This is a genomic window from Clostridium bowmanii (assembly GCF_018861315.1).
GTDB lineage: Bacteria > Bacillota > Clostridia > Clostridiales > Clostridiaceae > Clostridium_AD > Clostridium_AD bowmanii.
Genome location: NZ_JAHLDL010000002.1, coordinates 1 through 115,343, shown reverse-complemented (window position 1 = coordinate 115,343; position 115,343 = coordinate 1). Strand labels below are relative to the sequence as shown.

Sequence of the window (115,343 nt, the reverse complement as noted above, 5' to 3'; positions counted from 1 at the left end):
TTGCCTTTGAAATTAAAAGGCCTATTTCAATTCTATCTCTGCTCATTAATTTACCACTTATTATACCTTTAGGAGGACTTGAGGAATTGGGTTGGCGTGGAATTTTGCAACCTAAATTAGAAAAGGTATTTAACTATTTACCTTCCGTTCTTATTGTAGGAGTTATATGGGGCATATGGCATTTACCATTATGGCTAATGAAAGGGACCGTACAAAGTGGATTCCCATTTGTATTATATTTATTATCTGGAATGATTTTAACTTTCAGCTCTACAACTCTTTATAAATACACTAAGAACATATTTCTGTGCGTATTAAGTCATGCATGGTTTAATGATTGTATTGGGTTAGCTTTATATACGGGCAATAATGGAGCCTTGCAGCTAAATTTAAACTGGAAAGTAAGTGTAGTATTTACCATTGAGCTAATATCATCCTTAATTTTAGGAATAGCATATAATCGTACGAAGTCTATAAAAATTAATAATAAAATCGGCTTGTCATAAATAGACAAGTCAATTTTGTTATGTTTAATCATAAATATCACTTTCAGATATTGAAATTGTAGCAAAACTTAGACATTTTAAAAATCCACATTAAAATTTCCGGGGGTACGTAAATACATTCTTTGAATTTCTGTAATAATTGAATTATGGAAAAACAGAAGGGAGTTTTAAAATTGGGAAATATTATTTCTATGGAAAATGTAGTCAAAGATTTTAAAGATACCAAGGCTTTAAAAAATGTAACTTTTAAGGTGGAGGAAGGTGAAATTTTGGGTTTTTAGGACCAAGTGGTTCAGGGAAAACTACCACTATTAAACTATTAACCTCTCAACTAATACCAACTAGTGGTGATGTTAAAGTGTTTTGTAAAGACGTATATGCTAATAAAAAAGAAATCTTTAAAAACATTGGAGTGTTGTCTGATAATAGTGGAATATATGATAGACTATCGGTTAGAGATAATCTGATGTTATATGCAGATATATACGGTGTTAGAAGGGGAAATGTTGAGGAAATACTAGATAAGGTAGGTATGATCCAGGATATAAAAAAAGAAGCGAAGAAACTTTCTAAAGGCATGAAGCAGAGGCTTATGATAGCTAGAGCAGTGCTACATAAACCTAAATTGCTATTTCTAGATGAGCCTAGCTCTTCATTAGATCCAGGTACAACTCTAGAGGTTCACAAGTTACTTAGAAAGCTTAATGATGAAGGAACTACCATATTTTTGACTACCCACAATATGGAGGAAGCAGATAAACTTTGTAATAGAGTAGCCTTTTTAAATGATGGTGAAATAGTGGAAATAGGAAATCCTAAAGACTTAAAGTTGAAATATACCACTGAAGATATAAAGGTGATCTTAAAAGATAGAAGCAAAGTAATTATGCTTAAGAATGATGCAGAAAGTGCTTTGAAAATTAAAGATTGGATGGAAAATGGTCAATTGATAGCAATTCATTCTATGGAGCCAAGTTTAGAAAAAATATTTCTAAACCTTACAGGGAGGGAATTATAATGGAATTTTCAATAAGAAGAGTAAATGCATTATTTAAGAAGGAAGTAAAGGATTTAATCAAAAATAGGAATGTATCGATTATGTATATATTACCAATTGTCTTCAGTATTATCTTTTCAAAGATGATTGGGAGGGATATATCGAGTAACAATGAAGAAAAGATTAATGTGATAATCACGTGTATAAGTATGAATATTATAATTGTATCTAGCTATGTTATGTCTATGCTTATTGCTGAAGAAAAAGAAAAAAACGCTCTTCGAACCCTTATGATTTCAGGGTTATCACCCCTAGAATTTTTTACTGGGAAGGCGCTTATTACCTTTGTAACAACAGAAATTATAAATGTAGTAATATTTTTTATATTTAATATGAACATTCAGTATTTAGGTGCATATACATTACTAACTACTTTAGTAGTTTTTAGTATGATAGAAATTGGGGGAATAATTGGAATCATATCTCCTAATCAAATGGCCACAGGAGTGGTTGGTATACCCGTGCTTATGATTTTTTATATGATACCAGTGTTTGCAAGTTTCAATATAATAATAGCAAAAGTAGCGAAATTGTTGCCTAATTACAATATGAATATTATTCTACAAAATTTGTTTAAAGGTGAAGGAATTAGCACTGGATTTAGCTACAGCATAACAGTAATTTTGGTTTGGGTAATAATGGCTGCAGCAGCTTTTGCTTATACTTATAATAAAATAGGATTAGATAAATAATGGAGGAACATTATATGATAAAGGCACTAAAAATAGCAAGAAACGTACTCCTAGGGATTATTGGGATTATAGTTGGACTAGTAATTATCTCAGCAGTAACTCATAACATCATGAAATTAATTGAAAAGAACAAATATAAAATTGGTCAGACGATAAATGTAGACGGTAAAAATATGCAAGCTTATGTGACTGGCACAGGAGAAAAAACAATAGTATTATTAAGTGGATTAGGAACCGCTTCACCAATAACAGATTTTATGCCTTTGGCAGAAAGATTAAGTGATGATTATAAAGTTGTAATTCTTGAATGTTTCGGATATGGTTTTAGCGATACGATAAAAGAGGAGCGTTCTAGCGCTAACATTGTAAAAGAAATAAGAACTGCACTGAACGAATTAAAAATTGATGGACCATACATTTTAATGCCCCACTCTATATCGGGTATATATTCTATGTACTATGCAGTAAATTACCCTAAAGAAGTAGAGGCAATTATTTGTATTGACGTATCTACACCGAATCAAACAAAAATCGATAAAAACGCTAATATGTCACCAAATCTGACGTTGCTTAATACGTTTGGAATTGTAAGGGATATTACATACCTTTTGCCAAGTGTTGACGATGGCATGAACAAAAACAACTATTATTCTATTGAACAAGTTAAAATGGAAAAAATGGCAACAGCTTGGAACAGCGGCAATATATCTGTGATAAATGAATTTAATATGGTAAATAAAAACACAGAAGAACTATATGATGTAAAATACCCAAATATATTACCTATCTTATCCTTCTTATCAACGGATTCGATGGACAGCAATAAAAAATGGTTGCCACTTCATAAACAATTAATTTCAAACTCTGATATTCAAAAGATTGAAGTTCTTAGTGGGGATCATTATTTACATTGGACAAACGCAGATAAAATCGCCAAAGTGTCAAAAGAGTTTATTTCTACATACATAAAATAATGTATGCGCCAAACAGAACTTGTCCACTGCGTTACCAATTTCTGTAATGGGGTCGTGTAAACATTGGGCCTACCTTGCAAGGTTTAATCTCAATCTTATCCCAAACCTTTCCAAGTACATATGGTTCTACTTTAAGCCATTCATCCAGCTGACTTCTAGACAGAGAGTCAACTATAAGAACTGAACCTATCATCTTATCATTATCATCCGTTATAGCAGCTGCGAACAAGTGTGTTCCATGGTTAAACATAGACTCCACAAGCGCTAAGTGCTCATCTCTAGCGGCAAGTCTTCTTCCCATAGCTTTTTCGTCAATTCCATCATAGGCAGTAACTAAAAATTGCATAAAGATCACATCCTTTCCATATATTAAAGTTATTAGTTGTACAGTAGATTATATTGCATGACATAATAAATAATCATTACTAAGGCCTCTATTTTATAATATTAATAGTACCTTCCTTTCGTAATGGTCCAATTGTTGGTGTATCAATATATCCAACTATAGCTGATGAACAGATAGTATGTTCTTTTGGAATTCCTAATTCAAAAAGGAATTCACGAAATTTGGAATCATTTCGTAACCAGTGTAACTGATTAATATAGCAAGTACCTAATCCTATAGAATTCGCCGCTAAAAAAAGGTTTTCTAATGCAAGCGAACAGTCTGCCATAGCATTTTCATAATCAGGCTTATTAGATGCAATAATAAGTGTAGGCGCATGGTAGAAAAAATGGCAATCTTTTTTTTCTGCTTATACCTTCAATATTATCTATTAGTAGTATTACCTTTTTATTTTTTGTTTAAATTTCCCTTCAAGAATTTTAAAGCATATATCTTAATTGATTACCCTCAATTATATTAATATGTTGTTGAAATTTGTAGAAATATCATTAAAAACCAGGTCAGAGTATTACAAAAAATTTCCATGTTTCATGATATAATTAGATAAATACAAAATATAAAAATTGTGATAAACATTTTTTGTTTAGAATGAATTTTATATTTTATATAGAATTAATAAAATATTATAAAATAATGAGGTGTTTTTATTAATAGAATTAGGTTTAACAATATGAGTATACTGGCACAAATAAATTATATTAACAATGAACTTGTAAAAGGTAATACAATAGCTAATATATATGAGTGTATTGAAAAGAATAGCAAGCATGAAATAATATCAGGGGGTTTCAATAATAAGGACGAGAAGTTAGAAATAAATAAAGGAGCTTAATGTAGAATAAAGTGTTTTATATCACTTTTGGGTGGTGTCATTTCATTTGGTTTTATACTTAGACCATAGTTTCTTTATAGATTCTAAAAATACTGCAATAAGCCACACTATTAACGCAACTATTTTTATAATGCTATTATTTGGTAAATATGCTGTAAAAACAAATAATATAGAAGCAATAAGCTTAAATATGAAACTTTTTTTCATAAAAATAATACAAACCTCCTGAAAAAATTATTTCACCAGTACCTAAATGAGGGGTAGTGCTCGCAAAACGCGTACCTCCTCATATTTCTAATTACCTCATAATTTTAAATATTACATATATTCCATAAAAGACATACAACATAATATTATCTTGAATGCCTCTTTTAAATTTTTATAAATAGAATTTATTATATAAGTTTCTAAAAATTTTACTTATACATTCCTAAAAAATTTTGTAAATATAGAAATAAAGATCATAAATAATCCACATAAGAATAAAAAAGTTGCTTCTCTTTTTTTATTCTTAATATATGAGGAATACCCATCTAATATACTCATGCTACCTAATAATGTAACTACAATCGATACTGAAATTCCTCTATTAATAATATTGCAAATGCTTAAAACCACCAATATAATACTAATTACTGAAATTACTGTCTTAATAACATTAAAATTTTTCAACTTACTACCCCCAAATAAAATAATCTCCTAAATTTACAACGACTATGAAACAAAACATTTACCTAATTATACTACTAAACACAAAAATAAACAGGTTATCTACACCTGACCTAGCATAAATAATCAGTTAAAAATCATATCATGAATTGGAAATATTCATGACTTTTGTTTACTCCTATAATTAGCTTATACCTCATTGTTTCAGTTTTATCCATGATCGAAATTTCTTTCAATCACACTAATTATTTAATCCATAGTTTATGAATTTACGTATCAATTTTTATTTTCTTTTTCATCCTCTTTATTGGCTATATAACCTAAGATTATTGTTAAAATGCAGCCTAAAATTCCTATTATAATTGGAGATATAGTTGATTCCATAATCATTATTCTCCTTCTAAATTTTCGTCCAATATTCTACAAATTCCAATTAACTTATTTTTTAATTGTACCATATATTCCATATGACAATTTTTCAGTTCAAACCGATATCTACCATATAACATAAAAAACGTTATCTTTCTATACAAATGGATCATAGGTAGCTGATGCAAGTATTTGATATTTAGGAAATACTATAACATATATCGTTTATTATGTTGAATGGTTATGGAGAAGATCCTAAAAAGTAATAATAAATTCCCAATATAGAATATGACAAAACATTAAAATTATTGGTATATACAAATGAACCTAATAGAATAAGCATTAATATTCCAATAATGAGTGTTATTATTACGCTTCTAAATGTCATAGACCTCGCCCTTTTCGTAAATACTGTGTTAATATCTTTTTTTATCAAAACATTAGAACCAATTCATAGTTCTGATATATACTTGATTCGTCTAAGATTACAAAGCTGTATAAATCATATATCTAAAATATATACTTATAGGTATATTATAACATGATTTCTATATTTTAGTAAAAATAGCCAATAGAATAAATTTAAAATGGTTTATTTAAAATAAATTATACCGCTATCTATATTTAAAAATGGGGTAGTCTCTTTAAGATTGCATTGCTCTCTATAAAAATTGTATTAATATAGCTAAAGTTTGTGTTTCTATACAAACACTAACTTTATAAATAAGTATAAAAAAAGAAGCAAATTTTATGCTCCCTTTTTTTGTACTTATTTATTAGTTTTTCTTCTTAACAATTCTTCTTCCTTAATAGTAAACTCTTTTTTTGTTATAATCCCTTCATCCAATAAATCCTTATATTTCATAATTTCATCTATTATAATTTGTTTTTCCATTAAACTTCCCCCCGGTTGTTTTATTTTTTTTCAATTTTTAATAATGTAACAATAATATGTATTATACCATATTATTGTTACATTGCAAACGTACATTCGTATTTTTATTGCATGGACTTTTATGTAACTGTCGGTTTATTCAATCATTCGTATTTTAAATTTATTTACATTGATTCATAATGCTTTAAAAATAATAAAAGTATTAAAAGATAAAAGTACCAAAAGATAAAAGTACCAAAAGATATTTACATATTATATTGAATGCCTCTTACTCAATTAAATTTGTGAATTTTTTTATATGAGATATTCATTATTAATAGTATAATTAAGTTAATCTTCACAGTAATACATGGAAAATCAAATCACCGCTATAGCTTAGATAGTTGAATCACAATAATATTATAAAGGAGTACATATATGAGTAATATTTCGTCTACTACAGTCATTATTGTAGGTCTTATAGCTATTATTCTTTTGGCATTTAGGCAAAGAAAAGTGGTTAGTAGCCATAGAGGATTACTAAATATAGTTTCCTTTGTAATTGTTGCAATCATGATTATTTTTGCTATATTTCACCTCTTTTTTTAAGAGCGTAATTCTAAGGAGTGTAGTAACCTCAAAAAAATATAGAATAAGTATCATTAAATAAATATAGCCAGAGTTCGTTATTTGAATAGGTTTGGATTCAGATGACGCAACAAATGTTTTTACGAATTGATTAAATAAACCTCAATAATTGAAATACTATATGCGGAGGTAACTATGAAAAGAATATCAATATTAATTATATTTGAAGGTATTTAAACTGCTTTTACAACACATCCTAATGATAATTTACATTTAATTAGTTTAATTAATTTAATTATAGGAATTATAACTATTTGCATAGGTGTCAGTCTGTTGTCAAAACGGAAATATTCTTATTATTCTGCGATAATAGCCTATATCATAAAAATTATCATTTTAATTTATTATGTATTTCTTCTAATCAATGGATTTGAATTTGCACCAGTGTACTTAATTGTTATTATGGCTTGCCTTTATATTGGTATAATTGTCTGTATTAAAAATAGGAAAATGGAGTTTAGATAATTAACTATGTTATCTTATATATATGATTTAAACTAATTAGAGTGATTTCGAATTTTTAGTTTATGTCGTATCAAGTCCCCCCCATATCATATGATATGGGGGGGGGGACTTGCTTTAAGTGTATATTGATATTCTGAATGTAACACAATGGAAGTAAATAGAACAAACTGGAAACAGTTTCTTCTTGCTAAATAGATGCAACGTACTATACTATTTTAAGCAACTTATTTATTTCTACTTCTTGAACTGGTTTAGATACAAGATATCCCTGAAACATATCACAGCCATGTTTCTTTAAATAATCCAATTGCTCCTTTGTTTCAACCCCTTCTCCTATAACTGTTAACCCTAGCTTCTTCGCTAGTATAATTATAGTACAATGATGTGGACTGTTGTTGTAACGAGTATGATGACCTTACCCAGTTTTTTTGTTATGCCCGGAAACTAAAAAAGCATCAAGATCTCTGCTGTAATCAGCTAAAATCTCAATGTTTTTTCATCTGCTCTATTAAAAAAACAGAAGCTGTCTCAATTTTCATTTAGACAGCTTCTGTTTATGATAAGGATATGCGATTTCGCATTCACCGTCATTATTAACAAGTAACTTTGATAGTTCCTGTATTTACAAACAAATGCCTATTATGCTTGTGGAGGTGTTCCTTCAGCATTTGCTACAACTGCATCGATTTGGACTAAAGCATCGTTAGGTAAAACTGATACTCCAACCACTGTTCGTGCAGGAACACCGCCTGGGAAGAATGTTGCGTAAACTTCGTCAACAGCATCAATATCTACAATATTTTTAAGGAAGATATTCACTTTAACCACATCATCCATAGCGTGGTCCACACTTTCTATAATTGCCTTGATATTTTTTAAGCACTGGTAAGCCTGCTCTTTTACACCACCAGCTACCATATCAAAAGTTTTTGGATCGATTGGCAATTGAGCTGAAATATGATTGTAATGAGAAAAAGCTACAGTTTGTGTAGATAGAGAACTTTTTGGTGCATTTTTCGTATTGTTTGCTTCTATAATTAGTCCATGTCTGTCTTCAACAAGTTGTGGTGGTGTACCATCTCCGTGTGACACCACTGCTTCAATTTGTACCAAAGCATCCATTGGCAGCGCTGAAACTGCAACTGTTGTCCGTGCAGGTACATAAGCTACGGCTCTTGCGATAGCGGAGTCTGGGAAAAATGTTGTATAAACTTCATTTACGGCTTCAATATCCGAGAAGTTTTTAAGGAAGATGTTAATTTTAACAATATCGTCAAAAGGAACATCGATACTTTCTAAAATTGCCTTAATATTCTTTAAGCACTGTCCAGCTTGCTCTTTTACACCGCCCACTACCAATCTACCAGATTTTGCATCGATAGGTAATTGTGCTGAAATATTATTGTAATGAGAAAAAGCTACAGCTTGCGTAGATAGAGCACTTGTTGGCGCATTAGCTGTGTTATTTGTAAGCTTTATAAGGTCTCCTGATTGTGGTGCGTTTGGAATTGTACCTTCACCATTTGTAACAAGTGCATCAATTTGCACCAAAGCATCCATAGGCAAAGCTGCAACTGCGACTACCGTCCTTGTAGGAACATAGCTTGTGAAGAATGTTTTATAAACTTCGTCTACAGCGTCAATATCTTTGATATTCACAACAAATACAGTGATTCTAACAACATCGTTCATAACATGGTCGATGCTTTCTACAATTGCCTTGATATTTTTAAAGCACTGCTTCGCCTGCTCTTTTACCCCACCAGCTACCAATTCTCCAGATTTTGAATCGATTGGTAATTGAGCTGAAAGATTATTGTAATGAGAGTAAGCTACAGTTTGTGAATATGGACCGATACCTTTTGGAGCATTTTCCGTATTTCTTGCTAATACTGCGTTATATCCGCTCATGATAGTATTCCCCTTTTGTACTATTTATTGATAGAATCTTTAAAATTCATCTAAGCAAATCATAAACCTTGGACTAGCTCTAATGTCAATAGATATAATTATTTTTGCACAACATTTTTTAAAATGACTGCGCCAGTAAAAGTAAAACTCTATAAAATAGAGTATAAACCTTAGAACAGGTCTAATGTAAATAAGTTACATTCATATTTTTAAATAGCTTTAATGTTACTTAGTGGTTTATAATAATAGTGATAAATAGTTTAATATTTATAGAATGGAAGTGACAAACATTATGAAGGATACTTTTTTAATTGGAGAATTAGCCAAGCTTTTTAATATAAGCACAGATACCTTAAGGCATTATGACAAAATTGATCTTTTAAAACCTAATTGTGATGTTGTAAATAAATACAGATTCTATAGTGTTCGGAATTTTTTCAAACTAAGCAGAATCCTATTTTTTAAAAATCTTGATATTTCATTACAGGATATTAAAAAATATATGAATAATAAAAATACAAATAACTTAATGACCTTACTAAAAAATAAAGAAGAGGAAATTGATGTAAAAATAAATAAGTTAGTCAATTTAAAAAACAAAATAAATACAAAACTTGAGCTACTCGGAAATATAAAACATGAGCTGAATATTGTAAAGATAAAGCGCTTGCCTGAAAGAATTGGAGTGGTTTTAGACATTAAAGATAGCAAAAACGAGTACGAACTTAAAGAATCCGTTAAAAAAAACGAAAAATATTTAAAGCTCAGTTCCTGGCTTATTGAAGGTCAAGTATACACTTCTCTTTCAAGAGAAAACATGACAAGTGGAAATTTCAATAAATTTAAATATTTCATCGAAATCTTGTCAACTGAAAATATAATAGAGTTGGATTTGATAACGATTCCAGAAAATGAGTTTGCTTGTGTTGTTTTTTTAGGACCCTATAAAGATATCGAAAATTACTATACCGTTCTTATTGGATGGATTGAAGAAAACGGATACGAAATATTGGGAGACTCTATAGAAAAAAATATAGTAGATTATGACTTTTCAGATTCTGAAAATGAATATGTATCTGAAATACAAATACCTATTAGAAAACTGTTATAACTATATGTTACATTCTTGATAATAAAATAGGATTTAAACAGTTTTTAAATGAATCTTAAATTGGCTCCTTTATTTTTATTATATTATGATTTGTTTTTCTATGTGATATATTGAGATTACTATATTTGTAAGAATGATTTTAGTGTAATTTTCATCTCCAAAATTCGTAAATATTATTTGATAACATGAGGAATAATGCGATATGATGACCTCTCACCGTATCATAGTACAGAAAAGGTTTACATTGAAATTTCTAGATTTGATTCTTATAAATTTAAGTGTTAAGATTTTAACATATTCAATTCGTCAAACTGATTTTGTTAAACATTAAGGAGGGATTTTTGTGAACAAGTATCAAAAACTTTTTGAACCACTGTCAATAGGAAAGCTTAAATTAAAAAATAGAATTTCCATGGCGCCAATGGGATTAGTTTTTTATTCTGACCCAAACGGTGGTTTTAATGAAAATGCGCAAAACTATTATGTAGAACGTGCTAAAGGTGGTACTGGGTTAATTATTACTGGTATCTGTAACATAGATTACAATGAAGTGGAAGATCTGATAATGCCATGTCCAACATACAGACCTGCGTTATTTTGTAGTTCTGTGGCATCTATGATTGAAAGAATTCATGCTTATGATACTAAAATAATGTTACAGCTTACAGGTGGGTTAGGTCGTTCTGCAATTCCAGGACTTGTAAAAAAACATATAGCTCCATCTATTAATGAAAATCGTTTTGATCCAAGTATAATTCATCGAGAAATGACAACTGAAGAGATTCAAGTTTTAATTAATAATTTTATAAAATCTGCTGCAATTGCTAAACAAGGCGGTTTTGATGGTGTTGAAATCCATGCAGTACATGAAGGATACTTACTTGATCAATTTGCCATCAGTTTTTATAATAAACGTACCGATGAATACGGCGGAGATTTAAGGGCAAGATTAAAAATCGCAACTGATGTTGTAAAAGGTGTGAAAAAAGCTTGTGGTGAAGACTTCCCAGTATCTTTGCGCTTTAGTGTTAAATCCTTTATAAAAGCTCTTCGCCAGGGTATATTACCTGGAGAAGAAGCAAAAGAACAAGGAAAAGATTTAGAAGAAGGTCTAGAAGCTGCAAAGATTTTAGTAGAAGCTGGGTATGATATGCTAAATGTTGATGCAGGAACTTATGATTCGTGGTACTGGAATCACCCACCAATGTACTTTGAAAAGGGAATGTATCGTGAATTTGGAAGAGCTGTAAAAAAAGCAGTTGATGTACCTGTTATACTTGCAGGTAGATTAGATAATCCTGATATTGCAATGGATGCACTTAATGGTTGTTGTGATATAGTATCATATGGACGACCACTTCTTGCAGATCCTTATCTTCCAGAGAAAATTCGTACAGGCAATTTTAAAGATATTCGTCCTTGCCTTTCTTGTCACGATGGATGTATGGGAAGAATTGCCACAGGGTCTCCATTGTCCTGCGCAGTTAATCCTGCTTGTGGAAGAGAAAAAAAATATGGGTTAGTAAGTACTGATTCGCCAAAGAAAGTATTAGTAATTGGTGGTGGACTTGCAGGTATGGAATGCGCACGTACGGCAACAATTCGTGGTCATAAAGTAACCATAGTTGAAAAATCCAGTAAACTAGGCGGAAATATTATTCCAGGTTCTGTTCCAGATTTTAAAACTGATGACAGAGAATTAATTAAATGGTACGAATACCAATTAGAAAAACTTAGTATAAATGTTATAATGAATACACCAGTAGATAAAGCATATGTTGAAAGCTTTGATGCCGATATAATTGTAGTTGCAACTGGTTCATCTCCAATTAATATTAATTTTGGAAGCGAAAATAATGTATATACTGCAAATGATGTGTTACTAGATGTATCCAAGGCAGGCAATAAAATAGTTGTTGTTGGTGGAGGACTTGTAGGCTGTGAGGCTGCCTTATGGTTAGCACAGATGGGTAAAAAAGTAAGTGTAGTTGAAATGCAAAGTGATATTTTAGGTGGACCTCATGGAATGCCTATGATGAATTATTCAATGTTAGTTGAGCTTTTAGCATTTAATAATGTAGATGTTTATAAAAATACAAAAGTTGAAAAAGTAAATAAACATTCAGTAGTTATAAATAATGCAGAAGGTCAAGCAGAAATTTCAGCTGATACAGTTATTACCGCTGTGGGTTACCGTCAAAAGAATGATTTATATAATAGTCTTAATGCTGGTGAAAAGGTACTTTATAACATAGGAGATTCTAGAGAAGTTCATAATATTATGAATGCAATTTGGAGTGGTTATGAATTGGGAAGAAGTATCTAGATATAAATTTAAATTTAATATAAGAATACAAAGACCACAGAATGTAATATATCTGTGGTTTTTAGCACCCATTATATATACTGCTAATAGTTTAGTGCTTAGGTTTCATATTTTTATTTAGATTGTTTGGAAACCAGCTTTTTTTAATGTTATTCCATAGGTTATCCAGTTAGGAATCCAGTTCTTTACTTATAATCCCCTTCCAGAGATTAGAAGTGAAGCTTTTATTAAACTACATTTATGACTTTATCATTTTACTCATTAAATTTCCATGTAAATTCTCATCATCAATAATTTTTTGTATATCAGGAAATTTCATCACTAGTGGAAGATAGTCCTTCGCAGCCTTGAACTCACCTTTTCCAATAGTGTTAAGCAGGTACTTTTCTCCAAATACTTTATATGTAATAGTAACAACTAAAGTCTTAAAGTTTTTTGCTTCTAGTTTTTCACCTGTATATTTTCTCAGAATACTAGCATGTTTTCCTTCATCGGCTGCAATTTTTAAGAAAATTTCTTTATTCTTAATTTCTTTTGTCATGACTGATAACTTACGATATAGTACTACCGCATCTAATTCACCCTGTTGTGCCTTTATAAGTTGTTTTTTTTCTTCTTCTGTAATTTTAATATGTGACTGAGCTTTCATTGGTCATCCCGCCTTTATGTTTATTTTATAATTTCTCTAGCAAACTGTTTCGCAAGATTTAGGTCCTCTGCGTTGGGTCTGCCTTTATGAAATTTTGAAAACCCTCCTCTTCTCCAATTTGTTTAACTGTTATCTTTCCTTTTTCCCAAAATACTAACATAGTTGCATACTGAGTATAAGTTATATTATATTTATCAAGAACTGGTTTATATAATTTAATGACTTCTCTCGATGTCGCATATAATGAAAACCATAACTGATTGTCCAATTTAATATTTTAATATTTATTCATAATTAATCTCTCTATATAAAAACAGTTTAATGCAATTCAATTTAATTCAATTTAATTCATGTATTGAGTATATCTTTTATTATTTTGATTGTCAATTTAATTTTTCGTTGCAATTCTATTAAAAACGATATTTCCAGCACATTAGTAAAAGCCCCTCAGCTTCTAATTCATAAATGGTCTACAGTGTATTTCTAATTACTGCATATAATAGTAAAAATTATTACACTATAACCTATTCTTAGAATATTAAAAGGTACCTATATGGGAGCACTTTAAGAAATGTGTCTACCCTATAGATACCCGTTTAATGTTTACAAGTTAATTATAAGTTTTTTTCGTAAGACTCAACCATTTTTTTAACCATTTGTCCGCCTACGGATCCGTTCTCTCTTGAAGTTAAATCTCCATTATATCCTTCTGAAAGATTAACTCCTACTTCTTTAGCCGCTTCCATTTTAAACTTGTTTAAACCTTCTCTTGCTTGTGGAACTAAATTTCTATTTGACATGTTATTTGCCTCCTTTTTATTTAATAATGATTTTCATTTACACTATTATTTTGCGCATTAGTATAAAGAATATTCTTAGTAATTTATGGTTAATTTAAGATACAAAACAAACAAGCATTATTAAGGTAAAAGGATATACTTTATTTTATACTGTACCCAAAGATAAGGAGTCCAAACGACATATCCGATTTGTCAGTTGGACTCCTATACCATTATAAAGCTTAATATTTGTAATATTTCTTGTTATGTATTACGTTAAATTAACACTGTCTATTGGTTGATAGTGTAAACACTATCTTTGTTTTATTTATTTAAATCCTTGTATTTGCAAGGCTTCAAGCTACCTTTATAACAAAAAAATAATGACCCCCTCTTTTTTGGTATAATTGTTGTATCTCAACCCAACAAAATTCCAAAAGGAAGGTGTCATCATGAGTACAATTATATCAATATTAGTTAAATATAATCAACTATTACTTTCTCAAATAAATCAATTACTTATTTTTATTGCGAAAAATATACCTCTTAGTAAACCGAAATACGATATAACAAGCCCTAAATACAATAAACATGCTGTAGATAAAGTACCTATCATAAAGATCTTTAAAAGACTTGATTACAAACAACTATTAACTGAGACTTTCATTTGTCCATTTTGTAGACACGTCCTAAGTAAGAAAAAGGACCGTAAAAATTTTTATATCCATAAATGTATTAATAAAATATGAATCACAAAATGAATACGCTACCAATTTTATCAGCAATACTTACATCATCAATTTTTGGTTTAAGTTTTTTATTTTCTAAAAAAGCATTAAACATCGTAGATCCTTTTACTTTACTACCTTTTCGCTTTCTCGTAGCCTTTTTAATCATCTCCATACTTATATTCTTTGGGGGTATAAAAATAAATTATAAAGACAAAAACATAAAAAGCTTGCTTTTTCTTAGCTTGGCGCAACCAATAGTCTATTTCATCTTTGAAACCTTTGGAATTCAGTATTCTTCCTCATCTCAAGCCGGTCTAATGATTGCACTTATTCCTATATTTGTAACAATTTTATCCGCGTACATTTTAAAAGAAACCCCATCAATAAAACAGTGTGGCTTTATATTCCTCTCTGTTAGTGGAGTAGTATTTATTGTACTTATGAATGGATCAAACTCTTCAGGAAGTTTATTGGGTGTATTTCTATTACTTGGAGCAGTGCTTTCTGCGTGTGTTTAATATCCTATCAAGGAAGTTCTCTAAAAAGTTCAGCCCCATGGAGCTAACTTATGCCATGATGGCAATGGGCGCAGTGTTTTTCAATCTTGTTTCTGTATATAATCATATAAGATCTAACACATTAAACCAGTATTTCACACCTTTAAAGAATAAGAATTTTCTAATCTCCCTGGCATATTTGGGAATATTGTCTTCCATAATTGCTTTCTTTTTGACTAACTTTACTTTGTCTAGAATAGAGGCTTCAAAATCTGCAATTTTTGTTAATTTATCTACTATTGTTTCAATAATAGCTGGTGTTGTATTGCTTAATGAATACTGGGGTCGTGTCAGCTAGAATACAGTGATATAATTGGAGTAAATAAAATTATAATAAAGTGATTATACTTAGGGAATACAATGGCTAATGGCTTTTATATTTCCAGGACTATAGGAGGAAACTTAATGGAACCTAAATATGCTGTGCTTCAAAAGGTAAGGAATTTAGACTGTCTCTTCTTTACACATAAACTCAACTGTTATATGAACTTCTTCTTTTCAGAAAGATTTAGCCAAACGAAATCCTAAATCATCTATTCCAAATGAAGGATGCCCACGACGACGGCAAGTAGCTCCGCATCCTCTAGCTTGTTCAGCCCAACTTCCACCACGAAAAATACGATATTGATCATATGTTTTTTCATCATACAAATCCCAGCACCATTCCCATGTGTTTCCTAGCATATCATATAGTTCCCAATCATTAGGATTTTTTTTACCCACCTCATGGAGCCTGCCTTCTGAATTCTCACAATACCAAGCAATGTCCTCTATTCCGCCATACCTATACCCGGTTGATGTAGATTTACAAGCATACTGCCATTCTGCATCTGTCGGTAACCTATATCCATCGGCATTCCAATCACAAAACACATTACTACCATTTAATTCAAAAGTATAACATTCATTCAATCCACATTCCTTTGAAAGTAGATTGCAAAATAAAATAGCATCGTACCAAGATACATTAACAATTGGTGTATAATTTACCTCTACATTATCTTGTGCCTTATGTAAGATTACTTCATACAAGTTTTTTGTAACTGGATATTTAGCAAGAAGAAAAGGCTTAATTTCAAGTTTTCTTTTAATTTCTGTCAAATTTCCCTTTTGTCCTGATATGCTCATTTTAGAATCTGAACTATGCCATTTATGCTCATCCCGATAGTCCCTCAAATATTCAACTCCACCAGGAATACGCATCATTTGTTTATTTAAATAATTATTTGTATTACTATCTATCGATTTCACTCCCATAACCTTAAATTCACTATTCTTTTCATTTTGTATATGTGTTAAATTATTTTATCGCAACCATAAGCATACCTAACCAGTTCCATATGCTCAAATAATGATTCTTGAGTCAGAAAATCTGCCTCTATTTTTGTATAACAATCTCTACGAGTGATGGAGGAGGTTCTTATAATGAAAATTGTTGCATAAATCGATATTTTTATAGCTTTATTATTCTGGATTCACCTTTCATATTATAAAATGATGCTTCAGCTTCATCTGCACATAATGAAAAACAAAGAGAATACTAATATTAATAGGATATCTTTTTAATATGTGTTTAGATAATCTGTTTATACTAATTTATTTTTATTAATCATTTCCAATTTTATGGTAATTATAGTATACTTATATAAGTTTAATATAACTAATACAATAATAAACCAATGACAAGACTAAATGCATACCTATGAGGGGGAGATATTAATGAATGATTCACACTTACGCATAAATTCTAATAAAGCTATAGCAACTTCAAAAGAAGCAAATTTAATAATTAAATTCTTTACTGGTGTAGAGGATGCTGATGCTGCACAACAAATGTTTGTAGATATACAAGCTCATTTTGATAAAAAAGGTACACATTTAGAGATTGATGCAGTTGTTTTTTGGCATTATTTACTAGACCGTAAACCATATCAACAAATCATAAAAAAAAGTAAAAATGTTAGATATTATGATTTTAAAAAAATAATTAAAAACAAGGGAATAAACAGTTATGAACAATTGGTTGAAGCTGCTAATGATTATAACAATAAATATAAATATAAATATAAATATTATTAAGAATTATAAAAAAAATAAATAAAGGTGTAGAAACTTAATTATAAATAAAAGATTAATGCGATCTTTCAAAATCCTTTTCCACTTAATCTATCCTCTAATGTAGCTTAATATATGAGTTTATTTAAGGTGACCTATTCTTTTAGAGCTTCATGTTTACGGTCTGTATTTTGTTCCTTGGTGCTGACTCTGATATTATGTGACTTGCTACATAATGCCAGTTATGTGAGGTAATTCAAAATAGAGTATTAAGGCAATAAAAGCCTTGCAATACAAAGTAAAAATCTGATATTACCTCACATAATTTTTTGAATTTGTAATGGCAATTCTATTCCATAAACTCCGGAAATGATTTCTTCACTGTCTCGCTTGATTCATTTACAGGAATTACGTTTGGAATTTTACTGCTAATTTCTGCAACTTTTTTAAAGTCTGGATTTATAGAATTTAGTATATCCATATTTTTAATAGGTACAAATATATCCCTAAGGCCTGTGGATACAATCTGTACTGGTAGCTCTTCCAAGATTTCAGCTGTAGTAATGTTCAAGGAATCTGCAATTTCATTCTTGCTTACTATTTCATAATAGTTTGGAGTATTTTGTTCCATCATAATTAATAAGTCTTCCTTTAATTCCACATTTAAAACTCCAGTTTTGGTTTCTTGAGAATATTTTCCCAACTTAATGTAACCTTGTCTTGAGAGTGTATAGAATGTTGCTATTGTTGAATGACCGCAAATATCAACTTCTTCATTAGGTGTAAAAAATCTTACCTTGAAATCTGCCAGATCTGACTTCATTACAAAAGCAGTTTCACTAAAACCAATTATACCTGCAATCTTTTTCATGTCATTTTCTGATAAATCATCAGCATTAAGCACAACTCCGGCGGGGTTTCCTCCCTCAATTGATTTTGCAAATGAGTTTAATGTATAAGCTTTTACCTTCATAAATCATTCCCCCTAGTAATCACAAAATTTTACTCTTCAGCCACAATGTTAACACCATTTTAAACACTTGCCTCAAATATAAAAAGTTTTATAAAAGTGATACAACCAATGTCGTGAAAATGGAAATTTTCACGACATTTTAACATCATCTACAACTATCCTATATCCACTGCAATCTTCTAAAGTGAATCCCAATTTCTCTTATCATTAGGATTCATGCTTATAAAATACAAACACTTAAGTATAGCATCTTACAATCTACCGCGCCAGTGTCCAATTGAGTCGGGTATTATCTCTTTAATTTAAACCTTACCTGTAAATGTTAGATACAGGAGCACTACATTTAGTAAAATTATAACCGCTGCTATTAAAACACCTAATAGCTGCACTATACGTTTATTAACTAAAATACCCATTAAGTCTTTACGTTTAGCTATAGTTAACATTTGAAATATTGGGAATGGTAGAATAAAACTAAGTGCGACCTGGCTCAAAATAAGAGCATAAATCGGATTAATTCCAAGTGCAATTACAACCAAAGCTGGCATCATGGTTATAATTCTTCTAACATTTTTAGGTATGCTCAAATTAACAAAGCCCTTCATAATAGTCTGCCCTGCCATGGTTCCAACAGCAGAGGAGGATAGTCCTGATGCAAGTAATGCTATTCCAAAGGCGCCACTTGATAAAGAACCTAATAATGGTTGTAAAGATGTATGAGCCTGTTCAATTGAATCTACTATCATTCCATTTCTATAAAAAACCGCAGCTGATACAACAACCATTGCAGCATTTACAATAAAGGCAATATTCATAGCTATAGTAATATCTATCTTTTCCATTTTCAAATGTCTTAATTTACCTTCATTTGACGTATCAGTACCTCTCTCCTGAACTAACTGCGAGTGATAATATACTACATGGGGCATAACTGTTGCACCAAGCATACCTACCGCAATGAATACAGCTGCTCCATTGGGTAACGAAGGAATTAATGTATGAATGCCCACCTCCACCCAATCTGGTTTAGCAAGAAATAATTCTATTGCATATGCGATACTGATTACGGTAACAAATGCTGCTATTATAATTTCAACAACTTTCTGCCCATATTTTTCTAAGTAGCAAATTATAAACGTTATAAGACCCGTAAGAAGTCCTGCATATATCATAGGTATATGAAACAATAAATATAATCCTAATGTGCCACCTAGAAACTCTGCCAAATCTGTTGCCATAGCACCTATTTCAGCGACAATCCAGAATATCCAGTTTACTGACCTAGGGAATACCGTAGCACACATTTCAGGCAAATTACGTCCAGTGGCTATTCCTAGTTTAGCAGACATAGTCTGTAAAAATATAGCAAGTATGTTGCTCCATAAAATCACCCAAATGAGGGTATAGTTGAATTGTGACCCTCCACTTATATTAGTTGCGAAGTTACCTGGGTCAACATATGCAACACTAACAACAAAAGCAGGCCCTATAAACTTCATTAACTGTTTTACCTTACTTATCTGCTTTGGAGCAGCTAAACTATCATTTATTATTAAGTTATCATTCTCCATAAATTACATCATCCTCCATTTGGTTCTTAAAATATAACCAAAATAATTATACTGGAATAGATTTCTTAGACGGGACTAAATTTATTCTGGTAATATAAATTATGTTGTTGTTGTTTAAATGTTCCACTAAAGTAATTTCATTGTATGTTTAAGCATATAATTTATTTAACAGACTATAGCTTAAAGTGGGTGATAATATGTTGGAAAAAGATTTTTATACTTTTAACGGATATATGAAAAAAGGAAAAAAGCTTCTTACTCCATGTATGGAAGATTATCTTGAAATGATTTATAGATTATCTTTAAGCACAGGATTTACAAGGGTTAATGAACTATCTAATGCACTTAATGTTAAACCACCTTCGGTTACAGACATGGTGCAAAAATTAGCTGAACTTAAACTTGTAAAATATATAAAATATGGTGTTTTAGAACTAGAAGAGGATGGAAAAAAATTTGGAAAGACATTACTTAATCGTCATAATACTGTAGAGAGTTTATTAAGAATACTAGATGTTTCAGAGTCTGATATTTTAGAAGAAACTGAAAAAATTGAACATACAATAAGTAATAAAACAACAGAATGTTTTCAAAATTTTGTACAATTCATTAAAAAAAATCCTCAGATACTAATCGAATTTAAAACTTATAAAAAGGTTTAATGTAAGTCTTTTTAATATTCAGTTATTTAACATTTAATAATACTACTTATTATAAAAAAATGTGGTGAAACGATAAAGAAGCCTAGCAATTATGCTAGGCTAAATTTGACACTACACTATTTATTAGTCTTCACATGGATATATATAATTGGCTGCGGTACGAACTTCTAAATTACTAGGGTCACATGTAATATTGTCGGGAAGTACAAACACTAATTTACGTTCAATGTTGCCACATTCACCACATCCATTTTCTCTACATATAATTGTAATAAAGCCCCTAAAAGCAACTATTCTATGACATCTATCATATATAATGCATGCAACAGCAACTTTTTTATCAAAGCATACGTTCCTTACTTTTATTCTTACAGTTAGTAATCTTAGAGCATGTTTTTCTATATCTACTGGATCTACATTAATAACGCTGCATAAATTACATGAACTTTTAGTGCACTTATTACAATCAGAATCATTTCTCATTTAATACAACTCCTTTTAAATTTAGAATAAGACAATACTTATTAATACTGATTTGGTCACTCGGATTTCTTATAGATCTATGAACCATTAAAAATATTTTCAACATAGGTGCTATGAGTTGAAAATATGTTCCACTGAATCAGATTAATATTTTTAAATGTCCTTATTATAAATTTACAATGGTTTGATTAATGAGCTTGTAAAAAATATAGCTAATATATAATCTATATTTCTAAAGGTTAAACAAATAATACGTGATAAAATATTTTAAGAAAGCCTATTTGTTATAATACTTTTTATATACGCTAATCAAAGGTTATATGGGTAGTTATCTCCATACCATCAGAGTTCGTATAGTTTTCTTTAAATTTTTCAGCTTGTTTAGAGTTCTCATCGAATTCTTCATATTGATTTAGTTTATCTTTTAATTTATTAGATGGTTTAGGTTGTTTTTCTCCCCACTTAACACTAATTGTAAAAACACCATAATTAATATCACTATCAAGTTTAAATTCGTAATCTAATTCTTCATTATCTGGTATTAAAACACGGGTCCCATCTATTTTGAGTTTATCCTTTAATAGCCTTATAACTTCATCCTTTAGAAAAAAATAAAAATCTTCTTTGCTCCCAGTATACTTTTCGCTATGATCCATGAATAACGCCACCTTTCACTATAATAATATTCAGATACAACTATAAAGGTGATTGTAATTGTCATAATCTTTGAGGGGCCAGACCCTTGTAAAAAACTGGAACAGTTTTTGTTGCTTATTTGGTGCTTGTTATCATCTTTAGAATTATTATAAATCTTATTGTTAAAAATAAACTTTAAAAAAATAAAAATAAAAATATTATATTGACGCCACCACTACTACGTGATACTACATAGAGGTAGTAAGTAATACTAAATACCAGTATTACTAGATAGTGAAGAGGTGATTTTTTGGAAAATATTACGGAAATGTTAAAAGGTGTACTAGAAGGCTGCATCCTTGAAATCATCAACCACGAGGAAATCTACGGTTACGAGATCACGAGAAGGCTGAATGCCCTCGGATTTTCGGACGTTGTGGATGGGACAGTTTACACCATTTTGGTGCGTCTTGAGAGGAATAAACTCGTGGACATAGAAAAAAAGCCATCCGATATGGGACCGCCGCGAAAGTTTTTCAAGCTCAATGACGCGGGGCGTGTGGAGCTGAAAAGGTTCTGGGAAAGATGGGAATTCGTATCATCAAAAATTAGTGAGTTAAAGGAGAAGAAGAAATGAATTTTTGGGAAAAGGTTACGGGAAGCGACATGACTAAAGAAATGAAAAGTTTTGAATCTCGAGCTAAAAAGCTGCCGGCTGATTATCAAGCATCATGGGGAAAAATTAAGGCCAATCTTTGGCCGCACTCAGATTTCACCGGTCGCAACCTCATGCCAATTCTTGACGGTGTGCTTGGCCTGCTGGAGGAAACGGCTGCGGACGGTCAGAGTGTACAAGAAGTTTTTGGTGACGATATCAATGGCTTCTGCTTAGAGCTGGCCGGTGAAGAAGTGGCAAAGTCTTTTCGCGACAAGTGGCGCAAGCAACTCAACAATAATATTGCTAAAAAATCAGGTAAATAGGAGGATAAAATGATAATACAAGATATCATCGAAGGCAAAAAAGAGTGGCGAGCACACGTGACACGTGTCAAAGCGCTCCCTAAGGATTATCAGATTGTTTATAAAGAGATTCAGAAATATCTCTTTAATGTGGGTCCTGTTGAGCTAACCAAAGGGATAGGTTTACTCTCAGGGATTATCGATCTTTTTGAAGAAGGCGCTGCCCTTAGGAAAGGTGCACTCGAAGTGACAGGCAGTGACGTAGCGGCCTTCTGCGACGATTTAATCAAAGATTCAAAAACTTACGCTGACATCTATCAAGAATCTGTTGACCAAGAAGTTGACAAGGCCATGAAAAAGGTTACGGATAAAACAAAGTAAACAACAACTAAGGGGATGGTAGAGTGTGTAGATATGAGTGGATATTATGCCCGGTCTGTGGCAACAAAACAAGGGTTAAGATAGGAGTTGATACGGTACTTGAAAACTTCCCGCTATTTTGTCCAAATTGTAAACAAGAAACGATAATCAATGTAAAACAACTGAATATATCAGTTATTAAAGAGCCAGCCGCTAAGACGTAGAGCCGATAACATGTGAATGAAATCACAGTTATCGGCTCTTTTTTTATTATAACTACTCAAGTCGTATTGAAAGAATTAAATGCAGATTTAAGTAAGGTTACTATATTGTAGAGGAGGAAAAGAAAATGGGAAAAAATATCATACAAATTAAAGGAGTAAAGAAATCTTACAAAGATGTAGAAGTACTCAAAGGAGTAGATTTTGAAATTGAGCAGGGAAGTATTTTTGCATTACTAGGTTCCAATGGATCCGGAAAAACAACGATGATTAGAATAATGGTTACTTTACTTAAAGCAGATGAGTTAATTAATCGTTTTGGTATGTCAGAGGCTGCAGACCGAAGAGTGGCTACTTACTCTGGAGGGATGAAAAGAAGAATTGATATCTCAATGAGTCTTGTGGGAAATCCAAAGATTATTTTCCTAGATGATCCAACCACAGGTCTTGATCCAGAATCACGTTTAGAAGTTTGGAAGATTGTAAAAGAGTTATCAGCTTCAGGAACTACAGTATTCTTAACTACTCAATATTTAGAGGAAGCGCAGCAACTTGCAGATAAAATCGCTATTCTTCATGGAGGAAAATCATTGCTCTAGATACACTAGAAGGATTTAAAAAATTATTTTCACCTGCAAAAGTGGAATATGTTGAAAAACAACCTACATTAGAAGAAATATTCCTAACAATCATTGGTAAAAAGGGGAAGAAATAAATGGAATCTACAAACAAATATTTTTTAAGTGATATGAGTGTTATGTTTGAACGTTCTATGCGCCATATTTCTAGAAGTATGGATACAATTATTACAGTTTGCATCACACCAATTGCGATGATGTTATTATTCGTTTATGTATTTGGTGGTGCAATCAAAACAGGTACATAAGTTTATATTGATTATATATTACCAGGTATAATGTTAATGGCTATTGGTAGTGGGATTGCATATGTGGCATACCGTTTGTTTATAGATAAATACCGTGGTATATTTGAACGTTTTCACTCAATGCCTATCGCTCGTTCTACAGTATTATGGGGGCATGTATTAACCTCATTAATTTCTAATGGAATTTCTGTAGTAGTAATTATACTTGTTGCATTATTAATGGGTTTCCGCTCCTCTGCAGGAATCTTAGAGTGGCTCGCGGTATTTGGAATTCTTGGGATCTTTACACTTGCTTTGACTTGGATTGCTGTAATTGCAGGACTTGCTGCTAAAACACCAGATGGTGCAGGCGCATTCTCTTACCCAATCATCTTCTTACCATTTATCAGTTCTGCCTTTGTACCAATAGATACTATGCCTTCAGCAGTACGTGCCTTTGCAGAAAATTAACCTGTAACGCCTATCGTAGAAGCTATTCGTAATTTATTAGGAGTCCAACCAGTAGGAAATGATATCTGGGTTGCACTTGCTTGGTGTATAGCAATAATAGTTGTTGCTTATATCTTTGCAATGAGGATTTATAAAAAATTATAACCTATCTTTATCAAGCATAATTTGTGCGCTTATGCTTCCAGATTTTACAACAGGGTCGTAAAATCATTTCAGTTCTATATAAGTATCACTGCTAATTTCAAAAGACTGAGTTATTATAGCTCAGTCCTTTTTGGCTTAATTTATACTGGCATTATCAATTTATCTTTCTCCAGTATATGCTCTAAAATCCATTCAAATACAAAATGAAGCAAATCCTCTATATATTCTTGGTGATTTGTATCCACATTATTTAGATTTATTTCTTCTAGTCTTTTTATGAAATTAGTATGTTCTCTTTTTTGTTCTTCATATCCAGGATAATTAATTTTAAGCATATACTCTTCCTCACATTTAAAATGATATTTAGTATAATTTCTTAAATCCTCAACTATTAAATTTACATCATCATATTTATCAGTTTGAAGTCCATTTTTTAAAAGTGCATAAGCTTGATTACCTATCTCAAAAAGATGTTTATGTTGAGCATCAATTATATCTATACCAATTGAACAACTGTCGTTCCAAATTAACATATTTAATTACCTCCACTCAAAATTTATATTTGTATAAATTTAGTTTATTTTAGTACAGTATACCATTTTATACAATGAATAACCTAGTTAAAATTTAGTATTTAATTACAAAATAAATTTTATTATATAAATAGAGATAATAATAATAATAAGGCTTTAATTGTTATAACTAATTTGTCTGTAGTAGTTTTGTGAGTTGAATCAATATACTGTATTTTATAACGCCACATAAAGCTATCGTCCTCTTTATTTTTATTAAAATAAAGGGTTGATAATTGATTTTTAGAACAATCTAAAAACCTTAATGCAGTACTTTTGCTTATATCTAATATTGTTAGTTGATTACTATTGCAATATAACTGAGTTAAATTTGTATTTTTACTTACATCTAAAGTTGTTAATTTATTACTATCACAATATAAAACAGTTAATGATGTAAAATACTCAATACCACTTAGATTACTTATTTTTTTATTACTTAGACCTAAATCTTTTATATTTTTAACATCAGAATAAAGTATTGGAGCAGGACTAGCTTTTCTTATTAAAGAATAAACCTCAGTTTTAAAGTTTACATCCGAAAATTTACTAGTTATAACGGTATTATTAATAACTGGTTTAACAATTAATATAACTTTTGAAACGATTATTGTTGGCGAGCTAACAATTATATCCTTTTTATATGATACTTTATAAACTACATTTTGAGCTACTGATGTTTTAGTTATCACTGGTACTGTTAATGTGGCAGTCCTTTTTGTTGAATTTATAGTAACTTTTGTTGCTTTCCCATTTATAACTTGAGTTACACCGAAATCTGTTACTTTTGGTGTTGTAGTCAGTGCATATTTAAATGGTGCTGTTACCCTTCCATTAATTGCACTAATTTTTTTAGTGTTAGTAACTGCAAGACCATTGTTAGGCATAACTGCTATACTGAATAAAAAAACACAAATTAGACATTTGGTTATGCTTGTTAATTTTAAAATAATTTTCAATTAATATCCACCTCTAAATACGTATCTAATATATTAAATGAAATATAATTGTAACCCCTTTTTATATTACACTTATACTTCAAAGATAAATCTTAATAACAATGTGATAAATTTACAGCTTAAAACAGCTTACAGTAAATTATAACAATATATACAATGCTTAACTATTATAAAAGAGTAAATTATAAAATATATATCAGTGTTATTTTATCTGATTAGAAAATAGCTTGGATGAGTCTCCTTAATTTGTAACATTTTCATATAAACATAATATTATATACTAACAAATGAAATATTCATGGGACAAACTTAAGAATAAACTAAAATGAAAAAATGTATGCCTTTAAGGGGGGAAATATGTATGTGTTGTTGGTGGATACTATTATTATTACTATTTGACGATAACAATTGTAGTATCAATAATCGTTGTAATAATAGCGATCGTTGCTGCGAAAATAACCGTCATCATGACAATTGTCGTAAAAATAAATGTGATCCTCATTGTAATAAACAATGGTGCAATCAATGGTGTGATAAATGGTGCGATCCTTGTTGTGAAAAAAAGCATAATGATCGTAATTGTTGTTAAAAAGAAAATTAATATATAAGCAGAGTTGATATTCAATTCTGCTTTTTTAATTTTAATTTTAGGTTCTCAAGATAATATCTATATTATTTTGGTTATCTATATATAGCAATAGGATCGCTTTGTTCCCCTCCAACATATCTTACGATAAAAAAATGAGAGTCAGTAGATTTATCTACTGACTCCCATTTCCTATGCTAATTCAACTGTACTAGTATCCGTAGTAACTATCTTAGCATCTTTCTTGCCAACTAAGCTACCATTCGCTGATGCAAAAATGTTCTTTGCGATGACTAAATCCATAAGAGCATTTGTCTCAGCCTCGGTTACAGTTGGAACTCCATTACCATCAGCTTTGATGTCATCTACAGTTAGAGTAAAATATTTACCTTCCGTAGCTGTTAAAAATCTCATAACTAATTTATGCATATCACTTTTCCTCCTTTAAATTATTTGGACCAGGACTCTGAATATTCTACTTTCCTTTCAAGTTAAAACTACTCACTAACTAAACTGTACTGATCTTCTCTGTCTAGGCCAAACAATGGGTAAGTTTTAATGTTAGATATTGCTAGTCCTACAGCAAATATGTCTGCGTCTGATGCTGCAACTTTTAGATTACTTAATCTTTTTGTTGCATATTTATCTTTGCCTTTGATGTCAACTCCTATCTTCATAGTAAGTTTTAGCGCACTGGCTACCTTTGTTGATACTACTGCCATGTAAATCACTCCTTTCATTTTGTTTTCATTGAATATATATGCCGATGCACAGTTTTGTGCGGAGTTTTTTAAAATATATAAATCTACATTAAGGACCGGAGTTTTTCTAGAGCTTTTCTCTTAATTCTTGTAAGTTGATGGTAATTTTTATCGCTATCACAAGCTATTTCTCCAAGGGACTGGTCCAGAATATAATATCTTTTTATTATTTCGCGCTCTAGTGGATCAAGTTTATCAAGAGCTGCGTATAACTTTTCCACTTCATAGTAAGCTATTACTTCATCCTCTAAGGTAAATTCATAATCTCCACAGATATCAAAATCTAACATATCATTGTTTGGCACCTCTCTAAAGTGTTTTATTTGTCCTTTTAAAAGTTCTTTGAAATTCATTTTTATAGAACTTATACAATATTTATTAAAGCTGTTGCTTCCTAGCTTGTACATAGCTATAGCTCTTATTACGGATAGATATCCATGCTGGATTAGGTCCGCTAAATCAAAACCTGGAATGTGATATTTTGAAGCCTCCTTAAATATTAGATACTTGAATTTTTCTATTATTTCTTCTGTAGCGCTTTCTTCTTTAGATTTAGCCCTTTCAACTAATTTTTCCACAATATACACCGCCTTGTTTTTATATTAATACTTTGATTTTATCCATCTGTACCCCTGTCCCCCTGTCCCGTGCAAGAATGGCTTGTTTATTGGGTTTTAATACATCTCTGGGACAACTAGGAGAAGATTCTCTTACGCGGGTATGCGTATTAGGCACACCTGCCCTTACTCTTCTGCCTAATTTACATACTTCTATATACAATTCTTGTCCTGGCTGTCCCAAATCATTCTCAAACCTTGATTCCATAACGGTTTGAGCAATGGGACAAGGTTATGGGACAGCCTATTAGTTACTGTCCCCACTGTCCCACAGATTCCCTCAAAAAAACTCTTTGTCTTCCGTAAATAGGTAAGTAAACTCTGTCACTAATATTCCCCCACCCCTCAATTTTCCTCATTATTCCACCTATTTCATAAGAATCAAATTTTTTTAACATACTAGCATCTTTACCAAAGAGTTCACACCATATCTCTATTATGCAAACATGGTCACGTATTACGGCTCCTACAGGTTTAACTGCCAGTTCACCCTCACCTCTTAAAAAGCTTCTTCTTTCATATAAACCCATCTCTTCCCAATTACTTGGCAGAAGTTTATCTAAATAATCACTAACTATACCTTCTCTTTCATCACTTTCAAAGGCTTCAATTTGTGCTGTCTCTGCAACTTCTGTAAGGGAACTTTCTAATATTAAAGATTCTCCATTGTTATACATCATTAAGACTTCTGCCCATATTTGATCTATATCTTTTATATCCCAAGGTTTAAATTCAGAGATGCCTCGCACCTTTACAGACCAAAATCTTCTACCACCTGTGGTGTCTCTTAAAAATCCTGCTTCTTGATTTGTAGTTCCTACAATAATGTACTGCCTTGGATGTTCTTCCACTACTCTTCCATAACTTGCTCTAAATTTATCATCCTGCCTTGTCAAAAAGGATTTTAAGGTATCCTCATCAACTTTTCTAATGCCTGCAAGTTCCCCAATTTCTAAAATACAGCTTCCTTGCAATTTTTCTGCTGCTGTCTTATCATGCATATCCGCAATACTTAATGCATCACTAAAAAATTTCCCACCAAGCTTTGAAAATATAGTACTTTTACCTATTCCTTGTGGACCATTTAAAATAAGGGTGGTATCAAATTTAATTCCTGGTTCCATAACTCTATCTATTGCTCCGCATAACGTTTACCTTGTAACGGCTCTAACATATTCACTATCCGCTGCACCTAAATATTTAATGAGTAAGGTAGCTGCACGAGGCATGTTATCCCAGGGAAGTAGTGACTTTAAAAATTCTTTTACTGGATGAAAGGATCTCTCTATGGCAACTTTTAATAATGCATCCTGACATTTACTTGGGGACCAAAGCTTATATTTTTTTTCAAGATAGCAAGATAGGCCTGCATCATCTCCTGTGGACCAACCCGCCTTTAATCTTTTCCAAGGTACCTCACTTAAAGTTTCTATTCTTTAACTATGCTCATTATAGGCAATTCCTACTAAGGCAGGGTCATGTTTTATTATTAATACTAGATTTGTCAAAGTCTCCTTAAAGCCACCTTTAGCACTAATTTCTAATTCATCTACCCAACTATTCAATGTACTAAAATCCTCACCAACCTCACTAATGTGCTCCTTAGCTATCTGCCTTTTCACTTCATGATCCTTCATTGCAAGCTCTTGCATGGCCTTAAATGAAGGCATTTTATTCATGGGAGTTCCTTCCCGGGTTTCATCATCCAAAGCGCCAAACTTATGAAGTCTTACTAAATCAAAAGAATTACAAAGTTTACCCGATGCTGGGTCTGTTCCGTGATGTGAATAGGCAAAGTCACCCTTTTCATAAATAACAAGCCCGCCTGCAGTTGAACCTTTGGTATAGGTGTATCTATTTTGCTCAAGGGATGCCACATAAACCTCACTTAAAAATTTTTCTATAACACCCGCCACATTATAAGTTCTACAAAAGGCACCTACTACTCCACCCTTTCCACTTGGATTTCCTTGCTTATCTGCTAGCTTTTCTCTGGTTTTTATATTTCTTGAAGGCTCATAGGTTGTATCATCAAAATAATCTATTCCTATATCCCCTGCAATTTTTCTAGATACCGCTCCATATTCTTCAGAACTTACTGCTCTACTTAAGGGAATAACAAGTCTAAGCCTTGGTTTATCTATGCTGTGCTTATGGGTTGTATACATTGCGCAGCCAAAATCAAATAACAGCTCTATAGTCTCCCATAATTTCATTCACAGACTGTAAGGAACCAAACGCATACGTAGCCTCTAACATAACTTCATCATGAACATGAAATACTATTTTATATCCTGCCTTGTCTAGCCTGAGCATTGCCTCTGCTAAACAATCTCTAGCAATTGCTTGAACTATGTTTTCCGTAAGTTTCCCTCCAAAGGTACTAATCCTTCCCCACTGCTTTGTCGCTTGTTCAATTCCTTCGTAAGTAAGTTTGGGTTTGTTAAACCTAACATCTGTTTCAATTCTAGGCCTTACGTAAGCAAGACTTCTACCTGAGGGAAGTTTAATAAATAAGACATGTTTTGTGCAAGAAAACTCAAGTCCATATTGCATCTTTACTACCTGATCTTGCTGTACTGCCATTATTGCTGCATTTTCAATTTTCCTCCAAAGCTTAACAATGTTGGAATTAGATTTTCTCCAGGCTGTAACAATACCTCCAAGTTCCTCTTCCCTGAGTCCCATTTTTATTGCTCCCATAGCAGTTAATGCACCAATATTTCTCCCAAGGCCACAGGCCATGGTTGCTATTTTTCCTTTTTGCCTAAGATCATACTGAGGATTCCCTTTTACTATGTTTTCAAGGGGCACTCCAAACATCTTACTTGCAGTCATTTCATATATCTTGCCATTACCTTTAAATGTATCAATAACTCATTTTCCATTTGCAATGTAAGCTATAATTCTAGCTTCAATGGCACTAAAGTCTGATACAATAAATCTAGAATTCACGGGTGGAATAAAAGCTGTTCTTATAAGTTGGGATAACACCTCGGGTACACTATCAAAAGTAGTTCTAGCATTTCATAATCTCCCGCTTTTATAAACTCCCTTGCCTGCTTTAGGTTATCCATACTATTTCTAGGAAGATTGTGAATTTGTACTAGTCTACCTGCCCAGCGGCCAACGAAAGATTCCCTAGAAAACAAGAAGTCATTGCAAAGTTTGCCGAGGTATTCAACGTTTCAGTTGACTATCTTCTTGGCACGGATGGTTCATTTTTGCAAGGTTCTAGTGAAGAATATGGTACTATAGGTCACAAACAAGCCCAAGGAGTACTAAAGAATGTAGAAATGCTATTTGCTGGCGGCGAACTCATGGACGATGATAAAGATGAAGTCTTTAGAATAATTTCGGAGCTTTATTTTGATTCAAAAAAGAAAAACAAGGAGAAATACGGTAGAAAAGAAATTAAAAAATAACTTTTCTACTAACACCTGTGGGGAGGGTGCGAATGAATCGTTCAAATATTTCTAAATGTGCTAATAAACTAGTAAAAACTTATGAAACAAATGACCCTTTTAAAATAGCTGAATATCTGGGGATTGATTTAAGTTATGAAAAGCTTCACCATTTAAAAGGGTTTTATACTTATATACTAAGGAATAGATATATTATTATTAATAATAGTATAGATGAAATAAGTACTAGAATAGTTTGTGCTCATGAGATTGGTCATGACCGTTTTCATAGAGGACTTACCATTAACATGTTTCAAGATGAAGTATGCGTATCCTTAAAACCATCCATACCTGAAATACAAGCAAACTACTTTGCAGCAGAACTTCTTATGCCAGATGATACTTTTTTAGAACTAGTAGCTGAAGACTATACTTATTCTCAAATAGCTTGTACTCTAAGTGTACATACAGAACTTGCAATTATAAAAGCACAGCTACTAAATAACCGAGGTCATAAATTAAATTTGCCTTATGTACCAGGGGCTAATTTTTTAGTGAAGATATAGTGAAAAACAAGGTCAAGAAATGAATGTGTTAAACTGAATTTAAAAATTAGAAAAACAGAACTTGTTACCAATTATTAATTTATTGATATTTTACAAAAGTTGATATATAGTTGCTTAGGCAATCATTTTAAAGGCGGTGATTTTTTGACATGTACTTATGAGTTTTTGCATCAACTTCTAAAACTTTCTAGAACTGTGGTTAGTGACTTAAATACAGAAATTATTCAATATAATCTTCATCATTCTCAGTGGAGAATTATCCGTTTTTTAGAAATTAATGGTCCTTCTACACTTGTGGAGATAGCTAATTATTTAAGTGTAGAAAAATCGTCGGTTACTCGGGCTGTAGATCGTCTAAAAAAGAGTGAATTCATCGAAGAAATGTCAGGGAAAGACAAGAGAGAAAGAAGAATCAAACTAAGCGATCAACTATCTGTTTTTGTGTTTTTATCTATCTTTTTATACTACTTTATACACGGTAAAAAATCAGCATCTATACACCAACATTCAATTAAAAATTTAAATCTAGAACTAGATAATATAAACTAAATAACTTTACAATTGATCCAGAAAAAACTAGCTTTTACGAAAATGCACTTGGATTTTAAGATGATTTATTAGCAAGAGGTTGTCCGTTTCACTTCCAATCTCTGGAACGACAAGGCTTAATCTTCTTCGGTTTCTTCTTTCTTTCATTTTAAATATATTTTAAAACAGAGCGAATGCAACATAATTTTTTATTTTAAAAGTTGTGTTATTGTAAATAAATATCTCTGAATCCCTAGAACTTGCACATAATTCTAATTATAATAACCCTAAAGTAAAAGACCCAGTATAATTTCTCTAATTATACTGGGTCTTTTACAATCTATTATGCTATAGTTACATAATTTATTAAACTATACTAAGTGTTAGACTTGCTTTTTATTAAATTTATTTTTTAAATATACGGAAATTTCAATTAAAGCTTCATCTGCTTTATTCGTAATCTTATCCATTGTAATGAAACCATGTGTAACACCCTTATAGTTGGTATAAACAACATCTACCCCATCAAGGCTTAATTTTTTTCCATAAGCTTCACCTTCATCTCTTAATGGATCAAATTCTGATGTAATTATTAGAGTGTCAGGTAAATTTTTAAAATTGTTAGATAATAATGGGGACGCATATTTATTTTTTCTGTCCTCTAATTTAGGAACATATAATGATAAAAATTTTTGGGAGTTTTCTTTTGTATAATTATAATTCATACCAAAATTTGACCAAGATTTAGTTTTTAACTTATAAATGTTTGTAGATGGATATATAAGTACCACAGAAGTTATGTGAGGACCAGCTTTATCACGTGCCATTTGGGATACTGCAGCAGAAAGGTTACCTCCAGCACTGTCACCTGCAACACATATATTGCTAGAATCACCATTAATACTTTTAGCATTTTTATTAACCCATTGGAGTACATTATATACGTCATTAAGCCCATCAGGAAAAGGATTTTCTGGCGCAAGGCGATAGTTTACAGATACCACAATAGCTTTTGTATTTTTTGAAAGCTTCCTGCAAACATTGTCGTAAACATCAATGTTACCACTTATAAAGCTGCCTCCATGGGAATAAATTATTATAGGAAAACTATTGCTATTTCCATTTTCAGGAGTATATATTCGCACAGGCACTTTATTTGTATCTGTATTTATATTCATATTTTTTATATTGGGAAAAGGAATAGGTTTAGAGCTCCATCTTGTTGTATTTTTATTTAATTCCACACGTATTTCATTTATAGACTTCCCTTTAAGTGAAACAGGGTTGAAATATTTTTCTATTTTTGTCATTACTCCAAACTTTGTATCAAGCTTTCCAAAACCAGTTGTAGTGAAATCTTTAATTATAAAATAACCGCAGGTTACAATAATTAGCATAACACTAGAAAAAATTAAAAATATCTTTTTAGTTTTCATTTGATAAGCCTCCACCATTATAAATACTCATTAGTTTTTTAAAAAACATTTACGGATTATTAGTATTATGCCCATATTTATTATAATAATTTATCATTATTATAAACAGGAAAATCGAAACTTAATAAAACAGAGTTTATGAAATTGATTGATTATCAACAACAGAATAACCAATCATAAATATTCTGTACTATCTCCTGCATAAAAAAGAAGGCAATTGTATGCCTTCTTTCATTTTAATATATTTTAAAACAGAGCAAATGCAACCCAATTTTTTATTTTAAAAGTTGTGTTATTGTTAATGGTCCTACAATTCCATCTGATTTTAACCCTCTTGAGATCTGAAAATTCTTAACTGCTATTAGGGTATTAGACCCAAAGTAGGAATCAGCTCCAGTTTTACCACAGTTAAATCCTAACGCAATAAGTCGCTGCTGAACCCACATTACAAGTTCATTATTGGCTCCTTTAATTACCAATATTTTAGCTATAACCTCATTGGTATGAGCACCTTCAATTCCATCCTCAATAAGCTTGTCCTTGTTTTTATCTACTAATCCAACCAGGTTAACAACATGTTGAAATGCCTTTACAATAGCATTTACTGGTATAGGTTGTATTGAACTAATAAATATACCAGAACTGAATTCATCCAAATCAACAAGTCCGTTTATTCCATCTCCCTTCCCTGATTCCGAATATTGAAATCCTATATAATTAGCCGCATCAGGTTTTGACACTCCATAATGTGCCACCCACAACGGTATATCTTTAACTGAATTATCTAGATTGTTTGAGTAAAAATAATCTCCTGTATAAATACATGGCTCTTTCCCATTTGCTATTAAATAATTTGCAAATATCCTTACATTAGAACTTGTTTTAGCTATGGTTTGTCCTAATGCCTCTTCTACATCTATAACTAATTTACAATCCGATAAAAGTCCAGCTATAACACTTAAAAAGTGTTTTGCTTCTAGTGTCGGATCATTCGCTTTTAAATAGTGATAAAATCCGATTTTAAGTCCTGCTGCCATGGCTCCACTATATTGTGATTCTAACAGCGGATTTTTATAAGTGATTCCTTGAGTTGCTTTAATATAAACTATTTCTATTCCACTTTTTTTTACTTTCTCAAAATCTATATTTTGTTGGTAACTTGCTATATCTATTCCTCTCAAAAAAATTCATTCCCCCCCCCATTTAAATTATTTTCTCGGTATAAGATATGATTCAACCCATATCTCTGCTACTATTTGTAGTAAAGAGCTTATTAATGGAATATTGCATCATCAGTTTTGGGTTCAATAATTTACGAACTTAAATATTGTTGTTGACATGTGAAAAGACTACGCTCTCTAAAGTATCTTAAAAAGAGGGTAGTCTTATTATATATATGCCTTTCTTTCTATTTGTACGTAATCAAAATTAAATGTTATTATTTGATAAAAGTATAGCATGAGGGTCGCTTATCTCCCCTCAAACACCTCCGAGGCCCAGAAAATCAACAATTCAAGCATTCCATTGCAGTAAAAATAAATGCAAATGATTAAGATAGAAAAACACTTGGAATCATATTTAAATTATTCCAAGTGTTTCATCAAAACCTTGCTCCTTCATACATTTTCTATTTATTTATTCTACAGTTAAAATTGCTTTTGCTAAAGCACCTTGTGCATCTTTTATAAATACTTCTGTTGCGCTATCATAAGTTTTCTTTCCTGAGAATCTCTCAGATTCTCTTAAAGATACGTCTGCACAAATAATAATTAAATCCGCAGTTTCAATATCCTTTTTAGATAACTTATTTTCAATTCCAAGAGCTCCTTGAGTTTCTATTTTCACAGTGTGACCCATTTTTTTAGCCGCTTTTTTAATTGCTTCCGCCGCCATATAAGTATGTGCAATTCCTGTAGAACATGATGTTACTCCAATAATATACATGATATATCCTCCTAATTTTTAATCGTATTTTTTCTTAATAGACTATCTCATCCGTTTCCACAATATCTTTTTTTAGGAAATTCACCATAAGAGCAGTTACAAGGGACCCAATTACAATGGCTAGAATATAATATATTTTTTTATCTACTACTAACATGACTATAAGTCCACCATGTGGTGCATAACATGATACTTTTGCAAGCATTGCTATTATTGCGCCTACCATACCTCCAACACATATGGATGGCAATACTCTAATTGGATCTTTAGCAGCAAAAGGTATTGCACCTTCAGAAATACCAATCATGCCCATTGCAAGGGCCGCTTTTCCCGCTTCACGATCTTCCTCTGTATATTTTTTCTTAGATAATAGTGTAGCAAGTCCCATACCGAGTGGTGGCGTACAAATAGCGACCGCCACTGGACCAGCTAGTGTATATATGTTTTCAGGGAAGAAAGACCATGCGAATAAGCAAGCAACAACATTGACTGGTCCACCCATATCAAAGGCTGTCATAAATCCTAAGATTGCTGCTAGAAGAATTATATTTCCCCCTCTCATATTACTAAGAAAAGTAGTCATAACTCCATTAAAGGATGTTAATGGTGCACAAATAACATATTCCATTGTTAAAGCTACTATTACTCCACCAACTAATGGTATAATAAAAATCGGCATCAATGATTTTAATGCAATTGGAAGGTTAATCTTTTTTATAAGATTAACTACGTAGCCTGCTAAAATACCAGCTACCAAAGCCCCTAAAAATCCTGTCCCAGCCTGCGCGGCAATTGCTCCACCAATGAAACCTGGCATAATACCAGCGCGGTCAGCTAATCCGAAAGCTATAAATGCAGCTAAGATTGGAACCATATATCCCATAGATAGTACACCAAGATCAAATAATCTTTTTAAAATTGGATTTGCAATAACAGCGCCTTCCTTTGGTGTAATTCCTGAAAATGCAATTGTCAATGCAATTAAAATACCACCAAATACTACAAAAGGAATCATATAACCTACACCTGTCATAAGAGCTTTTCTAATGTTTATTAATTCTTCTTTAATCTTACCCATAATATCGCCCCCTAAATTATTATACTTTTAAAATAATTTAATACTGTTTCTTTTTCTGTTACATTTCTTAAATCATTCAAGAAGTCCTCATCCATTAACTTTCCAGCTATTTGAGACAAAATCTTTAAGTGTACGTTATCTTTACTATTTTCTGGTGCTCCTATCATAAAAATCAGATTTACTTTACTGTTTTCCTCTTCATTCCAGACAATCGGTTTTTTTAATTTTGCAAAAACTACAAATGGATCTAAAACTACATCCGATTTTCCATGAGGTATTGCTATTCCAAATCCCATATCTGTTGACACTTCATCCTCTCTTTTTTTAACCTTTTGACAATATATATCTATATCGCTTAATCTCCCTGCTTTTCCTGCAGTTTCACTCAATGATGCAATTGCTTCTAATTTATTATTAACATCTAAATCTAGAATAATTAACTTTTCGTCAATAATCATTTGCCAACTCCTTATTTAATAATTTCGACATTTCTTTTGAGGTATTTGCACTCTTAATTCTATTCCAAAAATCAATGTCATCTAAATAATTTCCTAATTTACGGAAAACTTTTGTAAAATAAATAGAATCTTTTTTCGTACATACCACATTTATGATAAAATCAACACGATCTTTATCATTCCATAAAATCGGTTGTTTCAGTTTGATAATTTGCAAACAATTAAATATAACTTCGCTCATGTCACCATGCACAACTGCAACATTATTTCCTATATAAGTAGAACCCTTTTTCTCTCTACCTATAAGTGTTTCATAATAATATTCTCTTACATAATGATTTATCATAAGCTTCTCATAGGCAAATTTTAAAACTTCTTCTTTACTATCAAGGTCCACATTCAAATAAATATTTTCTTCATAAAACAAATTATCTAAATTAGTCCTAACCTGGTTATGATTAATAATATCTGTAATACTTATTATGTCGTTCTGACTTAATAAAGGATTCACAACAATAGTTTTAAATTCATCGTTCTCCTCAGTATCCACTGTTGAAATTAAAAGGTCTATATTTTGATGCTTATATTTTTCAATTTCATATATGGAAATAACTGCAACAATTTCGATATTTTTAAATAATCGTTCAATTTTAACAGCTAGTAATTGCGAAATTCCTATACCACTTGCGCAAGCAATTAATATTCGTATGGTTTTGGAGCTTCGTTCTACTGAAACTACAAAATGTAAAACCAAATATGCAATTTCATCCTCAGGAAGTTTTATGTGAAAATAGTCATCTATAATAGATTTATGCTTAGATACAATACGGAAAATCTCACCATAATCCCTCTTAATTTCTGAAAGTAGCGGATTGTGGAGGGTTAAGCCATATAGTATTCGATTTATTGATGGTTTAATATGAAGCATTAAACTTTCAATTAGCTTGCTATCATTTTCTAAGAATAATCCAATATCAATTTGTATTTTTTCCACAAATTCACGGATGATCTCTTCGTTTTCAAAGTTTATTTTCATGTCTAAGGGCTGTATTATGCCATTTTTTAGAACCTTTGCTCCAAGGAAATGTAGCAGTATATAATACCTCTCCGGCTCTGGTAATGTAATATTAAACTCATTTTTAACATTCTCCACCAGTTCTTCTATAATTTTTAATTCTTCACTACCTTTTAAAATATTAACTAATTCAAAGTCAAGCAGGATACGGTGACCGTTTTTTGCTCTATTTATTATAACAGCAAGATTCATTGCAAGAGTTACTGTAGCTTCTGTTGAAAATACGTTACCAAAGCCCCTTTCCACTCTATGAATCATTGCGATCAACTTATTGAAATCAATGCCTAGCACCTTTTCCAAATTTAAAATAGCATCTGTATATATTACCTTTGAATCATGGTATGTAATTAAATTTACTTTGCCGCCGCGCTGATTATAAGAAAACACCATTGCCATAGCATTTCGCTTATCATTTTCACTCCCAACTATATGAACACCTTTAGATTTTAAATATTCAATAATTAGGTTATAGGAACTTAACCATTGATTAAGAATAATTATGTCTTTGTTAATGGTCGCTCTACTTACGTGAAGCTCTATACTTAACTGTTTGATTAAGGTTGCTTCTTGTGAATTAAATAATTTTAACAATATTCTTTGTTGACGATATTCCGGTGAATCAATTTTGTCCAGTTTGGAATTATCAAAGGATGTCATTAATTTTTGCACATTATCTAAGTCTCCTACATAGGAAACTCCTTTTCCTGGGATCTTCACTATTTCGCATCTGAAATTAGTTGCATACACCTCTAATTCAAGCAAATCGTTGCGTACGGTTTTTGCTGAGATGCCCAAAGACTTTGCTATATCATTTACAGTGATATATTCTTTTGAACTAAAAACCAACCTGAATATCTCTTTTTTCCTATCCATAATTCACCTCTTTTAAAGCATTATATTAATCAATAATTACATTAACCGCAATTAAGAATAAAGGAGGTACTTATCGCTCTCTATTATATAATTTCTATACTCGTGTACCCACTATTTTTGTATAATCTTCATTCATTGGATAATTTGGATCATGTCCAATTATCTCTGGAAGAGCTGTTGCTATAACTTGAAATACAACTGAAATATTTAATGAAGATGCGGTAAGTGGTCGGTATACTACATTTATATAATTATCGCCTTTTATAACTTCCTTTGTTGCATTAATTACCAGTAATTTTCCCGCTTTTTTAATTAAATATTCATTAGTTCTCTTCATATTATCCTTTCCAGGTTCATCTGTAAATATAGTTATTACATTACTATTATTAGTAATGGTTCTATGAAATCCATGTGAAAACTCCCCTAATTCACAAATTGAAGCGGGTATGCATAAAGTCTCTAGTATTTTTAACATACCTTCTACTGCCACTCCATAATTTGTCCCATTCCCTATTACAAGGAGATGATTAATTGCACTCCAATCTTTATGCTCATGTAACCACTTTTCTGTATTTTCTATAGTGGAGGGAATATCATCAATGCTAGCCTTAATTTCGTCCATGTAAGCTTTAAAAGTTTCATCTGTAATCACAGCTTTCTCTTTTGCTATTTGGATAGCTAATATTTCTAAAAGTGTTAGTGAGTTACTAAATCCCTTAGTTTTTGCATTACAATCTTCTAAATCACTTAAGAAATTTAAATAATAATCACTCATTTCCTGTGCTGGTGTATTTCTTCTTTCAGTAATAGATAATACCTTATATCCTAACTCTTTCGCACAAGATATTGAATTTATTGTTCCACTACTTGTACCGGTTTGCGAAATAGCAACCACTAAGGTAGTCTCTTTATTAAAACTATCTAACATCTTACTATTAAAAATAAATTCTGAAGGTGTATAGGTACTTACATCAATTTGTGCTAGATCCCCATAAAACTTTTTTGCTACAGTTGCGATATTAAGTGAACTGCCAGAGGCTACAAATATCATTTTTTTAATTGCTTTTGTGTCATATATTTCTAAAAATTTTTCAACTTGAGTACTTGCTAGTAATGTTTTTAGTTTATTAGTTTCTTCATAAATATGATTCCACATAATGCTCTTTTTCATAGTTACAACTCCCTTCTTATAGTACAAGTATATGTAAGAAATCATGCTGTGTAAACATATACATAGTCAATCATTTTTACACAGAAGTGGCAAAATAGTTTCGCTTATGCTGTCCTTGCATAACCTCACTAAGAATAAATTCTCCAGTTGATAAATCATATTATAGTTTTTTAGCAACTTAATCTATAACGTCATCTTCAAAATTACGCATGAAAATCTCAAGGTTTTAGGATATGTACAAACCTTAATCTACATTAAGGCCCTGAGTATTTCTAAAGTTTTTCATAGCTGATAACTAAGTTATTACTCTATAAAAGCACCTGTAAATTATTAGTTTTTATCAGATTTACGTTAGAGGTTCAAAAAAATACTACAAGTTATGAGTGCAAAATCACAATGATTTTTGCACTCTTTCCATTTGCCTTAAGTCAATAGCAAGAGGCTCGCTTAGCTTCCCTCAATCACGTCGGAGGTCCAAAAAAAATGAAATTAATGAAATTAAGGACCTTGCTAAATCTTGCAATAAACCAGAACTAATAGAAGCTGAACTTACGATGGCAAAAGCCCTCATTAACTTGATTACTAATTCTAATTCATCTGATGGAGTCCATGCATGGCACAATGTATTGTCCTAGTTAGGAGAAAATGGATCATATTTGTAAAGAAATATGTGACAAATACGAAGATAGCCATAAACTGTGGATAGAGTTGGATATAGATTAAATCATGCTAACCAATATAATGGTGTTGAAACTATAAATTTTGAGAATTATGATAATTCAGAGATATTGGTGAGATTATTGGAAGAACACTTGTAGAAAAAGGCCATGAGAATAAGACATATTATATTAAGGGTTCTGAGGCTGGAATGGCAAACCATGTTACGGATACTGCTGAAGTACTATTAAAAAGAAACCCTAGGACTATAGACGAGTTTATAAAAGATTATGTTAAAGCATGGGAGTAATTGATAAAATGGAGGTTGATTAAGAGTTTGTTTAGTGATTTAAAAGTATTACTAATTCCAAAGTAAATAGTTTTTAGTAAAGTAATCAAACAGGGTGAAGATGTATATACTTTTTTATTTGATGCATGTGTAAAGCTAATAAATAGTAAAAAGTAAAGACAAATTGTCTTTATTTTTTTACTATTTAACCTATTAACCCTAAAATAAAACCAAATTTGACATATTTTTAACAAGTGCTACAATAAACATGAAATGCATTTCAAATTTATTATTATTTTAGTAATGTAATATAATTTATACATATATATATCAATTCTTTATTTTGAAGTTTCTAGTTATCAAAAATAATACTTACTTATATCTTAGGGAGGACTAACTATGCATACACTAATAAATGCTGATAACACATGGGCATTATGGGCAATACTTACAGGTTTTGCTGCTTTAAGTATCTATTTAGAGCAAGAATATAAATGGGCCAATAGACTCACAGGTTGTGTACTAGCTTTATTATTCATGATGATACTATCTAATTTAAAGATTATCCCAACTGATGCACCTACATATGACAATGTCTGGGGTTACGTAGTACCCTTAGCTATCCCACTTCTCTTATTTAAAGCAGATGCAAAAAAAATCTGGAAGGATAGTGGAAGAATACTTGCAATCTATTTCATAAGCGGTATAGGAACTATAGTTGGTGCTATTATAGGCTTCCAACTATTAAAAAATCACATACCAAAATTAAATGTAATTGCTGCTATGATGACCGGTACTTACACCGGCGGAAGTGTTAACTTTGCTGCTATGGCTGATCATTTTAATGTAGCTAAAGAATTAGCTGCAGCTGCTGTTGTTGCTGATAATCTTTTAATGGCATTATATTTCTTTGTTTTAACCACAATACCTTCTATAGGATTCTTCAAAAAAACATACAAGCACCCTCTTATGGATGAGCTAGAAAAAAGCACTGATCCAAATAGCGGCAAAACACAAGCTGCGACGTTCTGGGGAGCTAAAGAAATATCATTACTCGATATAGCAACAGCAGTAGCTTCATCATTTATCATCGTTGCTGTTTCAACTATGATTGCTGATTACTTTAATGGTTTTATCCATATTGGACCCGAATCAGGTTTAGGATTAAATTTATTAGTTGGTCTTATAGGAAATAAATATTTAATTATAACAACTTTTACAATGCTTTTAGCTACTTTTTTCTCTAATTTCTTCGGAAATATTAATGGATCACAAGAAATCGGTACTTTCTTAATCTATATATTCTTTTGTGTTATAGGCGCACCTGCTTCTATCTCATTAATAATCCACAAGTCACCTTTATTATTAGTATTCTGTTTAATAATAGTATTAGTTAATATGATCTTCTCACTTGGATTTGGTAAACTATTCAAATTTGACTTAGAACAGATTATATTAGCCTCTAATGCAAATATTGGTGGGCCAACAACTGCAGCTGCAATGGCAATTGCTAAAGGCTGGGGGGCACTTGTAATTCCGGTTCTATTAGTAGGTACCCTGGGATATATTGTCGGAAATTATTATGGAATATTTGTAGGAAACATATTATAAGTTCAATTGAGAGTTGAAAATAAGAGTAGCAGATTATATTGATGGTTAATGTTAATCATTTATATTTTATATAATTAAAATAATTAATTGAAAGAAGGCAATACCATGATTTTTGACGCACATGCAGATATATGGACAGATGTAACTGTAGAAAGACAAAAGGGAATGAAAGATGTTTTTAAAACAAAACACATGGAAAAGTTCAAAAAAGGTAATATTGGTGGAGGCATATTTGTTATTTGGATAGATCCTCCCTATGATACTGACCCTACAAAAAGAACTTTAGAAATAATTGAACATATGTCAGCTGAAATTTTAGAGAACAAAGATATTTTCCATATTATTAAATATGGCAGTGACATTGATATAGCTCTTTCTGAAAATAAAATGCCTGTTTTAATTGGTATGGAGGGATTAAGTGGGCTTGGACATAACTCAAATCTAATTTATGCTTTATATATGTTTGGTGTAAGACATGCTATGCTTACATGGAATGAAACAAATGAATTAGCTACTGGAAAAGATGGTGATCCATCTAGAGGGCTTACAGAAGATGGTGTTAAAACTGTTAAACTTATGGAACAATTAGGCATGATTGTAGATGTATCTCATGCTAATGATAAAACTTTCTGGGAAATACTAGAAAACACTACAAAACCAATCATTGCTTCACATTCAAACTGTAGAGCTATATGCAATGTTCCTAGGAATCTTTCCGACAAACAACTTAAAGCAATTGCAAATAGAGGTGGCGTAGTTGGATTAAATGCTTTCGCAGATATAGTAGACATTGATCCTAAAAAGAGAGATATTCAGCATCTTGCAAATCATATTGATCATATGGTTAAAGTTATAGGTATTGATCATATAGGATTCGGTTTTGATTTTGATGATTATTTAGATCCTGCAACTATGTTAGCCTTTGCTGAAGGGGAAGACGCAAACACTATCGGTTTTGAAAATGCTTCAAAAGCTCAAAATATGATTAAAATATTAAGAGAAAGAAATTATTCAGATGAAGACATTGAAAAAATAAGCTACAAAAACTTTTTTAGAATAATGAAAGAAATCCTTTAAGATAAACTATTGGGAATGTAGCTAAATTTGTGTAAACAAATCTAGCTACATTCCTTTTTTCTACGTTTGATTGTCTTGTACTTTGCTCATCTCTTATATTCCTTCACTTATTATTTCCCCTATGTTTTTACCCATCATCCCTGGGTTGTATAAGTTTATAAAAATAAAAACTTAATACTTGCAATTGATCAACCTGCTGTGGCCAATAGAGTAGCAGAACTTGGTGCAGGTATTGTTATTGAGAAAGATAAAGTTACAGATGAGATGTTGAGGCAGTCAGTAGTTAAAATTCTTTTAGACAATAATTTTAAAATAAACAGTGAAAAAAATCGGAAAATCACTTAGAGACGCGGGAGGGTATAAAAAAGCTATTGATGAGATACTTGATTTAGAATATTGCATCTGTAATCGAAAAAATTGAAACAGGTAGCAAGAATAAACTGCTTCCAGTTTATTCTAAGGGTCTGACCCCATTCCAGAGATTGAACTAAAAAAATACTAAGAGATATCAAACTTTTAGCATTTTTTTAAATTTTATATTAATTATTTTCGTAAAAGGATATTCAAATATTTTAAGTGATAAAACTAAGGCTAACCCAACCGCAAGCAGTAGATAAATTATTTTCCAGTTATTCGGGAACATTCTAATTATATAATTATTTAATCTATAGTGATGGTATGTTGATAATACTAAATGATGTATAAAATATACCTGAAGTGTTCTATTTCCAAACTTAGTTATAAATAATTTACCTTTTGGAGTTATATATATTATTGCCAGTGATATAATCGTGGATAATCCATAAAACATCAATCTATAAAAACCACCAAGTAGAGGCCTGTCTAAAGATGAATAAGAATTACGACCAGTTAAAAAACCTCTAAATGAATATAATTCTTGTCCATATAAAAGAATTATTATAAATAGTGCAGTTATGGAAATTAAGGATACCCATTTTAACCAAGAGCATTTTAAAATCTTAATCAAATTATTTTGCTTAAAATAATAACCAGCTATAAAATATGGAAAAAATACTAATATCCTTGATAAACTAAAAAGGTCTTTAACCGATACTAGTTTATAATATCCTACCATAATTCCTATCAAAACGGAAAAAACTATTACGAACATCGGTTTAATATCTTTTAGAATATATGTAAAACAAAACCAAACACTCATTGCTAACAAATACCACGGAACACTATCTTCTACTAAAAATTTAAAATCAACCTCTGAATTCCCAAACATATATTTGGTTAGAATAAAAAAGCAAAATTTCATTAATAAATATAGTATCAAAAATGAAAATACTTTTTCTATACTAAGATGTTTTCCTTCAACAACTCTTTTAGAAAAATATCCTGAAACAAAGATAAACAAAGGCATATGAAAAGTATAAATAAAAATATATATATTTCTCATCATTAGTGAAATAGATGTATAAAAGTCTACAGAATGTCCTACTACAACCAGAATTATTAACAAGATTTTAAGATTATCCCAAAAGAAAATTCTTCCTTCGCCATCCACTTTTAGTGTTATATCATTTTCCATTATCATCATTCCTAACTATTTTGATTATTAGAACTCAAAAGACCATAGGCGAGCTCTTTAACAATTACAGCAAAACGAATTCTCGACAAATTATTCACGATGCTATCTTATTATATATTATATCTTACTATAGATGTTATAATACATTAATATATTTCAAGCGAGGGGGCTCCTAATGTTTATACAGTAAAAAAAGCTGAAAATGAAATTGTTTTGAAAGGAGATATAGTTACTATAAATTAAAATAAATGTACAGGATTGCTGTGGCTTATGCCAACGGGTATGTAATAGCAAAACCATTACAGTTAAGGGAAAACCTATATGGGGAAAAGAATGCTCACAATGTTTAGCTTGTATTAATTTATGTCCTGCTAATGCTATTCAATGGGGTAAAGTTACACAATGTAAAGAGAGATATAAGAATCCTAATATTAGTGTTAATGAGATGATAATAAATTAAGTGTATACCAACTAATACAGATATTATAATGTCTGTGCGTATAAAATGGGATGGTAATCTTCATTTGTTACTAATTTAAAACTACTAAAGAACAATCCCTTAGTAATTTTAGTACTTTACTATTCCAATGTAAAATATATTCTTTCCCACGATGTACTACATGATCCTCTCCGTAAATGTCATATCCAGTGTAAGGTTTTACAAAAAATTGTTCACCCGGTACTAACATAAAATCATTTGTATTAGCTTCAATGCAACCTATAAGTTTAACAACGCAGCCTTTTCTTACCTTATAAGTCCTGTGTTGAATTAATAACATATCACCTTTACTATTAGTACTTTCAGTGGGGTTTGCTAATGCTTCAACACCATTAATTTTAAAATGATTTATAGGTGTAACACTTAACGTGAAGTATTTAGTTTTATTAAATAATTCTTTAAATTTCATAATTCATCCTCCTTTTAAAATAAAAAATTAGCTCAATTTTCTTCATACACTCCTATACATCTATATCTTTCATATCTATCTTCAATAAGCTCCTTTTTAGTTTTACCTAGTAATATTGGAAGGGCGTTAACTAAAGCATTTTTAATTGATTCTGATGTTTTGTCTACATCCTTATGTGCACCACCAGCAGGTTCTTTTATAATTCTATTAATAATTTTATACTGCAATAAATCCTGAGCTGTGATTTTCATAATTCCTGCAGCTTCTTTTGCACGGCTACTATCCTTCCAAAGTATGCTTGCAAATCCTTCCGGTGAAAGAATGGAATATACCGCATGTTCTAGCATCCAAACTTCATCTGCCACCCCCAGTGCTAGCGCTCCACCACTTCCCCCTTCTCCAATAACAATGGAAATAATAGGAGTTTTAAGACTTGATATTTTAAGAAGGTTTATAGCTATAGCTTCTCCCTGCCCTCTTTCCTCTGCACCAATTCCACAAAAAGCTCCAGGGGTATCTATAAAACATATAACAGGTCTTTTAAACTTTTCAGCCTGCTTCATAAGTCTTAAAACTTTTCTGTAACCTTCTGGATTTGGCATCCCAAAATTTCTCTTAATCTTGTCCTTTGTATTACTTCCCTTTTGTTGTGCAATAACAGTAACCGCCATACTATCAAACATAGCGATACCTCCAACTATTGATGCATCTTCACCAAAAGCTCTATCTCCATGAAGCTCTATAAAAGAATCAAATATTCTCTCTATAAAATCCAATGCTAATGGTCTTTTGGGTAATCTAGCAATAGTTCTTTTTTCCCAAGAAGTAAATTCTTTATGAGTTAATTCAGTAAGTATTTTTCCTAGTCCTTGTAATAACACTACCGTACCTCCTTATGCATAAAAAGTATTTGTCCTAATGTTTCCCTTAGCTTGTGTCTAGAAATTATTTCATCTACAAATCCATGCTCTAATAAGAATTCAGCCCTTTGAAATTCTGCAGGGAGCTTTTGCTTTATAGTCTGTTCAATTACCCTTTTACCTGCGAACCCAATGAGTGCACCTGGCTCCGCAAAAATTATATCGCCAAGCATTGCAAAGCTTGCTGTTACACCACCAGTTGTTGGATCAGTAAGTACAGTAATATAAAGTAATCCTGCAAAACTATGCCGCTCGATAGCAGCACTCACCTTTGCCATCTGCATTAGTGAAAAAATCCCCTCCTGCATTCTAGCACCCCCTGAAGCTGTAAATATTATAATGGGCAATCTTAATTTTGTTGCCTTTTCTACAGCTCTAGTTATTTTCTCTCCCACTGCCGATCCCATGCTTCCCATCATAAAACGACTATCCATAACAGCTATAACTATTTCAATATCATTAATTTTACCTTTCCCTGTTATAACTGCTTCAAGCATATCTGTTTGTTTTTGGGTTGCCAGTATCTTCTTTTCATAACCTGGAAAATCAAGAGGATTTGCACTTCTTAAATTTTTATCCAATTCTTTAAAAGTTCCGTCATCTACTATTTGCTTTATTCTATCTGATGCAGAAACCCTTAAATGAGTCTCACACCTTGGGCAAATTCTCAAATTATCTTCCAAATCTTTTATATATATTATTTCACCACAACTATCACATTTATCCCACATTCCATCTGGTATAAAAGGCTTGTCCTTTTGCTCTTCTTCCAAAAATTCCACCCCTGGAGTAGGATTTTTACTATCTAAAGGTATCTTACTTGCAACCATATATTTTGTTTTCCTGAATAACTCTTTAGCCATGGGTTTTCACCTATCCTTACAAATTAAACTCAATTGCGATAAATCCAGTATTATACTTACCTTGTGTAAATGCTTTATTATTTAAAATTGAAAGCTGGAAATCAATATTAGTATGTATTCCTTTAACTACAAACTCTGCAAGAGCTCTTTTCATAGTTGACATAGCGTCTTCTCTTGTCTTGCCATAAGTAATTACCTTTGCAATCATAGAATCATAGTTAGGTGGTATTACATAGTTTTGGTAAACTGCACTATCTATTCTAACTCCTGGCCCACCTGGAACTACTAACATTTCAATTTTACCGGGACAAGGCCTAAATCCTTCTGCTGTATTCTCTGCATTTATTCTACATTCAATTGCATGTCCTGTAATTTTTATATCCTCTTGAGTAACACTTAATTTCTCTCCTGCTGCAATTCTGAGCTGCTCCTTCACTAAATCTACACCTGTAATCATTTCGGTTATAGGATGTTCAACTTGTATTCTAGTATTCATTTCCATAAAATAGAATTTACTATCATGATCAAGTAGAAACTCAATTGTACCTGCGTTTTCATAATGAACTGCTTTTGCAGCATGAACAGCCATTTCACCCATTTCTTTTCTTAGTTCCTTTGTCATTATAGGTGATGGAGCTTCTTCAAGTACCTTTTGGTTTCTTCTTTGTATTGAGCAATCTCTGTCTCCTAGATAAATTACATTTCCAAATTTGTCACCAAGAATTTGAAACTCAATATGTCTTGGGTTTTCTATGAATTTTTCAATATACATTGTATCGTCCCCAAAAGCACCATTAGCTTCAGCTTTAGCAGTTTCAAAAATATGAACGAATTCCTCCTCTTCTCTAACTATTCTTATACCTCTTCCGCCACCACCAGCAGATGCCTTTACCATAACAGGAAAGCCTATAACCTTTGCAGCTTCTAATGCTTCCGCGCTATCATATACAGCCCCTTCAGAGCCGGGAATTACAGGTATACCTACTGCTATCATTAATTCTCTTGCCTTGGATTTGTTACCCATACTTCCAATAGTCTCAGGTGTTGGACCAATAAATTCTATGCTACATTCTCTGCACATCTCAGCAAACTTTGCATTTTCTGAAAGAAAACCAAAACCAGGGTGTATAGCCTCTGCTCCACTCAAAACTGTAGCACTTATAATATTTTTCATATTTAAATAGCTATCCTTTGCTCTTGCGGGACCTATACAAATAGCACAATCAGCAAGTTGAGTATGTACGGCTTCCTCATCAATTTCAGAGTATACAGCTACAGTTTCAATACCAAGCTCCCTGCAGGCGCGAATAACTCTAACAGCAATTTCGCCTCTATTTGCAATTAAAATTTTGCTAAACATTCTTATTACCTCATTTACCCATTATTATTAATTAGTAGCAACGGTTAGTTAAGTCAAAAAAACTTTTTTCATATAAGAGCAGCAATGATTTACTATCCACACTCTCTAATTTTGAATAAAGGCTGTCCATATTCAACCATACTTTCACTTTGAACTAATATCTCTACTATTTCTCCACCTACATCGGTCTTAATTTCATTCATAAGCCTCATAGCTTCTAAAATACATAGAATAGATCCTTTTTTAACCTTTGAACCAACACTAACAAAATTATCTTTCTCGGGAGATGATGATGCATAAAAAGTGCTAACTATAGGGGATTTAATTACGTATAAGTTTTCTTCAGTAGCTTTTACAACTTCTAGAACTTTTACAACAGCCGATGATTTAGGTGCTTCTAATACATGTAAATCTGCAGCCCCACTTTGAGCCTCCACAATATGATTTACGTCACAAACTCTGTTGGAATCTATAACTTGATCTGGACCCTTTGCCATTTTTATACGAGTACCTTCGCTTTCAATTTCAAGGTTGTATAACTCTGAATTGTTTATTGTTTTTATAAGCTCTTGAATTGCCTGATAATTCATTACTATTTACCTCCGCAGTTTCAGTCATTAATTTATCAATATTTTATTTCCTACTACTAATATTTTATGCTTAATATACTTTTCTCCTGTTAGAGTTTCATTTAGATACCCTTTCCTACTTTTTCTGCTTTGTTCATTATTCTCATAGGTATTTTCTCATTTCCATAGGTATTAGATAACTTTTACCCTTCTCCGTTTTGATAGCATAGCTAGTCATTCTGTCAAACATATTCTTTACTATGGCCGGAACATTTGACCAATAAGTTGGTGCTGCCAAAACAATCACATCTGCAGAAAGAATCTTCTTTGAAAGAATGTCTAGAGCATCTTTTATGATACAAGATTCTTTGCTTTAATCTCTAAAAGTATTCAATGTTTTGAATAAGAGTCAAATTTAAATATAAATTTTTACCTTCATTTAAACAAACTGAAATAGTACTTCTTATTATATTAAAATTCTTCTGCTCCACACTTTCTCTCAAAATAGAAATTTTCCCAGAATCAAAAATTAATAACGTGGTAAGACATTTTATTAATGTTGTTTTTTCAGACCCATTTTTACCTACTATCGCAGTAATGGTATCAAAAATAGTAAAGTTTGCACCTGAAAAACTATTGTCAGTTGAATAGGATACCTCAATATCCTTGGCTCCCATATGCCCAATTTCCTCACCCTAACGTCCTTCTCCATACTAGCGAATTAATAGATCCGTAAGTGTAGTATTTTTGCCAAGATCAAATGCAATCCATTCTCCTCTACTTGAAACCGGAGTCACCTGCGTTTTATTCCCTTCGAATTTATTTGTGGATTTAACACCCAGATACTCGCTGTTCCACAACCTTCTTTCAAACTCGCATTTATCTGAAAATTTGTTTTTACCATCTGTCTTAAACTCGTTTATGGTGGGTGAGTAAGTTGAATGGTTAATCCTATTATCATTTAAATCCAATTCAATAACTCGTAAGAAACCATTGCCACCTTTTGTACCACCCTGATAGTCTACTAAATACTGGTAGACTTCTAATCCGGCATCGTTATTTCTTACAATATTATTAGCTCCCTGGTCGTGGCCGTTGACAGTCATGAATATCTGATTGTTTTTAGAAATGAATTTTTCCCATATCTGTTCTGGGGAGTTATTCTCAGCACACTTGTATGTATAAGGCTTGGAAGCCATGTCTCCCTCTGGTCCAATAAGTGTATGTGTCACAACGATAGTAGGATTATTGGGATATCTATCAACCACGGTTTGTGCAAAAGCAAGTTCATCATTGCTAGCATCAATGTCCAAAAATATAACTAGAAAGTTACGCCCTTCGGCCTCAAATGTATAGGCACTGTTCATCTCGTTGTCAGAGCATTCAATAAATCCAGGATTATCTTGTGCTTTGGATTTACCAAAGTATTTAACAAAATCATGATGATTGATTGATAAATCGTGATTTCCAATAGTTACTCCGTATGGCACCTTGTTGTTATCTAGAGTATCCATTGCAGCTGTTGCATTTTTCCACTCAGCTTCTGTTCCCCCGTCGACTACATCTCCTAAATGCATTGCAAATTTTATATCATCTTTTTTAAAATTATCCGCCAACCACTGAGTTTGATCATTAAATATTTCTGGATAGTGAACCGCATATACTTGAGTATCGGGTAGTAAAGCAATTTTAAATTTGCCGTCATTATCAATTTTTTTTTCTGGTACTAAGTTGATATTCGTCTCAACTATAGGCTCGTCAACTGCGTATGTGGGCTGAATATATCCAATAGAAAAAGATACAGTCATTTGTAGTATTAAAGTAAATGCAGTTAAATTTCTTAATCTTTTATACATAATTTTTCACCATCCAAATAGTATTATTGCATAATTTAATTATAGGGGTGGTTTGTTAAGCTTGTATTATTGGCGAGTTAATAAAGTGTTGTTTTTCATACTAAAATAGACGCGAATATATTTTTTAGTGTGAAAAATTGAATTCACATTAAGCAATTAGCAACAGACGATTCATTAATTAGAGGTAATTGTATAAAATTGATTTGCGTCAGCTACTTGCGTCTCACCTTATTCAGATACAAACATAAAAGACTGTACTTTAAGAGGCACTGAAGTCGCCACTATTTACAAAACTTAATGAAAAAGGAATACTGTTGAAATTTACAATTATTGGTTCTACACATGTTCCCATAAAAGAAACTGGAAACAGTATCTTCTTGCTAATACTACTACCCTGGGGTATTTGTGAAAGCTTACCTGAACTTGCTATCATATTTGCTGACGATACCCTTTTAGTGCTAATCATGGTTTAAGCATCAGCTTGGTTTCACCAACTCCGGTTTTTAACTTTACTATCATGGTGATATCTGATTTGCCATAAGCATCATTTACATAAGAATCACCATTCAATTTAAAACCTTCAGTACTTATCTTACCGATGCCTTTTGTCACATTTACAACAACACCAATATTCCTAGGAAGTATCATGTTGTTACTGCCTACACCGCCGTTGACATCCACAATAACATCCTTTTTCCAATCACCAGATAAATCCATATCCAGTTTGCCCACTCCCATATTCACTTCAACGTTTTGTAAGTTCATGCCATTTAAACGGACATTACCATTTCCAGCACCTAAGAATAATTTTATATCCATAGAAATGGTTTTATTCAACTTAAAATTCCACTTACAACTATCTCCGTTATTAACATTAAAAAATTTTTTTTGAAGATTGCTCTAAATTCAATCTACCTTCGTTACCCGTTTTTGAGTATTCAATAGTTGGCTTCCATTCCTTCACATTATAAATGAATTCACCTTCCATCAGTTTAGTAGATACACCTTGAATATCTATTGCTCCCGCTCCCATTTTTACATTGACGGAAACACGTTTCGTATCGTCAAGTTCAAGGGTTTTAGTTTCCGTTTTTGTATTTATATTATTTACACAACCCGTCGCACCTACTATGAGTGCTGTTATAAAAAAGAGAATAATGTATCTATTTATTTTCACTTTATAATCAACTCCTCCAAAATATTGTAAAACTATTTTGACTAAAATGTATGAGAATCATTACTTAAATGGTTACCTTGTTTATCCACTAGCTTTAACCAATTTTTTCCTTCTACAAGTCTAGCTACAAGCATAGAACATACTGTGTTCCCAGTAGAGTTAAGTAACGTTGCTGGGGCATCTATAATCACACTAACAACAGCAATAATTGGAAGAACTTCTGGTGGGAAACCATATACACTTAATATTAGCATTTCGCCAATCATTCCACCACTCGGAATAGCTCCCATAACAGCTCCCACAAGAAGCGAAACACCAATAATACCAATTATAGAGATCACACTAGACATGTCTTTACCAAACAAGGTCATTAGAAGTGTAATTTTCATAACACCACCAAATACAGAGCCGTCTTTATGCATATTTGCACCAAGTGGAATTACTATTTCTGCAATGTCAGAAGGTACACCCATTTTTTTAACAGCATCTAAGTTGACAGGTATGCAAGCTGCACTAGAGCAAGTAGCTAAAGCTGTAACCGAAGGTGTAACAACATTTTTCCAAAATACTGTTACACTGTTTTTTCCACCTGCAATGAATGCATAAAGGCTAAAAAAGCCAAAGTAATATATTACAGATATAATTGAATATAATACAAATATTTTAAAATACCCATGTAAAATTTGACCACCAAGTTGTCCAACAATTGAGGCGAAATAGCATCCAAGATCAATTGGTGCATAATACTACCAATAATTTTGCTTAGTCTTTTCATTCCACTTATGTTAGCCATGGCTGAGGTTATGCTAAAAAATACTAATGGGACTAAAATCATAAACATTAAGTTTATAAATAATTTACCGAAAGGTTCTAGCACCAAAGCTTTTGGTCCCATAACACTACCAATAATATGCCAATTATGACAGAACACAGAAGTATAATAGTTGATTTATAGTTTTTAAACAGATTATTCACTTTTATTCACTTTTATTCTCCTTTTAATTATATTTAAATAACATTTATACTAGCTAATGTAAATAAAATATCTGCTAATTATTTAATGCCTACTGACTTTTTAAAACTGATGAAATCTTTACTAAATACCGATATTAATATTGCTATTAAAATTGAAATGACGGACACTAATATTACTATTATTGAACTAAAATTTTGTAAAAGTTGGCCATAAATAATAACCCCCATTGGAGCAGAAATACTAGATGCTGTTATCACTATTCCAAAAATTCTTCCTCGCATATTCTCCTGAACATTTAGTTGGAGATAAGTATAGATTGGAACAATTATAATTGTATATAGTGCACCCATAAAAAACATTATTACAGAAAAAATTATAGTAGTATCCCAAGTATTCCATCCCATTAAAATAGTTTGAATATAATCTGGTGCCCATAAAATAGTTTGCTTATTCTTAATTGTATATTCTATTGCAACTGGTATAACCCACACAATTACAATAAAACCTAGAATCAAAAATAAAATTGGTAATTTTCTTAAAATTAAATTAATATCTTTTATTATGCCTACTAAAACTGCACCTACAATTACACCAACACCTAATAATGCCAGTGTAATTGATAACTGGTATTCTGATGATACTATTTCAATTCTCATAATATATTGAATTGCAACCATTGTAAGTGGAGAATAGACAAAGGTTAATATTGATAATGAGATGATAAAGAATTTTATACCCGCGGTTTCCTTAATATAATTAAATATAAATTTTAAATTATAACTTAATTTATCACTTTCTTCTTCCTTATAATTTCGATTATTTATAAATACTAATGAGAATGTCAAAATAGCTCCAATTATATATGATATTCCATCTATACACATTATTAGCTTAATTCCTAATAACTTATAAAGCAGTGCACTAACAACAGGACCTAGAATTGTTATAATAGCCCCCATGCCTTGGAAAAATGAATTTGCTTTTGGAATCTTATCTTCTTCTACAATATTTGCTAAACAAGAATTAATACCCAAATTCAAAAATGCTTGAACTACACTTACACTCACAACACATATTCCTAGAATAAAAATATTATTTCCTATCATCTCCAGTGATATAAACATACTTAAAACTAAAATGCTGCTAATAACATCTGCCCAAATTATTATTTTTTTCTTGTCATATTTATCTATAATTGTTCCAGCAATTATACTAATTAATATTCCTGGCAACATACTAAGAGTCAAAATAAGTGAAAATATTGCTGCAGACCCTGTAGTGTCCAAAATATAAAGGCTTAACGCAAATTTAAATACAGCTGTTCCTAAATCACTAATGAATCTACCTAAAAACAAAGTAGGTATGTTTCTTTTCGGTAATTTTTTAACATAACTATCATTTAGAACAATTTTATTTTCCATAACTTAACTCCTTGCATTCTTTAATGTTTTGTTTTCGTTTATAATAAAAATCAAATGCATATAATATAATTATAACCAAAATACACAATAAAATTTTATTGAAAACAGTTATATAATCATCCATATTACTAGATAAAATCATAGTATTAAACATTCCATGCATGATAGCAGCTGCAAATATAGATTCTGACTTTTTACGGATGTACGTAATAATTATAGATATCACAAACATTTGTACGAAATTAATCATTGCACCGTTAAGTGGATCATTGGGATACTTATACAATATAGCAATAGGAGTATGCCATAATGCCCATATTACACCTATAATTAGTGATGATTTAATTGCACCTATATGTTTCAACTCATTAAACAAAAAACCTCTCCAAGCAAATTCTTCTATTAATGCTGAAATAGCTGAAATAGACAAACCGATTATTATATTTATGATAAATGTTTTTAAAAAAAAGTTTGGACTACTAAACTTAATAATGCTAATTACATTAATGCCAAATGCTATTAACATAGGTATCAATATTGAAAATAAAAACCAAATATTAAACTTAAAAGAAATTCCAAGAGAGTCTTTTAATTTTTGTTTAAATATAATTTTCTGCACAATAATAAATGAAATAAGAGGAAATACCATTGTTATTCCTAGTAATTTCATAGAAATCGGAGATGACTTCCCTCCATTTACCTGCAGTATTAAAAAAAATAAAAGTGTAATTACATATGTAAACATTATAAAATACAATACTTTTTTAGTAGTCCTATTCATTTATAACACCTCTTCCTATGTTTAGAAACTCAATAATAGTTGATAGTTTTTCTTAAGTATGAAAGATACTTATTTTAACTTATCAATAATCACTTTACTGCTTTGCTTTCCATATATTTCTATATCATTAATATTTATTTCTGGGTTTTGTGTTATTTGATCAATAACATCACAAAATGAATTGATAAATTGAACAATAGTTCCATCTTTAAATAAATTAGTATCATATTCAAATTCAAATTTTAATCCATCATTAAAGGCATAAATGGTTAGTAATAAATCATACTGTGATGTATAAGTATTAACATCCTTTAAAGAATATTTTAGCCCTTCAATTTTAGGAAAAGTAAAATTTTGATAAACAAATGCTATATTAAATAATGGTGTTATACTAGAATCCCTTTTAATTCCCAACTTATTAATTAACATATCAAAAGGATATTCACCATTATCAAGTGCATTTATTACGTTATTTGATACAATTTTTAAAAGTTCACTAAATTTAATATCATCATTAAAATTAGTACGTATTGGAACCATATTTATAAATACACCTAACATATCTTGAATTTCATTCATTTGTCTACCCGCCGCAGGTGTTCCAATTACAATATCATTATCACCAGTATAAAGATTTATGAAGATATTATATACAGATAAAAACGTCATGAAATTTGTTACATTATGGTCATTTGATATATTTAATATGTTTGTTATAATTTCTTTATCTAATTGGAAGCCTATTCTATTACCATTATATTTTTTGACTTCTAATCTATCAAAATCCTCAGGTAAATATATTGGAAATACTTCTGTGCTAAATTGTTCCATCCAATATTTATTCATATCTTGAATTTTTAAATTATATTCTGAGCTATTTTGATAATGTACATAATCTTTAAATTGAAATTTGGATGGCTGAAGTTCTTTCCCAAAATATGTATTCAAAAATTCACTTAGAAAAAGTGAAATGCTTGTACCATCACTAATAATATGATGCATATCAATCAAAATAATAGTATCATTCTCAACTTCATTTATTTCAAGACGCATTAAAGAAGATTCTGTAAACTTAAATGGGATTACAAATGTTTCAATAACGTGCTCCAAATCTTCTTCACTTATTTTCCTGTACTCCACATTTTTCAAAACATTTTCATGCACCTTTTGCATAGGAGTTAAATTCACAAGTTCTATACTAGTTCGTAAAATCTCATACTTTTGAACTAACCTATTAATTATGTCTTCTGCCTTTATTGGATCAATTAAACAATTGTATATCCTTGCAGCTACAGGTATATTATACATAGTATTATTTTCTGTCAGGCATGAACTAATATAAATTCCAAGTTGTTCTTTACTTAAAGGATAATACTCTGAGCTTGGACTATTCTTTAATGTGTTAATGTTTTCACTATTTATTTTATCTAAAATAGCAGATAAACTTTTTATAGTTGGATGTTTAAATATTGCAGATGCAGCAACTACTTTGTTTAATCTTTCTTTTATTAGTCCAACCATAGCAATAACTTTAATAGAATTACCACCTAATAAAAAGAAATTATCATCAATCCCACATTTTTCATTTTTCAAAACATCACACCACATATTAAAAATTTTAACTTCTGTCAAAGTTTTGGGGCTATTTAAAAAATTATGATTGTTATCTATAGCATTAATTCGTTGCTTTATTTGGTTAAACTCACCTTTTTCATAAGCCTGTGCTAATTTGAAGCGTTGTTTCTTACCACTTGTTGTTTTAGGAATACTTTCCACTTGTAAAATCTCATTAATTATTAAACCGTAGTTTGATCCAATAAATGCTTTTATTTTAAGTGACATAATTTCAAATTGCTCAAATTTCAAATCATTTTCAATAAATATTACTGTTCTATCTTCTTTGGTTATAGAATCAAAAACTGAAACAGCTACTACCTGTGAGTCCATACACTCTCCTGAATCTGCTACATATTTTTCAATATCATGGCAATAGATGTTCACACCATTAACAATTATTAAATCCTTCTCACGCCCTATAATAGTTAATCTACCCTTATTTAAAAAACCAATATCTCCAGTCTTTAACCAGTTATCACCAGTATAAAGATTTTTTGTAGCATGTTCTAATTCATAATATCCCGCAGTTAAAGCATCTCCCTTCAACTGGATTTTACCTGCAACTCCTTCCTCAATTACAATTTTATCATTGTCACAAATTCTAATTTGTATCCCGTCAAGAATATATCCAACATCTACCAAACAAATATTGTTACTTTTCTCATCGCCTAATTCAACCTTTTTACCAACAATTAAACTTTCACGTTTATAATATCCTGCACTAATATGCTTATTGATAGGTGATATACTTACTCCAACAGTTGCCTCTGACATTCCATACGCAGCAATAATTGAATTATATGATAAATGTAAAGGTTCTAATATTTTTACAAAACTTTCGCAGGTATCGAAAGAAATTTGTTCTCCCCCAGTAAATAGAACTTTTAATGATGATAAATCTAATTTAGGAAGTCCTATCTTTTCAATTGTTTGTAATACATACTTAAATGCAAAGTTTGGTGATCCAGAACAAGTTATCTTGCGCTTATCAATCTCTTGTAACCACCTAATTGGGTTTTGTAAAAACATTGATGTTTGCATTAAATAAGCTTCAACTTGATATACTAAAGGCAGTACCCCAAAAATTATTAAAGCTAAATTATGTGTTAATGGTGTCCAATTAAATAATATACTTTCCTGAGTAAGTTCAAAGCCTTTATATACGTCTGATATATTTGAGATCATAGCTTTATGGGTAATCATTACTCCTTTAGGTTGACTAGTTGAACCTGATGAAAACTGCATATAGCAAATATCATCTTCTTTAGAGTTGAAAATTTTTTCTGATTCACTATACTCACTATAGCTTTCATATCTAATTGATTGTTTTTCAAATTTTTCTATCAATAAAATATCCTCTGCATCTTTGATAATTTGCATAGCACTATCTAATGCACACTCACTTGTAATAATCCATGAGTTAGGCATCTTTTTCACTATTCCTTTAATTCTTTCTATATTAAATTTATTTTGAATTCTATCAATGGGCACTGGAATTATGCCACCTAAAATACAGGCTATAAATGTAACTATAAACTGTTTATTATCGTCAAACTGAAAAATCAATGGGTCTCCATTAACTAATCCTTTACTTTGTATCATATGCAAGACCTTTTTACCTTCTCCTAAAATCTCTGGATACTTAACTTTAATTTCATTATTTTCTACAATAAAAGTTATTGATTTGTCATTGCACTTATCAAGGCTAAGTATGGCCTCAGTAATAGTTTTATAATCCATCTTCAATTCACTCCTTCTTATATATTAAATAATAAAGATATTTTCGTTAATATATTATTTTGCTCTTCCATAGGAACATTTTTTAACATTAGGCATTTTTTTAGTAACCAAGTACATTTCTCCTCTATATCTTCATGATTTAAACATTTAGACTCTTCAATATTATTACGAATTAACTCAAGTTTTTTATAATTATCATTTAACTGTCTTTGTGGTTCAACCATATAATTATTAAATTTTGTTCCTATTATTTCAGCTAAACATAGGTTTACTGTATTTAATAATGATAGTGGTTTATTACTATTAATTTTGATTAACTCGTTAAGCTGATTTTTATCAGCATATTCATCCATTGAATATGCTGATAGCTCATTACAATTTTGAATAGCTATCTTAGTTAATATATTCCCAGCTCCAAATTCTATAGTATTGTCTATACCTCTTCTTCTCAAAGTTCTCATGCATTGTGTGAAATTTACTGGCTTATATATTTGTTGTATAAGTCTTGTTTTAATTAATTCAAGCTTATGTACTTCTCCTGTCACATTAGATATTACATGAAACTTTGGTATTGAAAATTTACACTCATTTATATATTCCTTAAATCTAATGGCAACATCCTGCATAATTTCAGTATGAAATGGTTGCGATGTCTTTAAGCGTTTTGTCCTTCCACCTATTATTTCAATTTCTTTTTCAAATTTTTCAATAATATCTTCCTTAGCAGAAATAACAATTTGATTTGGAGAGTTATAGTTAGATATATATATTTTTTCATCCATTTTTCTTATTAATTTTTCAAGATTTTCATAACTAACATTAACTACCGCAGTCATACCATAACCTTTGACTACAGTGCTCATTAATTTACCACGAATGCTAACAAGTTCTAGTCCCTCCTCAAAACTTATACATTCTGCACATGTTAATGCTGAAAACTCTCCCAAGCTATGACCCAATGCTATATCAGGTAGCTCCCCACCAAGTTCTCTGTAAAGCTTATACATGGCATAACTTACGGTTAATAGAATCGGCTGTGCATATTCAGTTTTAAAAATATCTTTATTTTCTTCATTACACATTTTCTTTATATCAAACCCTAATTTATTTGATGCCTGCTCTAATATTGTGTTTACACATTTATTGTCTTCAAATTTATCACACATTCCTAAATATTGTGAACCTTGTCCTGGAAATAATGCTGCTATCTTTATATTATTCATTAATCACAACTCCATCTCTCGCTTTTCAATATTTTGTATAAACCAATGTTATATATTTTTTTTAATTAGTTTTGGAAAGTAAAGTATTATTTATATGTTCTAAAATATCATCTTCATAGTCTTTTATAAAAAAATGCCCGCCGTTAAATTTTTTTAATTTAAAATCGCCAGATACAAGTTCTTCCCATGCCTGAGCATCATCTATGCTCATACTATTATCTTTAGTTCCAACCAATACTGTCATATCACTAGCTATTTTCTTTTCTTTTTTTATATAATTATATGTATCTCCTATTTTAAAATCTGCCCGTATAATAGGAAGGAAAAAATCCATTACTTCTTTATTCATAAAAATTTCATTTGATGTAGTAAGTCCATATTTTAATATTAAGTCTTTAAGTTTTTCTAATGGCAGTTTATAGCTATCTCTTTCGTCTATTCTTAAGTGTGGCGATTTTGATCCAGATATAAAAATATGTAGCGGCTTTTTATATTTGGACTTCATAAGCTTGTAATATAGTTCATATGCAATCAGTCCCCCAAGACTATGACCTAAAATAGCATATTCTGAGGTCTCATCAATTTCCTCTGAAACATCCTTAAATATTTTTTCAACAATATCATCAATATCTGTACATAATTTTTCACCAGCTTTTAATCCTCTTCCTGGTAATTCAACTGCATGTATCTCAATATTTTTATTTAAATGTTGTGCCCACTTCAAATACACAGTCGCTGATGCTCCTGAATATGGGATACAGAATAATTTTATCTTCATTTTAATCTCCTCATTCTTGACTTTATATTTGTTGGAATACTAAATACTTAATACAAACAGCAATAAATTTATTATTAAGTCTTAATTAATTTAAGATTTGATAAACTCACTGTAAAGCTGGGTAGCCTTAATTATTTTTATTTCATTTGGGAATACTTTTAAAGGACTAGCTATTGATATTGTATATTCATTCTTAAACTTATATGTTTTAAAGTAATATACATTATTAGAATAATCTGAATTAAACCACAATTCCTTTTCAAGCTTGTCTTTTGATATTTCAAAATTATCTAATGGTATAGATAACCCTTTGCCAAGCGCTTTAACAAAACTTTCCTTTAGTGTCCATATCTCATAGAATCTACTTGAACTACCATTTTTGTTTTCAAAGTATACATATACCTTCTCGTTTTTTGTAAAACATGTATCCACAATATCTGGTTGAACATCTAGATTCATTTCAATATCTATACCTATTTCCTCACTTGAAACTACCCCTACAACCCAATCTCCTGAATGAGATATATTAAAATATATACCTTTATTACTTATTATGTATGGTTTACCATAAGTATTTGTAAAAAACTTAAGATTTTTATTGGAAATGCCTAAAATACTACACATTTTTGTTCTTGTTAGCATTTTTCCAACACATGTTCTAAGCAAATCTTCTTTATACTTAAATCTAAATTTTAAGTCTTTTCCTTTTTGTTTTCCATAATTTTCTAACCTTTCTGTTATACTATTTATATTATTATCCAAAAACTCATCTTTAATATTAACTGCAAAAACTTCTATCATTATTATAAATACTCCCCACTTAGTAGTTCAACTTCAAAACGATCCATGTTAAATTATAGAATTAAACATACCCTGATAATAATTTAATTGTTATATTTCCTCTCGCTACAACCTTTAATGTTTTCTATGTTGTTTTCAAAAAAATTAATTATTGTATTATCTTGCGAATCAAATGGAATATTTATATCCACTTGTATTTTATTATTTGAATATCTAGTCATAAAGTGTATATTTACTGATTTTTCCATGTTAAGTTCATGCATTAATCTTTCATACAATATGTCCTCAAATAATTCCATTTCTTTTTCTTCAACCTTTCCTTGAAAATTAAATACTATTGATGGCTTTTTAATTGTTTGCGAAACGAATTGGCATATTTTTGGAGTTCTTACTTGTTGTGACTTATTATTTGCTAAATTTGAAAAATTAACATTATGTTCTTCCGAAAAAGCTATTGCATTTTGTGTTATTTGAACCATCTTAGAACGTTCTAAGTTTCCATCAATAAAAACTGGTATCATATCAATAAATTCACCAACCGTATTAAAATATTCCTTATTTTCATAATTACGTCCATAATAATAAATCATTAATGGAAGACTTTTTACACCCATATAATCTCGAATAAATTTATTAAGTACTTCAAATGAAATTTCCCATGCATTGTCCTCATCTACACCCTCATGTTTTTCAATTTCAAACTTTATATAAGTGCTTTTATCCCGATTATATTCATTTATTTTTTCATTTAGTAAATTTGTGTATTGTACATATTTATCTACTTCTAATTTTTCAACTAATTCTTCATCACTTATATTTACAGGTCCTTTTCTTATTTGGTAAACAAAGTTTTCATATTGCTTACTATTTTCGAGTCCAATTACTTCTCCACGTAAAATTCTATTATAATATTCCTTAATCATCTCCTTAACAATTTCTCCACTCATCGCATCAAATATTGCATGATTTACAGGTAAAAATAAGTTGAAGTCTCTTTCAGTTGTCTTAACAAGTAAAGTTCTATATAACAAACTATTATCATTGTTAGTATTTGATGTATTAAAAGCACATTTAGAAATTTGTCCATAACTTTTAAAATAGTAGTCACTTGCAATATTTTTCATGAGATTTACTTTACATTCTTCTGTAACATTACTAATATCAATAAAGGGAACTTGTAGATCGTTTATTAATTCGTGTTGACTCCAAAACAATTTATCATTTCTCTTTACTAATGTTGATCTAAAAATACCTTGATTAATTAATAGTGCCTTTATAGCTTTATTAAATATATTAATATTCAATAAAATATCAAAATGTAACAATGTGCCTGAGTATCTTTGACTATCTAAGAAGAAATATTGAATTGGTGCTAACCCATATTCTTTTTCTACCTCACCCAATAATACAGACTTTTCAAACTTTTCATGTTTGTTATTAATATCACTTAGTATAATCTGGTTATTTATTTCCTGCATTTGTAAAATAGACTCAAAATCTTTTCGATTTATATTTATTATCTTTTCCCCTTCAAAACTATCAACACCCAATTCTAATGCCTTAACGCTAGAAATAATATAATGGGGATAAATTTTCTTATCTATATATTTGTTTATCATTTGTAAAAGTTTTTCTTTTTTTTCTTCACTATAATCATCCACGAAATAAATCACATGTTCTTCATTATTTATTCTTGCTTTTATAATATTTATATTTATATTTAATGTATCAAATATTTTTTTCTTTACTAGAAATACATTGCTAATTTGGTTTTTATTAATTATGGTATTTAAAAAATATTCTAAATCTAAAATAGTGTTATGACTAAATACGTTGTTTATAACAATATTTATATTAAATTTTTTCATATCTGAAATAAACATTATTACCTTCATAGAATTACCACCAAGCTCAAAAAAGTTGTCGTCAATACTTACTTCATCTACTTGCAAAATCCTCTTCCATGAATCAACCAATAATTTTTGTATTTTGTTAGTAGGTGGTAAAATTAATCTCTTATCTACTTTTTTTCCTTCTACTTTCAAACTTTTTAAGACTTTCAAATCTAATTTTCCATTTGGTGTGTGTGGCAAACTATTCATTTTAATAAATTTATTAGGAATCATATAATTTGGCAACTTATTTGATAGGTAATCTCTAAGCTCTTTTATGGAAACTTCAGAATTTTCTACATAGTACGCCAAAATATACTCTTTTTCATCAGTTACAATACCCACTTCTTTAATCGCTTCATGTTGTGCAAGAAAGCTCTGTATTTCACCTAATTCTATTCGATAACCATTAATTTTAAACATACTATCATTTCTACCTAAAATTTCTATTTCTCCATTATTATTCCATCTTGCAATATCTCCTGTTTTAAACATCTTACCGGAACTAAGGCAATCTATATATATAAACCGTTCTTTATTTAATTGCTCTCTATTATGATAACCATTTGAGATTCCATCTCCACCAATAATTAATTCTCCAACTGAACCAATAGGTACTAATTTATCTTTTGTATCTACTATCCAACAAATTGTGTTTGCTATAGGCTTTCCAACTGTAATATTTCCCTTGTTTGTTAGCTCCTTTACTGTTGACCATACAGTAGTTTCAGTAGGCCCATACATGTTGTAGATTCTTAAATCTTTAAATTTGTTTAGATTTTTTAAAAGTTCTAGTGGAAATGCCTCTCCACCTATTAATATAGTTCTAAGGTTTTTAATTGCTGTTGAAGAATTATGTTCATTTAAAATTAATTTCATTCTCAGAGGAGTAGACTGCAATGTGTTAACATCATTTTCAAAAATAAGTTTACATAATAATTCTGGACTGTTTATTTGATTATCAGATGCCAGCAAAATAGTTGCACCTTTTGATAACATTAAAAAGCTCTCTAATAAAAATATATCAAAACCAAAAGTTGTAACACTGAGTATTTTGGTATTTTCATTAATGTCTATAATTTGAGTAATACCATTAATAAAATTATTTACATTTTTATGGGTAAGTATTACTCCTTTAGGTAACCCTGATGAACCAGATGTATATATCATATACATTGGACTATTTTCATCAAAAATAACATTTGTAGGACTAAAATCATTGGAGTAATTTCTTTCATTTGAAAGGTCTATTGAACTATCAAAGTTTGCAATAATACTTTTATCCTTGCAATAATATAATACACTCGTAGCTCCACTATCATTAATCATATGTTGTATTCTTTCTTTAGGATAATACGGATCTATTGGAACATACGCTGCTCCAATTTTTATAATAGCTAACAATGCAACAATCATTTCAATGGACCGTTCTGCTACTACAGCTATAAATTCTGATTTATTAATGCCTCTTAATAAAAGTTGATTTCCAAGTGAATTAGCTTTTTCATTTAGTTCTTTGTAACTTATTTTTCTATCCTCAAATATTAATGCAACCTTACCTGGTGTAAGATTTACTTGTGTTTCTATAAGGCTTGCTATTGTTAAAGTTTTATTATAATTTGTAGTGCAAGTTCCAAATACTTTTAGTTGTTTTAATTCTTCCTTTGTAATCATATTTAATCTATCAATAGTAATTTCAGGTTTATTTACCATCTCATTTAATACGTTAAACAAATTTTCCATCATTCTCTCTATTGTCTTTCTTTCAAATAAAGTTGTAGAATATTCAATTTCTAAATTTATAATATCACCGTTCGCAATAGCATTTACTGTAAGATCTACTTTAGAAACATTATTTTCAAAAGCATATGGTGAAATCGTAAGTTCTTTCATATCAACAGAAGCCTTGGAAAAATTTTGCATTGAAAACATTACATCAAATATTGGATTTCTACTTAAGTCCCTAGGTAAATCCAATAATTCCACCATTTTGTCAAATGGAAACTCTTGATTTTCATATACACTTATGGTATTAGTTTTTATTTTATTAATTAAATCTAATACTGTATCTTCCCCTACAAGATAATTACGCATAACTACTGTATTTACAAACAATCCAATAATATTGTTAAGTTGCGGATTATTCCTACATGATACAGGTGTTCCGATTATAATATCATCTTGACCAGTATACTTCTTAATCATTATATTCAATGCAGCAAATAAAACATTATAGGTTGTCGTTAAGTTATCTTTTGCAAAATCCACAATGGATTTAGTAAGTTCTTTTGACAAATCCTTTGATATTCTTGCACCCTCAAATTCTTGTACTTGTGGGCGGTTTTTGTCAATTGGCATATTTAGCCTTGTTATTTTTCCGGATAGTTGCTTTTTCCAGAATTTTTCTTGCTTTTTATAATCCTCTGTTTGACTTTTGTTATTAAACTCTATTGCATAATCACTATATTTTAATTTGGTTACTCTTTTATTGTCTCCATTATAAAACTTCATTAACTCTTCCATTATTATGGTTGTTGACACACCATCACAAATAATATGATGAATATCAAATAATAGTAAATGCTTATTTTCTGATATCTTTATTACTGCAGTTCTTAATAAAGGTGCAATATTTAAATCAAATGGTTTAATATACTCTTTAATTGAACTATCGTAATCATAATTGTTACACTCAATAATTTCCAATGAAAATTCAACTTCATTATGTACTTTAGCAATTAATTGTCCCTCTTTTTCATAAAATGATGTTCTAAGACTTTCTTGTGAATCAATAAGCCTTTTGAAAGAATCCTCAAGTTTAATAATATCAATCTTACCTTCAATTATCATAGCAGTACTCATATTATATGCTTTAGAATCACTTTCCATCAGATTAATTAAAAATAGTCTTTCTTGTTGGGGAGTCAACTTGTATTCATTAATTAAAGTATGTTCATTAATTTTATTTTGAGAAATTACTCCTATACTTTTATTATCAAACTTGTTCTCCATTGTTTTTACAAGAGTTATAAAATCAATACTGCCCATTATATCTTTTATTACTACTTTTTCTCCAATAAGATTTTTTAAATTATTATATATTTTCATTGCAAAAATAGAGTCTGCTCCAAGTTTAAATAAATTATCATTAACATTTACTTCATTAATTCCTAATATATTTCCCCATGTATTTGCAACTATTGAAACAACTTCTTCTGATACGCCAGAACAATTTCCAATAACCTGTATATTCTTTGCTGATTTCTTATATATTTGTTTTTTAGTTCTACTTATATCCTTTTCAACACAAGGTATATCGATTAAACATTTCTTCATATCAAATGGATAAGGAGGCAAATGAACTCTACTAGGTTTTTCATAAAGCTTTGCCCAATTTATTTCTATACCAGTACAATACTTTTTAGCTAAATCACTAAGCATATTTTTTTTCACAGAATCAGGGACTTTGAAAATATTCTCATCAATTAGTTCTTTTTTGCATTTTGTTTGATCATCTATTCCATAAAAAATTTGCTTTTGCTCTGTTACTAAATCACTTTTCATTTCCAGATAATTTATTTGTTTAGCTGCCTCCATGCAACTATCAGCTACAATTGCTACCCGGTATAAATAGTGGCCCCTACAACAACTTGTTGTATAACAAATATCATTAAAACTCTCTTGTGTTTCCTCAAGATATATTCTCATGCTTTCCAGGTATTTTTTTAATGAAGATTCATTCTTTGCTGAGATTAGTAATACTGCGGATCCAGAGTTATTATAATTCTGTTTTTTAGGAGCCTCCTCGAGTATTAAATGAACATTAGTACCACTTAAGCCAAATGAATTTATACCAGCTCTTAGAGGCATTTCACCGCAATCCCATTCTCTAAGTTTTGTATTAACATAAAATGGTGAATTAATAAAATTAATTATTCTATTTGGTGATTTAAAGTTACATGTGGGTGGCAATTTTCTCTTTTTTAATGCTAACGCAACTTTTATTATAGATGCGATTCCGGATGCATGATCCAAATGCCCAATATTAGTTTTTACAGAACCTATAGCGCAAAATTGTTTTTTTTCTGTATACCTCATAAATGATTTTGTTAAACCTTGTATTTCTATTGGATCGCCTATCCTTGTACCAGTTCCATGAGCCTCTATATACGATATAGTATCACCATTAACTCCTGCATTTTTTAAAGCACCTAAAACTGCTTTTTCTTGAGCTAATGGGTTTGGGGCAGTAAGCCCAATAGAATTTCCATCATGATTACTCATTCCGCCTTTAATAACAGCATAAATGTCATCACCATCTTTAATAGCATTCTTTAGAGGTTTAATAAAAATTGCACCAACACCTTCGCCAACACCTGTTCCATCTGCGCTGTCATCAAAGGCTTTAGTTTTCCAATCACCTGCCTCTATACCCAATTTTTCACCTAAAATTAGTGGCAATATACTTAACTTTACACTTCCAACAATTGCAGATTCACATTGATTACATTGTATAGCCATACATGCCATATGAACCGCAAGTAATGCTGAAGAACAAGCTGTATCTATAACCAATGCTGGTCCATGAAAATCTAAAATATGAGATATTCTACTAGCAATTGCAGGGATTATATTCCCCGCAAGTGCTAGTGATAATGCCTCAGGTGATACATCTGATATAATTTGACGATACTCATTTATTGTAGAATTGTCATATCCTACAAATACACCAACATTTTTTCCAGACAACATCTTATTACCATACCCTGCATCTTCTAAACAATTGAAAGCTTCTTGTAAAAATAATCTTTGATTGGGATCCATTAATTTTGCTTCCGCAGGAGTAATTCCAAAAAACGAATAATCAAAATTTTCTATAACATCAAGATATCCACCTTTTGCAAAAATTATATCTTTATCAAAACCAATATAGTCAAGATATTTTTTTGCGAAATCCATTCTGTCCTTTGGGAATTCTATTATACAATCTGTAGAATTAGCTATAACGTCCCAAAATTTATCCTTGTCCTCAGCTCTTGGCATATTTGCGCTAATCCCTACAATTGCAAATTGCTCATTTTTTTCACTTGATGTACTATTCATTAGAGATATTATTTTAGCTACCATTCGTTTGTCTAAAATATTTTTTGAAGCACACTCAATTAAATATTTAATCTCTTCCTTCACAATTTTCTCCCTTCTACACTATTTTAAGCCCATAATTTTATTAGCTAACTTTTCACTATCTAAGTTTTCGCTATCCAGTAACATATCCATAATTGTGCTTTCCATATTTTTTTCATCAATTTCATTCTCTAACTTATATTGGTCATCTTCCTTTTCTTTACTACACAAATAATCGCATGTTTTTTTAATTGTTGAATATGAAAATAAATCTGCTAATTCAATTATTCCTGGGTATATCTTATCTATTTTAGAATGTAAAGACATAACTTTTAATGAGTTCCCACCGATATCAAAGAAGTTATCATTAATCCCAAAATCATCATGATCTAATACCACTTTCCATATTTCCCACATTTGTTTTTCTTTTAATGTTTCTGGTTTTAGCCCTTTTATTATTATGCTTTTTTCTATCTCAGGTAGATTTTTGTAGTCTATCTTTCCATTGCTGGTTATAGGCATTTCATTGATCTTCATTACATTTTTAGGAACCATATATTCTGGTAAAAATTTTCTTATTTTTTCTTTTATATCACTCTCGAGTATTATTAAATCGCTTGTGTAATAGCCACATAATTCACCTTCTATTAACTTTATGGCAACAGTTTTTATTCCATCTATTGTTTCTAACATATTCTCTATTTCTTGTGGTTCAATTCTATATCCTCTTACTTTTATTTGATTATCCATTCTTCCCAAAAATTCAATTTCTCCGTTACTTAACCATCTACCCTTATCACCTGTTTTATAGATTTTCCCATTGAAGTATGGATTGTAAACAAACTTATCTTTTGTTAATTCTTCTCTATTTAAGTATCCAACTACAACACCATTTCCTCCAATTACAATTTCCCCTGGTATACCCTCCGGCATTAAATTACCATTTTTGTCCATTATATATACAGTTGTTCCTGCTATTGGCTTTCCAATTGAACTACATACCATATTTTGTATGTTTCTCTTAGCAGTTGCTACTACGCTACATTCTGTTGGTCCATACTCATTTATTAATTCCGTATTACTATTTACTCGCTTCACATTTTTTATTACATCTCCAATTAATCTATCACCAGCTGTTGTTACCATTCTTACAGTTTCAGCTTGCTCTGGAGTAATATCTTCATAAATAGCTAAACATAAAGCTGGTACTGCTATAAAGTGAGTTATTTTAGTTTCCTTTATTATTTTCCTTAAAGCAACTACATCTTTTGCATTTTTTTCTGATACGAGCACTACTGTTGAGCCTGATACTAATGGTGTGAAAAAACTTGTCATAAATCCATCAAAGCAATATGAAAATAGCTGCATAACATTATCACTAACTTCTAACTTATATTCCTCTTTTCTCCACTTTATTGATGAACCTAAGTTACTATGTGATACTAATACCCCTTTTGGTTTTCCTGTACTTCCTGATGTATAAATAATATATGCGTTTTCCCCTACTTCTAAAAGCCTATTTTCAATTGGCTCTGTGTTTACTAAATCTTCGCTTTCGTTTGTTATAGCTACTTCTCCAAACAAATCTTGCTTAACTTCTATACTCTCAACTTCTATACTCTCAATTTCTATTACTTTAATTCCAAGTTCCTTTGCTTTTTCCAAATTATTTTTATCTGCTACTACTAACTTGACGTTACTATCTTCAAACATAAATTTAATTCTATCACTTGGAAGTAATGCATCAATAGGAATATACACACTGCCCGATTTCATTATGCCTATTACTCCTACAGCCATATTTAATGACCTATCACACATAAATGCTACTGTTTCTCCAATTTTTACTCCACTATTTATAATAGAATTACATACACCATTTGATAGAACATCTAGCTCCTCATAATTTATCTTACTTTCCTCAAAATTTACTGCTTCTGCTAATGGATTTGTTTTTACCTGCCTTTTAAATAACCCTATTACATTTTCAGTATTCGGTATTACTTCCTGGTTAAAAACTTTGAGTATCTTTTCTTCTTCTTCTTTATTTGTTATTGATATTCTATTTATAGGTGTTCTAGGTTCCTTAATTACGGTATCAACTAGATACATATAATGCTTCAAAACATCTTTAATATTTTTATCATCAAATGCATTTTTGTTATATGAAATATTAATTTTTAATTTAGTACCCGGAGTAAATACTACTCCAAACTGATAATTAGTATGTTCTCTCATAACAACATCTTTGATTTCAAACCCAAAAGTTTCCTTTTTAAATTCGTTCTTCATCTTCTCATTAACAGGATAATTCTCAAAAGCTACAACATGATTTATCAAGTTATCCTTTAATTCACAAGAATCTTGAATTTCATAAAGTGGATAATATCCAAATTCCTGTGATTTAACTAACTGTTCTTGGAATGCGTTTATTAAATCTATGAAATTATTATTCTCCAAAGTCTCCACACGAACCGGTATAGAATTAATAAACATACCAACTATTTTATCTGCATCTTTTATCTCTTTTGGCCTACCAGATATTACAGTACCAAACACTGCATCATTTGTGTTATTTATTTTTTGAAGTATAATTCCCCATAGAACTTGTACAGCGGTACTAAATGTCACATTATTAAAACTAGCAATTTCTTTTAAACTATTTGTTTGCTCTTCACTTAAATAAAAATCCATTTCTTGTAAATCAAATTTACTTGACACTTTCTCATTTGGAATTGTAACTGCAGTATTATATCCATAAAGAACCTCACTCCAGTATTCTTTTGCAAGTTCCTTATCCTTGTTTCTAAGCCATGAAAATAATTCAGCATAATTTCCTTCTGACTTACTTTCAATATAGATTCCACTACGTTTTTTACTATAACACTTAAATAATTCCTCTAGAACAATAGCAACTGACCAACCGTCTAATATTATATGATGGAAGTTCCATATAAACTTGTACTTTTCCACTCCTAACTTAACTAAGCTAATATTACTTAGTTTTGCATTTTCAAAATCAAATTTACTTAAATTATCTTTTTCAAGTTCATAATTACCCTCTTCTGAGTTATAATAGTTGAAGCTGCTTGGCACTTCCTTTAAAACCACTTGAACTGGACTATTTAATCCATTTTTAATTATGGCTGTTCTAAAAACTTCAAATTTTCTTGTTATATAAGCAACTGATTTTTTAAATAATTCCACATCAATTTCGCCATCTAAAATCATTACCATTCTTTCACAATACGCGTCCGAAGTTGTATTATATAATGAATGAAATAGCATTCCTTGCTGCATTGGTGTTAGTGGGTAAATATTTTCTATGTTTTTCATTCTATTATTTACGACTTTATTTAACTCATTAATAGAAATATCTAATCCATAATCTGATGGTGTTTTTTTAATTTCTTTAACTAAGCAACAGTGGCTTATTAATCTTTCAAGTGCAAGTATATAATTTTTAGATAATTTGTTAATAAGATCATCATTAAATAAGTGTGCTGAATAATCAAATGCAATCTTAAATACTGATTTATCAATTTTGCAACTAATATCTAACGCATATTTACGTGCAATTTTTCCATTTACTGCTTCTCCTATAGGCATATCTGACTGCGTTATTTCATCACCTTTAAATTTATCCATATGACCTAAATAATTAAAGCTTATTTGTGGCGTTTCATCTAATTTATCTCCATAATTGGTCAAATATTTTAAAATACTGTAATCAATACCTTTATTGGGTATTTTCCTTATACTTTCTTTAATTGTACAAATAGTTTTTTCTATTGTTTCTTCAATATTTAAAACTACTGGATATATTGATGTAAACCAACCTAATGTTCTTGCAACATCACTATGCTCGAATAATTTTTCACGACCATGACCTTCAATATCTATTGCTATAGTTTTTACATCCATAGTGTGATAAAAAGCTTCAATTAAAGCAGTTAAAAGAATTTCTTCAATTTTTGTAGTATATGGTATATTTGCAATAGTTACTAGTTTTTTAGTATTATCTTCTCCAATTTCAGCTTTTACTGTACTTGTTTCATCATATGTTCCAAAGTTATTTTTTTCTTCAATAATCTTACTACTATTTATTGTTTTAATATCGGACCAATATTGAAACTTTGATTTGCTATTTTTAGCTTCTGAATACTTACTAATACCTTGTGACCATTCTTTAAATGATAATGTTTTATCTAATAACTTTACTTTTTCACCATTTCTTATTGATGTATAAACTTGTATTAAATCCTCTGATAAAATTCCCCAAGATACTACATCTATAATCATGTGGTGTATTACAAATAACAAATGGTCTCCTTGGCTGGTTTTAAATAATGTAAGGTTGTACAATTTTTTAGAAAATAATGTAATATCTTTCTCCGCTTCATTTGCATATTGCAAAATTTTCTCTTCAAAATTTCTTTCCGATGTTAGATCTATATAATTTATTTCACATATATCCTCAATAGCTTCTATTGTTTGATAAGTCTGAATTATATTATCATTATGTCTAACAAACCGAATTCTAAGTGAATCATGATAAGAAACAATTTTTCTTATAGTCTCTTTTAGCGCAGTTGCATCAAAACCCTTGGCATTAAAAAACATGACTGCTTGATTGTAATTATAACTTTCAGCTCCATCTGTTTCTAAAAACCATTTTTGTATTGCTGTCAATTTAATATCTCCATAAAATTCATCTTGTGAATAAGTTTCAATATTAAATTTCACTCTTTTACTTATTTCCCCAATGGTTGGATATTGAAATAAATCTTTAATTTCAAATTGGATACCTAAAGCATTTAATCTTGAATATATTTGTATTGCTTTTATTGAGTCTCCTCCGCTAACAAAATAGTTGTCATTCATTCCAATTTTATTCAAACCTAAAACCTCTGACCATACATTTGCAATTTTTTCTTGACACTCATTCTCAGGAGCTACATATTCATTTAGACTAACTATACTCTCTATTTCTAGTAATGCCTTAATATCTGTTTTACCACTTGATGTTATAGGTACTTTCTCAATTTTTATAATATATGCTGGTATCATATATTGAGGTAAAAAGGCTGCTAAAAATTCTCTTAGCTCTTCTATATCTAGATCTTTTTCTGATACATAATATGAAATTAGATTATTATTACCTAACTTGTCTTTTTTAATAGTAACTACCAAGTCATTTATATATTCATGTTTAAGCATTGCTTCCTTAATTTCCCCTAGTTCTATCCTATATCCACGAATTTTAACCTGCTCATCAATTCTTCCTAAATATTCAAGCTCTCCGTTTGGAAGATATTTTGCCAAATCTCCACTTCTATATGACCTTGTTCCATCTTTTTCATATTCAAAAGAAATAAATTTTTTTAAGTTAAGTTCATCACGGTTAATATATCCTCTACCAACTCCTTCGCCACTAACAATCATCTCTCCTGGAATGCCGATTGGTAATAACTTCATATTCCTATCCACTATACTTACATTGAGTGTGGGTATCGGAACTCCAATATTACTTATATTGTTATCTATTTCATATTGGCCGATTTCTTTATAAGTAACATGAACTGTAGTCTCAGTAATACCATACATGTTTATTAATTTTACATCATCATACATTTTATGGAAACCATTGAGTAGTGTTGGTTGTAATGCTTCACCACCAAAAATAATATATCTTAAGTTTAAAGACAGGTTATCAGTTAATATAACTTGCTGCGAAAAAGCATTAAATGCTGTAGGAGTTTGATTTAGCACTGTAACTTGTTCATTTTCTACTAATTTTACAAATAAAGCAGTATCTCTAGCTATGTTTCGTGGTACTATAATTAACTTTCCTCCAAACAATAATGCTCCATACATTTCCCAAACTGAAAAATCAAAACAAAACGAATGAAACATTGTCCAGATATCATTCTCATTAAAATCATATAGATTATTATCATTTACCATAAGCCTCACAACATTTTTATGTTCAATCATTACCCCCTTAGGCTTACCTGTTGTGCCTGATGTATATATTACATAAGCCATATCTGATGGTTTTATATTAACATTTAAATTTTCAACTGACTGTTCTAGATTATCGAACGTTACATCAATGAATGTACTATCTGATTTAACCTCATATTTATCATCTTTAAAAAGAACAACTTTAGCATTACTATCTTCAATCATAAATTCTAATCGCGTAGTAGGGTAATGTCTATCTAATGGCATATATGCTGCCCCTGCTTTTAGAACTCCTAAAGCAGATATTACAATATACTCTGTTTGCTCCATAAGTAATCCAACTATATCATTAGACTCAACACCTATATTTACAAGTCTTCTAGCAATAGCACTTGAAAGGTTATTAACTTCATTGTACGTAAATTCTCTACATTCACATTTAATTGCCACTCTATTGCCATTTTTCTCTACCTGCTCCATAAACAAATTTATAATGTTTTTATTATTAGGATAGCCAACAGATGGTGGATTAAATTCAGTTAGCATTTTTGAATAATCATATTTATCTAAAATATCTATTTTATCTATATACGTATCAAAGCTATTTGATATACTTTCCAAAACATTTAAATAGTGCCTAGATAGTTGATTAATAAACCAATCCTCATGTTCATTTGAGTTATATACAAAGTCTATTAATATCTCATCACCGGGAACAACTATTATATTTAAGTCGTAATTTGTTTGCTCAAATGCATCAACATCCTCTATAACAGGTAATATATTATTACTCGAATCATCACCTTTTGAAACATCCTCTATTACCTGATTCATAGGGTGATTCTCAAACACAAATATATGTGATAATAAATTATCACCGAGAATTGATAAAGCTTGTATCGATGCTAGAGGGTAATAACTAAACTCCTCCATTAAAATAAAATCGTTTTGAAAGTTTTTAACAAGATCTTTGAATTTTTTATTTTCATTAACATCAACTCTTACTGGTATTGTATTAATGAATAATCCTATCATATCTTCAATTCCATCTATAGCAGATGAACGACCTGAAACTACACTTCCAAATACCACATCATTTGTATTGCAATAACGCATTAAAACAAGTGCCCATGCCGACTGCATAGCTGAATTTAAAGTAACTCCATTATCCCCGGCAGTTTTCAGTAACATATTTGATACTTCTTTTGATAATTTAATCCTTTGTTTGTTTTGTTTATAGGTATTCTTCTTTTTACCTAGACCCGTCAAATTTGAAATGGTGTCATATGTTTGAATTTTATCCTTCCAAAAATTCATCGCCGCATTTTCATCCTGCTGTACTAACCAATCAATATATTTATTATATTGATTCAGATGTTCCTCTTTTACATTATCACCTTTAATTATTGATTCATAATTTTGGAAGATTTCTTTAAATGCAATAGACATCCCCCAACCGTCCATTAAAATATGATGATCGCTCCATATAAGGCGGTAAGTTATTTCATCAATTTTAAATAATTTTAATCTTATAAGTGGCCCTACTTGCAAATCAAAACCTTCTTTTTTATCTTTTATGCAATATTCATCAATTATCATCTTTATTTCTTCAAGAGAGTTATCAGTTGAAATATCTTCAAAATCAAACCTCATTTGAGTATTTTCATATTTTTTTACAATTTGACGTGGCTCTTGTAGATTTTCATACATAAATACGGTTCTAAAAATATCATATTTTTTAATAAGCATACAATATGCATTTTCTAATGCTTCACAATCAATTTTTCCTTTAAACGTTATATAATTTTGTTCAAAATAACCTTTTGACTCATTATCTAAAAGTGAATGAAAAAGCATACCTGATTGCATAGGTGATAGTTTGTATATTTTTTCAATATTGTGACCTACATTTTCATATATTTTACAAAGTTCATTAGAACTTAAAGTAATATCACCAAAATCTGATGGAGTTTTAACTATATTTATTTGTTTTTCACAATGCAAAACTATAGCATTACATACATCCTTAAAGGCTTTTGCTAAATTCTCAATAATGACTTTATCATATTTTAATGTTGAATAATCAAAAGAAACAATTAGCTTATCATTATAGAATTTTGCATTAATATCTAACATGTATTTTGTCGTAAGTTCATGCGAGATCATGCTTCCTGCAGAATAATTGGATAAGTTTGTACCAATATCGCTTTGTGATTTAAAATCTATTTCTCCTAAATAATTAAAACTAATACTACTGTCCACTGCTCCCTTAAAATTATCTGTATAATATCTAAGGACTTGATATCCTAGTCCATTCTCAGGTACATGTCTTAGGTTATCTTTAACCAAACATATTGTTTTACCTATATTGTTTTCAACTATTTCTATATTTACAGGATAAATTGCTGTAAACCATCCTACAGTTTGATCATAATTAAATCCTTCTCCTGGTAATAACCTACCTATACTTTCAAGATCAACTAATAAATTTTTACTGCTATCTACCTTATTAAACGCAAGTGCTAATGCAGATAAAAGTATGTCATTGGGCTGCGTTGTATAAGTCTTATTAACATCTTTTAATATTTTTTTTGATATTTGAGGATTAATTTCTACAGTAACATTTTCTCTAGCACCAAATAAAACCTCTTGTTGAGTGTTTATATCACTATTAAAATTAATATTTTCCCAATACTTAACCTGTTTATTTAACTTTTCATGTTTTGAATACTTTTTAAGATATTCAACATATTCTTTATATGATTTTGATTTTTTATCTGTTTCACATGTAGTTCCTTTACAGATGTTTTCATATACCTCTATGAAATTTTTAAACATTATGCGCCAAGAGACACCGTCTACAATCAAATGATGCATTGCTATCATCAAATGGTCCCCACTCTTGGTTCTTATTACAGCAAGACGTATTAATTCTGACGACAAATTAATTTTTTTATGAATACTTTCAACGATTTCACCTATAAGTTGTTTTTCATTAACTTCATCAAATACATTAAATTCTTCTATTACAAAATAATCATCTTCAACTTCTCCAATAACTTGCTTAAAGCCTTCATTGGATATTGAAAATCTTGCCCTAAGCATGTCATGCTGACTCACTATATAAATAAATGATTTTTTTACTGAATCTAAAACAAAACCTTCTTTTCTAAAAGCCATAATAGCTTGATTAAAATACAAGTTTGGGTCATAAGTCTCAAAATAACGTTTTTGAACTGGTGATAAATCCACCTCTCCTGTTACAACCTCATATTTTTTTTGATTTGCATATATAACTTTTTTACCAAGCTGTTCTATAGTTGGATTACTAAATAACTGTTGCATTGTAAATTCTAACCCGGCTTTTTTTAAGCGTGACGATATCTGTAATGCCTTAATAGAATCACCACCTATTGCAAAAAAGTTATCGTTTATTCCTACTGCCTTGAGATTTAGTACCTCTTTCCATGCAATAGATAATAGTTTTTCTTCCTTTGTTTTAGGTAAAATGATATCCCTATCAAGAATCTCAAATTGAGGTTTAGGCAACCTTTTTCTATCCAATTTTCCTGACTTTGTTATGTATATTTCATCAAGCTTAACTATAAATGTTGGTACCATATAATTGGGTAGTTGGCTTACTAAAAAACTTCTAACATCTTCTTTTTCAATTCCTTCTTTAGCAGTAAAATATCCACAAAGATACTTATCTCCTGCATCACTTTCATAGTCAATTACAGTGCACTGATTAACCCCTTCAAGTTTTAAAACTTTATCTTCTATTTCTTGAGTCTCAATTCTAAATCCTCTTATTTTCACCTGATAATCACGTCTTCCCAAGAAATAAATATCCCAGTTTTTACCCCATTTAGCAATATCACCAGTTTTATATAAATATTTACTATTAATTTCATTAAATGTATTTTTTATAAAAACTTTACTAGTTTTTTCATTATCCTTATAATATCCATTGGCTAAACATATTCCCCCAATATACATTTCACCTATAACACCCCTTGGCACTGGCTGCATGTTGTCATCAAGTAATAAAATATTAACGTTACTAATCGGTTTCCCTATAGGAATTACACCATCTTCTTCTTTAGAAATAACTTTATATACACAACCTATACTGGCCTCTGTTGGTCCATATAAATTGATGCATTGAGTATTTGGATATAACTCCATGAAATCATGAACAGAATTTTGTTTTATCTCTTCCCCACCAATTATTATCCATTTTAAACTATCTAACGTCTCTAATGAATCTTTTGACTCTTTCATTTGACCAACAATTACATTAAATACTGATGGAACAAAATCAGTAATTGTGATTTTTTCATCTGCAATAATTTTTGTTATATATTCAGCAGACATAATTGCACTAGGAACAGGTATAACTGTTTTACCTCCATTTATAAGTGGCCAAAACATTTGCCACACTGAACTATCATATACATAATTTGTAGTATTTAATACACTATTACTGCCATCTGTCCCTAGTCTTTCGTTCATCCACATCAAGCGGTTAATAATTCCTAAATATGGTACTACCACGCCTTTAGGCTTACCTGTTGATCCAGAAGTATATATAATATAAACTACATCACTACTTAAAATCTCAACGCGAGGATTTTGACATTCTGCAACTATATCTTTAAGGTTAACTTCCCATTTTTCAACTAATACCTCTTCAATAACTTTACTTTTAGTACTAGTTATAACAAATTCAGCACCAACTTCATCAATAATCATATTTATTCTTGCTGATGGCCAACTTGGATCAAGAGGACAAAATGTTGCTCCTGACTTCATTATTGCAATTTCAATTATTAGCATTTCAAAGCTTCTATCAGCAATAATTGGTACTACAGCTCCTGTTGATATATTTGAACTTAATAATTTATTGGCTAAATTATTAGCACGATCATTTACCTCTTTATATGTTAAGCTTTTTCCATTAAATGATACAGCAATTGAATTTGGTCTCAAAATCACTTGTCTCTCAAAAAGATCTATAATATTTGAGTTTTTATCTTTATAATCAACATGTGTATCATTATTGCATACCATTAACTGATTATATTCATCTATTGATAGCATATTAAGTTTTTTTATAGAAACTTTAGGATAGTTAATAGTATTTTCAATTAAATTTATAAAATGACTGATAAAATTTTCAATTGTTTCAATATTAAAAAGGTTGCTGTTATATCGAAGTTGGAAATTCATAATCTTATTTTCTTCTTGCGCGTCAAGTGTAATATCAAACTTAGAAACATTTTGTTCTATATTCACTTTACTTAACCTCAAGCCATGGATTTCATTCTCATTTATTGGTATATCATGCAATGCAAACATTGTTGAAAATAGTGGGTTTGTACCTGTTTCTGATGTCAATCCTAGCCCAGTTACAATTTTCTCTATGGAACACCCCTCATTTGTTAGTGCTAACGAAACATCATTCTTTATTTCACTTAATAGTTCTATAAAATTCTTCTCAGGTTCTGGGTAAACTCTAATTGGCAAGCTATTAACAAACATACCTACCATTTTTTCAAATTGCTCTAAGTTTCTACCATAACTAGGTAAACCTATAGTAACATCTCTTTGCCCTGTATACTTTCCAATAACTATACTATATACTCCTAAAAGCATCATATATGGAGTAACTGCATTTACCTTGCAAAACGATTTTACCTTTTCTGTTAATTTCAATCCAATATTAAAATTTAATGTTTTACCTTCTAATCTAACTATTGATTCACGAGGAAAATCTGTGGGAATATTGGTTATACCATTCCAGTCTTTAAATCGTTCCATCCAGTATTTCATATTATTTTCAACCAAACTTTGTCCTTCTTCACCATTCTGCCAAACTGAATAATCTATAAAATCTATATCCTGCGTTTCAAGTTCGCACCCGTCATACAGTGCACAAAACTCATCATATAAAATAGACATTGAAATCCCATCAACTGCAATGTGGTGTGAGTCAAACATAATATACTTTATATTATTACATTCAACAACCTGCATTCTAAGTAGTGGTGCTTTTTCAAAATTAAAAGCACGTAAAAATTCTGAAAATTCCATTTCTATAGATTTGTTGCTTTTCACAAAATCAACTGAAATACTTATATTCTCTTTAACTTGCTGATGTATTCCACTATTTGTAGAAATATAAACTGTACGTAAAATTTTATGACGATCCAATAACTTTTGTGCTGCATTTTGCACTCTAGATATATCTAATTCCCCTTCAACTTTTAATACCAAAGGCACATTGTATCCAATTCCTGTATCATCAAATTCACAGCTCATATATATTCCTTGTTGTAATGAAGTCAATTTATAAGTATCTTGAGCCTCTGCTTTATTTATCCTTACAACTTGTGTTGTGCTCAACTTTTCAACAGCACAAACAAATAATTTTATAGAATCATTATTCAATAATAGTGGCAACGTTACTTTTTTACCACTTCTTTGTGAAACCTTAGATACCATAATTATACCCTTTAATGAGTTACCGCCTATATTAAAAAACTTATCATTAATTCCGAAATCATCATTTCCTAGCACTTCTTTCCATATATCCCACATTTCTTTCTCTTGTGTTGTTTCAGGCTTTAAGTTTTCCGTTTTAATGCTTTTTTGTATTTCGGGCAAATTTTTATAATCTATCTTGCCATTGCTTGTCAAAGGCATTACATCGATTTTTATAATGTTTTTAGGAACCATATATTCCGGTAATTTTTTCCCTATTTCTTCAATAATATTTTCTTGAGATACTATGCAATCGCTTGTATAATATCCATATAGTTCACCATTGACTAGCTTAACTGCTACGGTCTTTATTCCATCTAGTCCTTCCAATATATTTTCTATTTCTTGTAACTCAATTCTATATCCTCTTATCTTTACCTGATTATCTATTCTTCCCAAAAATTGTACTTCTCCATTAATTAACCATCTACCCTTATCACCCGTTTTGTACATTTTCCCATTAATATATGGACTTTTTACAAATTTCTTATTAGATAGCTCTTCATTATTTAGATACCCTACAGCAACTCCATTACCTCCGATTGCAATTTCTCCTGCTACGCCTTCAGGCAATAGATTACCAAATTGATCAATTATATATATTTGTACTCCTGTTATTGGCTTTCCAATTGAATTGTTTTCACAATTCGTTATATTTCTTTTAGCCGTTGCGACTATTGTACATTCAGTTGGTCCATACTCATTTATTAATTCTGTATTTTTATTTACACCTTTTATTTTTTTTATTTCCTCATCTATTAATTTATCCCCAGCTGTTGTTATCATTCTTACAGTTTCAGCTTCCTCTTTAGTAATATCCTCATAAATTGCTAAACATAAAGCTGGCACTACAATGAAGTGAGTTATTTTACTTTCTTTTATTATTTTTCTTAAAGCTACTACATCTTTTGCATTTTCTTCTGTTACAAGCACTACTGTTGCTCCAGATACTATGGGTGTAAAAAAGCTTGTCATAAATCCATCAAATGCATATGAGAAAATCTGCATAACATTGTCAAATGAATCTAACTTGTATTCCTCTTTTCTCCACTTTATTGATGAACCTAAGCTATTATGGGATACTAATACACCCTTTGGTTTCCCTGTACTCCCTGATGTATAAATAATATATGCATTTTCTCCTACTTCTCCTATTGTTTTTTCGCAGGTGCCTATACCCTCAATTTCTATTACTTTAACTCCAAGTGCTTTTGCTTTTTCTAAATTGTTTTTATCTGCTATTACTAACTTAACATCACTATCTTCAAACATAAACTGTATTCTGTCGGTTGGAAGTAATGCATCTATAGGAATATATACACTACCAGATTTCATTATACCTATTACTCCAACAGCCATATTCAAAGACCTATCACACATAAATGCGACTGCTTGTCCAGCTTTTATACCATTTTTTATAATGCAATTACTAACTCCATTGGATAAATTGTTAAGCTCTTTATAGCTCATACTCATTTGTTCAAATTTTACTGCTTCCGCTAAAGGATTATTTTTTACTATATTTTCGAACAAACTAATAACATTTACATTATTGTATTCTACTTCATGGTTGTAAATTTGTAGTATTTCTTGTTCTTGCTTTTTATCTATAATTGATATTCTATTTATTTCAATTTCAGGTGTACTAACTACTTTTTCAATAACTGCTATAATACTCTTACCTATTACATCAATATCATGTTCATTATAAACATTGCTATCGTAATAAACATCAAAACTATTTTTATCCACTTTAAAAATACAGTTGCACTTTGTTTGCTCAAGATTAACATTTTCATCATACACTTGTGAGGTTATTCCTATTTCAAAAAGTTCATCAATGCAACTTATCTTTAATCCAAGTTTACGTGAAATACTCTTTATGTTAAATTTTTGGTGCTTATTAGACATTATATAATCATCTTCAACTTGACCTACAAGTACATTGAATGCTATGTTATGTTCAAAATCTACAAATACAGGAACATATTTGCCACTGTCTGATTTAACTCCTATAAAAACATTAGATTTATTGTATCTATTTAACACAATCGAAACTACAGTTGAAAAAAAACTTAATATACCATCATTCCCCTGATATTTTTCATTTGAATTTATTATATCTAAATAATTATTATGAAATACTTTCTTCTCTAAAGTTACACTTCCAGAATTTTTAATGTTTTTGAAAAAAGATATACATTCGAATTTTTTTAATGTATCAGCCCACTTTTCTCTACTTTGTACTAAATTTATCATTAACATATCTCCTTTAGCTGTTATAGATTAATTATTTATATTTTTTTGTAAAATTCAACTACTGTTTTTGATATATCTTTATATTTTTTATGATGGATATAGTGACCACAATCACTATAAACAATTTTATTTTTAACATTAAAATAACTCTCTAAATCACTTTGAACATTTTCCCAATTTTCAGATACACCATTTATAGAACTAAAACTGATTAAATCAATTTCTGTGGGTTTTATACCCAATTCAATTTTTCTTCCATTTGTATTCATCATATCAAGTTCTCTTATCATCTCATCATTTCCAGAATTTTTATTTGCCATCCGTATTTTTATATCCTGAATTTTTTTTGGTAATCCTTCTATATCCACAAAAAACTTATTAGCTAAATATGTATTAGACATCTTTTTCATAAAATATGAAGTAATGAAGCCATTAATTAACTTACTACTTACTTTTTGTAAATTACTCATTTTAAAATTTTTAGCATATATTGGACTAATTCCATCAATTGTCGCTACAAACATAACCTCATTTGGATATAGTTGTGAAAATCTTATTATCTCAAGTGATCCCATTGAATGCCCAATAAATATATATGGTGGTTTAATTAATGCTTTTTTTAAAAGAGTTCTCAATTGCTTTACAACAATATCTATATCTCTTATCAAATTTGTAGCTTCACTAAACCCATATCCTGGTCTTTCATAAATGCATGTACTAATATTTTTAGATAATTCGCCTAGAAGTTGATAAAAATCTGCATATGGTGAAGTAGTTCCACTTCCTGAAATAAGAATTATAGTTGCTACACTCTTTTTATTTACTAAATATAAATGCATTTTACATCCATCAATTTCATATATATTTCCAGGGTATGTTATTTTTGCTTTCATTGTAATATCTTCCTCCTAATTGTGGCTTATTTATAATTTTATTTTACAAGCTCATTCTAAAAATCAAATTACCTATGTTAATATCATTACTTCTCATTCCATAAACACTCTAGTTTCACTTTCTTATTCATATCGTTTATCTACTCCATTATTGTTTTATAAAACTATGTTATTAAGTTGTAAAACTCGTATTTTATACAACTAATTATACTTTATACTTTAACTTTTAATTTTCAATTAAATTATGGTTAAGTTTAAGTTAATTTAGCAAATTATGTAGTATTTTCTTAGTTTATGTTATTAATTGAATTAAAATATATTTTTTTATATGAATTTTGTGAAATTAATTTAGTATAATATTATACAGTTTTTAAATCGGTTGAATTTTTGCAGTAAATCTTTTTCACCCATAAGTATTTCCATCTCATTTGTTGGTTTAATAAATAATTTGCCGGTGGTTGTGCGAATTTTCAGCATTAAAATCTACCCGCATATGCTTCCATATTTTACAATAGGGGCGCACCGGCAACCTATACAATAGATAGAGTAGATAATTCATCCAGAAGAGTTATATCTTCAAGAGTTATATCTTCAAGTGTTATAACCGTTAAAATGCCTAAAACAGAAACTGGAAGTTTATGTTTGCTATAACTGGACTAAAACCTTAGGACCATTAATAACTCATTTTTTTCGTGGACCACCGTAAATTGTTAGATATAGACTCATTTTTAAAAAAAAGAAAAGGATTACACAAAATAGTGTAATCCTTTTCTTTTTATTTATGGGTATCTGTGACTTATATAAATAGGTAATATCTCTTATTTGTCGCTTAAAGCTTTTTTAAGGGCTTTAATTTCATCTTGGTGCATTTGCTTACTTTTGCTATCTCTTTTCTTATCATCTATAGGTAATAGGCTCTGTAATGCTTTAATTTGTCGCTTTATTTCGTCTTTATCTTTTGGAATTTCTAATTTTGACATTTATTTGACCTCCTTTAAATAACCTTTTATATATCTATTCTGCATTTAAAAGAGGTTTCCTTCTAAATAGTTATTTTTTATTAGATAAATATAAATTACTATACTTCAAACTCTTTCATATACAACTTTTCCATCCTCTATAGCTTTTAATATGTTCTTTCCTTTTCTTCATAGATACTATTGCTACTACTAGGAAAATAGCTAGTAAACACTAAGTTTTACTAGCTACCCATTTAATATATTATATCCAACCTGGCACCTTTTAAAAATTGGAAGGGGATTTTTACCTTACTAAAATTTTATATAACTTTTAAAAGTATATCCTTGAGATTTTCCATATTTGATTTTATACCAACCTCCCTCTTCTCCAATTATTGTAACGGAAGTATTATATTTTAGTAATCCTACTTTAGAAGATTCTGAGGTATTTGAACTTCTAACATTTAAACCTGATTTTGCAGTTACAACTCCAGTCTTTACAGGTGAGGATTTAATTACAGGTTTTATAGGTTTTATAGGTTTTATAGGTTTTATAGGTTTTATAGGTTTTATAGGTTTTATAGGTTTTACAGGTTTTACTTCTTTAACTATACTTTCCACTACTTTGCCAGCATTAACGTATTCTTTGAATTTTGTTAATACATCTTCTGGTATGTAAATATCTTTTTCATTATAAGTCTTGCCATCTTTAGTAATTAAAACAATTACTCCATTGAAGTTAACTTTTGTTCCATCAAATGTTCCCTTATCAGTAAATCCATTAAGCTTTAAAATATGTCCAGATTTACTTACATTTACTACTGGATTATCCACATCAGAAGCATCTATAGAAATAGTTGCACCTAACTTATCAAATTCCGTTTTTGCATTTCCGAATAATTTATCTGTAGTTAGAGCTAAGTCTAAACCTGTTACTTTTTCTAAATATTTAGCAACATCTGTATTTTCTACAAGCCCAGTTAGTTTTTCAATGCCTAAAGGAGCATAGCAATATAATCCCACATCACCAGCTGTATGATTGTTGCTTGTCCAAGCTATACCTACTCTTTTACTTATAACAGATGATAGGTTTCCTGCTTGAATTTCTGTGATTTCTTCTTTTGTTAGATCTTCAAAACTAAAGTATTCTTTTACTTCTGTCTTTATAGTATTTTCATCTTTACCTTTTAACTCAGAGCCTATTAAGGCGCTAGATGCTTTAGCTTTAGTCAATTTCATAATTGTATCTTCAAAAGTAACAGACGAATATGATTTACCAATGTCCTCACCAAGACCCACCATACCAAGAGTACCACCACCAGTACTGTGGTCTGAAGCAGATATTACAACAGTATTTCCGTCCTTTTTAGCAAAATCCATAGCTGCTTTTACTGCTTTATCATAAGCTACCGTTTCACTAACAATTTGTGATGGGTCATTTGCATGTCCTGCCCAATCTATTTGACTTCCTTCTACCATTAGAAAGAATCCATCTTTATCTTTTGATAATACATTTATAGCTTTATTGGTCATTTCCTGTAGAGTTGGCTCTTCTGGAGTTAATCTTTCTCTATCTATATCAGGAGACATAGCTTGTGGTGCAAAGATACCCCATAATTTAGAAGATTTTGTTGAAGTGAGCTCATTTTTGTTAGTTACATAATCGTAGCCCATATTTTTTAATTCTTTTCTTAGGTCAATACCGTCTTTTCTATATTGGGTTTTGCCATCTGCTGATCGAGCTTCTGAACTTAATTGCCTATCTCCACCACCTAATACTACATCAAATTTTCCATAAACCATTTGTTTCATTATAGAGTTATACTGATTTCTATTTGCAACATGAGATGCGTAATCAGCTGGAGTAGCGTGCATAGCTTCACAAGTAACTACCATACCAGTTGCTTTATCGGCTTCTCTAGCAGCCTCGAGTAAAGTTGATTTAGGTATATTCCCATCTTTTGTGCTCAAAACTCCAACATGCTTATCTTCAGATTTAAACCCAGTAGAATAAGCAGTTCCACCTGGAGCAGAGTCAGTAATAGGACCATCTTGCCAATAAGTTTTTACAAGGCCCGTCAATATAGAATCCATGTTTAAAGAATCATTTCCTGGAATGCCATCTTTTTTTAAATCATAATATAACCGTGCAAGGGTAACTGCTTCTACACTAGTTCCATCCGGTATCATCATTATTACGTTTTTAGCTTTTTTTACTGTATTTACTTCTTTGGCATAAGCAGTGTTTGAAAATTCTTTTATTGGTTGAAAAATACCTACTGAAAATTGGCCCGCCATTAATGCTGTACATATTAGTATTGCAATTTTCTTTTTAGATTTAACCATTAAAAAATCCCTCCTTGTATTTAGTTCTTGTATTAAATTGTAACAACTTGGAATTATGGGTAAGTTACGATTATATTAAGTTATTGTTAATTAACACACTTTGAAATTTGATAATTGAAAAAGATCTATTGGCAAACAATTAAGATGTCCAGAAAGTTACCACATACAGTCAAATGGGACTAGAAAAGTACTAGTTTTAAAGTGTCTAGAAACGTACGGTAAGTTGTATAATGAAATGACCGAAGAGTAACAAAAAAATAAAGACTCAAGAGAAATACTCTTGTATAATGTTAAGTGACTAAACCAACATATACGGGAGGATTTCACATGAGCCAATTAAATTTTATCACAGAGAACAGAAAAGGTAAACACCTAACCTACGAGGAACGCATAAAGTTAGAGACACTATACAAAATGGGGCTAAACTCAAGTCACATAGCAGAGCAATTAGGAGGGCATTCAGAACGTACAATAAGGCCGGCATATAACAATACCAAAGGAACAAGCATATCAGAAAGGCCTGCAGCGGTAGCTTCGCGTGATGAGATAGGGCACTGGTAAATGGACACCGTAGTATGGAAACAGGGTACAAAGACTGTCTTGATGGTATTAAGTGAAAGAGTAACCCGTAAGGAGTTGGCCTTTAAAATACCATCTAAATCGCAGGTTGCCGTCGTGAAGGTATTGGACAAATTGGAGCGGAAAATGGGAATGTTATTCTCAGAAACATTTAAAACAATCACCTGTGATAACGGCTGTGAGAACCTTGATTTTGAGGGTATTGAGAACTCAGTAAGGAATAAACGAAAGAGAACTAAAGTGTATTATGCTCATCGCTATAGTACCTTAGTAAAAATTACTTTGCCAAGAAATATGTTTAAGAATGCTCAAGAAACTGTAAATTTTTATCTTCTAGTTATAACAATGGTTTCAGTGTTCTTTTCAATAGGTATTCTAGCATTAATGCACATACTTGTTGTCAAAAAAATTAGCACTATAAAATCAATAATTGAAAATGTTCATAGTACTAACGACTTATCAGCAGTTATTATGTTAAAAGGAAACCATGAAATTTCGAAACTTGGATGTAAATTTAACGATATGTTTCATAGATTACAAAAATCTGATGAAACTATAGTTACACTTGCATATTATGACACTCTTACAGGTCTTCCAAACTGAAAAAAATTTCCAAGGTCTATTCTTGCTCTTACCATAGATGTTGTATCATCAAAATTACTTTTTATATAATCATTATTTCTATCCTCTAAGTATTTATAGGTTTCATCCCATCTTGCATAGTCTACATTCATAGCATTCAAATTAGAAAGCTCCCATTGAATATAATTAAGCACAACGTTAGTTGTTGTATGAGTATTATCAATTTCAGTATTGACGAAGTTTTTTAGTAGATATGCTTTTGAAAATATGTAAAGAAATAATACTAGAATTAAATTTGCTACTAATACTATTCTGAATAACTTCATAGAAATTTTAATATTTATCACCCTCAAAATATTGTACTATGATATTTTGTAATTGCACATAATAACACAAACTCTATGTATATCGGTATTTTTAACCTTTCTTGTGCCTACTATTGTGAATATATAGTTTTTTACGAAAAAATAGCTAGTAAAAACACTTTGTTTTACTAGCTATTCATTTAATAAATCATTTGTCCAGCTTGGCATATTTCTATTTTTGCTACAGTATTCGTAGTTCCTGCTAAATTTTAAATTTACTTATTAGCTTTTCAAGTTTGTATGATATATCTCTAAGTTCTTCACTAGTAGTAGATATACTCTCCATACTTTCAAGTTGTTCATCCATAGACGCTGAAACTTCTTCTGTAGCAGCTGCAGATTCTTCTGATACTGCTGAAATAGATTCAAATGCCAGTACAATTTTACTCTTATCTGCATCTACTTTTGAAACATTCTCAGTTAATTCACCTATCCTAACTAAAGTATTATCAATGGAGTCTTCTATAATTGCAAAGGAATTGTCTGTTTCCTTTAAAGCATCTTCTACTTCTTGGACAATATGGTTTCCAATATTCATGCTGCTATTTGCTTTATCAATCTCCTTTTGAATTTCTTGTATTACATCACCTATTTCCTTGGTTGAAACAGCGGTTTGTTCTGCAAGTTTTCTTATTTCATCTGCTACTACAGCAAATCCTCTTCCGGATTCTCCAGCTCTAGCTGCTTCTATAGCTGCATTTAATGCCAAAAGGTTTGTCTGTGCAGCTATTGCTTGAATAGAGCTTACAATTTCCCCAATGGAGGTTGATTTTGTTGAAAGAATATCAATATTTCTTGAGACTTCCTGTGAGGCTTCATTATTTTTTTCAAGTTTCATTTTTAATACCTTAAAAGTATTCTTACTACTTTGATTTACTGTTTTAACCTCCTCTGATAAAATTTTCACTTGCGATGAGCTTGCTACAGCGATATCTATTTCATCTGCTAAGCTAGATAAATTTTCAGATATTTCCTGAGAATCACTTGCTTGTGATACAGAACCTTTAGCTAGCTCCTCTACAGTTTGAGTAACAGCTTTAATTGAAACAACTGTGTCTCCTGTAGCTTTAGACAATTGATCCGTAAATCTTATTATTTCATTTGAATCACTTTTAATAAGTACAGTAATATCTCTAAGGTCCTTTCTTAGATTATTTACAGCTCTTCCTATCTGTCCAGTTTCATCCTTATAACAATTAATTTGATCTGTTAGTTTTTCATCTATAATTAAATCAAGATTCGCAGTTTTGTCTACAAGTTCTGTGATAAGTAAAATGGGTTTAGTTATCCTTTTACTAAAAAACCATGCAAAAGCTGCAGAAACGACTATAAGAAATATATTAATAGCAATAAGTGAAATTAAACTTTCAGTAAATTTTTTATTAAGTTCAGTCTCTTTTGCAACTACCACATTATCAATATCGTTAACATAATTACCTGTACCAATAATCCATTTAAAAGGTTTAAATTCTAAGCTATAACCTCTTTTAGGAAGAGGTACACTTTCACCCTTTTTAGGAAACCAATAATCAGTAAATCCGCCATCTTCTTTCATACCATTTGCAATAATATCCTTTATCAAAAATTTACCCTTTGCATCCACAGTATTAAATCTATTTGTTCCTTCTGTGGGTGTGCCGTTTAAAACAATATTAATACCTTCTTCCGTATCTGCCCAAAAATAGCCGTTCTTACCGTATTTCAATCCTCTTAATTGATCTTCACCAATCTTTTTAGCTTGTTCAAGTGTAATTTCGTTTTTTTCAAGCCTCTTATTTATGCCCTCAAGCATTGAAACTGCATTTTGAACTTGATACTTAATTTGTGCGTCAAAGTTATCTCTCATAATCTTTTCTGTACTTGATACCATAGACTTATTTGTGTTAAAATTTTGTATAATTACATATGTTCCTATGCATAATGATGTAAAAATCACAATAGACACAGCCATTAATATTATCTTCGTACTAATTTTTTTCATAATTATCCCCCCATAACGTAATTGAAGTTAAAATTTGCATGTTTCTTGAGTATCTTTTAATTTAAACAAAACATATTACCTTGTCACTTATTTATCGACACATTTCATACAAACTTAATATTATCATGTAACTAAATGTATAATAATATTAAACATCACTATATGCAAAAGGAAAAAAGCAATTCAGGCTTGCAACATTTCTTAGCATTTTTATAGTATAATAATAGTAAACAATTGTAATTCAGAAAAGAGAAATTAATCATGGAAGAAAAACAAATTTAAAAAAAGGAAATTAATATTTGCTATGCGTAATATAATATAATAATAAAAGGAAAGATTTTTATGGGTTTTTGTTGGAGTACCGTAATGGTTAATAATATGGAGGAATCTTTAAAGTTTTATGAGGATATAGTTGGGCTAACTATAGATAGAAGGTTTAAGGCAGGTCCTAAAATGGAAATAGCATTTCTAGGCGACGGAGAAACGAAGCTTGAGTTAGTACATAATAGTGATCTGAATGAAGTAACCTTAGGTAAAGATATTTCATTAGGATTTCAATTTAATTCAGTGGATGAGATGATGACCTTGGTTAAAGAAAAAGGAATAGAAATTCAAAGTGGTCCATTTCAGCCAAATCCAAATATAAAGTATTTTTTTATTTTAGATCCAAATGGGTTAAAGATTCAGATTGTAGAAAAAAGCAGCTAGATTTATTAGGAAACCATATAATAGTGTTTTTAGATATACAGAGGAAAGAAAAATATAAATTTAATATATAAATAAGCATAAGTTTAAACCATCTGCTTCTTATTTTTATAAGGGAGATGTCTTATTGCATCTCCCTTATAAAATCTAGGAATATTTATTTTTAACTTTTGCATTTTTTTTAGAATGTATAGAAAATCCTATTTCACTCGCAGCTTCTACCTTCATTTCAGCTAATTGTTTTTTTGTGTTTTGACCAAGTTTTTTACTTTCTTGATTGTTTTTTTTGTCTATATGCGCCATTGTAGGATCCTCCTTTATTAAAAAAATTTGCCTTTTAAAAATTGATATTCCAATATTAATATAACCAAAGCTATGGAATGTATGTGAAAGAAGTTTATTTATAAATACTTTACATTTTTTTCATTGTTTCGACATAATTATATGTTATCATTTACTTATAGGTTAATAAGTTATTAAATTGATAGATTAATTAAAGCGAAGTCCCCCTTTACTTTAATAATAAAGGCTGTGAAGTTATACTTCACAGCCTTTTCTTTATTCTAGCAAATTCGCTTACTCATAAAAACACCCGGGGGACATGAATAAATTGTAAATGCTGGCCCCTTCACTTAATAAAAGCACTAATATTTTCCTTTGCAAATTCCTCAAAGGTTTTTGGCTGTTTTCCTGTGAGATTAAAAAACTCATTTGTTATCGCTTTTGCTGTACCCATTCTAGTCATAAAATAAAGTGCCACAGTAATGTTTACATATCCTTTATCAAATCCACGTTTTTTAATATAGTAATTTCTATATTTTAAAAACCCAGGCCTAGCATAAGCTATTTTTCTGCCCGTTAAATTACTTAAAATCTCTGCAACTTGATAGTAGTCTAATGCTTCTGGTCCGGTAATAGTGTGTTCTGTATTTTTGTATTTTTCTGGTTCATGTAACACAGTTGCTATTGCCAGTCCAATGTCAGCAACATCTATAAAACTGGTCTTACTTTTCCCAGCTGGTATAAATATTTTATCTTTCTCTTTAATTTCTTCGGAATGTATCCCTGAAACATTTTGCATAAAAAACCCCGGGCGAATATGCGCAAATGGAATACCCAATTCTTCAATGTACTTTTCAATTTTATGATGTGGCGGAATTTTGTTCTTTTCAATGCCCATTAAGGATAAAAAAGACAAAAGCTTTATAGAATGTTTTTTAGCTGTTTCTATAAAAGGATATAAATCTTCGGGTTTACCCAAATGTGGCGGCCTCATTAAAAATATCCTATCAACACTATCCAGTGCTTTTTCAAATGTTTCCGGTCTTGTAAAATCAAACTCAGCAAATTTGATTTTATCACCAAAAATCTTTTGAAGCTTTTTTATATCTGTTCCAGCTGCAACAACATCCTCACCCATTTTTAATAATTCCTTCACTACATAACTTCCTACATTACCTGATGCTCCAGTAACAAGTATTTTCATTTATTTCACCTCATCTAATATGCCATTAGCAATTTGTATTAACTCAATAAATTGATTAAATCTATTTTCTCCCATTTTTTCTTTAAGTAATTCGATGAATTTGAAATATTCAACAAAAGTAGATTCAACAAGACTATTACCCTTTTCAGTAATTTCAAGAGTATAACTTCTTTTATCAATTACAGATGGTTTTTTTGTCAAATAGTAATGTTTAACTAGTGCATTTATCATTGAAGTCACCGATGGTTTTGCAATTTTAAAAAATTGGCTGATCATCAATGGTGTTACAGGGACGCTTTGCTTTTGTGTGAAAATTAGTACCCCCATCTCGCTTGGTCTTATAGGTATATCTCTTTTTGTGTTCATTTGGAACCGGCAAAACATACCTACTGCATCCGCACTATTTATAATATTAATCTCCATTTAACCCTCCACATAGTTAGCCTGTCTAACTATATGATATATCTACATTGTTAGTTTGTCAATTACATATCAGTCATAATTGAGATTTTCCTGCAGTATTTTTAACAGCAGTCACCCACCCAGCAGTACGATTCACCGCACTGCTTTGACTACGGTTTTTCTGTTGCAACTTTTAAATATTTTACCTTTATGGATAGAATAAGAGATATTAAGATTAGGAGTCTTTCAATAATATACGTTGTAATAAAATACAAAATAGCTTATTATTAGGTCGCAAATACAAATCAAGGCTGAATCCCTTGCTCGTTTAAATAAATGTGAAGGAGATATAATCATATGGATTATTCTAAATATACCTATGAAGCGCTAATTGATAGAATAACTGATTTTGAGATGATTAATAATGAACTTTTAAAAGAAAAAGAACAGGAAAGTAGGCTCGATTTTGCCTGGTCTAGAAATTTAGGGCACTGGTATTTCAATTTGAAAACTAATTCTGTTTCTTTTAATAAGTTAAAGGTAACTACATTAGGTTATAGGATGGAAGATATACCAGAAAAAATAACTTATCAATTTTTTACAGATAAAATACATCCAGAGGACTACCAGAATACGATGAATGCCATGATCCTTCATATACAAGGCAAAGCTAGTACTTACGAGACTCAGTATCGCATCCAAGCTAAGGATAAAAGCTGGAAGTGGTTTTATGATCGAGGTAAGATAACACAACGAGGTATTGATGGAAAACCTGAATTTATAGCTGGAATAATTTTTGACATAACAGCTAGGAAAGAGCAGGAGCTCAAATTAAAGGAGGAAAACAAAAATCTTATATATACTGATGAATTAACCAATGGTGCAAATAAAAACTCCTTTAAACTACATGCTGAAAAGCTCATTAAAGATGATGCAAATCAATATGTTTTTATCGTACTGGATATTGATAATTTTAAATTAATTAATGACCTTTTTGGTCATGAACAGGGTGATTCTCTATTAAAGCATATGGCATACGTATTATCCCAACAGATCAATCAAGACGAGGTTTTCGCACGTATTACAGACGATAAGTTCTTTCTTCTCCTTGAATACTCAGATAAAAATAAACTAGAAAGCAGATTTAACAAAATAAACGAAGAAATTTCAAGTTTTGAGTTTTTAACTAATTTTAATATAGTTATATGTTCAGGTATTTTTGTAATCAATAATACTGATATGACATTGGATACTATGAGTGACCGAGCAATCCTTGCGGTTAATATGATTAAGGGAGGCTACACCAGTGCATATTCTTTCTATGATGATAATATACGCAACAAAATAATTATGGAAAGTAGTATTGAAAACGAAATGCATGAAGCTTTAAAAAATGGAGATTTTAAGGTGTTTTTGCAACCAAAATATGATTTTAAATCAGAAAAAATTGCAGGTGCGGAGGCATTGATTCGCTGGCAACACCCCCAAAAATGGATTGTAATGCCAGACAACTTTATTCCTCTTTTCGAGAAAAATGGCTTCGTTACTAAAATTGATATGTATGTTTTTGAAGAAATATGTAAATTACAAAAGGAATGGGCATTGGAAGGCCTCAAACCTCTTGTTGTATCTATAAATCAGTCAAGACTTCATCTTAATAATCCAGCATATGTAGATACTTTGAAATCTATTTTTGATAAATATAATATTCAGCCCGAAGTCATAGAACTCGAGCTTACAGAAAGTGTATTTTCCAATAATATAGATATTGTACTTGATGTCACAAGAAGACTTCACAATATTGGCTTTAGAATATCAATTGATGATTTTGGTTCAGGATACTCATCATTAAATGTGTTAAAAGATATTTTTATAGATGTCATAAAGCTCGATCGTGAATTTTTAAAAGATACCTTAAATACTGCCCGCGGAAAAATAATTATTAAAAGCATTATTGCAATGTCAAAGGAATTAGAAATAGAGACAGTAGCAGAGGGTGTTGAAACAAAGGATCACGTAGAGTTTTTACGTGAAATTGGTTGTGATTTAGCACAAGGCTACTATTATGCAAAGCCGATGCCAGTGTCATATTTTAAGGATTTATTAAAAGAGGATGCTCTTTAGTTTTCAACCAAAGTAAATTCAACAAATTTATTACACTTTTCAGTAAAATTAAAAGACTAGAGTATTAAACTCTAGTTCCTTAAACCTGTTTTATAAAATTATAAATACTTACTTATTACTTCGAATATTTTTCATAGCTTCTTGAATTTTGAGGTTTATAGTATTAGCTTGTGCTTGAGTGATTACTTTACTTTTCACTAATGAGCTTATCCTTTTAATAATAGGTGTTGTATCAGGTGCTGTTACTGTATTAGGTGTCGTTACTGCATCAGGTGTCATTGCAGTATTAGGTGTCGTTACTGTATTAGGTGTCATTACAGTATTAGGTGTCGGTACTGTATTGGGTGTCATTACTGTATTAGGTGTCATATTGCTTGTTATTGCTGAAAGCACTTTACTTGACTGGGTCTTTGTTATTGTCTTTGCAGTAACTAACTCTTTAAGGGTCTTAGAATAAAGTTCCCTCATAGCTGTTGAATTAGATTGATTAGGTTTTATAGTGTTATTCATTTGTTGTTTCGTAACTACATTTGGTATTTTTGTACTATTACTACAACCAGAAAATACTATAATAGTCATACTGACACTAATTAATATTGAAGCAATTTTTGTATTTTTCATTTTTTCACCATCCTCACATGTAATTTTATTTTATTACTTTACTACTTTATGATTAGGATAAATTGACGAAAATATACTAACAATATTAATTCCCTGCTAATCGTTCTCGCGCCTGTTTTTTTGCTTTAAACCACAACATAATCAATATAAGTATGCCAAGAACACCAATGATGCACTGTCCGATAAAAATAACAGTTGTGGAAGATGTAAACAATCCAATTACTGAAGGCATTCCATTCCAAAGTCCATGTAGCAAAACCACCGTAACATATGCTCCAATAACCCTTAAATTTAATGTAAATTTTCTCGCGGCACTTTCTCTTAAAAGTACAGCTGCTAAAATAGCTGTCCAAGTACCATGCCCTAGTGGAGATAATATCCCTCTAAGTAGTGTTATATAAACAGTAGATGATAAACTTCCACCACTATTTAAAAACGTAGTAAAGGCATAGCCTGAACTCTCTAATGCTGCAAATCCCATTCCCGCGGCTGCTCCAATAATTAACCCATCTAGCTGAAGGTCATGGTTTCTATTTCTGAAAATAACTAGTACTCCAACGATTTTTGCAAATTCTTCAATTATACCTACAAATATAGCTGTTGAAAATTCTAAGTTATGGATAAAAATTGGTTCAAGCATTGCTGAAGCAAACACTCCTAAAAACCCACCATAAAAGAAACCTGCAAGTGTCATAGGCATACTTACATTGCTCAAATTTCTTTTTTGATATAAAAAAGCCACGTAGATAACTGGTATAAGGAAGTTGCCCAGCATCACTATTGATGGAAATAAATTTGGATTTTGCGTTAATACCAAAACTTCTAAGCCTACTATGTATATTATTAACCCTTTTATTAATAATCTCCACCATTTATAACGTTTTCTACTTGTCGTTTTTTCCATATTTTTTATATTCCTTTCCGTGAACCTCCCATCACTAAGGTGACGGTCTTTATTATTAATGATTGAGTTTAGTTGTCTTGAAAAAAATTTAGCCTTATATATATTGTTCTCAAATTTTTTTAAATTATTAATTAAAGACTCCCGTGGGGGCATGAACAAATTAAATAAATTGCAAACATAATATTTTAGAAAACTATATCGTGACCAACCAAGGTACCTGTGACTTGGTAAAAGCAGTAAATAATTTCAGTCTAATGGACACATAATATAAAAGTATGTAATTATCATTTATTTAAGTATACATAGACTATATTTCTTCATTAATTTCCAACTTCCTCTATACAGAGTAACATTATGTGAATAAATAAAAGGTCCAAGTAATACATTACGTATAATACTTGAACCTTTTAATATTTAAGTTTTATATTTTACCTAAGCTATTTCTATTTTTACAACCTCATATCCTGCCTCATCAATAGCCACTTTAATGGCTTCGTCTGTAATACCGTCGCTCATTTCAGCTGTAGCAAGCTTTTTATCAAGATTTACCTCTATACCTTTTCCTCCAATGTCCTTTAAGGCCTCGCTAACATGATTTGAGCAATGTCCACAGCTCATACCTTCGATGTATATTTTCTTTTTCATTTTTATTTCCCCTTTCAAAACTAATTTTCTCTTATAAAGAGAAACTTTATCTTAATGGCTTAAAGCCTTTTAATCGTAATGCGTTTGTTAAAACTGAAACTGAACTAAAACTCATTGCCAAAGCTGCAATGATAGGATTTAGAAGTGGACCTCCAAATAAGTGTAGCACTCCCATTGCAATAGGTATTCCTAATATATTGTACCCAAAAGCCCAAAATAAATTTTGCTTAATATTTGTAATAGTTTTCTTACTTAACTGTAACGCTGTAGGTACATCCATTAAATCACTTCTCATTAGCACTATATCTGCTGATTCCATTGCTACATCTGTACCTGATCCTATAGCTATGCCAATATCTGCTTGAGCTAGTGCTGGTGCGTCATTAATTCCATCCCCAACCATAGCAACTTTTTTACCTTCAGCTTGAAGTTTCTTAACTTCATTTGCTTTATCCTCTGGCAGAACTTCTGCCAGTACTATATCAATACCAACTTGCGTCGCAATAGCTGCCGCAGTCCTCTTATTGTCACCAGTGATCATAGCGACTTCTATTCCCATGCTATGAAGTCTTTCTATTGCCTTTTTACTGTTTTCTTTAACAGTGTCAGCAACTGCAATGATTCCACTTAGCTTATTTTCTATAGCGATATACATAGGAGTTTTGCCTTCTTCAGCAAGTTTATTTGAAACCACTTCTAATGTATCCAAGGATATTTTACGGTCGCACATAAGCTTTCTATTTCCTAATACTATTTTATTACCATCTATACTAACTTCTATTCCATAACCAGGTATGGCTTTAAAATTTTCTACTTTCTTAACCTCTAAGGATTTCTCTTCTGCTCCCTTAACTATAGCCTCACCTAATGGATGCTCAGAGCCTTTTTCAGCTGATGCAGCTATTTGGAGCAAATAATTCTGAGAAGTACCCTCTACCGTAACTATATCAGTTACCTTTGGTTTCCCTTCAGTAAGTGTTCCAGTTTTATCAAATACTATAGTTTGAATCTTGTGTGCAGTTTCCAGAGCTACACCGCTTTTTATAAGTACCCCATATTCTGCACCTTTTCCGGTCCCAACCATTATTGCTGTAGGTGTTGCTAGACCAAGAGCACAAGGACATGCTATTACAAGCACTGAAATGAATATTGTTAATGAAAATACTACGGATTGGCCAGCAAGTAGCCAAGCTATTGATGAAACTAAGGCAAGCCCTATAACCACAGGTACAAAATAACTTGAAATAACATCTGCCATATTTGCTATTGGAGCTTTTGATCCTTGTGCATTTTCAACTAATGTTATTATTTGTGCAAGGGCCGTATCTTTACCAACTTTAGTTGCTTTAAATTTAATAGAACCATTTTTATTTATACTTGCACCAATTATTTTATGGCCAATACTTTTTTCTACTGGCATACTCTCACCAGTAAGCATTGATTCATCTACAGATGTAGTTCCTTCTACCACTGCACCATCTACAGGCATTTTTTCACCTGGTTTAACTACTACTATGTCCCCAACTTCTACTTCATCAATTGAAATCTCAACTTCTTGATTCTCTCTTATTATAATTGCGGTTTTAGGTACAAGTCCCATGAGTTTTTTAATTGCCTCAGAAGTTTTTCCTTTAGTTACCGTTTCTAAATACTTTCCAAGAGTTACAAGGGTTAAAATTATACCTGCAGATTCAAAATACATCTCATATCCAGTGTTGCCAATCAATGTTTCATATACTGCAAATATACTATATAAAAATGCAGCAGATGCTCCCATTGATATTAATGAATCCATATTGGGACTTAATCTAAATAGTGATTTAAATCCAACTATAAAATATTTTCTACCTGTATACAATATTGGTAGAACAAGCGCTAATTGTAGAAGCGCATAAACTTTCATATGCATCATTGGATCAATAACTTCAGGCAACATAATATTAAGTTTTAAAGCAATCATTGGTACCATAGCAACTAATAACAATGGAACTCCAAAAATTGCAGATATCAGAAATCTGTTCCATAGAGCCTTTATTTCTTTTTCCTTTTTTTCTTTATCCATATCTACGTTGCTTTCATCCTCAAGAGCCTTATATCCAGCTTTTTCTATTGCCTTCTTTATGTCCGATGTTCTTATTAATGATGGTTCAAAAGAAATAGTTAGTTTTTCAGTAGCAAAATTCACATTTGCCTCTATTACACCTGATAATTTTTTAGAAACTCTCTCTATATTCTTTGCACATGCCGCGCAGGTCATGCCCTCTAGCTTTAGTGTTTTATTAGTAGTTTGAACTGCTATTTTATACCCAGCTTTTTCAACTGCACTTTGTATATCCTCTAATTTTATCAATGCATCATCATAATTTATATTTAATTTTTCTGTAGCAAAATTTACACTTGCCTCTTCGACGCCAGGTAATTTTTTTGAAACTCTTTCTATTGTTCTTGCACAGGCCGCACAGGTCATGCCTTCTATTTTAAGTGCCTTATTTGCCATATTAAGTTCCTCCTTATATTATTTATTGCCAATTAATTTAGCAAGTAGATCAATTATTTCATCAACTTTATCCTCGCCCGTATTATTCATAAATGCGTCTTTTACGCAATGATTAAGATGCTGTTTTAAAATTAACATATTCGCTTTTTTAAGTAGAGATTGTACCGCAATTATTTGATTTGATACATCTATGCAATACCGACCTTCATTCATCATTTTTATTATTCCCTCAATTTGTCCTTTTGATGTTTTAAGGGATTGAATTGCTAGCTCTTGCTCTTTATTCAATTAAATTGCTCCTTTCTTAATATCTCACAAAGAGAAATGTTTTAATCTAATTTTACCCACCCCATATGGGGGGTGGGTAACTTTCATTGATTACATCGTACCATATTTTTATGTAGATTTTGTGAACAATATTTATTTTATATAATTTATTTTTAATTATATGTGGTTTTAAGCAAAATTTTTATAACAGTACAATTATTACAGTAAATAAGAATAATACACAAATATATACACACACTAAATAAAAAAAACACCAAGATTATAAAATCTTGATGTTTTTTATGGTGTCAAATCAGGTATTTTAACCTGCCTTCTTTACGCAACTTTCTTGCTATCGATTTCTTTTCCTTCTTTACGCCACTTAGCAAATTCAGCTGTCGCAGTGAATAGTGCATCTGTGGAAGAGTTAAGTCCCGTTTCGCAAGAATCTTGTAAAACACCTACGATAAACCCTACACCAACTACTTGCATAGCAATCTCATTTGGTATTCCAAATAAGCTAGCCGCTAGAGGCACTAGTAATATAGAACCACCAGCTACACCTGATGTACCGCAAGCGCATACAGCTGCCAGTATACTGAGTATTAATGCAGTAGGCATATCCACTTTAATTCCAAGTGTGTTTACTGCTGCAAGTGTCAAAACAGTAATAGTAACAGCTGCACCAGCCATATTTATCGTAGCACCTAATGGAATAGAAACTGAATACGTATCCTTATCTAAACCTAGTTCTTCACACAATCTCATATTTACAGGAATGTTTGCAGCTGAACTACGTGTAAAGAAGGCAGTAATACCGCTTTCTCTTAAGCACTTAAGTACAAGTGGGTACGGATTTTTACGAATATTTATGTACACAATGATTGGGTTGACAACAAGAGCCACAAAGACCATACAACCAATCAGAACCGCAAGTAATTGTCCATAGCCTAGTAATGCTGATATTCCATTTGTAGCAATAGCATCAAAAACGAGACCCATGATTCCTAGTGGTGCAAAGTTTATAACCCACCTAACCATTTGGGTTACTGCATCTGAAAAATCAGTAATCATTGTTTTTGTAGAATCAGGAGCATTTTTTAAAGCCAAACCAAGAACTAACCCCCAAGACAATATGCCGATATAATTAGCATTAAAAAGTGCTTTTACTGGGTTATCAACTACATTAAGCAGTAATGCTTTAAGAACCTCTACGACACCTCCAGGAGGTGTAACATTTTTAACACCTTCTGTTAGTGTTAATGTTACAGGGAACATAAAGCTTGCAACAACTGCCACCAATCCAGCCAAGAATGTTCCTAAAAGATAAAGTCCGATAACCGATTTTATGTTTGTTTGATGTCCACTCTTGTGTTGAGAGATGGCAGACATAACCAAAAAAAATACCAATATAGGCGCAATCGATTTCAAAGCACCTACAAATAAAGATCCAAAAATGATAATTGGTTTTGCTTGTTGTGGAATTGTTATAGCTAAAATAATACCCATAATCAAACCTATTATAATTTGTTTTACCAAACTGATTTGATTCCACTTTCTCATTAGTTTTTTCATAATTTATTCCTCCTAATAGTTAAAAAGAGACGAAACAATACGCAGCTATTTTAGCTGCGCTACTAGCTTACTGTTTATTCCCCTACTTTGTATAATTATACGTAAAAACGCTACAGGGAAAATTTTATCATGAATTATAACCCATGTAAAGTAAAGAATAGGTGTAATTTTTACCAATGAATAAGCAGTATAATCTGTTTTATGATACAAATAAACTGCAGTATAATCATAAGTTTGATTGTTCTGTAATTTAAATATTGGTGCTTAAATTTATTAAACCGAACTGCTAGTTTTTCTATGAGGTCTGACACCATTCCAGAGACTAGAAAAGTACTAGTTTTAAAATTGACATGTTAATAAAAACATGGTAAAATAATTCATTAATCGAACGTAGAAATTAAATTTTTCACTTAATAAATGTCTTAATAGTTATAATGAACTTTGGAGGGAATTTATAATGAAACCATTAATTGTTACCGATTCTGATTGTGATCTTTCAGCTAAATACATAAAACAGAATAATATTTCTACTATTCCATTTTATTTTAATTTAAAAGGAATAGATTATGAAGACAACCTCACTAAATCAATAGGTTATAAAGAATTTTTTGATGAACTAAGTAAAGGTGAAATGCCAACTACATCCCAGATTACACCCTACAAGTTTGAAGAATATTTTAGAAAATATATTTCTGAAGGTTACTCTATAATATATATAGCTTTTTCATCTGGTCTAAGCGAGACCTACAATAATGCAGTTAGGGCTAGAGAAACAATAATAGAAGAAAACAGTTCTGCAGATATAACTGTTATTGACTCAAGAAGAGCTACAGCTGGACAAGGTTTATTAGTTTATTATGCATGTGAGATGTTAGCGCAAGGCAAATCCAAAGAAAATATTATTAACTGGATTGAAGATAACAAACTCAAGGTTAACCTTTGGTTTACTGTTGATAGCCTTGAGCATTTAAAAAGAGGAGGAAGAATTTCTGCTACAAGTGCCACTGTAGGGACTTTATTAGAGATTAAACCTATTTTAGACTTTGATAATACCGGAAAACTAGTTACTGTAAAAAAAGTAAGGGGAAGAAAAAAATCCATTAGGGTCTTATTAGAAGAATTTAAAGACAAAGTTATTAATCCTGAAGAACAGACCATTTTTATTAATCATGGTGATTGTTTAGAAGATGCAGAGCATTTGAAGAGTTTAGTAATGAGTCAAGTTAAAGTAAAAAATGTGATAATTAACTATGTTGGTCCAATTATAGGTACTCATACAGGAAAAGGTATACTATGTATTGCTTTTATTGGCAAAGTTAGAGAAGCTTAAGTTATGTCTTATCATTTGTAGTAGTTTTTTTGCTTCTCTTTTGTAATCCACTATAATTCATGGTTCCAAATAAAATTCTATCACCTAATGAAATTATATAATTTGCCAATTTCTCATGTGAATGTTTCCTGAGATCAGCTTGTTTGCTTTGAATATCCCACAATTCAGCTTGAGTCTTAATATATTTATTAGATTTAACCCACATTAATTTCTTTTTCTTTCAATTAATCATAATACCAAATTTGACAGTTCCATCATTATTATAATTATTAGGATTATTAGCATGCCTTTGCCTATATAATTTCCTTGATAATTTAGTTTTTATATGCTGAAATTTATTAATTTGAGGACATAATTCTAATAATTTAACATCATACTTGCTCGAGCTTGCAATTGTTTGAGTTCCTATATCTATTCCTACATTACCAGGTCCTACATTTCTTTTTAATTCATTCCATTTAATAATCCCATAACACTATCTAAGAGTTATTTAGTGCAATTTGAGGAATTGATCTACTATCAGAAAATATCATACTATTTATTTTTTTGTAAGTCGATTACATAATTATAGTATCGTGCATAACATGATACTTTTCTTGAATTTTAGATTATGCACGATTTTTTATATAATATTTATAAATGTTTTACATTTTTTTCATTGTTTCGACATATTTCTATGGTATCATCTACTTATAGGTTAATAAGTTGTTAGATTAATAAGTTACTAAATTAATAGATTAAGAAACTAATTAAAGCGAAGTCCCCCTTTACTTTAATAATAAAGGCTGTGAAGTTATATACCCTCACAGCCTTTTCTTTGTTATAATAGATAAAATAAATGCTCCAGTCCGTATTTTTCAAGACTTGGAGCTTATTTTATAACTATGTTTTACAAATTAATTATATAATTTAACTATTACTAAATCGAGATTTAGTTGTATTACGACTTATTATAATATGTTGGAAGTACACCTTCTCTTATACCTTCAAAAATAATTCTATGCTCATATACATCAGAAAAAATGTAATAATTAGCTAAATCCTTAGAATAAACTTCCATAAAAGCTTGCATCTTACCCATATAGTATATTTCAAGTCCTTTTTCACATATAATGCTGTTATTAGCAGCATTTTTCATTTTGACCAGTAGGTCTTTATTAGATATCATAAATTAAAACTCCTTTTACTAATTGAATCAAAAATTATAGGTATTTTGATTTACTATCTAAGTATTATTTATTATGTGTTCACCCCTAAAAGTTCTCTAACTTTAAACATGTTAATCGCTTTTTATCGATAATATCAATCCCTTATCTTTTTCGGATCTTTTTTCAACTAAAGTTCCAGGTTCTAAGTCAAGAAGAACTTCTACTTCGTCAACATTAATAGTAAATTTATACTTAGATAGTTCGGTCATTAATTGTTGACCTGTGAGAACATTACTCTCTTTAAGAATCTTTATAGCCTTTCTAAATAATTGAGGGGGTTGTATCTGCCAAACATCATCGTAAGGCTCAACCTTTACCCATTTTTTATATGAAATTAGTTTCATTAGGTTTTGATACTGAAGACTGTTAATTCTACCTAATTGCTTTGCTCTCACGACCATTGCTGATACAGAAACTTTCCACTTTTTCTTTAAGTTCAAATATGCTTCAAGGTTTGTTGGGTTTACTAAATCTGCGAAGAAATTATTTTTGGGTAATAAAAATGACGTTGCAAATTGATTTGCCTCAACCTCCATTTTTTTGAATTCTTCTTTTGATAATTCTTTTATATTAATCAATTTACTGTGAAGTATAATATGTCCTAGTTCATGTGCAGCATCGAAATTTCTTCTAACCATAGATCTTTTATCATTCCCTAGCACTACACAAAATTGATGATGGTCATTAATTTTATGAACTTGGGTAAATGCACTAATTTTTGTTGTATCAGTGGCTAAAGATGATACAATTATCCCATTCTTTTCTAATAAGCCAACAATGTTTTCTATTGGGTCATTGTTTAATCCCCAGAAACCCCTAAGTGTTAAGGTTACGTCCTCAATATCTATAACATTTTTGTAATCAATAGCAGGTAGCTTAAGTTTTGGAAAATTTACATAGTCATTAAGGAAGTTATATAACCTAACAATTATTTCTGCTTTTACCTCTTGAGTATTTAAATCCAATGTCTTAGCACTTGATAGTGATCTGAAAAATGTATTTTCAATTTTAGTAGTCCTCTTATCTACTTCATAAAAAAAATCTAGTGGAAACCTTAGGACAAATACTAATTGAAATAACACCTCTGATTTTGGTGATATTGTACCTTTTTCATATTGTGAAATAGCTTGTTTAGTAACACTAATCTTTTTCTCTAAATCGCTTATAGTCATGTTTCTATATATTCTAGCTATTTTAAGCCTATCTCCGTTAAAATTCATTTTTAAGATTACTCATCTTAACACCTCCAAAGGATAAATTTATTCTCTATAAACATTATACGATTTTATTGTACTTTTGTCAAGTGTTTGTCTATATATTTTATTAAAATGAAGTTTTAGTTATTTTAATGTTGTTTAGTCAATCTATCTATTTTTATCTTTTTAAATTAGATTACCATTTTTAAAATTAATTGTCCGCTTCACTACCAATTCCAGCAAGGTGACTGTGGATATGGGTAACACTGCTTTCACCGTACCGGTGATTAGAACTTACATTGAAAAAATGGAATCTCATGGTGCTAAAAAAATTAATACACCGCCCTACACAATTCAAATTTTGTAGGGCGGTGTATACTAACCTTGTTTAAGTCTCAATTTAGCAAGCGATAATTCCCTTTATCGTAAACTCTCTTCCGCTTGATAAATGCCAGTCAGTTTCTACTTAACAATTAAAACAATTTATATCGTTAATATATCTCACTGCTTATAAAATATTGCCGTAATTAAAAAATTCGACCCATATTCTTCATTTTCAATTATACCCTTATCTCCCCATTTCCCAAATCCTGCTTCTACAGCTAATGGCCTTAGATCTCCGTAAAAAGAAAAAATGCCCTTTGTCCATACTTTCTTGCAACCGCCTGACTTCAAAATCTTTTTTATTTCTTTTAAATTCTTACTGGCAACTCTATTTACATTGAAAATATCATAAGACACTCTAAAGAAGTCCTTATAAAATAAGGTGCTCTTGCAATAATGAGCAAACAATATGCAATTAACATCTCTTGATAGCTTTATATTCCCCTTTAAAATAACATTATATCTATCACTAATTTCATAAACTTTTCTTACTAAATCATCCTTATCCATAATATCTCTCCTACATGCTTTTAATATGTATTAGTGTTTACTATTTAAATAAATTTATCCATGGCTACCAAAACATATTTCAAGAATTATTTTCATATCAATATAATACTTATCCCTAAGCAAAAGATGAGAGCCAGTAGATAAATCTACTGACTCCATTTTCCTAACCTACCTCAACTGTGCTATTATCCGTAGTAATTATCTTAGCATCTTTCTTTCCAATCACCATTTTTCATGTGTATTAATCTACTTTAGCCTTAGCACTATCATCCACTTTTTTATTTTTAGTCACAACTGTCCAAATAACCATAATAGCTAATATCCCAATTAGTACACTTGTTAAACCTACTCCTCCGATAAATCCTTGCAGTTTACCTAAGAATATTCCTGAAAGTGCAAAGTCTGTATCAGAGAATGTTGAATTTGCTATTCCAAGCTTACCTAATACAGGTAATAATGCAACTGGTAAGAATGATATTATGATACCATTTACAAATGCTCCTATAATTGCACCTCTTCTACCCCCTGTTGAATTACCGAATACAGCAGATGTAGCTCCTAAGAAAAAGTGTGGAACAACTCCTGGTATTATTATTACGAGTCCCATTGCTCCAAGTGCAAACATTGAAACTATTCCACCTACGAAAGAACTTATAAATCCAATTATTACTGCATTTGGTGCATACGGAAATACAATTGGGCAATCTAATGCTGGCTTTGAATTTGGCACTAATTTACTTGAAATCCCCTTAAATGCGGGTACTATTTCATTAAGAACTAATCTAACACCATTTTGTATTAATATAAATCCTGCTGCAAAAGTTAATGCTTGTATTAAAGAATAAACTATAAAGTTATTTCCACTAGAAATGTTAGTTTCTACAAATTCTTTACCTGCGGCTATAGCAACTATTATATAAAGAATTACCATTGTTAATGATATAGATACAACTGAATCTCTTAAGAAGCCTAATGATTTTGGAACATTCATTTCTTCTGTAGATTTTGACCCCTTGCCTACGATTTTACCTATATATCCTGCAAGTGCATATGAAGCTCCTCCTGAATGTCCTAATGCTACACTATCATTTCCTACAATTTTCTTCATGAAAGGTTGTTGTATAGCTGGTGAGATTACCATCATAAGACCTAGGGCTAATGCTCCTGTAAATATTAAGTGTATTCCTGTCATTCCAGATGAAACTAGTATAACTGAAATCATACATGCTCCATATAATGTAATATGTCCTGTTAAAAATATATATTTATACTTTGTAACTCTTGCTATAAATATATTTGCTACCATACCGAATGTCATAATTAAAGCTGTAGGTGTACCATATTCTTTTAAAGCCATAGCAACTACTGCTTCATTATTTGGTATAACTCCTGAAACATGAAATCCTTGTTGAAACATAACACCAAATGGATTTAAGGATCCAACAATAACCCCTGCTGCTGCCTGTATAACTACAAAACCTACCATAGCCTTTAATGTTGATTTGACAATTACGTCTGCACTTTTCTTTTGAAGTAATAATCCTACAAGAACAATAACTCCTATAATTATCGCTGGTTGTGATAAAAAATCAACAAAGACTTTTAAAATTCCATTCATATTTATTCCTCCTCAAATTTATTAAATCACAATGATTTTCATAAATTTTTCTTCATACTTTATAAGTTTATTTTTTCTTTGATTTTTTCTCTTAATTCATCCTTATCCACTATTGAATTTAATACTATAAGGTTTGGTAAATGACTTGCACTATCTGCAAGGTCTAACCCTGTAACAAAAATATCTGCATCCCCACTTGTTACGTCTGCAAGTGATGTATGAAATGCTTCATATTGGTCTGTTACACCTAATTCTTTTAAAATCTCCGTAACATTCATTTCCACCATAAAGCTTGAACCTAATCCTGAGCCACATACTGCCATAATTTTTTTCATTTTACATTACCTCCATAATTTCTTTTTTATTTTTTGAATTTTTAATAATGTTTAATTTTTCTTTATTCATACATACCTCAGCAATTTTTCTTATTAAACCTATGTGAGACTCACTATCCTTTGCTGATAATGTGAAAAATACATTTATTAATTTTCCATCAAACTCTACTGGATTATTAAGTTTTAATACACAAAGGCCTTCTTTTAAAGCTCCATCTTCTGGTCTTGCATGAGGCATACATATCCCATCTCCAATGCAAAAGTATGAACCAAATTCCTTAATTTTAGTTTTTATTGAATAATAATACCTACTTTCTACAACTCCATTTCTCTCCAAGATATCACATGAAATCTTTATTGCTTGTTCATAATTATCTACTTTATCAATAATCTCTACGAACATGTTTGATCCTCTCCCAACTACTACTTAATATTTTCTATATCCTCATAACAATTAGCTTGCTTTAGCTTTTTTATATTGCCTTCCTTTGTTATGATATTTATTAAATTTACTAAATTCATATTTTCATTTTTGTTCGCTAAGACAATTATTACTTTTACTAACGTCTCTTTCTGACTTCCGAATTTAATTGGTTTTTTTAACACTAGAACACTTACTGAATTTTCTATAACAAAAGTAGGTTCTGCATGAACAAAAGCTATTTCAGGTATAAATACCATATAGTTGCCTAAGGTTTCTATAACTTTAATTATTTCACTAACATACTGCCTTTTAATTTTTTCATTTTCAATTAACGGTTCTGCGGCTACACTTATAGCTTCTTGCCAATCCTTTAGTTCTACACCTATTTGTGAATATTTTTGGGGTAGTATTTTACTTAAACCATTTTGACTTTTATTCCGAACTTTTTCCACAAGAAATTTACAATTTTTTTCATATCTTCTACTAAATATTTCTTTATTAATTTTTTCTATATCAGCTAATTCTAAAAGTGGATTAGCTTGTATTACTTTGTAATTATCTAAGACAAGAGGTACTGTACTGATTAAAAAATCAACATCATAATTTTTTAAACTGCTTTCTACATCTCTTAATCTACATATACCTAAAATTTCAATTTCTGGAATCATCGCTCTTATTCTTGTCTTTAAAAGACTTGATGTAGCAAGTCCACCATTACATATTATTAACACCTTATATGAAAACTTTTCTTTTACATTTCTTTCATATAAGGCATCAAAATACATTGCTATATAGGCAATTTCTGATTCTGGAAACTTAATTTTTAATACACTTTCATACTCTGAAAGTATTTTTTCTGTGATACTATAAATAAAAGACATTTTATACTTTATTTCTTCAAGCATTGGATTATCTATTAGAAGATTATTTTTTAATCTAAAAATTGCTACTTTTAAATGAATTGACATTTGTTCTTTAAAATCTACATCCTCTATTAGATTAATGTTAATGACATCACACATATCCTTAATAATATTAGCTGTTAATTTATCAACTTCTGAGTTTGTAGTTATAAAATTACCTAATGTACTTTTAGCTCCGCTAAATAATTTTAACAAATAACATATTTCACTTTCTGTAATCTTATAATTTAAGTCTTTTACACAATCTTTTAATATTGCATAATTTTCACTTACTTTCTGCTGCTTAATATAATCACTGCTATATTTAACAGTATTTCCAATACTGATTCTACAAAGTGAGAACTTTATCAAAACCTCTAGTTCATCTAAACCTTCTTCTGAATACTTAACACTAGCCAAAATTTCAATACTTTCTGTAAATCTTCTAATATCATTATTATCTAACCTAAGGCATTCGATGAGATATTTGTTTATATCTAACTGAATATACTTAGTAGATTTTTTATATAACAGTAATAAATAGCTTCTGATTTCATCTTCATTTCCCTCTGAGAATATTCCATAATATGATTTCTTTTCAATTTTAATATCATACTCTTTTAATAATATTTTGGCTGACTTTAAATCTTGGATTATTGTATTTTTAGATACTTGTAATTTCTCTGCTAATTCTTCAAATGTTGTTTTTTCTTTTGTCATAATGATAATCAAAGCAAATAGTACTCTTTCCTGGGCTGAATAAATTTTATGCTCATGCATATTTAAAAATTTTTCAATTTCCCCTTCATCAAAATTCAGCTTTACTCCAACTCTTGGTTTTCTTTCTAAAAAAACATTATATTCCTTCAATGCATATTGAATAGAGTGCAAATCACTTCTTATTGTTCTTTCACTTATATCAAACATCTTTGAAATGTTTTTTATTGTTATATAAGTATTTTGGTTTGATAAAAAATTTATAATATCTGTTTGTCTATTACTAAGTGTAACCAATTCATTAACCTCCTCAGCTACCTTATGAATTCATTGTATACGATTTCTAATACTCGCTCCATACCAATTTATTTCATTTAATGTGGCAACTTTAATTGCTTCTTATTTCTATACCATATAGTCAATCGTAATTAAAAAAATTTTATAATAAAAAATCAAAAAGCCCCCTATATTAGAGGACTTTCATAACTGCATTTCTGAATAATAAGTTTAATTTTAAAATAAATTTTTGTATGAAGCATTAATTGAATTTTTAATTACAACTACTACAACTAGCACATTCGCCTTCTTGTTTATTTTCTAGTTCGATAGAGAAACCACCTAAATCATTTTCCTCACCACATTTTATTACTAAAGTTCCAAATTCATCATTAACACTCTTTTTTACTACTAATTTAATATCTTCAAATTTCTCAATATTGTCATCTTCCTTTTGTTCATCCAGAACAAGATTAAATACAGGGCCACTTCAGCCATTACCTGTTAAATTAATTCTTATTTCATTTGATGTTACATTGTTTCCCTTAAGAAACTTTTTAAATTCCGTGAAGGCTAATTCACTCATTTTCACAAAAGCCATTTTAATTACCTCTCTCTACATATTATTTAGTAATGATAGCAACTATTATCATTACTAAATAACATAATAAATTAAAAATGAAAACTTTGCAACCATCGCTTGTACCAAATTCGCTTTGATCGTAAATCCTATTTAAATACTGTACCCGCTATCTCTCGTACTTGAGCCGCTAATGCATTTGATTCTTCTACCGTTGCATGAATTTCTTCCATGTTAGAGGTTTGTGATAAAATGGAATCGTTAATACTTACAATCTTCTCTAAAATATCATCTATGGATTTTTTCATTTCATTTAGGCTTGCAGATATCTGATTAGAAGTCTCGTTACTGGATTGAGACAAATTCCTTACTTCATTAGCAACAACGGTAAAGCCTCTTCCTGCCTCACCTGCCCTAGCTGCCTCAATAGATGCATTTAGTGAGAGCAGATTTGTCTGACTTGCTATTTTCTGTATTAATCCAATTATTTCTAAGGTATTACCTACTTTTTCACCTACTATTTTTGCTGCTGCTGTTATATTTTCCTGTTGAAGTGCAATTTCCTGAACCTGCGAGGTAGCATCTTCTACCGTTAAAGAAATCTCAGATAATCCTTTTGACAAATCATCGATATGACTTCCCATATCAGCTTCAAATATTTCCTTACTTTTCTTCATTTCAGTTATATCCTGTAACGCACCTGCGACAACAATAGGTGTTCCATCACTTTCCCTAATAGTTTTTCCAACTGCTTTAAAATATCTGTACAGACCATCTTTATGCATAAGCCTGTACTCTAAATCATAAAGTGTATTCCCATAATAATCCACAATATGCTTATTAAACATATCTAATACAGCCTGTTTTTCCTGTGGATGTAATTTATCACTCCACGAATTGAGTACATTAGGAAAATCTGCTTCGTCATTATAACCCAATAATTTTCTAAATTGATCCGACCACCAGAATTCATTATTGGGATTTGATGGGTCTTTTCCAATTACATCCATGCTCCACGAACCTTCTGTAAGAACAGAATCAATCGCATCATGTCTCTGTGCCGAAATAGCTAATAAACGTTGATTCTCTTGTTCCTGCGTTATGTCTACAAAAATCCCAATAAACATAGATGGTTTTCCACCATCGATTCGTTCAATTCTCCCTGCAGCTCTATACCATTTATATCCTTCTGATTTTGTCATCAAACGATAATTTACATCATATTCTTTTCTGCCTGTAGTATCTGCGATACATGCACCAAATTCCCCTAATGTAAAATCTTTATCCTCCGGATGAAGTTTGTCACTCCAAGCTTCCACTGTATTTGGAAAATCACGGGTATCATTATATCCAAGTTGTTCTTGATTGTGCATTTCTTTAATAAAATCATCAAAGAATTGTGTGTTAGTCTTTTTTTAAAACATAATAATAACTCCCCCTATATTACTCCTAAAAGTATTTCTATAAATTATGTAAAATTAACAATGATTTAAATATAAACTAATATTGTTTAAATATAGAATAACTTGGCATATATTGCAATATATAAATATAAAATAAATTAGAAAATAAAGAAAACCCATACAATTATATGTTGGGTTGCTTTATTAAGCTTGTATTGATAGCAAGGCATCTCGTTGTTATGCTGCTAACCCCCTATGGGTACTTTAACATCTTACATGTTTTCGTTTAAATCCTATTTTTCCTTTATCAACACCATTTTGAAGATTTCGCCACGCACTCTCGTTACTTCAGTCATGAGTTAGTGGTGTTAAGTATTATTGTATAAAATATAAGTAAATTACACATACTAAGTGTTGATACCACTGCGTTTAAATGGTATAATTAACTTATAGAAAGAAGGTGAATTTATCTATGTTAAAAGGATCTAAATATAGAATATATCCTACTGAGCTTCAAGAAATTCAGATGGGCAAAACCTTTGGATGTTGTAGATTTGTATATAATCAAATATTATCT

101 protein-coding genes and 6 pseudogenes (1 of these 107 running past the window's edge) are annotated in these 115,343 nt (G+C 30.5%); 31 read left to right on the top strand and 76 right to left on the bottom strand.

Annotated features, from left to right (window positions below):
* The 4 genes and pseudogenes from KPL51_RS01770 to KPL51_RS01755 all read left to right on the top strand — a co-directional run.
* On the top strand, positions 1 to 506 hold the 3' portion of the coding sequence (locus tag KPL51_RS01770; protein ID WP_216156439.1) for a CPBP family intramembrane glutamic endopeptidase. 316 nt of this gene lie to the left of the window's left edge; only the last 506 of its 822 coding nucleotides appear in the window; the start codon falls outside the window, past its left edge; the stop codon is at positions 504 to 506.
* A 173-nt stretch (positions 507 to 679) separates the two neighbouring features.
* A pseudogene (locus tag KPL51_RS01765) lies at positions 680 to 1,524 on the top strand (ABC transporter ATP-binding protein).
* Complete coding sequence (locus KPL51_RS01760) at positions 1,524 to 2,255, top strand: ABC transporter permease (protein ID WP_216156436.1); 732 nt, start codon at positions 1,524 to 1,526, stop codon at positions 2,253 to 2,255. The pseudogene KPL51_RS01765 and the gene KPL51_RS01760 overlap by 1 nt, the downstream one beginning before the upstream one ends.
* A gap of 14 nt (positions 2,256 to 2,269) precedes the next feature.
* Entirely contained in the window at positions 2,270 to 3,229 is a 960-nt protein-coding gene (locus tag KPL51_RS01755; protein ID WP_216156433.1) for an alpha/beta fold hydrolase, read from the top strand.
* A 31-nt stretch (positions 3,230 to 3,260) separates the two neighbouring features.
* Here the strand turns inward: KPL51_RS01755 and KPL51_RS01750 are convergent, their stop codons facing one another.
* Both KPL51_RS01750 and KPL51_RS01745 read right to left on the bottom strand, forming a co-directional pair.
* Positions 3,261 to 3,575 (bottom strand): YciI family protein, encoded by a 315-nt coding sequence (locus KPL51_RS01750; RefSeq protein WP_216156430.1) that lies wholly within the window; start codon positions 3,573 to 3,575, stop codon positions 3,261 to 3,263.
* An 88-nt stretch (positions 3,576 to 3,663) separates the two neighbouring features.
* Positions 3,664 to 3,966 (bottom strand): annotated as a pseudogene (locus tag KPL51_RS01745) (nitroreductase family protein); the annotation flags it as partial.
* Between the two features lie 339 nt (positions 3,967 to 4,305).
* On the opposite strand from KPL51_RS01745, the gene KPL51_RS01740 reads away from it, so the two are divergent.
* Positions 4,306 to 4,467: a hypothetical protein gene (locus tag KPL51_RS01740; RefSeq protein ID WP_216156427.1), complete on the top strand. Its 162-nt coding sequence runs from the start codon at positions 4,306 to 4,308 to the stop codon at positions 4,465 to 4,467.
* A 42-nt stretch (positions 4,468 to 4,509) separates the two neighbouring features.
* Here KPL51_RS01740 and KPL51_RS01735 read toward each other — a convergent pair whose 3' ends face one another.
* From KPL51_RS01735 to KPL51_RS23860, 3 genes are all read right to left on the bottom strand, one after another.
* The gene (locus KPL51_RS01735; RefSeq protein WP_216156424.1) at positions 4,510 to 4,674 is read right to left on the bottom strand and encodes a hypothetical protein; all 165 of its coding nucleotides are present in this window, start codon (positions 4,672 to 4,674) and stop codon (positions 4,510 to 4,512) included.
* Between the two features lie 213 nt (positions 4,675 to 4,887).
* Entirely contained in the window at positions 4,888 to 5,139 is a 252-nt protein-coding gene (locus KPL51_RS01730) for a DUF308 domain-containing protein (RefSeq protein WP_216156421.1), read from the bottom strand.
* Between the two features lie 1,135 nt (positions 5,140 to 6,274).
* A complete protein-coding gene (locus tag KPL51_RS23860) occupies positions 6,275 to 6,400 on the bottom strand; it encodes a hypothetical protein (RefSeq protein WP_263628168.1) in 126 nt (41 codons plus the stop codon).
* A 417-nt stretch (positions 6,401 to 6,817) separates the two neighbouring features.
* Between KPL51_RS23860 and KPL51_RS01725 the strand changes: the two genes are divergently transcribed.
* Complete coding sequence (locus KPL51_RS01725) at positions 6,818 to 6,988, top strand: hypothetical protein (protein WP_216156418.1); 171 nt, start codon at positions 6,818 to 6,820, stop codon at positions 6,986 to 6,988.
* A gap of 709 nt (positions 6,989 to 7,697) precedes the next feature.
* Here KPL51_RS01725 and KPL51_RS23855 read toward each other — a convergent pair.
* Complete coding sequence (locus KPL51_RS23855) at positions 7,698 to 7,859, bottom strand: EAL domain-containing protein (protein WP_224853595.1); 162 nt, start codon at positions 7,857 to 7,859, stop codon at positions 7,698 to 7,700.
* Between the two features lie 272 nt (positions 7,860 to 8,131).
* Positions 8,132 to 9,403: a RidA family protein gene (locus tag KPL51_RS01715; protein ID WP_216156414.1), complete on the bottom strand. Its 1,272-nt coding sequence runs from the start codon at positions 9,401 to 9,403 to the stop codon at positions 8,132 to 8,134.
* Positions 9,404 to 9,695: 292 nt separating this feature from the next.
* Here KPL51_RS01715 and KPL51_RS01710 point away from each other — a divergent pair, with 292 nt between their 5' ends.
* Positions 9,696 to 10,514 (top strand): GyrI-like domain-containing protein, encoded by an 819-nt coding sequence (locus tag KPL51_RS01710; protein ID WP_216156411.1) that lies wholly within the window; start codon positions 9,696 to 9,698, stop codon positions 10,512 to 10,514.
* Between the two features lie 343 nt (positions 10,515 to 10,857).
* Positions 10,858 to 12,840, top strand: a complete 1,983-nt coding sequence (locus KPL51_RS01705) for an oxidoreductase (RefSeq protein ID WP_216156408.1) — start codon at positions 10,858 to 10,860, stop codon at positions 12,838 to 12,840.
* A 238-nt stretch (positions 12,841 to 13,078) separates the two neighbouring features.
* Here the strand turns inward: KPL51_RS01705 and KPL51_RS01700 are convergent, their stop codons facing one another.
* The 3 genes from KPL51_RS01700 to KPL51_RS01695 all read right to left on the bottom strand — a co-directional run bounded on the left by KPL51_RS01700 (position 13,079) and on the right by KPL51_RS01695 (position 14,289).
* Positions 13,079 to 13,489, bottom strand: coding sequence for a ferritin family protein (locus KPL51_RS01700; RefSeq protein WP_216156405.1), 411 nt, complete (start codon positions 13,487 to 13,489; stop codon positions 13,079 to 13,081).
* Between the two features lie 58 nt (positions 13,490 to 13,547).
* A complete protein-coding gene (locus tag KPL51_RS23230) occupies positions 13,548 to 13,763 on the bottom strand; it encodes a transcriptional regulator, SarA/Rot family (protein ID WP_376770070.1) in 216 nt (71 codons plus the stop codon).
* A 340-nt stretch (positions 13,764 to 14,103) separates the two neighbouring features.
* Positions 14,104 to 14,289, bottom strand: coding sequence for an alpha/beta-type small acid-soluble spore protein (locus KPL51_RS01695; protein ID WP_216156402.1), 186 nt, complete (start codon positions 14,287 to 14,289; stop codon positions 14,104 to 14,106).
* Between the two features lie 431 nt (positions 14,290 to 14,720).
* Between KPL51_RS01695 and KPL51_RS01690 the strand changes: the two genes are divergently transcribed.
* The 3 genes from KPL51_RS01690 to KPL51_RS01680 are packed head-to-tail and all read left to right on the top strand — an operon-like array spanning position 14,721 to position 15,854.
* Positions 14,721 to 15,017 (top strand): hypothetical protein, encoded by a 297-nt coding sequence (locus KPL51_RS01690; RefSeq protein ID WP_216156399.1) that lies wholly within the window; start codon positions 14,721 to 14,723, stop codon positions 15,015 to 15,017.
* An 8-nt stretch (positions 15,018 to 15,025) separates the two neighbouring features.
* Positions 15,026 to 15,517: a DMT family transporter gene (locus KPL51_RS01685; RefSeq protein ID WP_216156396.1), complete on the top strand. Its 492-nt coding sequence runs from the start codon at positions 15,026 to 15,028 to the stop codon at positions 15,515 to 15,517.
* Between the two features lie 37 nt (positions 15,518 to 15,554).
* Positions 15,555 to 15,854 (top strand): EamA family transporter, encoded by a 300-nt coding sequence (locus tag KPL51_RS01680; RefSeq protein ID WP_216156393.1) that lies wholly within the window; start codon positions 15,555 to 15,557, stop codon positions 15,852 to 15,854.
* A gap of 200 nt (positions 15,855 to 16,054) precedes the next feature.
* Here KPL51_RS01680 and KPL51_RS01675 read toward each other — a convergent pair whose 3' ends face one another.
* Positions 16,055 to 16,813 carry a formylglycine-generating enzyme family protein gene (locus tag KPL51_RS01675; RefSeq protein ID WP_216156390.1) on the bottom strand — a complete coding sequence of 253 codons (759 nt, stop codon included), beginning with the start codon at positions 16,811 to 16,813 and terminating at the stop codon, positions 16,055 to 16,057.
* A gap of 462 nt (positions 16,814 to 17,275) precedes the next feature.
* On the opposite strand from KPL51_RS01675, the gene KPL51_RS01670 reads away from it, so the two are divergent.
* Positions 17,276 to 17,635, top strand: coding sequence for a hypothetical protein (locus tag KPL51_RS01670; RefSeq protein WP_216156387.1), 360 nt, complete (start codon positions 17,276 to 17,278; stop codon positions 17,633 to 17,635).
* A 325-nt stretch (positions 17,636 to 17,960) separates the two neighbouring features.
* Here the strand turns inward: KPL51_RS01670 and KPL51_RS01665 are convergent, their stop codons facing one another.
* Both KPL51_RS01665 and KPL51_RS01660 read right to left on the bottom strand, forming a co-directional pair.
* Complete coding sequence (locus tag KPL51_RS01665; RefSeq protein WP_224853556.1) at positions 17,961 to 18,584, bottom strand: PhzF family protein; 624 nt, start codon at positions 18,582 to 18,584, stop codon at positions 17,961 to 17,963.
* A gap of 302 nt (positions 18,585 to 18,886) precedes the next feature.
* Positions 18,887 to 20,155, bottom strand: coding sequence for an Nramp family divalent metal transporter (locus KPL51_RS01660; protein WP_216156384.1), 1,269 nt, complete (start codon positions 20,153 to 20,155; stop codon positions 18,887 to 18,889).
* 197 nt (positions 20,156 to 20,352) lie between these two features.
* Between KPL51_RS01660 and KPL51_RS01655 the strand changes: the two genes are divergently transcribed.
* Positions 20,353 to 20,817, top strand: a complete 465-nt coding sequence (locus KPL51_RS01655) for a metal-dependent transcriptional regulator (RefSeq protein WP_216156382.1) — start codon at positions 20,353 to 20,355, stop codon at positions 20,815 to 20,817.
* A 123-nt stretch (positions 20,818 to 20,940) separates the two neighbouring features.
* Here the strand turns inward: KPL51_RS01655 and KPL51_RS01650 are convergent, their stop codons facing one another.
* On the bottom strand, positions 20,941 to 21,300 hold the full coding sequence (locus KPL51_RS01650; protein WP_216156379.1) for a hypothetical protein: 360 nt from the start codon (positions 21,298 to 21,300) through the stop codon (positions 20,941 to 20,943).
* 305 nt (positions 21,301 to 21,605) lie between these two features.
* Positions 21,606 to 21,956, bottom strand: a complete 351-nt coding sequence (locus KPL51_RS01645) for a hypothetical protein (RefSeq protein ID WP_216156376.1) — start codon at positions 21,954 to 21,956, stop codon at positions 21,606 to 21,608.
* Positions 21,957 to 22,246: 290 nt separating this feature from the next.
* On the opposite strand from KPL51_RS01645, the gene KPL51_RS01640 reads away from it, so the two are divergent.
* From KPL51_RS01640 to KPL51_RS01615, 6 genes and pseudogenes are all read left to right on the top strand, one after another.
* On the top strand, positions 22,247 to 22,573 hold the full coding sequence (locus tag KPL51_RS01640) for a PadR family transcriptional regulator (RefSeq protein WP_216156373.1): 327 nt from the start codon (positions 22,247 to 22,249) through the stop codon (positions 22,571 to 22,573).
* A complete protein-coding gene (locus KPL51_RS01635) occupies positions 22,570 to 22,917 on the top strand; it encodes a DUF1048 domain-containing protein (RefSeq protein WP_216156370.1) in 348 nt (115 codons plus the stop codon). Before KPL51_RS01640 ends, KPL51_RS01635 begins: the two co-directional genes overlap by 4 nt.
* A gap of 9 nt (positions 22,918 to 22,926) precedes the next feature.
* Positions 22,927 to 23,277, top strand: coding sequence for a DUF1048 domain-containing protein (locus KPL51_RS01630; RefSeq protein WP_216156367.1), 351 nt, complete (start codon positions 22,927 to 22,929; stop codon positions 23,275 to 23,277).
* A 23-nt stretch (positions 23,278 to 23,300) separates the two neighbouring features.
* On the top strand, positions 23,301 to 23,480 hold the full coding sequence (locus KPL51_RS01625) for a cysteine-rich KTR domain-containing protein (RefSeq protein ID WP_216156362.1): 180 nt from the start codon (positions 23,301 to 23,303) through the stop codon (positions 23,478 to 23,480).
* A gap of 125 nt (positions 23,481 to 23,605) precedes the next feature.
* Positions 23,606 to 24,192: pseudogene (locus KPL51_RS01620) on the top strand (ABC transporter ATP-binding protein).
* Positions 24,193 to 24,957, top strand: a pseudogene (locus KPL51_RS01615) (ABC transporter permease).
* 140 nt (positions 24,958 to 25,097) lie between these two features.
* On the opposite strand, the gene KPL51_RS01610 reads toward KPL51_RS01615, so the two are convergent.
* The 9 genes from KPL51_RS01610 to KPL51_RS01570 all read right to left on the bottom strand — a co-directional run bounded on the left by KPL51_RS01610 (position 25,098) and on the right by KPL51_RS01570 (position 31,290).
* Entirely contained in the window at positions 25,098 to 25,490 is a 393-nt protein-coding gene (locus KPL51_RS01610; RefSeq protein WP_216156359.1) for a bacteriohemerythrin, read from the bottom strand.
* A 122-nt stretch (positions 25,491 to 25,612) separates the two neighbouring features.
* Positions 25,613 to 26,488 (bottom strand): leucine-rich repeat domain-containing protein, encoded by an 876-nt coding sequence (locus tag KPL51_RS01605; RefSeq protein ID WP_216156356.1) that lies wholly within the window; start codon positions 26,486 to 26,488, stop codon positions 25,613 to 25,615.
* 778 nt (positions 26,489 to 27,266) lie between these two features.
* Positions 27,267 to 27,503 carry a DUF2922 domain-containing protein gene (locus tag KPL51_RS01600; RefSeq protein ID WP_216156353.1) on the bottom strand — a complete coding sequence of 79 codons (237 nt, stop codon included), beginning with the start codon at positions 27,501 to 27,503 and terminating at the stop codon, positions 27,267 to 27,269.
* A 68-nt stretch (positions 27,504 to 27,571) separates the two neighbouring features.
* Positions 27,572 to 27,796 carry a DUF1659 domain-containing protein gene (locus KPL51_RS01595; RefSeq protein WP_216156350.1) on the bottom strand — a complete coding sequence of 75 codons (225 nt, stop codon included), beginning with the start codon at positions 27,794 to 27,796 and terminating at the stop codon, positions 27,572 to 27,574.
* 83 nt (positions 27,797 to 27,879) lie between these two features.
* A complete protein-coding gene (locus KPL51_RS01590; protein ID WP_216156346.1) occupies positions 27,880 to 28,413 on the bottom strand; it encodes a sigma-70 family RNA polymerase sigma factor in 534 nt (177 codons plus the stop codon).
* A 19-nt stretch (positions 28,414 to 28,432) separates the two neighbouring features.
* Positions 28,433 to 28,660 carry a hypothetical protein gene (locus KPL51_RS01585; protein WP_216156343.1) on the bottom strand — a complete coding sequence of 76 codons (228 nt, stop codon included), beginning with the start codon at positions 28,658 to 28,660 and terminating at the stop codon, positions 28,433 to 28,435.
* 43 nt (positions 28,661 to 28,703) lie between these two features.
* Positions 28,704 to 29,588, bottom strand: a complete 885-nt coding sequence (locus KPL51_RS01580; RefSeq protein ID WP_224853594.1) for a VapE domain-containing protein — start codon at positions 29,586 to 29,588, stop codon at positions 28,704 to 28,706.
* Between the two features lie 300 nt (positions 29,589 to 29,888).
* The gene (locus KPL51_RS01575) at positions 29,889 to 30,668 is read right to left on the bottom strand and encodes a hypothetical protein (RefSeq protein WP_216156337.1); all 780 of its coding nucleotides are present in this window, start codon (positions 30,666 to 30,668) and stop codon (positions 29,889 to 29,891) included.
* Complete coding sequence (locus KPL51_RS01570) at positions 30,634 to 31,290, bottom strand: DNA polymerase family A protein (RefSeq protein ID WP_224853550.1); 657 nt, start codon at positions 31,288 to 31,290, stop codon at positions 30,634 to 30,636. The genes KPL51_RS01575 and KPL51_RS01570 overlap by 35 nt, the downstream gene beginning before the upstream one ends.
* Positions 31,291 to 31,676: 386 nt before the next feature.
* Between KPL51_RS01570 and KPL51_RS01565 the strand changes: the two genes are divergently transcribed.
* The 3 genes from KPL51_RS01565 to KPL51_RS01555 all read left to right on the top strand — a co-directional run bounded on the left by KPL51_RS01565 (position 31,677) and on the right by KPL51_RS01555 (position 32,971).
* Positions 31,677 to 31,877, top strand: coding sequence for a hypothetical protein (locus tag KPL51_RS01565; RefSeq protein ID WP_216156334.1), 201 nt, complete (start codon positions 31,677 to 31,679; stop codon positions 31,875 to 31,877).
* Positions 31,878 to 31,909: 32 nt separating this feature from the next.
* Positions 31,910 to 32,422 carry an ImmA/IrrE family metallo-endopeptidase gene (locus KPL51_RS01560; RefSeq protein ID WP_216156331.1) on the top strand — a complete coding sequence of 171 codons (513 nt, stop codon included), beginning with the start codon at positions 31,910 to 31,912 and terminating at the stop codon, positions 32,420 to 32,422.
* A gap of 144 nt (positions 32,423 to 32,566) precedes the next feature.
* The gene (locus tag KPL51_RS01555) at positions 32,567 to 32,971 is read left to right on the top strand and encodes a MarR family winged helix-turn-helix transcriptional regulator (protein ID WP_216156328.1); all 405 of its coding nucleotides are present in this window, start codon (positions 32,567 to 32,569) and stop codon (positions 32,969 to 32,971) included.
* A 362-nt stretch (positions 32,972 to 33,333) separates the two neighbouring features.
* On the opposite strand, the gene KPL51_RS01550 is transcribed toward KPL51_RS01555, so the two are convergent.
* The 7 genes from KPL51_RS01550 to KPL51_RS01520 all read right to left on the bottom strand — a co-directional run bounded on the left by KPL51_RS01550 (position 33,334) and on the right by KPL51_RS01520 (position 40,985).
* Positions 33,334 to 34,386: an alpha/beta hydrolase gene (locus KPL51_RS01550; RefSeq protein WP_216156325.1), complete on the bottom strand. Its 1,053-nt coding sequence runs from the start codon at positions 34,384 to 34,386 to the stop codon at positions 33,334 to 33,336.
* Between the two features lie 275 nt (positions 34,387 to 34,661).
* On the bottom strand, positions 34,662 to 35,567 hold the full coding sequence (locus KPL51_RS01545) for a GH25 family lysozyme (protein ID WP_216156322.1): 906 nt from the start codon (positions 35,565 to 35,567) through the stop codon (positions 34,662 to 34,664).
* Positions 35,568 to 36,021: 454 nt separating this feature from the next.
* Positions 36,022 to 36,330, bottom strand: coding sequence for a PTS fructose transporter subunit IIB (locus tag KPL51_RS01540; RefSeq protein WP_216156319.1), 309 nt, complete (start codon positions 36,328 to 36,330; stop codon positions 36,022 to 36,024).
* A 34-nt stretch (positions 36,331 to 36,364) separates the two neighbouring features.
* Positions 36,365 to 37,408 carry a PTS fructose transporter subunit IIC gene (locus KPL51_RS01535; RefSeq protein ID WP_216156316.1) on the bottom strand — a complete coding sequence of 348 codons (1,044 nt, stop codon included), beginning with the start codon at positions 37,406 to 37,408 and terminating at the stop codon, positions 36,365 to 36,367.
* 11 nt (positions 37,409 to 37,419) lie between these two features.
* A complete protein-coding gene (locus tag KPL51_RS01530; RefSeq protein WP_216156313.1) occupies positions 37,420 to 37,866 on the bottom strand; it encodes a PTS sugar transporter subunit IIA in 447 nt (148 codons plus the stop codon).
* The gene (locus tag KPL51_RS01525; protein ID WP_216156310.1) at positions 37,856 to 39,814 is read right to left on the bottom strand and encodes a BglG family transcription antiterminator; all 1,959 of its coding nucleotides are present in this window, start codon (positions 39,812 to 39,814) and stop codon (positions 37,856 to 37,858) included. The genes KPL51_RS01530 and KPL51_RS01525 overlap by 11 nt, the downstream gene beginning before the upstream one ends.
* A 94-nt stretch (positions 39,815 to 39,908) precedes the next feature.
* Entirely contained in the window at positions 39,909 to 40,985 is a 1,077-nt protein-coding gene (locus KPL51_RS01520; protein ID WP_216156307.1) for an SIS domain-containing protein, read from the bottom strand.
* Positions 40,986 to 42,330: 1,345 nt separating this feature from the next.
* Here KPL51_RS01520 and KPL51_RS01515 point away from each other — a divergent pair.
* The 3 genes and pseudogenes from KPL51_RS01515 to KPL51_RS01505 form a co-directional block, all read left to right on the top strand.
* The gene (locus tag KPL51_RS01515; protein WP_216156305.1) at positions 42,331 to 43,542 is read left to right on the top strand and encodes a DUF819 family protein; all 1,212 of its coding nucleotides are present in this window, start codon (positions 42,331 to 42,333) and stop codon (positions 43,540 to 43,542) included.
* 105 nt (positions 43,543 to 43,647) lie between these two features.
* Positions 43,648 to 44,619 (top strand): dipeptidase, encoded by a 972-nt coding sequence (locus KPL51_RS01510; protein ID WP_216156303.1) that lies wholly within the window; start codon positions 43,648 to 43,650, stop codon positions 44,617 to 44,619.
* Positions 44,620 to 44,802: 183 nt separating this feature from the next.
* Positions 44,803 to 45,040, top strand: a pseudogene (locus KPL51_RS01505) (hypothetical protein); the annotation flags it as partial.
* A gap of 87 nt (positions 45,041 to 45,127) precedes the next feature.
* On the opposite strand, the gene KPL51_RS01500 reads toward KPL51_RS01505, so the two are convergent.
* The 24 genes and pseudogenes from KPL51_RS01500 to KPL51_RS01385 form a co-directional block, all read right to left on the bottom strand.
* Positions 45,128 to 46,174, bottom strand: coding sequence for an acyltransferase family protein (locus tag KPL51_RS01500; protein WP_216156300.1), 1,047 nt, complete (start codon positions 46,172 to 46,174; stop codon positions 45,128 to 45,130).
* Positions 46,175 to 46,704: 530 nt separating this feature from the next.
* On the bottom strand, positions 46,705 to 47,082 hold the full coding sequence (locus KPL51_RS01495; protein ID WP_216156297.1) for a hypothetical protein: 378 nt from the start codon (positions 47,080 to 47,082) through the stop codon (positions 46,705 to 46,707).
* Positions 47,083 to 47,114: 32 nt separating this feature from the next.
* Entirely contained in the window at positions 47,115 to 47,939 is an 825-nt protein-coding gene (locus tag KPL51_RS01490) for an acetyl-CoA carboxylase carboxyltransferase subunit alpha (protein ID WP_216156757.1), read from the bottom strand.
* 23 nt (positions 47,940 to 47,962) lie between these two features.
* Positions 47,963 to 48,865, bottom strand: a complete 903-nt coding sequence (gene accD / locus KPL51_RS01485) for an acetyl-CoA carboxylase, carboxyltransferase subunit beta (protein WP_216156295.1) — start codon at positions 48,863 to 48,865, stop codon at positions 47,963 to 47,965.
* A gap of 16 nt (positions 48,866 to 48,881) precedes the next feature.
* Positions 48,882 to 50,225, bottom strand: a complete 1,344-nt coding sequence (locus tag KPL51_RS01480; protein WP_216156292.1) for an acetyl-CoA carboxylase biotin carboxylase subunit — start codon at positions 50,223 to 50,225, stop codon at positions 48,882 to 48,884.
* 92 nt (positions 50,226 to 50,317) lie between these two features.
* Complete coding sequence (accB, locus tag KPL51_RS01475; protein WP_216156289.1) at positions 50,318 to 50,815, bottom strand: acetyl-CoA carboxylase biotin carboxyl carrier protein; 498 nt, start codon at positions 50,813 to 50,815, stop codon at positions 50,318 to 50,320.
* 142 nt (positions 50,816 to 50,957) lie between these two features.
* Complete coding sequence (locus KPL51_RS01470; protein WP_224853589.1) at positions 50,958 to 51,149, bottom strand: NAD(P)H-dependent oxidoreductase; 192 nt, start codon at positions 51,147 to 51,149, stop codon at positions 50,958 to 50,960.
* A gap of 25 nt (positions 51,150 to 51,174) precedes the next feature.
* On the bottom strand, positions 51,175 to 51,471 hold the full coding sequence (locus KPL51_RS01465) for an ATP-binding cassette domain-containing protein (protein ID WP_216156285.1): 297 nt from the start codon (positions 51,469 to 51,471) through the stop codon (positions 51,175 to 51,177).
* Positions 51,472 to 51,507: 36 nt separating this feature from the next.
* Positions 51,508 to 52,650, bottom strand: coding sequence for a metallophosphoesterase (locus KPL51_RS01460; RefSeq protein WP_216156282.1), 1,143 nt, complete (start codon positions 52,648 to 52,650; stop codon positions 51,508 to 51,510).
* Positions 52,651 to 52,909: 259 nt separating this feature from the next.
* The gene (locus KPL51_RS01455) at positions 52,910 to 53,116 is read right to left on the bottom strand and encodes a hypothetical protein (protein WP_216156279.1); all 207 of its coding nucleotides are present in this window, start codon (positions 53,114 to 53,116) and stop codon (positions 52,910 to 52,912) included.
* Positions 53,113 to 53,487 (bottom strand): toast rack family protein, encoded by a 375-nt coding sequence (locus tag KPL51_RS01450; protein ID WP_216156276.1) that lies wholly within the window; start codon positions 53,485 to 53,487, stop codon positions 53,113 to 53,115. The genes KPL51_RS01455 and KPL51_RS01450 overlap by 4 nt, the downstream gene beginning before the upstream one ends.
* A gap of 37 nt (positions 53,488 to 53,524) precedes the next feature.
* The gene (locus tag KPL51_RS24200) at positions 53,525 to 53,827 is read right to left on the bottom strand and encodes a toast rack family protein (RefSeq protein ID WP_216156273.1); all 303 of its coding nucleotides are present in this window, start codon (positions 53,825 to 53,827) and stop codon (positions 53,525 to 53,527) included.
* Between the two features lie 41 nt (positions 53,828 to 53,868).
* Positions 53,869 to 54,802: pseudogene (locus KPL51_RS01440) on the bottom strand (dicarboxylate/amino acid:cation symporter).
* Between the two features lie 78 nt (positions 54,803 to 54,880).
* Positions 54,881 to 56,224, bottom strand: coding sequence for an MFS transporter (locus tag KPL51_RS01435; protein WP_216156270.1), 1,344 nt, complete (start codon positions 56,222 to 56,224; stop codon positions 54,881 to 54,883).
* Entirely contained in the window at positions 56,214 to 57,005 is a 792-nt protein-coding gene (locus KPL51_RS01430; protein ID WP_216156267.1) for a CPBP family intramembrane glutamic endopeptidase, read from the bottom strand. The genes KPL51_RS01435 and KPL51_RS01430 overlap by 11 nt, the downstream gene beginning before the upstream one ends.
* 69 nt (positions 57,006 to 57,074) lie before the next feature.
* Complete coding sequence (locus KPL51_RS01425; RefSeq protein ID WP_216156264.1) at positions 57,075 to 60,362, bottom strand: condensation domain-containing protein; 3,288 nt, start codon at positions 60,360 to 60,362, stop codon at positions 57,075 to 57,077.
* 17 nt (positions 60,363 to 60,379) lie between these two features.
* Positions 60,380 to 61,585, bottom strand: a complete 1,206-nt coding sequence (gene fabD / locus KPL51_RS01420; RefSeq protein WP_216156261.1) for an ACP S-malonyltransferase — start codon at positions 61,583 to 61,585, stop codon at positions 60,380 to 60,382.
* Positions 61,586 to 61,646: 61 nt separating this feature from the next.
* Positions 61,647 to 62,363: a thioesterase II family protein gene (locus tag KPL51_RS01415; protein WP_216156259.1), complete on the bottom strand. Its 717-nt coding sequence runs from the start codon at positions 62,361 to 62,363 to the stop codon at positions 61,647 to 61,649.
* 90 nt (positions 62,364 to 62,453) lie between these two features.
* Entirely contained in the window at positions 62,454 to 63,164 is a 711-nt protein-coding gene (locus tag KPL51_RS01410; protein WP_216156256.1) for a 4'-phosphopantetheinyl transferase family protein, read from the bottom strand.
* A gap of 83 nt (positions 63,165 to 63,247) precedes the next feature.
* Positions 63,248 to 70,243 carry a non-ribosomal peptide synthetase gene (locus tag KPL51_RS01405; RefSeq protein ID WP_216156253.1) on the bottom strand — a complete coding sequence of 2,332 codons (6,996 nt, stop codon included), beginning with the start codon at positions 70,241 to 70,243 and terminating at the stop codon, positions 63,248 to 63,250.
* Positions 70,244 to 70,261: 18 nt separating this feature from the next.
* Positions 70,262 to 84,952 (bottom strand): non-ribosomal peptide synthetase, encoded by a 14,691-nt coding sequence (locus KPL51_RS01400; protein WP_216156250.1) that lies wholly within the window; start codon positions 84,950 to 84,952, stop codon positions 70,262 to 70,264.
* Positions 84,953 to 84,987: 35 nt separating this feature from the next.
* Positions 84,988 to 85,845, bottom strand: coding sequence for an alpha/beta fold hydrolase (locus tag KPL51_RS01395; RefSeq protein ID WP_216156247.1), 858 nt, complete (start codon positions 85,843 to 85,845; stop codon positions 84,988 to 84,990).
* Between the two features lie 818 nt (positions 85,846 to 86,663).
* Positions 86,664 to 86,825, bottom strand: coding sequence for a hypothetical protein (locus KPL51_RS01390; RefSeq protein ID WP_216156244.1), 162 nt, complete (start codon positions 86,823 to 86,825; stop codon positions 86,664 to 86,666).
* Between the two features lie 291 nt (positions 86,826 to 87,116).
* Positions 87,117 to 89,150: an alkaline phosphatase gene (locus KPL51_RS01385; RefSeq protein WP_216156241.1), complete on the bottom strand. Its 2,034-nt coding sequence runs from the start codon at positions 89,148 to 89,150 to the stop codon at positions 87,117 to 87,119.
* A gap of 414 nt (positions 89,151 to 89,564) precedes the next feature.
* Between KPL51_RS01385 and KPL51_RS01380 the strand changes: the two genes are divergently transcribed.
* Together KPL51_RS01380 and KPL51_RS01375 are read left to right on the top strand one after the other, a co-directional pair.
* Positions 89,565 to 89,711, top strand: coding sequence for a hypothetical protein (locus KPL51_RS01380; RefSeq protein WP_216156238.1), 147 nt, complete (start codon positions 89,565 to 89,567; stop codon positions 89,709 to 89,711).
* On the top strand, positions 89,712 to 90,332 hold the full coding sequence (locus tag KPL51_RS01375; RefSeq protein ID WP_216156235.1) for a hypothetical protein: 621 nt from the start codon (positions 89,712 to 89,714) through the stop codon (positions 90,330 to 90,332).
* Here KPL51_RS01375 and KPL51_RS23850 read toward each other — a convergent pair.
* Together KPL51_RS23850 and KPL51_RS01365 are read right to left on the bottom strand one after the other, a co-directional pair.
* Positions 90,302 to 90,658: a CHASE4 domain-containing protein gene (locus KPL51_RS23850; RefSeq protein ID WP_216156232.1), complete on the bottom strand. Its 357-nt coding sequence runs from the start codon at positions 90,656 to 90,658 to the stop codon at positions 90,302 to 90,304. The two genes, KPL51_RS01375 and KPL51_RS23850, sit on opposite strands and share 31 nt — an antisense overlap.
* A gap of 220 nt (positions 90,659 to 90,878) precedes the next feature.
* On the bottom strand, positions 90,879 to 92,657 hold the full coding sequence (locus KPL51_RS01365; RefSeq protein WP_216156229.1) for a methyl-accepting chemotaxis protein: 1,779 nt from the start codon (positions 92,655 to 92,657) through the stop codon (positions 90,879 to 90,881).
* Positions 92,658 to 92,999: 342 nt separating this feature from the next.
* On the opposite strand from KPL51_RS01365, the gene KPL51_RS01360 reads away from it, so the two are divergent.
* Complete coding sequence (locus tag KPL51_RS01360) at positions 93,000 to 93,365, top strand: VOC family protein (protein WP_216156226.1); 366 nt, start codon at positions 93,000 to 93,002, stop codon at positions 93,363 to 93,365.
* A gap of 144 nt (positions 93,366 to 93,509) precedes the next feature.
* Here KPL51_RS01360 and KPL51_RS01355 read toward each other — a convergent pair whose 3' ends face one another.
* From KPL51_RS01355 to KPL51_RS01345, 3 genes are all read right to left on the bottom strand, one after another.
* Positions 93,510 to 93,665, bottom strand: coding sequence for a small, acid-soluble spore protein, alpha/beta type (locus KPL51_RS01355; RefSeq protein WP_216156222.1), 156 nt, complete (start codon positions 93,663 to 93,665; stop codon positions 93,510 to 93,512).
* 325 nt (positions 93,666 to 93,990) lie between these two features.
* Entirely contained in the window at positions 93,991 to 94,848 is an 858-nt protein-coding gene (locus KPL51_RS01350; RefSeq protein ID WP_216156219.1) for an SDR family oxidoreductase, read from the bottom strand.
* Positions 94,849 to 95,271, bottom strand: a complete 423-nt coding sequence (locus KPL51_RS01345; RefSeq protein WP_216156216.1) for a MarR family winged helix-turn-helix transcriptional regulator — start codon at positions 95,269 to 95,271, stop codon at positions 94,849 to 94,851.
* A gap of 336 nt (positions 95,272 to 95,607) precedes the next feature.
* Here KPL51_RS01345 and KPL51_RS01340 point away from each other — a divergent pair, with 336 nt between their 5' ends.
* Positions 95,608 to 97,374, top strand: a complete 1,767-nt coding sequence (locus KPL51_RS01340) for a bifunctional diguanylate cyclase/phosphodiesterase (RefSeq protein ID WP_216156213.1) — start codon at positions 95,608 to 95,610, stop codon at positions 97,372 to 97,374.
* A gap of 108 nt (positions 97,375 to 97,482) precedes the next feature.
* On the opposite strand, the gene KPL51_RS01335 is transcribed toward KPL51_RS01340, so the two are convergent.
* From KPL51_RS01335 to sstT, 6 genes are all read right to left on the bottom strand, one after another.
* Positions 97,483 to 97,995, bottom strand: coding sequence for a hypothetical protein (locus tag KPL51_RS01335; protein ID WP_216156210.1), 513 nt, complete (start codon positions 97,993 to 97,995; stop codon positions 97,483 to 97,485).
* A gap of 85 nt (positions 97,996 to 98,080) precedes the next feature.
* Positions 98,081 to 98,899: a PrsW family intramembrane metalloprotease gene (locus tag KPL51_RS01330; protein ID WP_216156207.1), complete on the bottom strand. Its 819-nt coding sequence runs from the start codon at positions 98,897 to 98,899 to the stop codon at positions 98,081 to 98,083.
* 432 nt (positions 98,900 to 99,331) lie between these two features.
* Entirely contained in the window at positions 99,332 to 99,544 is a 213-nt protein-coding gene (locus KPL51_RS01325) for a heavy-metal-associated domain-containing protein (RefSeq protein WP_216156205.1), read from the bottom strand.
* Between the two features lie 46 nt (positions 99,545 to 99,590).
* Positions 99,591 to 102,041: a heavy metal translocating P-type ATPase gene (locus KPL51_RS01320; protein ID WP_216156202.1), complete on the bottom strand. Its 2,451-nt coding sequence runs from the start codon at positions 102,039 to 102,041 to the stop codon at positions 99,591 to 99,593.
* A gap of 18 nt (positions 102,042 to 102,059) precedes the next feature.
* Entirely contained in the window at positions 102,060 to 102,329 is a 270-nt protein-coding gene (locus tag KPL51_RS01315) for a metal-sensing transcriptional repressor (protein ID WP_216156199.1), read from the bottom strand.
* Positions 102,330 to 102,644: 315 nt separating this feature from the next.
* Entirely contained in the window at positions 102,645 to 103,883 is a 1,239-nt protein-coding gene (sstT, locus tag KPL51_RS01310; RefSeq protein ID WP_216156196.1) for a serine/threonine transporter SstT, read from the bottom strand.
* Between the two features lie 457 nt (positions 103,884 to 104,340).
* Between sstT and KPL51_RS01305 the strand changes: the two genes are divergently transcribed.
* Positions 104,341 to 105,213, top strand: coding sequence for a DegV family protein (locus tag KPL51_RS01305; RefSeq protein ID WP_216156193.1), 873 nt, complete (start codon positions 104,341 to 104,343; stop codon positions 105,211 to 105,213).
* Between the two features lies 1 nt (position 105,214).
* On the opposite strand, the gene KPL51_RS01300 is transcribed toward KPL51_RS01305, so the two are convergent.
* From KPL51_RS01300 to KPL51_RS01260, 10 genes are all read right to left on the bottom strand, one after another.
* Positions 105,215 to 105,418 carry a hypothetical protein gene (locus KPL51_RS01300; RefSeq protein WP_216156189.1) on the bottom strand — a complete coding sequence of 68 codons (204 nt, stop codon included), beginning with the start codon at positions 105,416 to 105,418 and terminating at the stop codon, positions 105,215 to 105,217.
* Positions 105,419 to 106,153: 735 nt separating this feature from the next.
* Positions 106,154 to 106,381: a hypothetical protein gene (locus KPL51_RS01295; protein WP_216156186.1), complete on the bottom strand. Its 228-nt coding sequence runs from the start codon at positions 106,379 to 106,381 to the stop codon at positions 106,154 to 106,156.
* A 111-nt stretch (positions 106,382 to 106,492) separates the two neighbouring features.
* Positions 106,493 to 107,641, bottom strand: a complete 1,149-nt coding sequence (locus tag KPL51_RS01290; RefSeq protein ID WP_216156183.1) for a helix-turn-helix domain-containing protein — start codon at positions 107,639 to 107,641, stop codon at positions 106,493 to 106,495.
* A gap of 477 nt (positions 107,642 to 108,118) precedes the next feature.
* Positions 108,119 to 108,511 (bottom strand): hypothetical protein, encoded by a 393-nt coding sequence (locus tag KPL51_RS01285; RefSeq protein WP_216156180.1) that lies wholly within the window; start codon positions 108,509 to 108,511, stop codon positions 108,119 to 108,121.
* Positions 108,512 to 108,752: 241 nt separating this feature from the next.
* Positions 108,753 to 110,129: a PTS ascorbate transporter subunit IIC gene (gene ulaA, locus KPL51_RS01280; protein WP_216156177.1), complete on the bottom strand. Its 1,377-nt coding sequence runs from the start codon at positions 110,127 to 110,129 to the stop codon at positions 108,753 to 108,755.
* A gap of 59 nt (positions 110,130 to 110,188) precedes the next feature.
* A complete protein-coding gene (locus KPL51_RS01275) occupies positions 110,189 to 110,464 on the bottom strand; it encodes a PTS sugar transporter subunit IIB (RefSeq protein WP_216156175.1) in 276 nt (91 codons plus the stop codon).
* Position 110,465: 1 nt separating this feature from the next.
* Positions 110,466 to 110,867: a PTS sugar transporter subunit IIA gene (locus KPL51_RS01270; RefSeq protein ID WP_216156172.1), complete on the bottom strand. Its 402-nt coding sequence runs from the start codon at positions 110,865 to 110,867 to the stop codon at positions 110,466 to 110,468.
* Between the two features lie 20 nt (positions 110,868 to 110,887).
* Positions 110,888 to 112,804, bottom strand: a complete 1,917-nt coding sequence (locus tag KPL51_RS01265; RefSeq protein WP_216156169.1) for a BglG family transcription antiterminator — start codon at positions 112,802 to 112,804, stop codon at positions 110,888 to 110,890.
* Between the two features lie 469 nt (positions 112,805 to 113,273).
* On the bottom strand, positions 113,274 to 113,384 hold the full coding sequence (locus tag KPL51_RS24660) for an iron-sulfur cluster assembly accessory protein (protein WP_512699083.1): 111 nt from the start codon (positions 113,382 to 113,384) through the stop codon (positions 113,274 to 113,276).
* Positions 113,385 to 113,512: 128 nt separating this feature from the next.
* On the bottom strand, positions 113,513 to 114,736 hold the full coding sequence (locus tag KPL51_RS01260; protein ID WP_216156166.1) for a methyl-accepting chemotaxis protein: 1,224 nt from the start codon (positions 114,734 to 114,736) through the stop codon (positions 113,513 to 113,515).
* A gap of 502 nt (positions 114,737 to 115,238) precedes the next feature.
* Between KPL51_RS01260 and KPL51_RS01255 the strand changes: the two genes are divergently transcribed.
* Positions 115,239 to 115,343 (top strand): helix-turn-helix domain-containing protein (locus KPL51_RS01255; protein ID WP_216156750.1); only part of this gene is annotated, 105 nt, incomplete at its 3' end.

Bases quoted from the DNA above. Each gene is read 5' to 3' on its own strand.
- KPL51_RS01760 (WP_216156436.1), top strand. From the start codon at position 1,524: ATGGAATTTTCAATAAGAAGAGTAAATGCATTATTTAAGAAGGAAGTA.
- KPL51_RS01755 (WP_216156433.1), top strand. From the start codon at position 2,270: ATGATAAAGGCACTAAAAATAGCAAGAAACGTACTCCTAGGGATTATT.
- KPL51_RS01750 (WP_216156430.1), bottom strand. From the start codon at position 3,575: ATGCAATTTTTAGTTACTGCCTATGATGGAATTGACGAAAAAGCTATG.
- KPL51_RS01740 (WP_216156427.1), top strand. From the start codon at position 4,306: ATGAGTATACTGGCACAAATAAATTATATTAACAATGAACTTGTAAAA.
- KPL51_RS01735 (WP_216156424.1), bottom strand. From the start codon at position 4,674: ATGAAAAAAAGTTTCATATTTAAGCTTATTGCTTCTATATTATTTGTT.
- KPL51_RS23860 (WP_263628168.1), bottom strand. From the start codon at position 6,400: ATGGAAAAACAAATTATAATAGATGAAATTATGAAATATAAGGATTTA.
- KPL51_RS01725 (WP_216156418.1), top strand. From the start codon at position 6,818: ATGAGTAATATTTCGTCTACTACAGTCATTATTGTAGGTCTTATAGCT.
- KPL51_RS01715 (WP_216156414.1), bottom strand. From the start codon at position 9,403: ATGAGCGGATATAACGCAGTATTAGCAAGAAATACGGAAAATGCTCCA.
- KPL51_RS01710 (WP_216156411.1), top strand. From the start codon at position 9,696: ATGAAGGATACTTTTTTAATTGGAGAATTAGCCAAGCTTTTTAATATA.
- KPL51_RS01700 (WP_216156405.1), bottom strand. From the start codon at position 13,489: ATGAAAGCTCAGTCACATATTAAAATTACAGAAGAAGAAAAAAAACAA.
- KPL51_RS01695 (WP_216156402.1), bottom strand. From the start codon at position 14,289: ATGTCAAATAGAAATTTAGTTCCACAAGCAAGAGAAGGTTTAAACAAG.
- KPL51_RS01690 (WP_216156399.1), top strand. From the start codon at position 14,721: ATGAGTACAATTATATCAATATTAGTTAAATATAATCAACTATTACTT.
- KPL51_RS01685 (WP_216156396.1), top strand. From the start codon at position 15,026: ATGAATACGCTACCAATTTTATCAGCAATACTTACATCATCAATTTTT.
- KPL51_RS01680 (WP_216156393.1), top strand. From the start codon at position 15,555: ATGGAGCTAACTTATGCCATGATGGCAATGGGCGCAGTGTTTTTCAAT.
- KPL51_RS01675 (WP_216156390.1), bottom strand. From the start codon at position 16,813: ATGGGAGTGAAATCGATAGATAGTAATACAAATAATTATTTAAATAAA.
- KPL51_RS01670 (WP_216156387.1), top strand. From the start codon at position 17,276: ATGAATGATTCACACTTACGCATAAATTCTAATAAAGCTATAGCAACT.
- KPL51_RS01665 (WP_224853556.1), bottom strand. From the start codon at position 18,584: ATGAAGGTAAAAGCTTATACATTAAACTCATTTGCAAAATCAATTGAG.
- KPL51_RS01660 (WP_216156384.1), bottom strand. From the start codon at position 20,155: ATGGAGAATGATAACTTAATAATAAATGATAGTTTAGCTGCTCCAAAG.
- KPL51_RS01655 (WP_216156382.1), top strand. From the start codon at position 20,353: ATGTTGGAAAAAGATTTTTATACTTTTAACGGATATATGAAAAAAGGA.
- KPL51_RS01650 (WP_216156379.1), bottom strand. From the start codon at position 21,300: ATGAGAAATGATTCTGATTGTAATAAGTGCACTAAAAGTTCATGTAAT.
- KPL51_RS01645 (WP_216156376.1), bottom strand. From the start codon at position 21,956: ATGGATCATAGCGAAAAGTATACTGGGAGCAAAGAAGATTTTTATTTT.
- KPL51_RS01635 (WP_216156370.1), top strand. From the start codon at position 22,570: ATGAATTTTTGGGAAAAGGTTACGGGAAGCGACATGACTAAAGAAATG.
- KPL51_RS01630 (WP_216156367.1), top strand. From the start codon at position 22,927: ATGATAATACAAGATATCATCGAAGGCAAAAAAGAGTGGCGAGCACAC.
- KPL51_RS01610 (WP_216156359.1), bottom strand. From the start codon at position 25,490: ATGTTAATTTGGAACGACAGTTGTTCAATTGGTATAGATATAATTGAT.
- KPL51_RS01600 (WP_216156353.1), bottom strand. From the start codon at position 27,503: ATGCATAAATTAGTTATGAGATTTTTAACAGCTACGGAAGGTAAATAT.
- KPL51_RS01595 (WP_216156350.1), bottom strand. From the start codon at position 27,796: ATGGCAGTAGTATCAACAAAGGTAGCCAGTGCGCTAAAACTTACTATG.
- KPL51_RS01585 (WP_216156343.1), bottom strand. From the start codon at position 28,660: ATGGAATCAAGGTTTGAGAATGATTTGGGACAGCCAGGACAAGAATTG.
- KPL51_RS01575 (WP_216156337.1), bottom strand. From the start codon at position 30,668: ATGAAATTATGGGAGACTATAGAGCTGTTATTTGATTTTGGCTGCGCA.
- KPL51_RS01570 (WP_224853550.1), bottom strand. From the start codon at position 31,290: ATGACTGCAAGTAAGATGTTTGGAGTGCCCCTTGAAAACATAGTAAAA.
- KPL51_RS01560 (WP_216156331.1), top strand. From the start codon at position 31,910: ATGAATCGTTCAAATATTTCTAAATGTGCTAATAAACTAGTAAAAACT.
- KPL51_RS01550 (WP_216156325.1), bottom strand. From the start codon at position 34,386: ATGAAAACTAAAAAGATATTTTTAATTTTTTCTAGTGTTATGCTAATT.
- KPL51_RS01540 (WP_216156319.1), bottom strand. From the start codon at position 36,330: ATGTATATTATTGGAGTAACATCATGTTCTACAGGAATTGCACATACT.
- KPL51_RS01535 (WP_216156316.1), bottom strand. From the start codon at position 37,408: ATGGGTAAGATTAAAGAAGAATTAATAAACATTAGAAAAGCTCTTATG.
- KPL51_RS01530 (WP_216156313.1), bottom strand. From the start codon at position 37,866: ATGATTATTGACGAAAAGTTAATTATTCTAGATTTAGATGTTAATAAT.
- KPL51_RS01525 (WP_216156310.1), bottom strand. From the start codon at position 39,814: ATGGATAGGAAAAAAGAGATATTCAGGTTGGTTTTTAGTTCAAAAGAA.
- KPL51_RS01520 (WP_216156307.1), bottom strand. From the start codon at position 40,985: ATGAAAAAGAGCATTATGTGGAATCATATTTATGAAGAAACTAATAAA.
- KPL51_RS01515 (WP_216156305.1), top strand. From the start codon at position 42,331: ATGCATACACTAATAAATGCTGATAACACATGGGCATTATGGGCAATA.
- KPL51_RS01510 (WP_216156303.1), top strand. From the start codon at position 43,648: ATGATTTTTGACGCACATGCAGATATATGGACAGATGTAACTGTAGAA.
- KPL51_RS01500 (WP_216156300.1), bottom strand. From the start codon at position 46,174: ATGGAAAATGATATAACACTAAAAGTGGATGGCGAAGGAAGAATTTTC.
- KPL51_RS01495 (WP_216156297.1), bottom strand. From the start codon at position 47,082: ATGAAATTTAAAGAATTATTTAATAAAACTAAATACTTCACGTTAAGT.
- accD (WP_216156295.1), bottom strand. From the start codon at position 48,865: ATGGCTAAAGAGTTATTCAGGAAAACAAAATATATGGTTGCAAGTAAG.
- KPL51_RS01480 (WP_216156292.1), bottom strand. From the start codon at position 50,225: ATGTTTAGCAAAATTTTAATTGCAAATAGAGGCGAAATTGCTGTTAGA.
- accB (WP_216156289.1), bottom strand. From the start codon at position 50,815: ATGAATTATCAGGCAATTCAAGAGCTTATAAAAACAATAAACAATTCA.
- KPL51_RS01465 (WP_216156285.1), bottom strand. From the start codon at position 51,471: ATGGGAGCCAAGGATATTGAGGTATCCTATTCAACTGACAATAGTTTT.
- KPL51_RS01460 (WP_216156282.1), bottom strand. From the start codon at position 52,650: ATGTATAAAAGATTAAGAAATTTAACTGCATTTACTTTAATACTACAA.
- KPL51_RS01455 (WP_216156279.1), bottom strand. From the start codon at position 53,116: ATGATTAGCACTAAAAGGGTATCGTCAGCAAATATGATAGCAAGTTCA.
- KPL51_RS01435 (WP_216156270.1), bottom strand. From the start codon at position 56,224: ATGGAAAATAAAATTGTTCTAAATGATAGTTATGTTAAAAAATTACCG.
- KPL51_RS01430 (WP_216156267.1), bottom strand. From the start codon at position 57,005: ATGAATAGGACTACTAAAAAAGTATTGTATTTTATAATGTTTACATAT.
- KPL51_RS01425 (WP_216156264.1), bottom strand. From the start codon at position 60,362: ATGGATTATAAAACTATTACTGAGGCCATACTTAGCCTTGATAAGTGC.
- fabD (WP_216156261.1), bottom strand. From the start codon at position 61,585: ATGAATAATATAAAGATAGCAGCATTATTTCCAGGACAAGGTTCACAA.
- KPL51_RS01415 (WP_216156259.1), bottom strand. From the start codon at position 62,363: ATGAAGATAAAATTATTCTGTATCCCATATTCAGGAGCATCAGCGACT.
- KPL51_RS01410 (WP_216156256.1), bottom strand. From the start codon at position 63,164: ATGATAGAAGTTTTTGCAGTTAATATTAAAGATGAGTTTTTGGATAAT.
- KPL51_RS01400 (WP_216156250.1), bottom strand. From the start codon at position 84,952: ATGATAAATTTAGTACAAAGTAGAGAAAAGTGGGCTGATACATTAAAA.
- KPL51_RS01395 (WP_216156247.1), bottom strand. From the start codon at position 85,845: ATGAAAGCAAAAATAACATACCCTGGAAATATATATGAAATTGATGGA.
- KPL51_RS01390 (WP_216156244.1), bottom strand. From the start codon at position 86,825: ATGTCAAAATTAGAAATTCCAAAAGATAAAGACGAAATAAAGCGACAA.
- KPL51_RS01385 (WP_216156241.1), bottom strand. From the start codon at position 89,150: ATGGTTAAATCTAAAAAGAAAATTGCAATACTAATATGTACAGCATTA.
- KPL51_RS01380 (WP_216156238.1), top strand. From the start codon at position 89,565: ATGGGGCTAAACTCAAGTCACATAGCAGAGCAATTAGGAGGGCATTCA.
- KPL51_RS01375 (WP_216156235.1), top strand. From the start codon at position 89,712: ATGGACACCGTAGTATGGAAACAGGGTACAAAGACTGTCTTGATGGTA.
- KPL51_RS01365 (WP_216156229.1), bottom strand. From the start codon at position 92,657: ATGAAAAAAATTAGTACGAAGATAATATTAATGGCTGTGTCTATTGTG.
- KPL51_RS01360 (WP_216156226.1), top strand. From the start codon at position 93,000: ATGGGTTTTTGTTGGAGTACCGTAATGGTTAATAATATGGAGGAATCT.
- KPL51_RS01355 (WP_216156222.1), bottom strand. From the start codon at position 93,665: ATGGCGCATATAGACAAAAAAAACAATCAAGAAAGTAAAAAACTTGGT.
- KPL51_RS01350 (WP_216156219.1), bottom strand. From the start codon at position 94,848: ATGAAAATACTTGTTACTGGAGCATCAGGTAATGTAGGAAGTTATGTA.
- KPL51_RS01345 (WP_216156216.1), bottom strand. From the start codon at position 95,271: ATGGAGATTAATATTATAAATAGTGCGGATGCAGTAGGTATGTTTTGC.
- KPL51_RS01340 (WP_216156213.1), top strand. From the start codon at position 95,608: ATGGATTATTCTAAATATACCTATGAAGCGCTAATTGATAGAATAACT.
- KPL51_RS01335 (WP_216156210.1), bottom strand. From the start codon at position 97,995: ATGAAAAATACAAAAATTGCTTCAATATTAATTAGTGTCAGTATGACT.
- KPL51_RS01330 (WP_216156207.1), bottom strand. From the start codon at position 98,899: ATGGAAAAAACGACAAGTAGAAAACGTTATAAATGGTGGAGATTATTA.
- KPL51_RS01325 (WP_216156205.1), bottom strand. From the start codon at position 99,544: ATGAAAAAGAAAATATACATCGAAGGTATGAGCTGTGGACATTGCTCA.
- KPL51_RS01320 (WP_216156202.1), bottom strand. From the start codon at position 102,041: ATGGCAAATAAGGCACTTAAAATAGAAGGCATGACCTGTGCGGCCTGT.
- sstT (WP_216156196.1), bottom strand. From the start codon at position 103,883: ATGAAAAAACTAATGAGAAAGTGGAATCAAATCAGTTTGGTAAAACAA.
- KPL51_RS01305 (WP_216156193.1), top strand. From the start codon at position 104,341: ATGAAACCATTAATTGTTACCGATTCTGATTGTGATCTTTCAGCTAAA.
- KPL51_RS01300 (WP_216156189.1), bottom strand. From the start codon at position 105,418: ATGTGGGTTAAATCTAATAAATATATTAAGACTCAAGCTGAATTGTGG.
- KPL51_RS01295 (WP_216156186.1), bottom strand. From the start codon at position 106,381: ATGATATCTAATAAAGACCTACTGGTCAAAATGAAAAATGCTGCTAAT.
- KPL51_RS01290 (WP_216156183.1), bottom strand. From the start codon at position 107,641: ATGAATTTTAACGGAGATAGGCTTAAAATAGCTAGAATATATAGAAAC.
- KPL51_RS01285 (WP_216156180.1), bottom strand. From the start codon at position 108,511: ATGGATAAGGATGATTTAGTAAGAAAAGTTTATGAAATTAGTGATAGA.
- ulaA (WP_216156177.1), bottom strand. From the start codon at position 110,129: ATGAATGGAATTTTAAAAGTCTTTGTTGATTTTTTATCACAACCAGCG.
- KPL51_RS01275 (WP_216156175.1), bottom strand. From the start codon at position 110,464: ATGAAAAAAATTATGGCAGTATGTGGCTCAGGATTAGGTTCAAGCTTT.
- KPL51_RS01270 (WP_216156172.1), bottom strand. From the start codon at position 110,867: ATGTTCGTAGAGATTATTGATAAAGTAGATAATTATGAACAAGCAATA.
- KPL51_RS24660 (WP_512699083.1), bottom strand. From the start codon at position 113,384: ATGGCTTTTGTGAAAATGAGTGAATTAGCCTTCACGGAATTTAAAAAG.
- KPL51_RS01260 (WP_216156166.1), bottom strand. From the start codon at position 114,736: ATGCACAATCAAGAACAACTTGGATATAATGATACCCGTGATTTTCCA.